Raw genomic sequence first — 113,655 nt, forward strand, 5'->3', positions numbered from 1 at the left:
CATTTGTATCTATTGTCAGTTTATTCCTTTCAATATATTTGAAACCTTCGTCCCAAGCTTTTCTTATGTGAGAATAATCTCCCGTTAAGGTAACCTTTATGGCTCTATATTCAAACAATTCTCCTCCAAGAACGTCACTACCTTCAGAAGTTATAATTTCTTCTTTTACAGGTAAGCAAATTGAAAATTTTGTTTTATTATTAGTTGTATTCCAATAATCAAATAAAACAAAAGGAGCTTCAGTATAATTTATTGAGTTTTCTTTAGCAAATTTAATTAGTTCAGGAATTTTATTTCTAGAAATTGAACTAAAGTTTTTAGTAGAACTACTATCTATTTGTTTGATAAAAAGAGTACCTTCTTTAGTAGCTAAACCGTATATTTTTATATTGAACTTGTTTAATTGATTTGTCAAATACTTCTCAATATTTGTTAAACTCTTTTGGATATCATCTCCTAAATAATTTTGAGCACCACCCTGAAGAACGGAAAAAACTTTTTGTTTTAGAGTCATCGTTCCTTTCATCTCACAAGAAAGCAATGTTCCTTTTTGTGTAGTTGTAAATTTCCAAACTAAATTATGAGTAAGATTATCCTGTGTTAGTTTTTGAGAAATAGAATCAGAATTATATAATTTTAATGTTTCATAAATTATCGATTCATTTCCATTCGAAATTGTATAGGTTTTTGAATCTTCAGAAAATAATTCTTTTGAAGAGGTTGAATCGATATTAGCATTCCATAAATACCAATTATTATAATCATTTACAAAATTAAAAACAACATCTTTAGATGCACTTATTTCTTTACTTTTTGTAATTGTGTATTCACCTGGTTGAGTTGCAATAAATACAAAACCAGCAACACCACAAAGAAGTAGAAGTAAAAATATATACTTCAGTATTTTCATTAAAAAAAAGCTTTTTTCATTAATATTTACCAAATATATTAATTATTTTTCAAATAATATTTTAAAATAAATAAAATTGCTACGAATGATAAAAATCCGACTAAAACCCATTTACTACTGCCTTTGTAGTATAGTTTGTGTAATTTAAAATCCTTTCTATATACATAAATGATTGCGATAGTGAAAGTTATAACAAAGAATAATGCGAAATAGAGCTGGTTTGTTGAAAACATAGTGATAATTTTAAGGCAAAAATAACACTTTGAAGCCATAAAAAATATAATTTGCAGCAACAAAAATAAAAAATAATCTACAATGAAAAGACAATTAGAAGCCGTAGCTGAATTTCATACTTCTTTTGGATTGGGAGTTTCAAACGAAATGAAAGCTGATATAGGTAAAAACAAAAATGAATTGCGTTTTAACTTAATGAAAGAAGAAAACGAAGAATATTTAGAAGCTGTTCAAAATAATGATTTGACTGAAACTGCAGATGCATTAGGCGATATGCTTTATATATTATGTGGAACTATACTTGAACATGGTTTGCAACACAAAATAGAAGAAGTTTTTGAAGAAATTCAAGGCAGTAATATGAGTAAACTAAATCACGACGGAAAACCAATTTATAGAGAAGATGGAAAAGTAATGAAAGGACCCAATTATTTTAAACCTAATTTTGAAACTATATTGAAAAAGTTATAGGTTAACAAAAAAGCGATTTTCAAATGAAAATCGCTTTTTTTATTCTGAAATCAAAAATCGTTAATCTTAAATCTTCACAGTCCAACCAAAAGTATCATCTTCTAGTTTGTTTTGAATATTTGTAAGTGTTTGTTTTATTTTTAAAGCATAAGAGTTTTCTAACTTAGGTAATTCAAAATATTCCTCTTTAAATGAAAATCCAGTAATTGGGCTAATTACCGCAGCTGTTCCTGCTCCAAAAATTTCCTTTAGTGAACCATTTCTTGCGGCTTCAACTAATTCTTCAACTAAAACTGAACGAACTTCAATGTTTAAATTATCTCTTTTTGCGATATCAATTACACTTTTACGTGTAACACCATCTAATATTCTTTCACTTGTTGGAGCAGTGTATAATGTATCGTTAATTCTAAAGAAAACATTCATTGTTCCAGCTTCTTCTAATTTAGTATGAGTAGCGTCATCTGTCCAAATAATTTGTTGAAATCCTTTTTCATTAGCTAATTTAGTGGGATAAAATTGTGCTGAATAATTTCCAGCAGCTTTTGCAGCACCAATTCCACCATTTGCAGCTCTACTAAAATGTTCTGCGATTATAACTTTAACTTCACCAGAATAATATGATTTTGCAGGTGAAAGAATAATCATAAATCTATATTCTTGTGACGGAGCGGCAATAACACCAGCACCAGTTGCAATCATAAAAGGTCTTAAATATAATGAATTACCCAATCCTTTTTGTACCCAAGCTTTATCTAAGTTGATTAGTTGTTTTAAACCATCCATAAAAACATCTTCTGGCACTTCAGGCATAGCCATTCTAGTTGCACTTTTATTAAAGCGTTCAAAATTTTGGTCAGGTCTAAATAACCAAATGTCTTCATTTACATCTTTATAGGCTTTCATACCTTCAAAAATAGCTTGGCCATAATGAAAAACCTTTGCAGATGGTTCCATCATAAAAGGGGCATAAGGTTTTATTACAGGTTTTTCCCATTTCCCATCTTTGTAATCACAAACTAACATATGATCTGTAAATACATTTCCAAAAGTTAAATTTTGAAAATCTACTGAATCAATTTTTGTAGTTGGAGATTTTATAATTTCAATATCATTAAGTGTATTTGTAGTCATTTTGAATAATTTAATAATGTTGCGAAAACGTTTTCATTTTTTGCAAATTTAAAAATAAGAATGGGTTTTTATTAAGATTTGTATAAAATATATGAAAAATATTATCAACAATAATTCTTCTTTTAAACAAAAGTGCCTATTTTTGTTCAAATCTTAAAGAAATAATAATGAAAAAAATAGTTTTGGCATCAGCCTTTTTAGTAGCATTCGTTAGTTGTAAAAAAGAAACTGAAGCAGAAGTTGCAGTTACAGAACCACAAGTTGAATATGCAGTATTTGGAGATTCAATTAATACAGATGGAGTTTTATCTTATCAAGAAATGACTTCTAAATTCGGGGATTTAAAAGAAGGAGATACTGTTAATCTAAAATTTAGTTCAACAATTAAAAATGTTTGCCAAGAGAAAGGATGTTGGATGAATGTAGCTTTAGATAATGACAAAGAATCGTTTGTTAAATTTAAAGACTATGCATATTTTGTGCCTATGAATGCAGAAAATAAAGAAGTTGTAGTCAGTGGAAAAGCATATGTTAGTGAAGTAAGTGTTGCTGATTTAAAACATTATGCTGAAGACGCAGGTAAATCTCAAGCAGCAATTGATAGTATAAAAGAACCAAAGAAAAAATATTTATTTATGGCTGATGGCGTTTTAATAAAAAAATAATGAAGGGTTTACTTTATATTTTTTTAATAGTATTTTTATTTTCATGTAAAGACGAAGATAAAATAGCTGCTGAATCAGAAACTAAAAAAGTTGACGATGGCTTTGAAATGTATGAAATGTCAGAAATGGCCGCTTTGATGGAGCAAATGTATGTGGATAACCAACGTTTAAAAGAAAAAATCATCAAAGGTGATACTATTGGAAAATTTCCTCAGCATTTCTTAAAGATTCATGAATCTGTGATGACTAATAAGCAAGTTAGAGATACTTTTTTTAAGAAACAGGCCAAAATATTTATTGATTCGCAAGAATTAATTTATAAAGACCCAAAGAACGCTAAAGAACACTTTAATAATGGAGTTGATGCTTGTATTGCATGCCATCAACAAAAATGTAGTGGACCAATTCCTAGGATTAAAAAATTATATATCGGAGAAATTCCAAAATCAGAATAATAATTCCAAAGATTTAAATTTTGAAAAAAGAAATTATCCTTACAAAAGACGGTTCAACTTCTATATTTTTACCTGAATTGAATGAAACTTATCATTCAAAATTTGGTGCTATACAAGAAGCAAATCATGTGTTTATTAAAAACGGACTTTCATTGATAAATGATAAGTCCGTTTTTATTTTAGAAATTGGTTTTGGAACAGGTTTAAATGCTTTTATTACTTTTTTAGAAGCAATTAAAACAAATCAAACTATTAATTATGTTGGAGTAGAAGCATTTCCAGTAGAATTAGATGTTGTCAAAGAACTAAATTATGTTTCTGAATTAGAAGCTATACAATATCAAGCTATTTTTAATGAAATGCATCAATCTAAATGGGAAATTGAAAATGAAATTACTTCTAATTTTAATTTGACTAAAAGGGAACAAAAATTTGAAGATATTTCAGATTCTGAGAAGTTTAATTTAATTTACTTTGATGCTTTTGGGTTTGATGTTCAACCCGAATTATGGAATGAAGAGATTTTTCAAAAAATGTATGATGCCATGCTTCCAAATGGCGTTTTGGTTACATATGCTTGTAGAACAACTATAAAAAACGCAATGAAACAAGCTGGTTTTAAAGTTGAAAAACTACCAGGAGCACCAGGAAAAAGAGAGATGTTGAGAGCAATTAAAGATTAAATTTATTAATTAAATAAATTTGTGTTAATACATTTTTAAAGTTTTGAAACACAGTGATTTAAAAAATTTATGATTTTTATAACAATAATTTCACATACGCAAACGTTATAGTAATGGTTAATTCAGTAAATTTACCAAACGTTCAAGATAATTATTAACGCTTAATTTTTTGTATTATGCCCACAAGAATGTTTACGTATACGAAGTCTATTTTAGAGCGAGTAAGTTTTGACCCAATACTATTTTGTAAAGAATTTGAAAAGGCATTAAAAGTGCTTTTGCCTTATGAAATAGAAGAATTAAGAGATTGGGTAATGCAATTCACAAAAGAAAAACCAGAATTAAGACAATGCTTAATTTTAATAGAATAAAAATATAAAAAAGGTACGTTAATCACGTACCTTTTTTTTTAGGCTTGTTTTTTCGGACTGATTATTTCAACGTCACTAAAGGCTATTGCACCTCTAACGACTCCCGAAATAACAGTTCTTAATGCGTCAATGATATGTATTTTTAATTCGTTTTTTGGGTAAATTAAGCTCACCTCTCGAGCAGGTTTTGGATCTTTAAAGTGTTTTAGCTTACTTTTATTTTTTTCATTCAAATCTAAAGTATGTAGATAAGGTAAAAGTGTTGTGCCTAAACCTTCATCAGCCAACTTTATTAGAGTTTCAAAACTTCCGCTTTCAATTTGGAAATGATTTTCATTTAAATATTTATTGTTTTTACACAAATTCAAAATTCCGTCTCTAAAACAATGTCCATCTTGTAATAAAAGAATGTTTTCAACATCTAAATCACTAATTTCAATTTCTTTTTTTTCTGAAATGGAATGGCCTTCAGGAATATAAGCAACAAATGGTTCATAGTATAAAACAATCTCTTTTAGATTTTCCTCTTCTAAAGGAGTTGCGGCAATAGCACAATCTAAATGTCCATTTTTTAGACGTTTTATGATTTCTTCTGTAGTTTGTTCTTCAATAATTAAATTAACTTTAGGGTATTTTTTAATAAAAGTACTCAAAAACATAGGTAATAATGTTGGCATTACAGTCGGAATTATTCCTACTCTAAACTCTCCACCAATATATCCTTTTTGCTGTTCAACTATATCTGTAATTCTTCCCGCTTCATTGACAATGTTTTTTGCCTGATTAACAATTTTTTCACCAATTTCTGTTAATTGGATTGGTTTTTTACTTCTATCAAAAATTTGAACTTTTAATTCTTCTTCTAATTTCTGAATTTGCATACTTAATGTGGGTTGTGTAACAAAACATTTTTCGGCAGCATTCGTAAAGTTTTTATGCTCAGCAACGGCTAAAACATAAACTAATTGAGTAATTGTCATTATATAGTTATTTTCGATAAAATTATAAAAACTATCAATTATAGTTATTCTTTAAACTGTTAAATTTTCAGTAAATTTGAATATAATAATTAAATAACAAGAAAATGAAAATAAATAGTTTAGGATTACCTATCAAAGAAACTGGAGAATTAGTTAATGAATTAAATGCCTTATTGTCTAATTTTCAGACTTATTATCAAAATTTAAGAGGGTTGCATTGGAATATTCGTGGGAAACGTTTTTTTGATTTACACATAAAGTTTGAAGAATTATACAACGATTCACAATTAAAAATTGATTTAATTGCCGAAAGAATTTTAACGATAGGAGGAACACCATTACATACTTTTTCTGATTATATTGAAAACAGTACTTTAAAAGTTGGAAAAAACATTTCAAAAGATACAGAAGCTGTTCAATTGGTTTCTGATTCTTTAGTTGAATTACTTAAAATTGAAAGAAACATTTTAGAAAAATCGGGACATATAAATGATGAAGGAACAAATTCAATGATGAGTGATTTTATTGTAGAGCAAGAAAAAACCATTTGGATGTTAAGAGCATGGATGGAAGATGAGATATAAAAAAAAAAGCCACTTTTAGGAGTGGCTTTTTTTATGTTTTATTTAAGAAAGTACATATATTTTTTTTTCACAAAATAAAGTATATTTGCAAAATGAAATTGATGTCTAAAATAGTATTAATCATTTTTATTTTATTTTTAACAACACCAACAATTGTGTCTGTTATTGATGATAGTGTTGATACATCTTATTTTTTTAATATGAGTGAAGAAGAAAGTCATTCATCTTTAAATGAAGTTAAGTCAATACCGTCAATTTATTCAATTCCATTAATTATAGATTTTGAAGGTTTTCAAAAAGTTAAATTTTCTATTTTGAATGACAGAAAAGTTAATTCATTAAAACCTAAAGTTTTTCTTCAGCCACCCGAATTAGTATAATTTTTCAAAAGCTTCATTGAGTTGAAGTGTAAAAATTTTATTTAATTCAAAAAATCATTTATGTTTAAAACATTAAAAAATGACTTACCAGCGAGTATAGTCGTCTTTTTCGTGGCTTTACCACTATGTCTTGGTATAGCTTTAGCAAGTGGAGCACCACTTTTTTCAGGTTTAATTGCAGGTATAATTGGAGGTATAATTGTAGGAAGTTTAAGTGGCTCAAAAATAGGAGTTAGTGGACCAGCAGCTGGTTTAGCTGCAATTGTATTAACTTCTATAGGTACCTTAGGAGGCTTCCAAAATTTTTTACTAGCAGTAGTATTAGGTGGAGTGATTCAAATAGTTTTAGGATTTCTTAAAGCAGGTATTATTGGATATTATTTTCCATCATCAGTAATAAAAGGAATGTTAACAGGTATTGGAATAATAATTATTCTTAAACAAATACCTCACTTTTTTGGCTATGATTCTGATCCAGAAGGAGATTTTGCTTTTTTTCAAGTAGATGGACAAAATACTTTCTCGGAGATTTTAGGTGCATTAAACCATATTACTCCGGGTTCATTATTAGTTGGTATTATTGGTTTAGGAATTTTAGTTCTTTGGGACAAAGTTTTATCAAAAAAAGGAAAAGTATTTCAAATTATTCAAGGACCATTAGTTGCAGTTATTTTAGGTATTGTTTTTTATTTAGGAACAAAAGAAAACAGCTCATTGGGTATTGCGGCATCTCATTTAGTTAGTGTACCAGTTCCAGATAGTTTTTCTTCTTTTTTAGGACAATTTAGTTTCCCAAATTTTGGAGCAATAACAAATATTGATGTTTGGGTTGTAGCATTTACAATAGCATTAGTTGCAAGTTTAGAAACGCTTTTATGTGTTGAAGCTACTGATAAATTAGATCCAGATAAAAATATAACTCCAACTAACAAAGAATTATTTGCACAAGGAACAGGAAATATATTATCTGGATTAATTGGTGGATTACCAATAACACAAGTAATCGTTAGAAGTTCAGCAAATATTCAATCTGGTGGAAAGAGTAAGTTATCAGCAATAATTCACGGATTATTACTTTTAATTTCTGTAATCATAATTCCTAAATTACTGAATATGATTCCATTATCTGTTTTAGCAGCAATACTATTAATTGTAGGATATAAATTAGCAAAACCAGCATTATTTAGAACAATGTATAAATTGGGTTGGAAACAATTTTTACCTTTTATAGTTACAGTTGGAGGTATTGTTTTTACAGATTTATTAAAAGGAATAGCTTTGGGATTAGCAGTAGGAATTATTGTAATTCTAATAAAAAGTTATCAAAACTCACATTTCTTACATAAAGAAGACGTAAGTAATGGAGTTAATAAAATGAGAATGACTTTAGCCGAAGAAGTAACATTCTTTAATAAAGGTGCAATTTTAAAAGAATTAGAGAGACTTCCAAAAGACTCTTTTTTAGAGTTAGATGTGAGAAAAACTAGATATTTAGATAATGATATAATAGAAATTTTAGATGATTTTGCCATAAAAGCAAAGGCAAGAAATATTAATATCAAATTAATTTCTGAAAGAGGAATTATTGAAAATCCACCGAGTTATATTGAATTCTTTAAACTTAGACCTATAAAAGAACAATTTACGAATTAATAAATAAATTATAAAAATATAAATATGAAAGCACATACAAGAGAATCTCAAGCAACAATGACTCCACAAAAGTCTTTAGAATATTTAAAAGAAGGGAATCAAAGATTTCAAAATAACTTAAAAGCCAATAGAAACTTATTAGAACAGGTTAATGACACAAGTGATGGTCAATTTCCATTTGCTACGATTTTAAGTTGTATTGATTCAAGAGTTTCTTCAGAGTTGGTTTTTGATCAAGGTTTAGGAGATGTTTTTAGTGTTAGAATTGCAGGTAATTTTGTAAATGAAGACATTTTAGGTAGTATGGAATTCGCTTGTAAATTAGCAGGTACAAAACTTATTGTCGTTCTTGGTCACACTGCATGTGGTGCAATAAAAGGTGCTTGTGATGGTGCAAAAATGGGTAATTTAACTAAGCTAATAGAAAAAATTACACCTGCAGTTAATGCTGTAAAAGAACCAACAGATGCAAGTTTAAGAAATTCAAAAAATGATGAATTTGTAGACACAGTTGCAAAAACAAACGTAGAGTTAACTATTGAAAGAATTTATGCTGAAAGTCCAATTTTAGCGGAATTAGAAAAAAATGGTGACATAAAAATTGTAGGTGCTATGTATGATATTAATACCGGAGCAGTAGAATTTTTTGATTAATATTTATTAATGAGAAGTTTTAAAATAAAACATAAAATCACATTGGCAATACTAATGATTAATTTAGTATTGCCATTATGTGTTTACAGTCAAGAAAGTGACTTAGGAAATTGGATGATATATATTGGGAACAAAAAACTAGAAAAAGGTTTTAATATTCACAATGAAATTCAATATAGAAACTACAATGCAATAGGAGATTTAGAACAGCTTTTAATAAGAACTGGAGTAGGTTATAATTTGACCGAAAACAACAATAATATCCTTTTAGGCTATGGTTATATTTTATCAGAAAATTACATTAATGATACTGATGAAAAAAAATCTGTAGAAGAACATAGAATTTTTCAACAGTTTACAACTAAGCAAAATAGTGGTAAAGTAGGAATAAGTCACCGCTATAGAGTAGAGGAAAGATTTGTGGAGAGCGATTTTAAAATGCGTTTTAGGTATTTTTTAGGGCTAAAAATACCATTACAAAATAAAGAAGAAGAAATCAATTCTTTTTACTTATCAGCCTATAATGAAGTGTTTTTAAATGCAGAATCTTCTGTTTTTGACAGAAATAGAGTTTATGGAGGTTTGGGGTATCAATTTTCAAAAGATTTAAAATTTGAACTTGGTTACATGAATCAGTTTTTTGAAAGTTCAAGCCGAGACCAGATTAATCTGATTGCATTTATAAACTTTTAAAAATTAATTCTTACAAATAGTATTGCTATTCTTATTTTAAGGTTCTTTTTTTGTAATTTGGCATAATTCAAAAATGTTCATTTCAAACAAAAAAATATAGGATGTTTAAAATCAAAGACTTATTTACTAACCTTAAGGGAGATGCCTTTGGAGGAATTACAGCCGGAATTGTCGCATTGCCATTAGCTTTAGCCTTTGGGGTTTCTTCTGGATTAGGCCCAAGTGCAGGTTTGTATGGTGCCATTTTTTTAAGTTTTTTCGCTGCCTTTTTTGGCGGAACTAGTACTCAAATATCTGGGCCAACTGCTCCTATGACAGCTGTAAGTATGGTCGTTATTGCCGGAATCATTGCCACAAATGATGGAGATGTAAGCAAAGCATTACCTTATATTTTGACAGTGTTTTTATTAGCTGGAATTTTTCAAATTTTACTTGGAGTTTTGGGAATAGGAAAATATATAAAATATATTCCTTATCCTGTAGTTTCTGGTTTTATGACTGCTATTGGTGTTATTATTTTAGTAACACAAATTTTACCAGCAATTGGATATTATCCCAAAAAAGATATTGATTTTGTAAATCAATTTAAACCTCAAGCAGAAGAAATAATTTTAGAAAACATCTTAAAAGAAGAAGCTGGTTCTGGTATACTTGTTTTAGAAGATTTTAAGGTCACAATTGATAGAGCATCAAATACATCAGTTAGTGATATTGAAAAAGAATCAAAAACTTTAGCCGCAAACGAAGCTTCTGGAGTCTTAGGAGCAATTAAAGTTTTACCAAGAGCTGTGAGTAATATTGATTGGCTAGAAGTCATTTTGGCATTATCAACCATTATTATTATTTATGGATTTAAAAAAATAACAACCGCTGTACCTAGTACTTTAGTCGCTTTGGTTGTTGTTTCCGGAATTGCTGTTGCTTTTAATTTAAGTTATGTTCCTATTGAAGAAATTCCATCAGGTTTACCAATTCCAAATCTCGGCATATTTACCGAATTTAGTATGAGTAGTGTTTCACCTTATGTTTTTACTGCAATTACTTTAGCTCTTTTAGGTGCAATTGATTCCTTATTAACAAGTGTTGTTGCAGATAATATGACAAAAACTAAACACGAACCAAACAAAGAATTGATCGGTCAAGGAATAGGAAATAGTATTGCTGCAATTTTTGGTGGAATACCTGGAGCTGGAGCAACTATTAGAACTGTTGTTAATATTAAATCCGGAGCAAAAACAAGACTTTCTGGAATGATTGCAGGTACCATGCTATTGTTTATTCTACTAGTTTTAGGGGATGTTGCTTCTCAAATTCCAGCGGCAGTTTTAGCAGGAATTCTAATAACTGTCGGAATAGGTGTAATGGATTATAAAGGATTAAAAGCAATTCCAAGTTTACCAAAAGATATAAAATTTGGACCAATAAAGTTAAGTTCAGAAGTAGTAATAATGTTAGTAGTAATGTTGCTTTCTACTTTTTGGAACTTAGTTTATGCAGTTGGAATTGGATTAGTATTTGCTTCTTTAATGTTTATGAAAAAAATGGGAGATATTACCTCTGATAATTCTAGAATTAATTCTTTATTAGCAGAAGATACTTGGATTGATGAAACTGATTTTCCAGTAAATTTAAAAGAAGAAGTTTTTATTAAACATGTAAATGGCCCATTATTTTTTGGTTCAACAGACGAGTTTATGGCATTAATTAAACAAATACCTAATACGGCCACAACTATTGTAATTAGAATGGAACGAATGCAATATTTAGATCAATCGGGTTTATATGCTATTGAAGATGTATTAATTGATTTAAAAAACAATAACAAAACCGTACTTTTAGTTGGTATTCCAAATCAACCTAAATTAATGATGGAAAGAATTGATATAATTCCTGATTTAATTTCAAGAGATGATATATATGAAGATTTCGATTCATGTTTAAAATGGATCAAGACGAATGTAAAAGATGTGGTATAATTTTAAAAATAACTAATGAGCGAATTTTATAAAAAAATATTAGATAATAATAAAAAGTGGGTTGAAGAAAAGTTAAAAGTAAGTCCAGAATTTTTCAACAATTTAGCAGAAGGTCAACAACCACCATTATTATGGATTGGATGTTCTGACAGTCGTGTGCCAGCCAATGAAATTATAGGAGCAGAACCAGGTGAAGTTTTTGTACACAGAAACATTGCAAATATGGTTATTCATACAGACATGAACATGCTTAGTGTTTTAGATTATGCAGTAAATGCATTAAAAGTTAAACATGTAATAGTTTGTGGTCATTATGGTTGTGGAGGTGTAAAAGCTGCAATGGGTAACGATTCTATAGGTGTAATTGACAACTGGATTAGACATATAAAAGACGTTTATCGTTTTCATCATCAAGAGTTAGATGCAATTACTGATGAAAAAGAACGTTTTAATAAGTTTGTAGAATTAAATGTAAAAGAACAAGTCTTTGATTTAGCTAAAACTTCTATTGTACAAAACGCATGGAAAACCGGACAAGAATTAAGTATTCACGGTTGGGTTTACGGTCTAAATTCAGGTTATGTTACTGATTTAGGTGTAAATTTTAGTTGTGATAAAGATTTAGATGATGTTTATCAGTTGAAGTTCTAGAAAGTAGATTTTCCAAATTTGAAAGTTACTCTTCTAAGTTTTCATTAAAAGCAGAAGGTAATAATTGTGGAATATATTTTATCAAAATAGGTAAAAGTAATCCACCACCAGGAAGTAAAAAGATAGTTAACGAAGGTATAGATTTACAAATATCAAGTAACTGTTTTTTTACTTTCTTTTTTTCTTCTTTACTCAAATCTGTTGAAGTAGATTTAGCTAAAAGTCTAACTAATTCCTTACTTTCTTTTAATTCTTTAGTTAAACGTTTTCCGTTTCTTGTAATTAATTTTGTAACCGTTTTATTGGATTGCTCATAAAAATGCTTAACCGGATTTGAATAATTAAAATATGGAATTTCATTTTTATATTGTTTAATATAAGAGTCAATATTTTGCAGACTAATTACATATTCATTTTCTTCGATGTGTAATTCTGCACAAAGAGTGTACAAATAATCTTTTTCAATAGTTGTTATTTCATCATCAGACCACATAGCCATTGTAGCTAAATCTAATAGATAAAGTTTTTCGATGATTGAATCAAATTTTTCAAATTGTTCAAAATCAGAATGTTCTAATTGTTTTCTGTAGAATTTAGTATACCGTAATGAATTTTCAAAAAGTTTGACTAACAAATCATCATATTGCGATGGGTTTTCCTTTACAGACAAAGCATTAGAAACCAAAACAATGGTACTTTCTTCCACTTTTTTTAGATAATTAATCGGATTATCAAATGTCTCTAAATATTTTTTAAAAGCTAACACATCCATAAAAAGCAAAGCATTCGTAATAATATGCGAAAAATTCTTAGCAAATATATTTTCGTTTGTTTGAATTCTTGTTGCAATACATTCTTCCAAATTAGGGTTTGATTTGGAAAATAAAAGATTACCTTTTTGATGCAGAAACTTATAGAATTCAATAGCTTTTTCAATGAAAACAATTTCATCTTCTGTTTTTGTAACCAACTTAAAAACCGAAAAAAGCGAATTTAATAAAGCAATTTTAGTAATTTCATCACTCGAAAGTAATTTTGTATCAAGTTGTTTGATTAAATTTATTCTAATAACATGACCATAAATAAAACCAGAAGTCCTTACGTCATGATAAAACGTCAACATATCGTCATTATAATCTTTATAATTCGATTTGTTTTCTGAAAAAAACTTATTTATCCAACCGTTTGCTGATGGGTTAATCATGGTGTTTTGTAAAGTGCAAATGTACTATTATTTCACAGAGATACACAAAGAATATTTCACAGAGATTCTCTAAGAAAATAAACTTCTTGCACTCTGTGAAAACTTCGAGCAACTCTGTGTAACAATCACAATAAATTTCCTTTATACCTAAATCGCTACAATCCATTTTATCGTATATGATTTTAGAAAAGGAATTTGTAAATTTGAATTCAAGAAAATTAGTCTATGAAAATCGTTATATCACCAGCCAAATCATTAAATTTTGAAAGTCAGTTACCAACAAAAAAACACACTGAACCACAATTTTTAAAAGAAGCCAATACCATTCAGAAAACGTTAAAAAAACAAAAGCCCAAAAAGTTAATGGATTTAATGTCTATTTCTGAAAAGTTGGCCGATTTGAATTGGGAACGCAACCAAGTTTGGGAAACACCATTTACATCAGAAAATGCTCGACCAGCTATTTTTACTTTTGATGGTGATGTTTATACAGGTTTGGATGCTTATACAATTCCAGCTGAGAAAATGGATGATTTACAAGATAAACTGCGAATTCTTTCAGGTTTATATGGTTTATTGAAACCTTTGGACTTGATGCAAGCTTATCGTTTAGAAATGGGAACTTCCATAAGTATTGGAACCAAAAAGAACTTATACGAATTTTGGAAAAAAACAATTACGAAAACCTTAAACGACGAACTAAAAAAAGACGAATTATTCATCAATTTAGCTAGTAACGAATATTTTAAAGCAGTTGATATTAAAACTTTAAAAGTTCCAGTAATCACACCAGAATTCAAAGATTACAAAGACGGAAAATTGAAAATGATTAGTTTCTTTGCTAAAAAAGCAAGAGGTTTAATGGTGCGTTACATCATAGACACCAACGCAGAAACCATTGAAGATTTAAAAGGTTTCAATTATGAAGGTTACGCTTTTGATGCAAATTTGAGTAAAGGAAATACTTTGGTTTTTACTAGGTAGGTTTTAAACCATTTAGGAATTGAGGTTTGTTTAGGTTTTAAATAAATCTGTGAATATGTTGTGAAAATTATTTCACTAGGTATTTAGTTTTATTATGTTGACCAATGCTTTCAAATAAACCCAGTTCAATTCCTTTTTTTAAATCTCTACTTGCTGTTGCACTTGAAATATCTTTAAAAGTATTCATATAATCTTTTCGAGTAAATTCTTTAATTTTTAACTGAATGAAATATTCTAATCGATCAATATCTTTTAGAATTCGATTATTGAAATTAAGAAGATTGGCTAAAGATTTATCAATAACATCCAACATATATTCAATAAAAATAGTTGATTTTCCAGCTTTATCACTCAAAGACAAAGCCTTGTAATATTCTTTTTGGGTTTGACTGATTAACGTTTCAAAAGGTAAAAATTCAAAAATTGGATATGCATCTTTTAAAATTAAGGTTTGCCATAATCTTCCCATTCTGCCATTTCCATCTAAAAAAGGATGAATAAATTCCATTTCATAATGAAAAACACAACTTTTTACCAACGTTAAATCATCTGATTTCTTTAAATAAGCAAACAAATCTTTCATTAAAAAAGGAACATTTTTATGAGGTGGAGTAATGTGTTTTACTTTTGTACCTTTTACAATTCCAACACCTTTTGTTCTGTATTTTCCAGCATCTTCTATTAAACCTGTCATTAATTCGGCATGAGCTTTTAGAAAACTTTTTTCAGAATAAAACGTATACTTTTCTAAATTTTCATAAACCTGAATAGCATTTAAAACTTCCAAAATATCTTTTTTTGGACCAACAATTCTCTTGTTTTCCAATAAAGTCGTTATTTGTTCTTCCGTTAACGTATTTCCTTCAATTTGTAAAGAAGAATGAATAGTTTTGATGCGATTTTCTTTTCGAAGTTGTGGTTTTTGTTTGTTTAAATATGTGGCATTAACTTCACCCAACTTTTCAGCAATAGCAGTTATTTGCTTTAAAATGGTTGGAGTAATGTCATAAGGTGGTTTCATTGATAGTATCATTTGATAGTATCAAAAGTAGTTTTTTTTTGTGAAAAGACAAAACATTTACAAAATAGTTAAATTATGAAGGTTACGCTTTTGATGCGAATTTGAGTAAAGGGAATACTTTGGTTTTTAGTAGGTAGGTTTTTAACTATTTAGGGATATAGATTTGTTTAGGTTTTTTTGATAGTATTAAAAGAATTTTTACGTTACTTTTTAATTAATAAATTTCTATTTCTTATTCATTATTGTAAAAGTAAAATCACTCTCTAACATTCTTTTTTGAACTTCTATTATAATTGGAGAGATATCAGAGTAGGTATCAACATTTTGGACTGTCATTATATATTTTTCATATTCATCAATTTCTAAATCATATTCATGTAAAACTTCATCTAACTCTTTTGAAAAACGCTTTCTGAAAATTTCATGAATACATTTAATAGTACTAAATATCATACTCTTTTCTTCACTTGTAGTAGCAAACCTTTTTCCTTCAAGTTCTTTCCACCAAGGAGCAAATGCTTTTTTTCGATCTCTATTTAGATGTCCTAAGATTTTATTTCTTTTAATTCGTAGTGAGTCAAATTTTTTGATATAATCAAATAAAGGTGTTAAAACATAATGAGTATCAGAAAGATAAAAGTTGTCTTCATTATTGACAAATTTTTCAAAAACGATAAATTCGTCAATCAAAGAGCAAATATAAATATCTAGTAATCTATTTACATCTAAATAAATGTGATGATATTTATTTTCATTTATTTTTTTCATTTCACTCCTAGATAATTCAATATGAGAACATAAATGATTAACATTAAATAAAGTGTGCTTTAGTTTTTCTATATCCATTAAAAAATTATCAGATTTAAGTAATCCAAATATAATCAAAAAAACCAAACCCTAATAAAACCCTCACAAACTACTTCTCACTATTAAAAATCTCCTTCACAGCTTCTTGGTAAGCTCTTGGGCTTTGGGCTTTTTTAATCTTTTTAAAAGTCTTTTGTGGGTTGGAAAACGAAGTAGAAAAGTACTCCCAAAAACCTAACATCTTCATTTTTATAGGAGTTGGTCCAGAAAGAGCTGCATCGTATTCTTGGTAAATCGTATCGTGGAATTCGTTAAAAATGTTCCATCTGTCTTTTGGATATTCTGTCGTGTCATTTTTAATCATGCTAGGTAAAAAAGGATCAGCAATTAAGCCACGACCAATCATAAAATGATCAATACTTGGAAAAAGCTCTTGCATTTCTTTAAACTTGGCTACAGAAGTAATATCACCATTGTAATACAATTTGTGTTTGGTGTTTTCGGTACAACGTTGAAAAGCCTCTAAATTGACACCACCTTTATACAATTGCTTTCCAATTCGAGCATGAATAGCAATATTCTTCAAAGGATATTTATCCAAAATCGGAAAAACATCTAAAATTTCTTCAGGATTTTCGTAACCCATTCGCATTTTCATCGAAACAATTACATCCGTTTCATTGTGTACACGATTTAAAATATGGTCAATTTTTGTCGGTTCACAGATTAAACCAGAACCCATTCCTTTTTTAGTCACCATTGGATAAGGACAACCTAAATTCCAATTCAGTTCTTTGTAACCCAATTCTTGAATGTATTTCACCACAAACAAAAACTCATCAGCATCATTGGTCATAACTTGTGGAATCAACTCTAAAGTATCATTATGTTCCAACTGCAAATCGCGTTGGTACGAATTTTTAATCACCAATTTTCCGTCTAAACGAATGTAAGGAGCATAAAAAGTATCAATGCCTCCAAAGTATTTGTGAAACGCATTTCTAAATCGGAAATCGGTAAAACCTTGTAAAGGTGATGAAAGTAGGGTAGGACTCATGTTCAAAATTGAATCGCAAAGATAGTAGAAAAGGAATTGATTTTAATCTTCTAAAATTTCTTCTTCATCAACACAATAATCATTATAAAAATAAACGATATCTACTAAATGAATTTCTCTTAATTCATGATTATTAATCTTTTTGATTAAACCAGGACAATCCTTAAAATACTCTAAGGCTTTCTTTTTCCAACTTCCTAAAATATAGCAGTTGATACAAGTTGGAAATTCATCTGTGGTTCGTTTTACATAATGATTTTCTTTAATAACTTCCTTTGTTATGCCACCACTTCCATAATAGGGTACTATTCCACGACCTGAATTTGAAGCAGTTGATGAATAAGTATAAATAGTTTCTAAATATAAAGACACTTCATCTTTGATTAAAACTTCAATAAGCTTTGGTTTTTTATCATGCTTACTTAATTTTATATATTCGTATGTTTTTTTAATGTTAAACCCGTAAAAATCAACTTTGGAGACACTTTCATAATCCCAAGAATCCGGTTTGTCTTCAAGAGAAATTCTGAATTTTATTTTCTCATTTTTAATCATAGCAAATCCTTGAATGGAATCACCATCTTTAAAAAAGATTGTTGCTTCTTGGTCTTGAGAAAAGCCATAGAAACAAATAAGTAGAATTAAAAGAAAATAGTTTTTTCTAACTGTAAACATTTTTGATAATATTATGTATCAAAAATAGCCAAATAAATTAGAAATCTAAGTTATTTCAACTCAATTTTATCTAAAACCAATTGAAACGATTCTTTCTTTTTGTTGCCTACTAAAAATACAATTTCTTCAAAAAAATCACTGTTGAAATTAGGTAAATTTAGTTTTCTACCTCTAAAAGAAGGATATAAATCACTTAATTTTATTTCGACAGTTTCCCATTTTCCAGTGGTTTTAAAAGTCGTGATATATGAATAATATGAGTTTGATTTATCTTTAATTCTAAATTGATAGTCTTTGCCATCACCTTTTAATCGAATAAGTATTTTGCTGTCTTTTGTGGTTTTAATTTTATCAAATTGATGACGAACAGATGAAAATCCACCATTGTTTTCAATAGAAACTGTTCCGCTAAAAACACCGTTTCCTTCTGCATCAATAGAAAATTTTCCTTGAGATAAACCACCCATTACACCATCATCAACAGTAAGCCAATCTTTTGAAGAAGAATCTTTATTGAAATCGTAAATCATTGTTGTGTTCATGGCTAAAATTAAAAATAGTAAGTTAATCATAACGTTATTTTTATTAAAGGTACTAATCTGTAATAGAGAATTAAAGCAATTAACAGGTATTTATAGTTTGTTTAAATGTGTTTTTTAAACGAAAAAAATCCCAAAAACAAAATTGAATTTGGGATTATAAATTATAAAAGTTTTAAATTTTATTTTACTTCTTCAGTAGGAGTGATGTCATCAGAAACATCAGTTGTGTTTGCAACATTTGTTGGTTTTACTGTTTCAGCTTTATCATCACCTTTTAAATATGTTGGTAAATTTAATCCAGCCATGTTGAATAAATCATTTAATGGTGGAACTGTTTTCATCATTCCTGATACAAAGTTAGCCGTTGAACCGTTTCCATCAGCATTATTTCCAGAATCCCAAACAGTGATTTTATCAATTTTGATGTTCTTAACCGCTTCAACTTGTGTTTTAACCAATTCAGGTAATTTTTCAATTAACAATAATTGGAAGGCTTTTGTTGGATCACCACCAGCAGCACTAACTACTTCACGGTAACCTTCTGCTTGTTTTGTTAAGATTTCATATAAACCTTTTGCTTCAGCTTCCATTTTTGCAAAGATGGCATCCGCTTCTCCTTTTGCTAATTCTCTGGTTTTTTCAGCTTCAGCTTGCGCATCAATAATTGCTTTTTGTTTAGCAATTTCAGCCGGAATTACAACGTTAGCATTTTGTGTTGAACGTTCTCTTTCAGCACGAGCTTCTTCGGCTTTTTGTTCCGCTACATAAGATTCTTCTAAAGCTTTTGCACTCTGTACTTTTTCAGAAGCTAAAGCGATACGTAAGGCCTCTGCTTCACGTTCTCTTCTTGTCGCTTCAGATTTTGCAATGGCAATTTTAGCTTCATTTTCTCCTTGAATTGCAATTGCATTTGCTTCAGATGTTTTTACACGTGTATCTCTTAATGCTTCAGCTTTACCAATACTTTCATCTTTAAAAGCAGAAGCAATACTTACTTCTCTATCTTTATTGGTAATCGCAATTTTAACATCACGATCTCTATGTGTTTCAGCAATTTGAACGTCTTTTTCTCTATCTGCTAATGCTTTACCAGTTTCTCCAATTTTTTCTTGTTCAGCCACAGAAATTTTAGCTTCGTTTATTGCTTTTGCAGCAGCTTCTTTTCCTAATGCTTCAATATATCCTGATTCATCTTTGATATCGGTAACGTTAACGTTGATTAGTTTTAAACCAATTTTACGTAATTCTGAATCAATATTTTTAGAAATGTTTTCTAGGAATTTATCTCTGTCAGAATTAATTTCTTCAATTGTCATGGTTGCAACTACTAAACGTAATTGTCCAAAAAGTATATCTTTAGCTAATTCTTGAATTTGTTCTGGAGAAAGTCCTAATAAACGTTCAGCAGCAGTATTCATACTTTCACTTTCTGTAGAAATAGCAATCGTAAAACGACAAGGTACATCGACACGAATATTTTGACGTGAAAGAGCATTAGTTAAGTTGGCTTCTATAGAAATAGGTTTTAAATCTAAATATTGGTAATCTTGAACTACTGGCCAAATAAAGGCACCACCACCGTGAACACATTTAGCAGAAGTTCCACCAGTTCGTCCGTAAATTACAAGTATTTTATCGGATGGACATCTTTTGTAACGAGAAATAAGAGTTAAGAATGTTACAAAAACGACAAATACGGCAACAACAATAATAATAATTTGAGTCATAAGTTTAGTTTAGATTTTTTCGACAATTAATAGGTTATCTTCAATGGCAACAACTTTTACAGCAGCACTGGAAGGAATTTTTTCGTTTGAAAGTGTCATAGCATCTAATTCATGAAATGCTCCATTGATGCTAATTTGTACTTTTCCTTTTCCTGATTTTGCTTCTGGAATAGTTAAATAGACTTCGGCTGTTTTGTTGAGTGCATTTTCAATCTTAAAGCTATTATCTTCAGATAATTTTAATACTTGCTTGATGATAAAAAAGAAAATGGCAACAAATGAAAGTCCGACAAGAACAGCAACAATAATCAATACATTTTTACTTTCGATGGAATCATAAAATGAAATTCCAGTCCAGCTAAATCCTAAAAGGAAATTGATTAAGTTTCTTAAAGTAAAGATTTCAAAAGGCATATCGCCACCATCTCCACCGTCTGAATCCATATCGGTTTCTCCACCGCTTAAACCTACAAATGTCATAATAGTTTGTAGTCCAAAAAATAAACTGACAGGCAACGCAATGTACCAGAAAGCTTTTAGTAAAGGTTCATAGTTTTCTAAAAAGTCCATAATTAAAGTTTGGTTGTTGTAATTATACGATAAGTTTTACAATAAGTTACAATACTCTAAAAATTTATTTTTAATACTCTTAAAGTCAATTATTTAAAATATTGTCTTAATAAAGTTTTTGATGTCTGAAATAGGGTTTTCTTTTAAGAACTTAATAAAAGCACTTCCAATAATAGCACCTTTTTGATGTTTTGTAGCTTGAGAGAATGTTTCATGATCTTTAATTCCGAAACCAACGATTTGTGAATTTTTTAGGTTTAAATCTGAAATTCGTTTAAAATAATCCATTTGTTCATCACCAAAACCAGATTGACTTCCTGTAACAGCAGCTGAACTTACCATATAAATGAAACTATCAGAAATAGCATCAATTTGAGTAATACGTTCATTTGAGGTTTGAGGTGTGACTAAGAAAACGTTTTTCAAATTATATTTTTCAAAAATGTCTTTGTATTCATTTTCATAAACGTATAAAGGCAAATCGGGAATGATTAGACCATCAATACCAACTTCTGCACATTTTTGACAAAATTTTTCCATTCCAAATTGCATCATCGGATTGAAATATCCCATAATTATTAGAGGAATATTTACGCTTTCGCGAATGTTTTTCAATTGTTCAAATAGGAGCGAAGTCGTCATTCCGTTTTCAATCGCAATAGTCGAACTTTCCTGAATTGTTGGTCCGTCTGCTAAAGGGTCAGAAAAAGGCAAACCAATTTCAATCATATCCACACCATTTTTTTCCAATTCTTGAAGAATGGAAACTGTATCATTTATTTTAGGATAACCTGCTGTAAAGTAGATAGAAAGCAGTTTTTTATCTTGTTGTATAGTTTTGTTTATTCTGTTCATTTTATTTTTTTTAAATCTCTCGATCCTTGCTGTTTAATTTTTAAAACCCGAAATAATCGATATACGTATTCAAATCTTTATCACCTCTTCCTGATAAATTGATTACAACAATATCTGTTGGTTTGAATTGTTTTTTATCCAAAACAGAAAAAGCATGAGCCGTTTCAATAGCTGGAATAATGCCTTCCATTTTTGAAATTTCTAAACCTGATTGCATCGCTTCTTTATCGGTAATGGCAATAAATTCAGCACGATTAGATTCATGTAAATGTGCGTGTAATGGTCCAACACCAGGATAATCTAAACCTGCAGAAATAGAATAAGGTTCAGTGATTTGCCCGTCTTCAGTTTGCATTAACAGCGTTTTACTTCCATGAATAATTCCGATTTTTCCCAAAACAGAAGTCGCGGCACTTTCCCCAGAATCCACTCCATGTCCTGCTGCTTCCACAGCGATTAATTTTACCGATTCATCTTCTAAAAACTCATAGAAAGCTCCTGCAGCGTTACTTCCACCACCAACACAAGCAATTACATAATCTGGATTTTCTTTTCCTTCTTGTTCCTTCAATTGAATTTTAATTTCTTTAGAAATCACACTTTGAAATTTTGCCACCATATCCGGATAAGGATGAGGTCCAACAACAGAACCGATGATGTAAAATGTGTCAACAGGATTATTAATCCAATCGCGAATTGCTTCATTCGTTGCATCTTTCAAGGTTTTTGAACCCGAAGTTGCAGGACGAACTGTTGCACCCAACATTTTCATACGAGCCACATTTGGAGCTTGACGTTTAATGTCTACTTCACCCATGTAAACGATACATTCTAAACCCATTAAAGCACAAACGGTTGCAGTAGCAACACCATGTTGACCAGCACCAGTTTCAGCAATAATTCGGGTTTTACCTAAACGTTTTGCCATTAAAATTTGCCCGATTGTGTTGTTTACTTTATGAGCACCAGTGTGACATAAATCTTCTCTTTTTAGATAGATTTTTGTGTTGTATTTTTCAGATAAACGTTTTGCAAAATAGAGTGGAGTAGGTCTCCCAACATATTGTTTCAATAAATCATCGAATTCTTCTTTGAAAGAAGGCTCGTTCATTATTTTTAAGTAATTTTCTTTTAATTCTTCTACGTTTGGGTACAACATTTCAGGAATGAAAGCACCTCCAAATTTTCCATAAAATCCGTTTTCGTCTACGTTATATTTTGTTTTCATTTAGCAATTTTTTAAACTTTTCTAATTCATTTTTGTTTTTTAATCCAGGTTCTGTTTCAAAACGACTGTTTACATCAATGGCGTAACAATAGTTAGATAAATCAGAATCAAGGAATTCTTTTGTTTTTGATATTTCGGTTAAACCAATTCCACCGCTTAAAAAGAAAGGTTTTTGTAAGTTGTAATTTTTTAAAACTTGCCAATCGAAAGTTGTTCCGTTTCCACCAGGTAATTTTCCTTTGGTGTCGAAAAGAAAGTAATCAACAACATTTTCATAGGCTTTTAATTCACTGAAATCAAAGTCATTATTTATTGAAAAGGCTTTAATAATTTCTACTTTTTCATTCTTTAAATTGGCACAAAATTCAACTGATTCGTTTCCATGTAATTGAATAGCATCTAATTGAAAGGTTTTGATTTTAGTTTGAATTTCCTCTAGACTTGTATCTACAAAAACGCCTACTTTTTTTACGTTTGAATCTAGTTTTGGAAGTTCTTTTAAATCAAACTTTCGACTTGATTTATCCCAAAAAATGAAACCCAAATAATCAGGTTTTAAAGTAGCAATTTCCTGAATGTTTTCAGAATATTTCATGCCACAGATTTTTAGTTTTATCTTATTCATTTCAAAGAAACTTTTCGGATGAATTCACTTGCTTCTTTTCCTGGATTATCGGTTTTCATAAAATGTTCTCCCATTAAAAAGCCTTGATAACCAAATTTTTGCAAATCTTTAACAGCTTCAACTGAACTAATACCACTTTCCGAAACTTTTACAAAATCATCTGGAATTTGAGTTGCCAATTCTTTGCTATAATCTAAACTCACATCAAACGTTTTTAAATTTCTATTGTTGACACCAATCATGTCTAAACTTGGCATAATCGATTTTTCTAATTCTTCTTGATTGTGAACTTCTAACAAAACTTCTAAAGCTAAACTTTGAGCGAATTTTGATAAATGTTTAATTTCTTCACGAGTTAAAACTGCTGCAATTAGAAGAATTACATCAGCACCATTGGCTTTTGCTTCTAGTATTTGATATTCATCAATCACAAATTCTTTTCGCAATAATGGAATGTTTACAGAAGCTTTGGCTAATAGCAAATCATCTAAACTTCCACCAAAATATTTCCCATCTGTTAAAACTGAAATTCCACAAGCACCAGCATTTTGATAGCCTAAAACAACATCTTCAACAGAATGATTGTTATTAATAACTGATTTTGAAGGTGAACGACGTTTGTGTTCTGTTATAATTCCTGACAAACTGTTTTTTAGCAATTTAGCCATCGAATTAGTTCGTCCATTAAATAAAACGGAAGCTTCTAATTGGGAAACAGGAATGATGCTTTTCTTTAAAGCAACTTCTCTTTTTTTGTCGGTTATTATTTTATCTAAAATATTCATCCTATTTACTTAAAGCTATTAATTGATTTAATTTTCCGAATGCTTTACCAGTTTTCAAACTCTCTTGTGCTTTGGCTAAAGCATCTTCATAACTTGATTTTTCTATAGTTTGAATGGCAACAGCAGCGTTTGCACAAACTACATTATTTTGTTCGACTGAGCCTTTTCCTGAAATAACGTCATGGAAAATTTTTGCTGCTTCATCAATTGTATTTCCTCCTTTTATGCTTTCTAATTTTATAGGTTGAAAGTTAAAATCTATAGGTTTTAAAATTTGCTCTGAATGATTTGAAATTATCTTTACATCATCTGTTAAGGAAACTTCGTCAAAACCACTTAATCCATGTAAAATGCTATAATTAGTTGAAGTGTTTTGGTATAAATAAGCATACATTCGAGCTAATTCTAAACTAAAAACACCAACCATTTGATTCTTTGGAAAGGATGGATTTACCATTGGACCTAAAATGTTAAAAAAGGTTTTAACTCCTAATTCTTTTCGAATTGGACCTACATTTTTCATGGCTGGGTGAAATAAAGGTGCATGAAGAATTGCAATGTTTGTTTCCTCGATTGATTTGGTTAAAAAGTCAACGTCATTCGTGAATTTTACACCCATTTTTTCCATCACATTACTAGAACCTGAAATAGAAGAAACTCCGTAATTTCCGTGTTTTGCGACTTTAATTCCTGCTCCAGCGACTATGAATGAAGCTAAAGTTGAGATGTTGAACGTATCTTTTCCATCACCACCTGTTCCACATAAATCAATAGTGTTGTAAGCTGAAAAATCTACTGGAATACACAATTCCAACAAAGCTTCACGAAAACCTGAAAGTTCTTCGATGGTAATGCTTCTCATCATGTAAACAGTTAAGAATGCTGATATTTGACTTGGATTGTAATTTCCTTCTGATATGTTGACTAATACCTCTTTGGCTTCTGCTTTAGAAAGTATTTCGTGATTGATTAATCTATTTAATATGGTTTTCATTTATGCTGAATTTATTTCAGCATCTCTCGATGCTAATTTTATTTTTTATTGACTGAATACTAACTACTGAACACTGAGCACTAATTCAAAAGCCAATTTTCTAATATCTTTTTTCCGTTTGGAGTCAAAACACTTTCTGGATGATATTGCACACCTCGAACATCATAAGTTTTATGTTTCATAGACATAATTTGTCCGTTTTCATCAATGCTAGTTACGATTAAATCTTCTGGAAGGTTTTCTGTTGAAACAACCCAAGAATGATAACGACCCACTTCGGTTTCTTTTGGTAAATCATTGAAAATAAAATCGTCTTCAGTTTGCGTGACTTTTGTTGCCACACCATGATAGACTTTTTCTAAATTTGTTAATGTTCCACCAAAAACTTCACCAATGGCTTGTAAACCTAAACAAACTCCAAAAATGCTTTTGGTTTTAGCATATCTTTTGATTACATCTTTTAATAAACCAGCTTCATCTGGAATTCCTGGCCCAGGAGAAAGTAAAATTTTATCGAATTTTTCTAGCTCATCTAATTCAAATTCATCGTTACGAAAAACGGTAACTTCTGCATTCAAATCTTCTAAATAATGGACTAAATTATAAGTAAAACTATCGTAATTATCTATGACTACTATTTTCATTTTTTATTTTTATTGTAAGATTGAAGGATTAAAAGATTGAAAAATTAGCTAATCTTTAAATCATTCAATTTTTTAATTATTAAATATTTTCTGCTAAATCCAAAGCTTTTTGCAAAGCTCCTAATTTATTATAAACTTCTTGTGTTTCGTTTTCTTCTGATGAATCAGCTACAATTCCAGCTCCAGCTTGAAAGTGTAAGGTATGGTTTTTACTCAAAAAACTTCGAATCATAATTGCGTGATTAAAATTACCTTCAAAATCCATAAATCCTATCGCTCCTCCATAAAAACTACGATTTGTTTTTTCGATTGATTCGATTAATTGCATGGCTTTGTGTTTTGGAGCACCAGATAAAGTTCCAGCTGGAAACGTTTTTGCAACCAATTCCATAAAAGGATGATTGGGTTTTAATTTTCCGGTTACTTTAGAAACTAAATGAATCACGTGAGAGAAAAACTGGACTTCTTTATATTTCTCAACTTTCACTTCGTTACAACTTCTGCTTAAATCGTTTCTGGCTAAATCAACCAACATAACGTGTTCGCTGTTTTCTTTTTTGTCTTCGTTTAATTTTTTGGCTAAAATGGCATCATCTTCATCATTTCCTGTTCGTTTAAAAGTTCCAGCGATTGGGTGAATTTCTGCATGATTATCTTTAATAACTAATTGCGCTTCGGGCGAAGACCCAAATATTTTAAAATTTCCATAATCAAAATAGAATAGGTAAGGAGAAGGATTGATACTTCTTAAAGCACGATAAACATTGAACTCATCACCTTTAAAATCTTGCGAAAAACGTCTTGATAAAACCAATTGGAAAACATCTCCACGTTGGCAATGTTTTTTGGCTAAAGTCACATAATTTTTAAAATCAGAATCCGTTAAATTTGATACTACTTCACCATTTTTCGTAAAGTTAAAAGAGGCAAAGTTTTTCGCTTGCAACAATTGTTGGATTTCGTCAGTATTGTTTATATTTTCATATGAATGACAGAATATGTATGCTTCATTTTTAAAATGGTTTATCGCAATTATATTCTGATAAACAGCATAATAAATTTCTGGAATCTTATTTTCAGTAGACTTTTCTGTAATTTCTATTTTTTCAAAATGTTGAATCGCATCATAAGCAATATAACCAAAAAGACCTTGTGTAATGAATTTGAATTTGTTTTCATCGGTACTAAATTGTTTTGAAAAGCGTTCGATTTCATTTGGAACATTAACGTGATTATCAATAGGAATAATTTCAGAAAAACCATCAGGAAAATTAGTTTCAATTTTTTGATATTCAACTTTTATAGAAGCTATTGGATTGAAACAGATGTAAGAAAAACTATTTTCATTTCCATGATAATCAGAACTTTCTAGTAAAATGCTATTCGGAAATTTATCTCTAATTTTTAAATAAACACTAACAGGAGTCATTGTATCTGCTAGAATTTGTTTGTAGTTGGTATTTAATTTATATGTTTTCATTAATTGTATTTTAAAATTTTGCAATAAAAAAAGGCTTGTCGTGATTGACAAGCCTTTATATGTATTTGATTAAATTATACTATAGGAGGATTTGCTCACGTCGTTTGAAGTAAGTTGTTCCACCACCAAGTAATATTTAAAATTGTGTTCATGTTCTTTTATTGTTCCACAAAGATATAGAAAGTAAATTGTAAAAAGCAAATTTTATTTTAATCTCTTATAACTAAATCATATTTTTCCAATAAACCTCTTAAGCCATCTACAGAAAATTGAGCTTTTTTAAGTTTGTTAACTTCTGGATCAATAACGTAATTATAACTGGTGTAAAAATCTGCTTTATTAGCAATAGTGTTGCTAAAAACACTTCTTCTTAAATCGCAATTGTTGAAAATGCTTTCAGTTAAATCGGTTTCCATAAAGTCAACAGCAACCATACTGCAATTGTCAAAACGCATTTTTTTAAGCTTCAGTTTGTAAAACTGAGCATAATCTAAAATGCAATCTTGAAAATTAAAATGATATAAAACTTGGTCTGTCATGGCAAAATTCACGCTTGTAAAATTACATTTTATGAATAAAACATCACGAAGAGAAACATAATTGATTCTAGTATTTTTGAAATTACAATCTGTAAACGTACAATCTACAAAGGTTTCATTTTGAAAAGTACAACTTGTAAAGTCACAATTCACGAATTGACAATCTTCAAATTCTTTGTATTTTATGTCAGCTTCTTCAAAAGTTTTGCCTTCATATTTTTCTCCAACTATGTAATCACTCATTTTAATAATTTTGGTAAAAATAAGCTTTTTGAAGCGAAGAATTTACAATAAAGTTATGTTAAAGTGACTGCTACTAATTATTGAATTGATTAATTTTGAAATTAAATAAGTAGTATATGAAGTTTTCGTTTTCAATTTTATCCTTTGTGTTTTTTATCTTTTTTGGACTTATATCAGTAGCTCAAGAAAGTGAAATTCCAAAACCTTTGAAAATATATAAAAGTGCCAATTACGAAGTAAAATCTTTTGATTATGAAGGATTAGAAACTTACATGTCAATTGAAAATGATACCACTTATGTTTATAATTTTTGGGCAACTTGGTGTGCACCTTGTATTGCAGAATTGCCAAGTTTTATAAAATTACAAGAAACTTACAAAGACAAACCTTTTAAATTGGTTTTAGTGAGTTTGGATTTTTCTAAATCTGTTGAAAAGAGTTTGTTGCCATTTTTAGAAAAGAAAAAAATGAATGTTGAAGTAATATTATTAAATGATCCAGATGCCAACAGTTGGATTGAAAAAATAGATAAAGATTGGTCTGGAGCTATTCCGGCTACGTTAATAGTTAATAAAAACGAACGAAAGTTTTATGAACAATCGTTTGAATATGAAGAATTAGAAAAAGAAGTTAAATCGTTTGTAAATTAAATTAGAAAAAATGAAAAAATTTAGAATTGCTCTATTGGGATTAATTGGTGTATTTGTTTTTGCCTTTACAACAAAAGATACAGCTGCAGGTTATGAAATTGGTGATGTTGCCACAGATTTTTCTTTGAAAAACATTGACAACAAAATGGTTTCTTTAAAAGATTATAAAGATGCTAAAGGGTTTATCGTGATTTTTACATGTAACCATTGTCCATTTTCAAAAGCATATGAAGATAGAATTATTGCTATGGATAAAAAATACAAGAAATTAGGATATCCTGTGATTGCAATTAACCCTAATAATCCAGAAAAAAACAAAGATGATAGTTTTGACAAAATGATTGTTAGAGCAAAAGAAAAAGGATTTACTTTCCCTTATTTATTTGATGATGGACAAAAAATTTATCCTCAATATGGTGCAACAAAGACACCTCATGTTTATATTTTAGAGAAAACAGCTAAAGGAAATATAGTGAAATATATTGGAGCAATTGACGATAATCATGAAGATGAAAAAGAAGTGAAAGCAAAATATGTTGAAGATGCAGTAAATTCACTTTTAAAAGGAAAAGAAATAGAAGTTAAAACTACTAAAGCTATTGGTTGTTCCATTAAAGCTTAACTATAAAAAACCTAAAAATTTGAATAATGAACCATGCTTTTTGCGTGGTTTTTTATTTTAATAGTAAAACTTTTGCTTATTTTAGCACTATTAAAATTACAAAAATGATTTCAGAAGCACAATTTAATACAGAATTAGATATAATAATTTCAAATGCCATTAGAGAAGACGTTGGTGATGGTGACCACAGTTCTTTAGCTTGTATTCCAAAAGAAGCACAAGGGAAAGCTAAACTTTTAGTCAAAGACGATGGAATTATAGCTGGTGTCGAATTTGCCAAAATGATTTTCAACTACGTTGATTCTGATATGGAAGTTGAAACTTTTATAAATGATGGTGAAAAAGTAAAATACGGAGACATCGTTTTTCATGTTTCGGGAAAATCGCAATCCATTTTAAAAGCGGAACGTTTGGTATTAAATTCAATGCAACGAATGAGTGCAATTGCTACAAAAACTAGAATGTTTGTCGATTTAATTGGTGATGCAAAAGCAAAAATATTAGATACTAGAAAAACAACACCAGGAATTAGAGCTATAGAAAAATGGGCTGTAAAAATTGGTGGTGGAGAAAATCACAGATTTGCTTTATATGATATGATTATGCTAAAAGACAATCACATTGATTTTGCTGGAGGAATTGCTCAAGCCATTGAAAAAACTAAACATTATTTAAAAGACAATAATAAAGACTTAAAAATTATTGTAGAAGCAAGAGATATGAATGAAGTCGAACAAATTATAGAAGCTGGTGGCGTTTATCGTATTTTATTAGATAACTTTGATTTTGAAACTACTAAGAAAGCCGTAGCGTTTATTGGTGATAAATGTCTAACAGAATCATCAGGAAATATCAATGAAAAAACCATTCGCGAATATGCTTTGTGTGGTGTTGATACTATTTCATCTGGAGCTTTAACGCATTCGGTTTATAACTTAGATTTAAGCTTAAAGGCTTTGTAAATTTATGTCAGAAATAATAGAAGAGAAACTCAAAAAAATTCCAGTTATTAAACAATTGGTTCAATTAACTAAGGGGATAAAAATGAAGTCTTTAGTTGAGGGAATGTCATTGTATGATATTCTTGAATTATATATTTTGGGAATTTTCAAAGGAGCATTTTCATATAGAGCAAGTGCTATTGCTTTTAGTTTTTTTATGGCTTTATTTCCTTTTGCACTATTTATTCTGAATTTGATTCCTTACATTCCTATAAAAGATTTTCAAGTCGATTTTATTAATTTTATTGCTCAAAATGTACCTCCAAATACTTTTGAAGCTATAGATAAAATCATAGTGGATATTTTAAGCAATAGTTATCAGGGTTTATTATCAAGTGGTTTTATACTTTCTATTTTTTTAATGACTAATGGTGTAAATGCAATTTTAGGAGGTTTTGAAATGTCAGAACATATTACATTAACAAGGAGTTATTTTAAACAATATTTAATTTCATTAGCCTTATCATTGATTCTTTCACTACTTTTATTAATAACTGTTGCTGCTATAATTGTTTTTGAGGTTTTTATACAGAAAATTAAAATTCAAGACTTCTTTTCAGACAATATTTCATTAATTGAATGGGGAAGATATGCATTTGTAATTTTAATGATTTTAATTACGACTTCTACCTTATATAAATATGGAACAAAGGAAACTGCAAAAATTAAATTCATTAGTTCAGGAGCAATATTTACTACAATTTTAATTATACTTTCCTCTTATGTTTTTGGTATTTATGTAGAAAAATTTGCTAGATATAACGAATTATATGGTTCAATTGGCACGCTTCTTGTTCTTATGTTCTATATATGGATTAACTGTATGGTTCTTTTATTAGGATTCGAATTAAATGCAGCAATTAACAAATTGAAAAGAAAAAATTTATATATTTAACAAAAATTAAAAACAATAATTATGAAAAAGCAGATTTTAGCATTATTTTTAGTAGCATTTACAACATTTACATTTAATGCTCAAACAACAGTTTCTGGAGTAAAAGTAGATGGAAAACTTTCTTTAGAAGGAAAAGATCTTACTTTAAACGGTGCAGGAACTAGAGAGAAATTTTGGATGGATCTTTATGTTGGATCTTTATATACTACTAAAAAGACAACAAATGGTCAAGATGTAGTTGATAGTAAAGACGCTGCAGCAATTAAATTGAACATTGTTTCAGGAATGATTACTTCTGAGAAAATGATTAGTGCAATAAATGAAGGATTTGATAACTCTACTGGTAAAAACACAACAGCATTAAAATCAAAAATCGATAAATTTAAAGGGTTCTTTAAAGAGAAAATTGTAAAAGGAGATGTTTTTATCATTATGTATGATGGTGATGAAGTTCACGTTTACAAAAATGGAGCAAAAAAAGGTTCTATTGATGGATATGATTTCAAAAAAGCATTGTTCGGAATTTGGTTAGGAAAAAAACCAGCTGATGACGATTTAAAAGACGGAATGTTAGGAAAATAATTTCTCAACAAATAAATAAAGAAAAGCACTTCCAATTTGGAGGTGTTTTTTTTTACACATGAGTAATTGAAGTTAGTAATAGCTATGTTTTCTATTTATAGTAAAACGACTGAAACACAAAGTAAAATCTATGTGCCTATGTGGTTAAAGAAAATCAGAAAATAATCTGCCAACTAATAACTGAACACTGAACACTTTTTTTTACATTTGCTAAATGCAGTTTTTTATAGAAGTCGTTTTACCGTTAGCTGTTGATAAAACCTTTACTTATGAGGTTTCAGAAGCAGAATTTAATTATGTTTCCATTGGAATGCGCGTTGCAGTGCCTTTTGGAAAAACCAAAGTGTATACTTCTTTAGTAATTGGTAAAAACAACAATCCACCACACTTATATACAGCCAAAGAAATTCATCAGATTATTGATGAAAAACCTATTGTAAACGAAATTCAATTAGCCCATTGGAAATGGATTGCGTCCTATTATATGTGTTCTTTGGGAGAAGTTTTTAAATCTGCTTTGCCTTCTGGATATATGTTGGAAAGTGAAACGATTATTACTTCCAAAAAAGAGGCTGAAATTGATGAAAACGAATTAAAAGACGACGAATACCTAATTTTTGAAGCTTTAAAATTACAATCCTCAATCACAGTTAACGATGTGGTTAAGATTTTAGGAAAGAAAACCGTTTTTCCAGTTTTAAATCGTTTGTTAGAAAAAGGAGCTTTGCAGTTGCAAGAAGAAATTTCAGAGCAATACAAACCCAAACAAGTTCGCTACATAAAACTACAAGAAGAGTTTTTAAAACAAGAAAACTTAGCTGTTTTAGTAGAGGAATTATCAAGAGCCAATAAACAACGCGAATTGGTTTTATCTTATTTTCAACTTCAAGCTAAAGAGAAAAAACCCATTTCTGTCAAACAATTAATTGAGTTTTCAGGAAGTTCTTCAGCCATCGTAAAAACATTAATTGATAAAGATATTTTTATTGAATACTTCATCAATCAAGACAGAGTTATTTTTGAAAAAGAAGATGATAGTCATTTTACGCTAAGTAAACCCCAACAAAAAGCTTTTGACCAAATTGAAGAAAGTTTTCTTGATAACGATATTACATTACTACATGGTGTAACAGCTTCAGGTAAAACCGAAATTTACATCAAACTCATAGAAGAACAAATCAATAAAGAGAAACAGGTGTTGTTTTTGTTGCCCGAAATTGCTCTTACAACACAATTAGTCCAAAGACTAGTAGCTTATTTTGGAAATCAAGTGGCTGTTTTTCATTCCAAATATTCAAATAATGAACGTATTGAAGTTTGGAATCAAGTTTTAGAAAACTCCGAAAAAGCTAAAGTCGTAATTGGAGTTAGGAGTGCTTTATTTTTGCCTTTTTCAAATTTAGGATTAATTGTCGTTGATGAAGAACACGAACAAACCTACAAACAAGAAGCACCAGCACCAAGATATCACGCTCGAGATTGTGCAGTCGTATTGGCTAAACAACATCAAGCTAAAATTTTATTAGGAAGTGCAACACCAAGCTTAGAAACCTATTATAATGTTAAAACCAATAAATATAAGGTAGTCGAATTAACCGAGCGATACGGAAACGTTGTTTTACCTGAAATTAAACTTATCGATTTAAAAGATAAGTATTTCAGAAAAAGAATGAACGGACATTTTTCAGATGAATTAATAGAAGGAATTTCAACAGCATTAGAATTAGGAGAACAAATCATTTTGTTTCAAAATAGAAGAGGATTTTCACCTTATGTAGAATGTATTACTTGTGGTCACGTTCCCAATTGTCCAAGTTGTGATGTGAGTCTGACTTATTACAAGCACAAAAACCAATTGCGCTGTCATTATTGTGGGTATTCAATTGCGAATCCAACCCATTGTCACGCATGTCAATCCGTTGAACTAACTACAAAAGGTTTTGGAACAGAACAAATAGAATTAGAGTTAAAAGCCATTTTTCCAGATAAAAATATTGGCCGAATGGATCAAGACACAACTAGAGGAAAATTTGGGTACGAAAAAATTATAGATTCTTTCAAAAATAGGGAAGTAGATATATTAGTAGGAACACAAATGTTAGCCAAAGGATTGCATTTTGATAATGTGACTTTAGTCGGAATTCTAAATGCAGATAATTTATTAAATCAACCCGATTTTAGGGCTTACGAAAGAGCTTTTCAAATGATGACTCAAGTTGCAGGTCGTTCTGGTCGTTCTGAAAAGAAAGGTTTGGTAATGATTCAGACTTATAATGTATTTCATAATACAATTCAGCAGGTTCTGACTAATGACTATGCTTCGATGTTTAAGGAACAGATTTATGAACGTCAGAATTTTAAATATCCACCTTTTTATAAATTAATCAAACTGACTTTAAAGCATAAAGATTACGATAAATTAAAAGAAGGCTCAATGTGGTTATATAATGTGTTGTCTCAAAATTTACCAATGCCAATTCTTGGACCAGAAGAACCAGCCATAAGTAGGATTAGAAACCAATACATTAGAACTGTCTTAATTAAAATTCCAAAAGAAAAGAACTTGTCTTTAACCAAAAAAACTATCCATAAAATAATGAATAGTTTTGAGGCTATAGGGTTTTATAGAGCTATAAAAGTTACTATAAATGTAGATAATTATTAAGAAGACTTTTTTAAGGCTTCCATTAAGTTGTCTTTTTTGTTTCTACTAAGCGGAATTTTAAAGGTATCAATTTCTGCAAATTTGCTATTGAAAGTTTCCACTTTGCTTATATTAATAATATACGATTTGTGTACTCTAATAAATTTATCAGTTGGCAAATCTTTTTCAAATGCCTTCATAGTAGAAAGTACTAAATGGCTATCATCTTCTGTGATTACTTTAACATAATCTCCAAAAGCTTCAACCCATCTTATTTTTGAAGTAAATATTTTTAGTTTTTTTAAATTACTTTTAATAAAGATGAAATCTTCATCTTCTTCATTCGTTTCTTTTTGAAGTGTAAATAAATTAAAAGCTTTAGAAACGGCTAAATTAAAGCGTTCTTTTGTTAAGGGTTTGTGTAAATAATCAGTAGCATTGTAATCAAATGCTTTTAGGGCATATTCAGTTTTAACTGTTATGAAAATAATTTGTGGTTTAACTTTTAAACCGTCTAAAAAATCAAATCCATTAATTACAGGCATTTCAATGTCTAAAAAGACTAAATCAATGTTTTTTGTTGATATACAGTTTTTAGCATCAGTTGCATTGGAGAATTCACCTACAAGCTGTAAAAATTGATTATCATTGATAAGTTTGGACACAGTTATTCGCTGCAATGCACTATCATCAACAACTATACAGTTTAATTTCATTTATCAAATTCATGTGTTACTACGGCGTAAATATATTGCTAATCATTATAATACACAAATTTATTCAGAAAAATAAGGGCTTTATTTAATTACAATAAATTGTTTGAAAATGTTTGTTAGTTATGTATAAAACACTTACTTTTGCACCCAATTTTATAACAAAATAAATTTTATAGTATGAATCATTATGAAACTGTTTTCATCTTGAATCCCGTTTTATCTGAACAACAGATAAAGGAAACAGTTAGCAAGTTTGAAGATTTTCTTACTTCTAAAGGATCAAAGATGGTAGCCAAAGAGGACTGGGGCTTAAAAAAATTAGCTTACGAAATCCAACACAAAAAAAGTGGTTTTTATCACTTATTTCAATTTGAAGCACCTGCAGATATTCTAGTAGGTTATGAAACAGAATTTAAACGTGACGAAAGAGTTATGCGTTTTTTAACTGTATCATTAGACAAACACGCAATTTCGTGGGCAGAAAGAAGAAGAGACAAATTAAAAGCTAAATCAAACTAATTATGGCATCTTTAGAGCAATCAGCAAAAGGTAAAAAAGAGGGAGATATTAGATATCTTACTCCTTTAAATATAGATACAAACAAACAAAAGAAATATTGTCGTTTTAAAAAATCGGGTATCAAGTATATCGATTATAAAGATGCAGATTTCTTATTGAAATTCGTTAACGAACAAGGTAAAATTTTACCACGTAGATTAACAGGGACTTCTTTAAAATACCAAAGAAAAGTATCTGTAGCAATCAAAAGAGGAAGACATATTGCAATTATGCCGTATGTAGCCGATTTAATGAAATAATATTAATAATTAAGTTGTTGGTTTTCAACATAACGAAACCTAACTTCTATTTAAAAGGACAACAACATGGAACTTATCTTAAAACAAGACGTTCAAAATTTAGGATTTAAAGACGATACTGTAACAGTAAAAAACGGTTACGGTCGTAATTTTTTAATTCCTCAAGGATTTGCAATTTTAGCAACTCCTTCAGCTAAAAAAGTATTAGCTGAAAATTTAAAGCAAAAAGCACACAAAGAGCAAAGATTAGTGGATGATGCAAATAAAATTGCAGAAGCATTAAACGCTCTAGAAATTAAAATTTCTGCAAAAGCAGGTGGAGAAAAATTATTTGGATCTATCACAAATGCTAATATTGCAGAAGCTTTAGCAAGTAACGGACATTCAATTGATAGAAAATTCATTTCAAGTGGAATCGTTAAACGTACTGGTAAATATTCAGCTAACGTAAGATTACACAGAGATGTAATTGTAGAATTAGCTTATGAAGTTATTGCTGATAAAGCATAATTTTTATAAATATCTATTAAAAGCCTTCCAATTTGGAAGGCTTTTTTTTTATCTTTACATTTCTATTTACATCAATTAATGAAATACGCTAGACTTACAAAAGAACAATTAGAAGAATTACATCCTGAATTTATAAATTTCCTTGCTACTCAATCTATTGATAAAAAAGAATGGGATGAAATTAAAAACAATAAACCTCAAGTTGCAATGCAAGAAATTGACGTTTTTTCAGATTTAATTTGGGAAAGAGCTCTAACAAATGTCAATTTTATTGATCATTTTTCTACCAATTATATCTTTTTATTCAAATGTATTGACACTATGGTTTATTCGTTAGTAATAAATACCAACGACAAAAAAGTCGATTTCCTTACCAAAGAAGGCATTAATTGGTTAAGTGAAAATATGTTTTCAGACAGCGTAGAAATCCAAAAAGGAAAAAAAGATATTTCTCAAGATAGAAATCAAGCGCTTTTTAAAATTATAAAAGAAGGTGGAATCATTAGCAAAGGTGAATTATTTTCAAAATTAGAACATCTTATCAATAACTAGTTTTATGAACGTTTTAGAAACTATTACAAAGCTTCGTGCCGAATTAAATCAGCATAATTACAATTATTATACATTAGATAATCCAACGATTTCTGATTATGATTTTGATGTGAAATTAAAAGAATTACAAGATTTAGAAACAAAACATCCAGAGTTTTTTGATGAAAATTCCCCAACTTTAAGAGTTGGTGGAACAATTACCAAAAATTTTGAAACAGTTCCACATGAATATAGGATGTATTCTTTAGATAATTCTTATTCCAAAGAAGACTTGTTGGATTGGGAAACACGTTGCAAAAAGATAGTTGGAGATGTTGCTTTAGAATACACTTGCGAGCTAAAATATGACGGAGCTTCAATTAGTATTAGTTATGAAAATGGTTTGCTTAAAAGGGCTGTAACACGAGGTGATGGATTTCAAGGTGATGATGTAACGAACAACATCAAAACTATAAAAGCTGTTCCCATAAAATTAAAAGGAGATTATCCTGATAAATTTGATATTCGTGGTGAAATCGTATTGCCTTTTGCAGGATTTGAGAAAATGAATCAAGATTTAATTGAAATTGGTGAAACTCCCTATTCAAATCCAAGAAATACAGCTTCTGGAAGTTTAAAATTACAAGACAGTGCTGAGGTTGCAAAACGACCTTTAGATTGTTTATTATATTCAATTATAGGAAATAATTTAGACTTAAATACACAAAATGAAGCTTTACAAAAAGCTAGAGATTGGGGATTTAAAGTGCCAAATCAATCCAAATTAGCTAAAAATTTGGATGAGGTTTTTCGGTTCATAGATTATTGGGATATTCATCGTCACGATTTACCTTATGAAACGGATGGAGTAGTGGTGAAAGTAAATTTAATTCAATACCAAAATGAATTAGATTATACCGCAAAATCACCACGTTGGGCTATGGCTTATAAGTTTAAATCGGAACAAGTTAGTACAGTTTTAAACTCAATTTCTTATCAAGTCGGACGAACTGGAGCAATCACACCTGTTGCCAATTTAGAACCTGTTCAATTAGCTGGAACAATAGTAAAGAGAGCATCTTTGCATAATGCAGACCAAATTGAAAAATTAGATATTAGAATAAATGATACTGTTTTTGTTGAAAAAGGAGGGGAAATTATTCCAAAAATTATTGCTGTTGATTTAGCTGAAAGAAAAGCAAATTCTGAACCTACAAAATATATTACTAACTGTCCAGAATGTAACACAGAATTAGTCAGAATTGAAGGTGAAGCCAATCATTATTGTCCAAATTTTTATGGTTGTCCACCACAAATCATCGGAAGAATTCAACATTATATTTCGCGTAAAGCAATGGATATTGAAGGTCTTGGAGGAGAAACAGTTGCTTTATTATTCAATGCAGGTTTAGTTACAAATTACGCTGATTTGTATGAATTGCAAAAAGAACAAATTATTCCATTGGAGCGAATGGCAGAAAAATCAGCCGAAAACTTGATAAAAGGTGTTGAAGATTCTAAACAAGTTCCTTTTGAACGTGTTTTGTACGCTTTAGGAATTCGTTATGTTGGAGAAACAGTAGCCAAAAAGTTAGCCAAACATTATAAAAATATTGATGCAATTGCAAATGCAACTTTAATGGATTTAGTTTTAGTTGATGAAATTGGAGAAAAAATTGCAGAAAGTGTAGTGTTGTTCTTTGAAAATCAAGATAATAGACTTATCGTTGAACGATTGAAAAACTATGGAGTTCAGTTAGAAATGAATGCTTCTAATGACACAACGGTTTCTGATAAATTAAAAGGCAAAATATTTGTAGTTTCTGGAGTTTTTGAAATTTATTCTAGAGATGATCTAAAAAAAGCCATTGAAAATAATGGTGGAAAGGTAGGGAGTTCAATATCGTCAAAAACCGATTATGTTATTGCTGGAGACAATATGGGACCATCAAAATTAGAAAAAGCCAATCAATTAAATATTCCAATTATAAATGAATTTCAATTTAATGAATTATTGAATACAATATAAAAGAATTAAACAACAATGTTTTTGGTTTGATTAGCGTATTTCTCATCCTTTGAAAAATAGAAATCTATTCGACCAAGATTTATTCCATAACAACCAACTTGATTGATTAGTACATCTTTTCCGTCACTATTTCTTTCAACAACAGGTTTGTCTAAAAAAGTATGTGTGTGTCCACCAATTATTAAATCAATGTCTTTTGTTTGTTGAGCTAAAAGAATATCGCAAACTTTTTCGGGTTCATTTTTATATTTGAATCCTAGATGAGAAAGGCAAATAATCAAATCACATTTTTCAACTTCTTTTAATTGACGAACGATGTCTTTTGTGATATCAATAGGATTATTGTACACCGTTTCTTTGTACAGTTTTTTGTCAACCAATCCTTCTAATTCGACACCTAAACCAAAAACGCCAATTTTTAAACCAGCTTTTTGAAATATTTTATAAGGTTTTACAATTCCATCTAAAACGGTGTTTTTAAAATCATAATTAGCCGAAACAAAATCAAATTTTGCGTGAGGTAATTGTGAATAAAAACCATCGATACCATTATCAAAATCATGATTTCCTAAAGTACCTAAATCATACTGCATCATGCTCATTAATTTAAATTCTAATTCACCACCATAGTAATTAAAATAAGGTGTTCCTTGGAAAATATCTCCAGCATCTAATAGCAAAACATTATCTTCTTCAGACCTAATTTTATCAATTATTGTAGCTCTTCGAGCCGCTCCAGCTTGATTAGGATTTTTCGGATCATCAGCAGGAAATGGATCAATATGACTATGTGTATCATTGGTATGAAGAATAGTCAGTTTTTTTATATTTTCAACAGAGTCAAAACTAGTTAAGGATAGTCCTCCAAAAGTCAATAAACTTGAAGTTGCTGCTGTATTTTTTATGAATTCTCTTCTTTTCATCTTATTCTTCAATTACGGTTTGTTCATTAAACATTTCAAGTGTATCAACTTTTTTAAAATAATCAATTAACAGATTTCTCAATTTATAATCCAAATCATATTTTAGTTGACTATCTACAAAAAATGTCATGCTATCGCCACCATTTGATAAATAATCTGATGTTGCTACATAATAAGTTTTGGTGTCGTCAATTGGTTGGTTGTTGATTTCTATTTTGGAAATTTCACCACTTTTATTCAAATAAATTTTTAAACCATGTAATGGATGTGGTTTTCTTTCACTAATTATATATTCAGCTAATTCTCTAATTTTTATGCCAGATAATCCAACAACAATAACGCTGTTTTCAAAAGGCATAATATTAAATGCTGAACGAGTTGTTACATCTCCTTTTGGTAGTGTAGAACGAATACCACCATGATTTAACAAACAAATATCGATGGATTTATTTTCACGTTTCAAAAAAATTGGATTAGCTAAATTATAGGTCACATTGGCCATAAATAAACCAATATTCGTTTCCCATTTTCCTTTGCTTTTATCTAAAGTTTCGGGGCAAAAAGCTAAAACGCTGTCCAAATCTTTGTTAATATGTGTTCTAAAAGGAGCGATAAATTGTTCTATTGAAGGGTCAGAATTTGACGATTCGTTGACGTTTATTTTACTTCCTCTAACCTCATAATTATAATAGCTTTTTGATTTACAAGAAACTAGAGTAATAAATGTTAATAATATAACAAAATAGAATGAAAATGAGTTAATCTTTTTTACTTTTACCATCATAATGTAAGATGAATAATTTAAATTTGTGTTTGGTAAAAATACTATGTTTTATAGAACTATTAAAGATTTTTTGGTAAAAAAGCAGATTAAAAAATCATTAGCTTTAGGATTGTCAGCTGTTAACAACGAGCCGGTCAAAACAATTGGTGTTCTTGTTGATGGAGTTCACTTTTTGGATAAAGATAAATTGATAAATGAATTTAAAAAATATGCCAATGGACAATTTAAAGTGAATTTATTAGTTTACAGAAAAAAAGCAAAGAAAAACGAAAGTATAGAATATCCATATTACACAAAGAATGACATAAATTTTACAGGAAGTTTTTCTAAAGGAGAAATTGATAATTTTGTAGCTTTTCCTTTTGATTTATTGGTTAATTATTATGATGAAAGTAATGCTGATTTGGAGTTGATTACAACTTTATCTAAAGCTAAATTTAAAGTTGGTTTTGCTTCTGTGAATAAAGATTTGAATCATTTTTTTATCAACACTTTTGTCGAAAAATACGTTGATTTTGCTCAAATTTTATTTGATTATTTAAAAATTTTAAAAAAGATATAATATGCAAATGTTTGTAGGAACTGGTGTTGCTTTAGTCACACCGTTTAAAAAAGATTTTTCAGTTGATACTGAGGCTTTAGCTAAAATTGTTGATTTTGTAATTGATGGTGGAGTTGAATATTTAGTTGTTTTAGGAACAACTGCAGAATCTGCAACATTAAATAAAGCTGAAAAAGAATTGGTTATTAAAACAATTAAAACAGCAAATGCAGGAAGATTACCTTTGGTTTTAGGTGTTGGAGGAAATAATACTTTGGAAGTAGTAGAAGAACTTCAAGCTAGAGACTTTACTGGGTTTTCTGCAATTTTGTCAGTTTCACCATATTACAACAAACCTACGCAAGAAGGAATTTACCAACATTTTAAAAGAATTGCAGAAGCTTCGCCACTTCCAATAATCTTGTACAATGTACCTGGAAGAACAGCAAGTAATATGTTGCCATCAACAGTTGTTAGATTAGCAAAAGACTTTAAAAATGTAATTGCAATTAAAGAAGCAGCTGGTGATATTGTTCAAGCTATGAAACTAATTCAACATGCTCCAAAAGATTTTCTTGTAATATCTGGTGATGATATGATAACACTTCCGATGGTTTTAGCAGGTGGAGCAGGAGTTATTTCTGTTATTGGAGAAGGTTTTCCAAAAGAATTTTCAGAAATGGTACGATTAGGGTTACAAAGAAAAGTGAATGAAGCTTATGAACTACATTACAAATTAGCGGATTCAATTGATATGATATTTGAACAAGGAAATCCTGCTGGAATTAAAGAAGTCTTTAAATCTAGAGGTTTATCTGAAAATACGGTTCGATTACCTTTGGTGAATGTTGATGATAATTTGTCTAAAAGATTAGACGGTTTTACAAAAAACATAAGCTAAAAAAGATTTTTATACTCCATAAATATTCCCTAAATTTGCCGACTGCTTTTTATGGTCTATCAATTTAGAACTTAATAAGTTAAAAAAACATTGATGAATAAAATAATTTACATACTTCTTATCGCATTTGCTTTTGGCTCATGTAGTGAATACCAAAAAGCATTAAAATCTGATGATTTAGCTGTTAAAACAAAATTAGCGGCTGATTATTATGAAAGCGGAAAATACAAAAAAACAATTGCTCTATTAGAACAAGCAAGTCCTTCTTTAAGAGGGAAGCCAAATGCTGAGAAAATATTTTATATGCTTTCAAAATCGTATTACGAAACTGAGCAGTATTATTTAGCAGGTTATGCCTTTGAAAGTTTTGCTTCAAATTATCCTAAGAGCGAAAAAAGAGAAGAAGCTGCGTTCTTAGGTGCAAAGTGTTTTTATACTAAATCGCCAAGATATAGTTTAGACCAAACAGATACATACAAAGCATTAGAAAAATTACAAAGCTTTATTGACACTTATCCAAAATCAGATTATATGCCAATGGCTAATGTCTTGGTTAAAGAATTGACAGATAAATTAGAGAAAAAAGCATTCGAAATCGCTAAGCAATATAACTCAATTGCTGAATATTATAGAGATTTTAATGCACCAATAAAAGTATTAGATATTTTTTTAGCAGATTATCCTGGAACAAAGTATAAAGAAGATGCTCTTTATTATAAATTTGACACTTTGTATCAATATGCATTAAATAGTGTAGATTCAAAGAAACAAGAACGTCTAACTAATGCTAAAATGGCTTATGAAACGTTAATAAAATTTAGAAGCGATACCAAATACAAAGACACTGCTGATAAACAATTAGTAGAAATTGAAAGAGAATTAACGCAATATTCAAATAATTAAGATGGATTTAAAGAAAACAACTGCTCCAGTAAACACAGTTACTTACAACAAGAATGAAATTGAAGCTCCAACAGGAAATGTGTATGAAGCGATTACAATTATCTCAAAAAGAGCTAATCAAATCAATGCTGATATTAAAAAGGAGTTAATTGAAAAGTTAGAAGAATTTGCAACTTACAATGACAGTTTAGAAGAAATCTTCGAAAACAAAGAACAAATTGAGGTTTCAAAATTTTACGAAAAATTACCAAAAGCTCACGCTTTAGCCGTTCAAGAATGGTTAGAAGGTAAAATCTATTATAGAGATTCAAAAAACCAATAAAAATATGTCTGTTTTAAGCGGTAAAAAAATCTTACTAGGTATTTCTGGTGGAATTGCTGCCTATAAAACAGCGTCTTTAGTTAGACTCTTCATAAAAGCAGGTGCTCAAGTACAAGTTGTAATGACACCTGCTTCTAAAGATTTTGTTACTTCTTTAACATTATCTACCTTATCAAAAAAACCAGTTTATTCCAATTTTTATAATGAAGAAGACGAAAATGCAATGTGGAATAACCATGTTGATTTAGGTCTTTGGGCAGATTATATGGTCATAGCACCAGCAACTGCCAATACATTATCAAAAATGGCAAATGGAATTTGCGATAACTTATTATTAGCAACATATCTTTCTGCAAAATGTCCTGTTTACTTTGCTCCAGCAATGGATTTAGATATGTATAAACATCCTTCAACTTTAGCTAGTTTTGAAAAGCTAGCAAGTTTTAAAAACACTATAATTCCTGCTGAAAGTGGAGAATTAGCTAGTGGTTTATCTGGTGAAGGTCGTATGGCTGAGCCTGAAAATATCATTTCATTTTTAGAAAAAGACATTGAAAGCAAATTGCCTTTAAAAGGAAAAACAATACTAATTACTGCTGGTCCAACTTATGAAGCCATTGATCCAGTTCGTTTTATAGGAAATCATTCTTCAGGAAAAATGGGGTATGATATTGCTTATGAGGCTGCTCAATTAGGAGCAAATGTAGTCTTAGTTTCAGGACCTTCTAATCAAACCATAAATCATCATTTAGTTGAATTGATAAAAGTGACTTCAGCACAAGAAATGTATGATGCATGTCATAAACACTTTTTAAATGTTGATGTAGCCATTGCAGCTGCTGCTGTTGCAGATTATCGTCCAAAAAATGTGGCTTCCCAAAAAATAAAAAAGAACGATTCTACGTTAACTATAGAGTTAGAGAAGACAAAAGATATTTTAGCCTCTTTAGGAGAATTAAAGAAAAATCAATTTTTAATAGGCTTTGCTTTAGAAACTGAAAATGAAATTGAAAATGCAAAAGCGAAAATTCAGAAAAAAAACTTAGATTTGATAGTTCTTAATTCATTAAATGATGAAGGAGCTGGTTTTGGAAAACCAACAAATAAAGTTACTTTTATAGATAAAAACTTTTCAATAGAACCAGTAGAATTAAAATCTAAAGAAGAAGTTGCACAAGATATTATTGAAAAAGTAGTGCAATATTTTCAAAAAAAAAATATATAAAATGAAGAAACTAACATTTATAGTTGCCTTTTTATTCCTTGTTTATAATGCTAATGCTCAAGAGTTAAAAGCTACTGTTACAATTAATTATGATAGAGTAACGAATGTTAATACACAAATTTTTAAAACCCTTCAAACCCAAATGACGGAGTTTTTAAATAATACAAAATTCACCAATCAAGAATATGAGCAAAACGAAAAAATTGAATGTTCTTTTTTCTTGAATATTGCTTCTTATGATTCAAATAATTTTGGAGCTACATTACAATTACAATCTTCAAGACCAATATTTAATTCTAGTTATACTTCGCCAATTGTTAATTTTAACGATAATGATGTAAACTTTAGATATATTGAATATGAGAATTTTATTTATGATCCAAACAGTTATACTTCAAATTTAATTTCGATTTTAGCTTATTATTCCAATGTTGTTATTGGTTTAGATAAAGACTCTTTTGAAGAAATGGGTGGAACAAAACAATTAGAAATAGCCTCTGGTATAATGAATTTAGCACAATCAAGTGGTTATGGTGGTTGGAGTCAATCAGATGCAAAATACAACAATAGATACTACATTATTTCAGATATATTATCTAGTACTTATTCACCTTACAGAGAAGCGTTGTACGAATATCATTTAAAAGGATTGGATTTTATGGCTGAAGATCAAAAAGCAGCTAAAGAGAAAATACTGGAAGCTATAAAAACCATTTCTCAAATTAATAAAGTTAGACCAAATGCTTTGTTAACTAGAACTTTTTTTGATGCAAAATCAGATGAAATTGTAAGTGTGTTTTCTGGTGGACCTGCAATGCCAAACAATGAATTATTAGAAATATTAAATAAAATTTCGCCTCTTAATTCAAGTAAATGGAATAAAATTAGATAAGCGTTTTTAAGTCTTATCTTTTTGCTTAAATTTGAAGCTTATTTACAAACTACATGCTTCAATCTTTATATATTAAAAACTACGCACTTATAGAATCCTTAGAGATTAATTTCTCTTCAAATTTTTCTATAATAACAGGTGAAACTGGTGCTGGAAAATCTATTCTTTTAGGTGCTTTAGGCTTAGTTCTAGGCAATAGAGCTGATTTATCTGCTTTAAAAGATAAAGAACAAAAATGCGTTATAGAAGCTCATTTTTCTATTTCAAATTATAATCTAAAGCAATTGTTTGAATCATTAGATTTAGATTATGATGACAATACTATAATTCGTAGAGAAATATTACCAACAGGAAAATCTAGAGCTTTTGTTAATGATAGTCCGGTTAATTTAAGTGAACTTCAAGAGCTAGGTAATTATTTAATCGATATTCATTCGCAATTTCAAACACGCGAAATTATCAATGAAGAATATCAAATTAATTTATTAGATAAAGTTGCCAATAATGAAAATGCTATTCAATTATTTCAAGGCGAATTAAAGACATTCAAATCACTTCAATCAGAATTAAAAAAGATTGTTTCCGAAAAAGAAGTTTTAGGAAAAGAACAAGAATACAATTTGTTTTTATTTGAAGAATTAGAAAAAGCAAAACTAAAAATTGGAGAACAAGAAGAACTTGAATTAGAGTCTGAAAAATTAAATAATATTGAATTTTTAAAAGAAAATATTAGTAAAGTTATTTCAATTTCAAACCAAGAAGAAATTGGACTTTTAGCTAATTTAAATGAAGTAAAATCTAGTTTACAAAAGATAGCTTCAATATCAACAGAATTCAATGATTTACACGAAAGAATTTCAGTTTCTTTAATTGAAATAGAAGATATTATTGCTGAAAACGAATCATTGGCTGAAAAGCTTATAGATGATCCAAGCAGAACAGAATTAGTAAATAATAAGTTGCAATCGCTTTATAATTTACAAAAGAAACATCAAGTAAACACTATTGAAGAATTGCTTCAAATTCAAGAAAACCTAGAGCAAAAAGTAGTTAAGTTTGATGATATAGATTCTATGATTAAAAACTTAGAGAATCAAATAACTACTTCAGTAGAATCATTAGACAAAAAAGCAACAATAATAACTGATGCACGTAAAAAAGCATCCATAACTTTTATTGAAAAGGTAACCCAAATCATTACGCAATTAGGAATGCCTGATGCACAATTTGAGTTTGAAATTACACCAACTGAAACCTATAATAAATTTGGAAAAGACCAAATAAACTTATTGTTTTCAGCCAATAAAGGATCAAAATTAGAACCTATAAAAAAGGTAGCTTCTGGAGGAGAAATGTCGAGATTAATGTTGGCTATTAAAGGAGTTTTAACAGATTATTCAAAATTGCCAACTATAATTTTTGATGAAATTGATACAGGAGTTTCGGGTGAAATTGCTTTAAAAATGGCCGAAATCATGAAAGTAATGAGTAATAAGATGCAAGTTTTTGCCATTACACATTTACCGCAAATTGCTTCCAAAGGAAACCAGCATTATAAGGTCTTTAAAATTACGCAAAACAACGATACAATTTCTGAAATCAAATTACTAACAGATAACGAAAGAGTAGTGGAGATTGCCGAAATGCTTTCAGGTAAAGATATCTCTGAATCAGCAATCAATCACGCTAAGGCTTTGTTAAACTAAAATATTCAAGTTATATTTGTTATCAAATAAAATTAATAACTACAAACTAATTAAATAAAAACATAAAAATATGATAATTGAACCAAGAATGAGAGGATTTATTTGTTTAACAGCTCACCCAAAAGGCTGTGAACAAAATGTAAAAAATCAAATTGAATATGTAAAATCAAAAGGAAAAATTGATGGAGCAAAAAAAGTATTGGTAATTGGAGCTTCAACAGGTTTTGGTTTAGCTTCTAGAATTGCAAGTGCATTTGGTTCTGATGCTTCAACAATTGGAGTGTTTTTTGAAAAACCACCATCAGAAGGAAAAACAGCTTCACCAGGTTGGTATAATTCAGCAGCTTTTGAACAAGAAGCTACTAAAGCAGGTTTATATGCAAAAAGTATTAATGGAGATGCTTTTTCTGACGAAATAAAAAGACAAACTTTAGATATGATTAAAGCTGATTTAGGTCAGATTGATTTAGTAATTTATAGTTTGGCATCACCAGTTAGAATGCACCCAAAAACTGGAATATTACATCGTTCAACTTTAAAACCTATTGGACAAAATTTCACAAATAAAACTGTAGATTTTCATACAGGTAATGTTACGAATGTTTCAATTGACCCAGCAAACGAAGAAGATATTGAGAACACTGTTACTGTTATGGGTGGTGAAGATTGGGCTATGTGGATGGAAGCTTTAAAAAGTGAAAATTTATTAGCTGATGGAGCAACAACTATTGCTTATTCTTACATTGGCCCATCATTAACAGAGCCAGTTTATAGAAAAGGAACCATTGGTCGTGCAAAAGATCATTTAGAGGCGACAGCTTTTGAAATTACAGATAATTTAAAAGAACTTAACGGAAAAGCGTATGTTTCAGTAAATAAAGCTTTAGTAACACAAGCGAGTTCTGCAATTCCAGTTATTCCTTTATATATATCATTATTATATAAATTAATGAAAGAAGAAGGAATTCATGAAGGTTGTATAGAACAAATTCAGCGTTTATATGCAGATAGAGTTTTTACAGGAAAAGATATTCCATTAGATGAAGCAGGAAGAATAAGAATTGACGATTGGGAAATGAGAAAAGATATTCAAGATAAAATTGCAGTGCTATGGGAAAAAGCGACTACTGAAAATTTATCTGAAATAGGAGATTTAGCAGGTTACAAACAAGACTTCTTAAATTTATTTGGATTCGGTTTTGAAGGAGTTGATTATTTAGCTGATGCTAATGAAATGGTACAGGTCCCGAGTATTTAATTTAATCTATTTCATACAAAATATAAAAACTCACAACAATAGTTGTGAGTTTTTTTTTTACGTTATTTTAACTATTTAAATCTATTTTGTGATAAAACTTTAAAAGGCTTATTTTTTTTAAATTCATGATTTGATTACATTTTTTTTATGTCTTAATTTGACCTAACTAACAATTAATCATTCATAGAAAATGAAAAAAATTACCTTATTAATTTTAGCGTTATTTACCTTACTACAGGTAAATGCGCAATTGTGGACTATAAATTCGTGTTCCAATTTAGGCTCAACGACTTATGGACCAATGTATAGCCAATTAACGGCAAATTCTAATAACAGAACAGCTGTTATTTATCCTTCCTCTCAATTAACTACACTTAATGGGCAAGTATTGAATTCAATGTATTTTCAAAGAAATACAACTACTGGATCAATGGCAGGAACACCAAATTTTAAGATATACTTAAAAGAAGTTACCGCAACAGATTGGGGAGCAACAGCTATTGACTGGGTTGCAGAAACAACTGGTGCAACTTTGGTTTATGATTCAAATCCAGCTTTGGCAGTTGGAAGTAGTGCTGGATGGAAATCATTTCCATTTGCAACGAACTTTACTTACAGTGGAACACAAAATCTAGCTGTATTTTTTGAATATAGCAATGCAACTGCAAGTTCAACTATTTCTTGGAATTATGAATATACTTCCCCTTGTTCTAATACATCAAATAGTAATACTACTAAATATAGTAACAATACAACAGGAACACTTTCAGCATCTTTAGCTTCAACAGATTATAGAAGACCATTAATTGGTTTTGATTTTGTGGTTTCTTGTAATGCTCCAAATAGTTTAGTTACTTCTAATTTAGGAACAACTTCTGTTGACGTAGCTTGGACAGAAAATGCTATTCAACCTCAAAACGGCTATGAATATTATTATTCTACCTCAAATACAGCTCCATTACCTGCTACAGTTCCAACAGGAACAACAGCTACTGGAATTACTACAGCTTCATTAACTTCATTAACACCTGCTACAACCTATTATATGTGGGTTAGAGGTAATTGTGGAGCTGCAGATAAAAGTATATGGGCAGGTCCAATTTCTTTTACAACTTTATGTGTCAATGTAGCTGCTTTTGTAGAAAACTTTGATACATCACCAACAGGTACAGGAAACTTACCAGTATGTTGGAGTAAAGCTGGAACATCTAATAATGTATACACAAATACAGGTTCACTTGCTCCAATGTCACCAGCTAATAGATTATATATGAATATTACTGCAACGACTACTGCCTTTGCAATAATGCCACCAGTATCTAATTTACAAGCTAATACGCATAGATTAAAATTTAAGACCTATTGTACGACTGCAAATAAAATCATGAGTGTTGGTTATTTTACAACACCAGGAGACGCAACTACTTACGTAGAATTAGAACCATTTCAAATGCCAAGTACAGTTGTAGCAAATACACAAGAATTTACAGTAATTCCTACTACAGTTCCTGCAGGTGTTACTCAATTAGTATTTAATTTAGTTGCAGGTGCTTCCACAACAGCATATATTGATGATGTAAAATGGGAGGTTAATTCATCTTGTGTTGAACCATCTGCTTTAACAGCAACAATGATAACTAACAACAGTGCAACTCTTGGTTGGACAAATGGAGGGCCTGAAACTGTATGGGATATTCAATACGGTTTAACAGGTTTTTCTTTAGGTTCTGGAACAATGGTTAATGGTGTTACAGCTAACCCTTATGTTTTATCAGGCTTAACAGCTAATAGTTCATACCAATTTTATGTTAGAGGTGTTTGCACTGGTCCAACAAATAGTTCTTGGTTTGGCCCGTTTTTATTTAAAACACAATGTGATGATGTAACTCAATTTTCTGAAAATTTTGATTCATATCTAACTGGCTCTGCAAATCCATTACCAGACTGTTGGGCTAAAGCTGGTTCTGCTGTTAATGGAGTTTATATTGCAACTGGTGCTGTTGCTCCAATGTCACCTTCTAATAGATTATATATGTATGCAAGTGGATCTGCAACACCACCAACTGAATCTTATGCAATTTTACCTGCTGTTTCTAATCTTCAAGCAAATACTCATAGATTAAAATTTAAAGGTTATGCTACTATTGCAGGGCGATTTATTGAGATAGGATACTTAACTAATCCTAGTGATGTTTCTTCTTTTATTCAGATACAAGAAGTTTACTTACCTTCAACAGTAGTTGCAAATACTCAACAATTTACTGTAGTTCCAACAGGTATTCCTGCTGGAGTTAAACATTTAGCAATAAAAAACCCAGGATTTCCTTCTTCAACTTCTACTGTTTACATTGATGATGTAATTTGGGAAGCATTGCCTTCTTGTGTAGAACCAAATTTCTTAGTGTCAAGTATGATAACTAACAATACAGCAAGTATTGGATGGACTGAAGGAGCAACAGCAACTCAATGGGAAATAGAATATGGAACACCTGGTTACACACAAGGAACAGGTATGGTTGTTCCAGCACCGACAAACCCTTTTACATTAACTGGTTTAGCTGCAAACACAACTTATGATTTTTATGTAAGAGCCGTTTGTAGTACTTCAGATTCAAGTACTTGGACAGGACCATCAAGATTTAAAACACAATGTGATGACGTTACAGATTATACTGAAAGTTTTGATTCATTTCCTACAGGTTCTGCAAATCCAATAGCAGATTGTTGGTCAAGAGGTGGTACAGGTTCTGCGTATTTAACAACGGGTGCGGTTTCTCCAATGTCTCCAGCAAATAGACTATATATGTTTGCAAGTGGAACAGCAAACCCACCAACAGAGGCATATGCAATTTTACCTGCTGTATCTAATTTACAGTTAAATACACATAGACTAAGGTTTAAAGGGTATGCAACATTAGCAAATAGAGTTTTACAAGTTGGATATTTAACTGATCCAAGTGATGTAACTACTTTTGTATTATTACAAGATATTACTTTAGCATCAACTGTAATTGCAAATACTCAAGAATATGTTGTAGTTCCGACTGGAATTCCAGCTGGTGTTAAACATTTAGCATTAAAGAATCCTGGATTTACAGCATCTTCGGCTTCAATGTATTTAGATGATTTTGCTTGGGAATTATTGCCAGTAATAGCACCATCATGTACAACAAATATTGTTGCTACACCAGATGCAGCATGTGGAAACTTTGCAACTTCTATTACATGGGATGTAGCACCATTAACAGATGGGTATAAATTAACAATTGGAACAACTTCGGGAGGTATTGATGTTTTAAATAATGTTGATGTAGGAAATGTGACTTCTTATTCATTTGTAGGAACATTTAATACGACGTATTATTATAAAGTAGTGCCATTTAATTCAGTTGGTGATGCAACAGGATGTATTGAACAAAATTTTACAACTTTTGTAACAGGTTGTACTTGTTCTCCAATATATACAACAGGAATTTCAAGTAATGATTTAATTTCCAATGTTGTTATTACAGGTACTACGTTGTCAAACAATTCAGGAACAGCTACTACTGGGCCATATTATACATATTTTACTGGTCAACCTAATTACACTGCTACTTTACAACCTGGAGTTACTTATGATTTGGTTGTTACTATTGGTTCTTTTGGCAGTCAAAATGTAGCCGTTTGGATCGATTTTAATGATGATTTAACTTTCTCTGCTTCTGAGAGAATGGGCTTTACTACAACATCAATTGTGGCAAATGGCTCAGGAACTATTCAATTACAAATTCCTTGTACAGCTCAAGCTGGATTGCATAAAATGAGAGTAAGAGATGTTTGGAACACAATAGGCTCTTTAATTGATCCATGTGCATCATATGGTTATGGAGAGGCTGAAGATTATGACATTACTATTAATGCTTTAACAACACCTTCAGGTTCTGCTACTCAAAGTATTTCTGTAAGTAATGCTGCTGATGCAACAATTGAAGATTTGGTAGTAACACCAACAACTGTTTCTTGGTACTTGTCACAAGCTGATGCTTTAGCAAATACGAATGTATTAACAGCCGGGACTCAATTAGTTGATAATACAACATATTATGCTGTAAATATTGAAAATGGATGTTCTAGTGCGCCATTTGCTGTTACAGTTGCAGTTGTTTTAGGTGTTAATGGATTTGATGCAACAAGTTTTATAGCTTATCCAAATCCAGTTAAAGATGTATTAAATTTATCTTATTCTTCAGAAATATCTTCTGTTAAAGTAATTAATCTTTTAGGTCAAGTTGTTTTGACTAAAAAAATTGAAAATACTTCTACACAGTTAGATATGTCTAGCTTAACAGATGGGGCTTATATTGTTAATGTTACTATAGGAGACGTTGTTAAAACAATAAAAGTAATTAAAAACTAAAAATTTTATTCTTTAAAATTTTATAGTAAACAGTTGCAATTTTTTTGCAACTGTTTTTTTTTAACAATAATCATAAAATATGTGATTTTTATGCATAATTCACATGTTTTATGGTTATAATTTGTTTTTTTTTGTATTATTTACTATTTTGGCTATTATGTTATTTTTATAATCAAAACAAACCACATGAAAAAAATTACTATTTGGCTCTTTGCCTTATTTGCGTTCACACAGGTGAACGCCCAATTATGGACTATTAATTCTTGTTCAAACCTTGGTACAACTACTTATGGACCAATGTACAGCCAAGCAACGGCAAATTCTAATAACAGAACAGCTGTTATCTATCCTGCATCTCAATTGAGTACTTTAAATGGTCAAACATTGAATTCAATGTATTTTCAAAGAAGTTCCACTACTGGAACAATGGCAGGAACACCAAATTTTAAGATATACTTAAAAGAAGTTACCGCAACAGATTGGGGAGCAACAGCTATTGACTGGGTTGCAGAAACAACTGGTGCAACTTTGGTTTATGATTCAAATCCTGCTTCGGCAGTAGGTACCGATGCTGGATGGAAATCATTTCCTTTCGCAACTAACTTTATTTATAACGGAACACAGAATTTAGCTGTATTTTTTGAATATAGTAATACTACTACAAGTTCTTCGATTTCATGGAATTATGAATACACATCACCTTGTGCTGATACATCAAATAATAATACTACTAAGTACAACAATAATACAACAGGAACTCTTTCTGCATCTTTAGCTTCTTCAAATTATAGAAGACCATTAATTGGTTTTGATTTTGTGGTTTCTTGTAATGCTCCTAATAGTTTAATTACTTCTAATTTAGGAACAACTTCTGTTGACGTAGCTTGGACAGAAAATGCTATTCAACCTCAAAACGGCTATGAATATTATTATTCTACCTCAAATACAGCTCCATTACCTGCTACAGTTCCAACAGGAACAACAGCTACTGGAATTACTACAGCTTCATTAACTTCATTAATGCCAGCTACAACTTACTATATGTGGGTTAGAGGTAACTGTGGTGCATCTGATAAAAGTATATGGGCAGGTCCTATTACATTTACTACATTATGTGTTGATGTTGCTGCTTATGTAGAAAACTTTGATACAACACCAACAGGTACAGGAAACTTACCAGTATGTTGGAGTAAAGTAGGTACTTCTAATAATGTATATGTAAATACTGGTTCTAATTCTCCAATGTCACCAGCAAATAGGCTGTATATGAACATTAGTGCAACGACAACTGCCTATGCAGTAATGCCACCAGTATCTAATTTACAAGCTAATACGCATAGATTAAAATTTAAGACCTATTGTACGACTGCAAATAAAGTATTGAGTGTTGGTTATTTTACAACACCAGGAGACGAATCAACTTATGTGGAGCTGCAGCCATTTCAAATTCCTAGTACAACTGTTGCAGATACGCAAGAATTCACAGTTATACCCAATGGAGTTCCTGCTGGAGTAACTCAATTAGTATTTAATTTAGTTGCAGGTGCTTTTACAACAGCATACATTGATGATGTAAAATGGGAAGTAAATTCAGCATGTGTTGAACCTTCTGCTTTAACAGCAACTATGATAACTAACAACAGTGCAACTCTTGGTTGGACAAATGGAGGGCCTGAAACTGTATGGGATATTCAATACGGTTTAACAGGTTTTTCTATAGGTTCTGGAACAATGGTAAATAGTGTAACAGCTAATCCTCATGTTTTAACAGGCTTAACAGCTAATACTTCATACCAGTTTTATGTTAGAGGTGTTTGCACTGGTCCAACAAATAGTTCTTGGTTTGGACCATTTACTTTCAAAACACAATGTGATGATTTGACTGAATTTTCTGAAAACTTTGAAGCTTATGCAACTGGTTCAGCTAATCCTTTACCAGATTGTTGGAATAGGTTAGGAACAGGCTTTACATATATAACTACTGGTTCTGTGTCTCCAATGTCACCTGCAAAAAGACTTTACTTTAGTGCTAGTGGAACAACACCAACACAAGCATGTGCTGTTTTACCAGGGGTGTCAAATTTACAAGCAAATACACATAGGTTGAGGTTTAAAGCCTACGCTACAAGTGCAAATGAATTTTTATCTATAGGATATTTAACAGATCCATCAGATTTAACAACATTTATTCAGTTGACAGAAGCATTTCTTCCTTCTACAGCTGCATCAACGGCGCAAGAATTCACAATTGTTCCAACTGGAATTCCAGCAGGAGTTAAGCATTTAGCTATATTGAATCCTGGAAGTCCTGCAGGAACTACCATTGCTTATGTTGATGATGTAATTTGGGAAGCTATTCCAGCTTGTCCAGAACCAACGTCATTAACGAGTTCTAATGTAACATCAAACTCAGCAGTATTAGGTTGGACAGAAATGGGTACATCTACGACTTGGAACATTGAATATGGTCCTGTAGGATATACTCAAGGAACAGGAGGGACATTAGTTTCTGGAGTAACAACAAACCCATATACATTATCAGCATTAACTCCTTCTACAGTTTATGATTATTATGTTCAAGCTGATTGTGGAGGAACTGCGGGTGCTAGTTTTTGGATAGGACCTCACACATTTACAACTCTTTGTACAGCTTTTGTTGCCCCATATTTAGAAAACTTTGACGGTTTGGCTTTAGTATCACCTTATACTGCTTTACCTTTATGTTGGGAAACACAAGTTGGTCCAGATTTTTGGGATGTTACAAATGATGTAACAAACACAGGAAATACTTATTCACCAGATATAGGTGATCATACGACAACTACTTCAAATTATATGTGGATTGATGCCTCAAGTAATATCACTGCAAACGAAATGGTTTCGCCTCTAATTGATATTAGTGGATTAACTTCTCCATATGCAGGTTTTTGGTTTTTGTCTGAAAACACGACCAACACAATTAATCATACAATTGCTTTAGATGTATGGGATGGTTCTACATGGTTAAATATTGCGACGGAAACAGGTAATTTTACAGGTTGGGTTGAAGTAGCAGCAGTTGTACCGTCAACAGTGCCTTCTACAACTAAATTCCGTATTTATGCGATTGCAAATCCAGCAGGAACAACTTCAGATTATTACTATAATGATTTAGGTGTTGACGATTTCTTCGTAATGGAAGCTCCTACATGTCTCGCTCCAACATCTTTAATAGCTACTAATATTACAGCAAATTCTGTAGATTTAGGTTGGACTGAAAACGGTTCATCTACAATATGGGATATAGAATGGGGAACTACTGGTTTTACACCAACAGGTACACCAACTATTGCTGGAGTAACTACTAATCCATACAATTTAATGGGTTTAGCTGCAGATACATCTTATAGCTTTTATGTTAGAGCTGATTGTGGATCAACTAATGGACAAAGTATTTGGGCAGGACCGTTTAGTTTTACAACTTTAATTTCATGTCCAGCACCAACTGTTTTAACAGCAACAACTATTACGTCATCAAGTGCATTATTAGGTTGGACAGATAATGGTTCTGCAACAACTTGGAATGTTGAGTACGGTCCAGTTGGATTTACTCAAGGTACAGGTGGAACTTTGGTTTCAGGAACAACTACAAATCCATATGCATTAACAGGTTTAACTCCTGCTACAACTTATGATTTTTATGTTCAAACAGATTGTGGAACAACAAATGGTTTAAGTACGTGGTCAGGTCCATTAACATTTACTAGTGCATGTGTAGCTTTTACTGCTCCTTATACAGAAGGATTTGAAAATGCTGGAAATTTACCAAATTGTTGGACAAATACTGGTACTTCTGATACTTGGCAATTTAATAATTCTGGAACAGGCCATATTGGTAATGCAGGTACTATTACTGGTACAACAACAACAGGTAATTATTTTGCTTGGGTTGATGATTCAGGGTCAACATCACCAGATGTTACTTTGACTTCACCACTTATTGATGTTTCTTCATTAACGTTACCAAGATTAACATTTTTTGAATTAAGTAACAATGAAGGGAATTTAAATGCCGAATTAAATGTTTCAGTTTGGGACGGTGCTGCTTGGAATCAAATGGCAATGTACAATACCAATACTGTTGGTGGTTGGGAGAAAAAAACTATCGATTTAAGTACTTTAACAATTACTGGTCTTATTCAAATAAAATTTGTTGTAACAGAACAGCCTTCAGATTTTTATGATGATATTGCTATTGATGATGTTACAATAGATGAATCTCCATCAACGCCTCCAGTTTGTGCAACTAATTTTGTTGCTACACCAGATACTAGTTGTGGTAATGACGCTACTGTAATAACATGGGATACAACAGCTTTAGCAGATGGTTACTACATGACTATGGGGACTACTACTGGAGGAAATGACGTATTAGATAACGTTAATATTGGAGCAGCTCCTAATTATAGCCATATTGGAGCTCCAAATACTACATACTATTACACTATTACACCATTTAATGCTTCAGGTTCAGCAACTAGTTGTACAGAACAAAGTTATATGACTGTTGCCACGGGTTGTTATTGTCCTTCAGTTCCAACTTCAAATGATAATTCCGGTATAACTAATGTTCAACTAGGTACAACTGACTTTCCTAATGGAGATGTAACTTATTTTGATCATTCAGCTACTTCAGTTTCATTTGCTCAAGGTGCTAACTCGAATGTTCAAATTTCATTTGCAACAGGATATACATATGATACATACATTTACATTGATTTTAATGATAATTATATTTTTGAAGCTTCAGAAATTGTTTATTCAGGTGAATCTTTATCAACAAATCCTACAGTCTTGGATGCATCGTTCTTGATGCCAACAACGGCTGTATTAGGAGCGCATAAAGTGCGACTTGTAACAGCAGATGTTTTAACAACTCCCGACCCTTGTTATTCTGGTTCATATGGAGTAACATTAGATTTTACTGTAAATATTACACCATTGTTATCAGTTAACGGATTTGATACTGCAAGTTTTGTAGCTTATCCAAACCCAGTTAAAGATGTTTTAAATTTATCATACTCTTCAGAAATAGCTTCTGTTAAAGTAATTAATTTATTAGGTCAAGAAGTTATTTCAAGAAAAGTAAATAATACTACTTCTCAAATTGACATGACAGGTTTAACTGCTGGTGCTTATATTGTTAATGTTACAATTAATGATATTGTTAAATCAATAAAAGTTATTAAGCAATAACAGAAAATTATAGTATATTTTTAAACTGCTCCAAACTTGGAGCAGTTTTTTTTTAAAATAAAAACAGTTAATTGTTTTTTTTTTGATTAAATTCGTAGATGTTTAACTTAAAAATTAACAATTATATGAAAAAAATTACATTTAAACAGATGTTACCGTTGATTATCCTTTTAGGATTCTTTTCAACAACATTTGTATCAATTAAAGCACAATGTATTAGACCAACAGCATTCGGGACTGTTGTTTCTAATAACTCCGGTTTGATGCAAGGTATAACAACCTGTGCTTATAGTACGGAAGAATATTCTACTGTTACAGGTTTAACTCTAGGTGAAGATTATGTCTTTGCTGGTCAAGTGGGTACTACCTACGGAGCTGGGGCTCATATTTATGTAACAATAACGGACCTGTCAAATACCGTTATTCAACACGGAATATCTCCTCAAACAGTTACAAATGTGGCTGTTGCTGGTGTTAGAATTCACCTTTCAGATAATGCAGCGTGTGCAGGAACAGCAAGTTGTCACAATACTTCGGTATTATTAATAACTAGTTGTATAGTGCCTTCTGGGTTAAGTTCAGCAAATGTTACAACTACAACTGCTGATATATCTTGGACAGCACCAGTTAATGTACCATCAAGTGGATATGATTATTATTATTCAACTACTAATACCGCACCAATAGCAACTACAACTCCAAGTGGTAATATTGCAACAGGAACAACTGCAAGTTTAACAGGATTAAACCCTTCTTCTCAATATTATTATTGGGTAAGATCAAACTGTGGAACAGAAACATCTTCTTGGTCTGCATCCGGTACTTTTACAACTGCTTGTGTAGCAATAACGGTACCTTCAATTGAAACTTTTTCAACTTTTATCCCTGCTTGTTGGTCAAAAGCTAACGGAGGAGATCTTACGGCTGGACCTACAACACCGGGAGCTGGCTCATGGTTTGCAGATGGTTTTGGAAATGTTGGTACAACAGGAGCAATTAAGTATAACTTTTTTACTTCTAACACAAATGATTGGTTTGTTTCGCCACAATACGTTATTCCTGCAACAGGTTATGAAATAAAATTTGATGCAGCTGCAACACAATACGCAAGTACTTCAGCGCCAACAACTCCTTGGGAAGCTGATGATGTGGTCGAAGTTTTAGTGTCTACAGGAACAGCTAACTGGACTGTATTATATACTTTTGATGCAACTAACGCTCCTTCAAACACAGGTTCTATTAATATTATCGATATAAGTGCTTTTGCTGGTCAAACAGTAAAATTTGCATTTAGAATGGTAGAAGGAATAGATAATGGGAATGCAGATATAGAATTTTTTGTAGATAATTTTCAAGTTAGACTTACCCCAAGTTGTCCAGAGCCAAATGGTTTAAGTGTTAGTGCAATTACTACAACTTCTGCTCAATTAGCATGGATGGAAATGGGTAGTTCAACTCTTTGGAATGTTGAGTATGGTCCAATAGGATATACACAAGGAAATGGAACACCAGTAAATGGAGTGACTACCAATCCTTATACTTTAAATGGATTAACTCCTAATACACAGTATAGTTTTTATGTTCAAGCAGACTGTACATCTAGTACAAGTTATTGGACTGGACCATTTTCTTTTGTTACAGCATGTGTCCCTTTTGGAAGTTTTACTGAAAATTTTGACACTACACCTGATGGTGGTTTAACAAATTGTTGGTATAAAATAGTTAATTCAACAGATGGATTTGCTAGAGTTACTATTGAAGATAATGTAGCTTTTACAGAACCAAATAGTGCAGAACTATATAATTCTGGAGACGCTACAGCAAATTTACTTTTAATTACTCCAAACTTAACGGACCTACCAAATGGAACTCACAGACTTAAATTTAGAGTTAGTGGAGGTACAAATTATACTATGGAAGTTGGAACAATGACTGATCCAACTAATGCTGCTACATATACTTCTGTTGAGCCATTTCAAGCTCCAAATGGTTTTAATGAGTATATTGTAAATTTCTCTACTGTAACAACAACGGATAATTATATTGCATTTAAACACGGAAGTACTGCAACTTACCAAACAATTAAAATTGATAATGTTGTGTGGGAACCAGTACCCGCATCAGTACCTCCTTGTGCTTCAAATATTGTAGCAACACCAAACGCAACTTGTGGAAATTATGCAACTCCATTTACATGGGATGCAACAGTAGGAGCCGATGGTTATAGAATTACTATTGGAACAACTTCTGGAGGAGTAGATATAGTTAATAATGTAGATTTAGGAAATGTTACTTCTTATTCGCTTACTGGAAATTTTAATACTACTTACTATTACACTTTAACTCCATATAATGCTATTGGAAACGCAGTGAGTTGCACAGAACAAAGTTTTACAACTTTTGCAACTGGATGTTACTGTCCTTCAGTGCCGACTTCAAATGACGGTTCAGGAATTACAAATGTTCAATTAGGAACAACAGCTTTTCCTACTACTGATGTTACGTATTTTAGTCATACAGCAACAACAGTTAATTTGTCACAATCAACAAATTCAAATGTTCAAATTTCATTTGCTACAGGCTATACCTATAATACATATATATGGATTGATTTTAACGATAACCTTACATTTGAAACTTCAGAAATTGTTTATACTGGAGAATCATTAGCTCCCAACCCAACTGTTTTAAATGCATCATTTATTATGCCTGCTACTGCAGCATTGGGAACACATAGAATGCGAATTGTTACAGCTGACTTTTTGCCAGCAGCTGACCCTTGTTATTCAGGTTCATATGGGGTAACATTAGATTTTTCTGTTAATATAGTTCCTGCACCAGCTTGTATACCTCCAACTGCATTAACTGCTACTGGTATTACAAGTGCTTCAGCAAACTTAGGTTGGACAGAAAGTGCAACAGCAACTGTATGGGATATTGAATGGGGGACTTCTGGATTTACTCCAACAGGAACACCAAATATTACAGCAACAACAACAAACCCTCATAATTTAACAGGATTAACATCAAACACTGTTTATAGTTTTTATGTAAGAGCTAATTGTGGTGGTTCGGCTGGAGAAAGTTCATGGTCTGGGCCATTTAGTTTTACAACAACTTGTAATGCTACAAATGTTCCATACGTTATGAATTTTGAAACAGCTGTCGTACCAGCATTGCCAAACTGTACATCACAACAAAATTTAGGAACTGGTAATTCTTGGGCAACATTAAATAACCCTGGTTTTGGATTTACAACGAAAACTCTTCGATATAATTATAGTTTTTCAGCTCCAGCAAATGTTTGGTTCTATACACAAGGAGTTAACCTAACTGTAGGAACAACATATGCTATTGCATTTGATTATGGAGGAAGTCCTTTTGGATCTTATGTAGAAAAATTAAAAGTAGCATATGGAACTAGTACAAATGCAACTGCTATGACAAATCCAATTGTAGATTTATCAAATATTGTAAATGACACACCGTTAAATAGTTCTACACAATTTACACCTTCAGCATCTGGAGTTTATTATTTTGGTTTTAATGCTTATTCAGATGTAAATCAAAATGGTTTATTTGTTGATAATATAAATGTAGATGTATTCTTAAGCAATGATTCTTTTGATAATGCTAGTTTTGTAGCTTATCCAAACCCGGTAAAAGATGTTTTAAATTTATCTTACTCTTCAGAAATAACTTCTGTTAAAGTAATTAATTTATTAGGTCAAGAAGTTATTTCAAGAAAAGTAAATAATACTACTTCTCAAATTGACATGACTAGTTTAACTGCTGGTGCTTATATTGTAAACGTTACTATTGGTGATGCTGTTAAAACAATAAAAGTGATTAAGCAGTAATTAATTTAATATTTAAAATAAGTTAAAAAACAGTTGTAAATTCATTTTTACAGCTGTTTTTTTTTAATTTAAAGTCATTTTTACTTATATTAGCATATTATTAACAAACAATCAAACTTTATGAAAAAAATTACTTTATTGTTGATAATGATTATGTCCACTTGTTATTTAAATGCACAAGTAGTGGCTTATTCATTTTCACAGTCAAACGGTACCTATACAGAAATTACTGGTGGTACTTTATTAGGTACTGAGACATCAGACGACCAACGCTTTTTAGACCCTGCCGATTTAGTTGGTGCAGGATTCGCTACAACAGGAGTTGGATTACCAATTGGTTTTAACTTCGTTTTTAATGGAGTTGTTTATGATAGATTTGGAGTAAACAATAATGGATGGATTTCTTTAGGGATGTCATCATTAGGTGCAGCAGCAGTTAATATGAATTCAACTAGTTCATATACTCCTACGCGTTCTACTTCTACAGCTGTTACTGATGATTTAGTAGCAAGAATTTCTGGTTTAGGAAGAGATTTACAAGCTCAAGTTGGATCAACTCTTCGTTATGAATTAACAGGAACTGCACCAAATCAAGTTTTAGTAATTCAATTTAAGAATTATAAAAAATTTGGAGCTACTGCCGGAACGGATAATTTTAATTTTCAAATTAGATTAAAAGAAACTTCAAATTTAGTAGAAATAGTTTATGGAACACAAGTAAACAATGCAACTTCTAGCACCTATGATGTAGGATTAAGAGCTAGTCCAGCTGCAACAGCAAGTAATTTTAATTCTAGAACTTCACTTACTTCTTGGTCAGCAACAACATCTAGTGTTGATGCATTAGGGGCAATTACAATGAATGCTACAATTATTCCAGCAAGTGGTTTAACGTTTACTTGGACACCACCAACTTGTCCTGGAGCTACAGGTATAGCACTTACAAGTTTGACTAGTAGTTCTGCTGATGTTACTTGGACACAACCAACACCATTACCATCAAACGGATATCAGTATGTTATTACAAGTACAGCTGGATTACCAACTGGAGCAGGAACACCTTCTGCTACAAATATGGTTTCAGCAACTGGATTAACTGCTAATACTACATATTATGTTTATGTAAGATCAGATTGTGGTTCTTCTTTTGGAAACTGGATTTTAAGCGGAACTTTCAAAACATTATGTGATCAAGTAGCTGCTTTTGTTCAAAACTTTGATTCATATCCTGCAAATTCAACTAGTTTGCCTGATTGTTGGAGTAGAGCAGGAACATCTGCAAATGTTTATATTAATACAGGAGCTTCAGCACCAATGTCACCTTCTAATAGGTTGTATATGAATGTAAGTACAACGACTTCTGCATTTGCAATCATGGCTCCAGTATCAAATTTACAAGCTAATACACATAGATTAAAATTTAAAGCTTTTGCAACTTCAGCAAATAAATCAATGAGTGTTGGTTATTTTGCAACTCCTGGAGATGTAACTAGTTATGTAGAAATTGAGCCAATTCAACTTCCAAGTACAGTAATTGCCAATACACAAGAATTTACAATTATTCCATCTTCAGTTCCAGCTGGTGTTACACAATTAGTACTTAACACAACGCAACCAACTCCTTCTGCAACTACGGTTTATATAGATGATGTTAAATGGGAAGTTAATTCTTCATGTGTTGAGCCAACTGCTTTAACTGCTACAGTAATAACAAGTACAAGTGCAACATTAGGTTGGACTAATGGAGCAACTGAAGCAATGTGGGACATTCAATACGGTCCAAATAATTTTCCTCTAGGAACAGGATCATTTGTAAATGGTGTTACTGCAAATCCTCATATATTAAGTGGATTAACTCCTAATACTGTTTATCAATATTATGTAAGAGCAGTTTGTACTGGACCAGTAAATAGTTCATGGACTGGCCCCTTCACATTTAAAACACAGTGTATACCATCTACAGCTCCTTACACAGAAGGATTTTCAAACGCTGGTGCAATACCTAGTTGTTGGACAATGTCTGGAGGTGAAGACTGGAGGTTTTCAAACACGGGCTCTGGTAATCATATTGGAAATAATGGAACCATTACAGGAAATACTACATCAGGGGGTTATTTTGCTTGGGTAGATGATTCTACTCCAGATTTTTCTGACGTTACTTTAACATCTCCTTTAATTGATGCTTCTGCATTAACTACACCAAGACTTACTTTTTATGAATTAAGTAATAATGAAGGATTTCAAAACTCTACATTAATAGTTGAAGTATGGGATGGTGCTGCATGGAACGCTATGGCACAATACAATACTAATACTCCAGGTGGTTGGGAAAAGAAAGTAATTAGTTTAAGTTCTTTAACTATAACAGGTAATCTTCAAGTTAGATTTATTTATGCAGGAGATACATCTGGTTTTTATGATGATATTGCTATTGATGATGTTACTATTGAAGAAACACCAGCAACACCACCAACATGTGCTTCAAATATTGTAGCAACACCTAACGCAACTTGTGGAAATGAAGCAACTGTTATAAGTTGGGACGCAACACCTTTAGCTGATGGTTATTATCTAACTATGGGAACTACTATGGGAGGAACTAATATCTTAAATAATGTTGATATTGGTGCGGCTCCAACATATTCATACATAGGAACATTTAATACTACATATTATTATACAATAAGTCCATATAATGCTTCTGGTATTGCTTCAAGTTGTACAGAAAATACTTTTACTACTGTAGCTACAGGATGTTATTGTCCTTCAGTGCCAACGTCAAATGACAATTCAGGAATTACAAATGTTCAATTAGGAACAACTGATTTCCCTACTACTGATGTTACGTATTTTGATCATTCAGCAACTCCAGTAACTTTGCCACAAGGATTAAATACAAATGTTCAAATTTCATTTGCTACAGGTTATACTTATAACACATATATGTGGATTGATTTTAATGATAATTATATTTTTGATGCTTCAGAATTAGTATATACAGGAGAATCATTAGCTCCTAACCCTACTGTATTAAATGCATCTTTTGTTATGTCAGCTACAGCTGCATTAGGAACGCATAGAATGCGAATTGTTACCGCTGATGCATTAACAACAGCTAATCCATGTTATTCGGGATCATATGGAATTACATTAGATTTCTCAGTAAATATAATAGTATCTTCATGTACACCTGCTAGTGCAACAGCTACAATAGTACCAGATTGTGCAAATAATCAATACTCAGTAAATGTAAATGTAACTAATCTAGGAAGTGGTTCTCCAGTTTTAAGTTATGGAACTACTACATTACCTATTACTACAACTGGTGTAGTTACAGCAGGACCTTTTACAAGTGGTTCTTCAAATGCGTTAACTATATTACATGGCTCAGACACAACTTGTGATTTGCCATTAGGGAATTTCACTTACGCATGTCCTCCAGTAAATGATGAATGCGCAAATCCTACAGTATTAACTCCTGGTGGAGTGTTCGCAACAAATCAAGTAACAGGAACAAATGTTGCTGCAACTAGTTCAACACAAACTGATCCTACTTGTGCTTCTTATCAAGGTGGTGATGTTTGGTATTCTGCAGTGGTTCCTGCTTCTGGTAGTTTAACATTCGAAGTGAATCCTACTACAGGTGGATTGACAGATACTGGTGGAGCTGTTTATAGTGGAACTTGTAGTTCTTTAACTGAAATTGCTTGTAACGATTCTTCAAGTGCAACTGGTGACCATCCATTAATTATAGTTACAGGTCAAGCTCCAGGAAGTGTTTTATATTTTAGAGTTTGGGAATATGGAAACAATGCTTTTGGAACATTTTTAGTTTCTGCTTATGATGGTTCATTATCAGCTTCTAGTTTTGATAATGCTAGTTTTGTAGCTTATCCAAACCCAGTTAAAGATGTTTTAAATTTATCTTACTCTTCAGAAATCACTTCTGTTAAAGTAATTAATTTACTAGGACAAGAAGTTATTTCAAGAAAAGTAAATAATACTACTTCTCAAATTGACATGACTAGTTTAACTGCAGGTGCTTATATTGTAAACGTTACCGTTGGTGATGTTGTTAAAACAATAAAAGTGATTAAGCAATAAGCTATAATTAATATTTTTAAATAAACTGCTCCTTAATTGGAGCAGTTTTTTTTGTATCTAATTTTTTAATACATTTGAACTGTTAAACAACGATTTATGAAAAAAATTACGCTATTTCTATTTTGTCTTATTTCGCTAAATATATATTCTCAGGTTTCAATTTCTGAAGATTTTAACGCTTCAACATCTTTGCCATCTGGTTGGTCAGCAAGTAGATATTCAGGTTCTGTAACGCAAGCTTGTAGTGGTGTTTCTTTTAGAAGTAGTTTATATACTGGTTCAACTTCATCTACAGGATGGTTGTCAAGTCCTAATTATACATCTGTATCAAACGGACAAAATGTAATAATTACGTTTGATTATAAAGTAGTAAATTTTTCTGCAGCAACAGTTGCAACTCCAGCTGGATGGGGAAATTTACAAGTGCAAATGTCTCAAGACAATGGTAGTACTTGGGTAACACAATTCACTATTAATGATTCAAATCATGTTGTTAGTAATAATTGTGCAAATAAATCATTTACAATTCCAGCGGCTTCTGTTCCAAATACTTCAGATTTTAAATTAAGATTTCTTTCAACTTGGACAGCAGGTGATTATTATTTTTATATTGATAACGTTAACGCATCACAATCTACTTCAGTGCCAAATTGTAATGCTGTAATGGCTACACCAACAAATTTAGCTACTAACGTAAGTGAAACTACGAATTTAAATTGGTCAGCAGCTACAGGATTTCCAACGGGTTATTTTTTGAAGGTTGGAACAACATCAGGTGGAACACAAATTGTTAATAATCTAAATGTTGGAAATGTAACTTTTTATGACTTACCAATTTTATCATACGCTACAACTTATTATGTTACAATAACTCCATATAACGGAAATGGAGATGCTACTGGTTGTACTCAATATTCTTTTACTACTATTGCAGCTCCACCTATAGGAAATGTATGTGGAAATCCAATACTAATAACTACTTTGCCTTATAACACAACTGATAATACTGCTAACTATGGTGATGATTATTCTGGTGGACAAGGATCGAACTGTGGAAGTAATTCCCAATTCTACTTAGACGGAGATGATGTAGTTTATAAATATACTGCAACTACAACTGGGTTTATTAATATTAATCTAACGCCTTCAACAGGTTCAGATTTGTATTCTGGAATTTTTGTTTATGGAAGTTGTGCAGACATTGGTTCAAATTGTTTAGCAGGTGTAGCAAATGGAACAGCTAATGTTAGAACAATTAGTCAATTTCCAATAACTAATGGACAATCATATTATATTGTAATTTCTACATTTCCAGCACCTCAATCAGTTGCTTATTCTTTAAATATTCAATTAGCAACCTGTACCAATCCAACAGCAACTTATACAATTGTCCCAGATTGTACAGGTGGCAATACACAGTTTTTTATAAATACTAATGTAACTAGTTTTGGTTCTGCAACATCTGTTCTTGTTTCAGATAATTTAGGAAGTACACCAGTTAACTTAAATTCATTAGGAAATGTTCAATTAGGTCCTTTTCAAAATGCAACATCAGTTTTGGTTTCTGTCACTAATAATCAAGATTCATCTTGTGTTTTAACAAGTCCTTTTTTAACACAATCAAGTTGTCCACCAAATAATGATGATTGTAGTGGAGCAATTAATTTAATTCCAGGAACAACTTTTTCTCAAAATGAAATTACATCAGCTAATTTTGGAGCATTGGCATCAACTGTACCAAATCCAGGTTGTACCGGTTCTGTTTTTTTAGATGTTTGGTACAAAGTTACTGTTCCTTCAACCGGAAACATTACTTTAGAAACCAAACAAGAACCAGGTGGATTAAGCGATACAGGAATGGCTTTATATTCAGGAAGTTGCTCAACCTTAAGTTTATTACAATGTGATAACGATAGTGGTTCAGATCCATTTCATGCTAAAATTGCTTTAACAGGAAGAACAGCAGGTGAAATAATTTATGTTAGAATTTGGGATTTTGGTGGAAATGATTTTTCTTTATTTAGAATTTCTGCTTATGATGGTACGTTAAGTTCAAATAATTTTGAGAAAAATAATTTGACTTCATATCCAAATCCTGTAAAAGATTATTTTAAGATAAGTTATTCATCAAGAATTTCTTCGGTAAAAATCAATAATACTCTTGGTCAAGAAGTTTTTAGTCAAAAAGTAAATGAAAATGAAGCTACTTTAGATTTATCCAAATTAGCTGCTGGAAATTATATAGTTACATTAGAAATTGACGATTTTATAAAGACTATCAAAATTGTTAAACAATAACAAACAAAGCCACTTTTTTTAAAGTGGTTTTTTTTTTAGAATTAAAGTATCTTTGTAGTATGAATTTTTCGTTTATCATACCCGTTTATAATCGACCTGAAGAAACTAAAGAACTTTTAGAGAGTTTAGCTTTGCAGTCTGATTTAGATTTTGAAATTGTAATTATAGAAGATGGTTCTACAATTACGTCAGAAGAAATCGTTAAATCATTTCAATCAAAATTGAATATTAGTTATCTCTTTAAAGAAAATACTGGACCAGGAGATTCAAGGAATTATGGTATGAAACGAGCTTCTGGTGATTATTTTATCATTTTAGATTCTGATTGTATTCTTCCAACAACTTATTTTGAAAATGTAAAAAAAGGTTTGAATCAAGATTATGTTGATTGTTTTGGTGGACCAGATAAGGCTTTAGATAGTTTTTCTGATGTGCAAAAGGCTATTAATTACGCTATGACATCATTTTTTACAACTGGTGGAATTCGAGGAGGTAGTGAAAAATTAGAAAAATTTCAACCTAGAAGTTTTAATATGGGCTTATCTAAAAAAGCTTTTGAAGAATCGAAAGGCTTTGGAAATATTCATCCAGGTGAAGACCCAGATTTATCTATTAGGTTATGGAAAAAAGGATACAAGACTACATTAATTAAAGAGGCATTTGTTTATCATAAAAGAAGAATAGATTGGAATAAATTTTTTACGCAAGTTAATAAATTTGGTAAAGCAAGACCAATCTTAGATTCATGGTATCCTGAATATTCAAAGATTACATTTTGGTTTCCCTCTTTGTTCTTATTCGGAATTTTATTTGCCTTTATAATGACTTTTTTTCAATTTTATTTGCCTTTAATAATACTATTTGTATACTTTTTGATGTTATTAATTGACAGTACTCTCAAAAATAAAAGTTTAAAAGTAGGAGTATTATCAGTTTTAGCAACTTTTATTCAATTTTATGGATATGGTAAGGGTTTTTTGATTTCATTTATTAGAATTAAACTAATGAAACTAGAACCTAAAAAAGCTTTTCCAGAATTATTTTTTAAATAATTATGACAAAAATTATTGGCTTAACAGGAGGAATTGGTAGTGGAAAAACTACTGTAGCAAACTATTTAATAGAGAAAAATATTCCTGTGTATATAGCTGATGATGAAGCTCGAAAAATTACAAATTCAAAAAGAGTTACTTCAAAAATTGTTGAATTATTTGGTAATCAAGTTTTAGAAAATGATAAAATAAATAGAGCATTTTTAGCCAATATTGTTTTCAGTGACAAAGAAAAATTAGCACAACTTAATGCTATTATTCACCCAGAAGTAAAAAAACATTTTAAAAAGTGGCTAAAAAGTAAGCTAGATTACAAATTTGTTGTAAAAGAATCTGCAATTTTGTTTGAATCGGGTTCGTATAAGGATTGTGACGCAATTATTTTAGTTACAGCACCACTGGAAACAAGAATTGAAAGAACAATGAAACGCGACAATATTGCTAGAGAAAGTGTTCTGCAACGAATTAATAATCAAATGGCTGAAGAGGAAAAAATATTGAAATCGGATTATGTAATTCAAAATATTTCTTTAAAAGACACTCATATTCAGCTAGATCAATTGTTAAATTATCTATAATAACATAATTTAGGTTCAATTTGTTAATGTTTGGTTAATATATATTCATTAATTATGTTAAAATACTAAATTTGTATTGATGAACAAAGCAAGATTTAGATTATTGGTTTTTTTTATGAGTGTATCATTGATAGGGCTAATATTAATTAAGTTCTATTGGATAAACCTGTTGCTTCAAAAAAATAATGAACAGTTTAAGCAACATGTTCAGCAAGTTATTGGAAATGTATCACAAAACATCAATGATAGAGAGTTTTATACCTTTTATAGGAGGTTTAATCAAATGGCAGATAGTCTAGGAAAACCACCTAAACAAAGTGATATTAGAAATTTTTATTATATCTCAAAGAATAATAATACTAATGAAACTATAATTTATTCTAATTCAATAATTCCGCAAGATTTTGATATAAAAGGAACGTTCTTTGATAAAAAAGCAGATTCATCAGCTATAAAATCATATGTTGCAGAGCGTAAAACGGAAGTTTATAATGCCGATGGAATTGATAATTCGTCAATTAGCTTAAGAAATACGCCTAATGTAACAATTGAAAATAAAGGAAATTTAGATATTCTTGATAGAGCACAATTTGAAATTTCATTTAAGGATGTTATGGCTCAAAAATCACTTTATGAGCGATTGTCAAAAGATGATTTAGAACGAATTTTGTTCAATGAACTCAACAAATATGAAGTAAAAACACCTTTTGAGTTTAGTGTTTACAATAATGGATTAGCTACAAAGTTAAAATCTGAGAATTTTAATTATGATAAGAATAATACTTATGGAGTACCTATCTTTCAAGATTTAGAAGGTAATAGTCGTTATCAATTATTAGTTACTTTTCCTCAAAAAAACAAGTATGTTTTATCCTCAATTTTTTGGGTTGTGGCTTTATCATTGATGTTGACTTTGATTATTATTTTGACTTATGTAAGTGCTTTAAAACAGTTAATAACGCAAAAGCAAATTTCTGAAATTAAGACAGATTTTATCAATAATATGACGCATGAACTTAAAACACCTATAGCTACAATCAATTTAGCTTTAGATGCCATCAAAAATCCTAAGGTGATTGATGATAAAGAAAAAGTTCAACGCTATTTGCATATGATTAAAGATGAAAATAAACGTATGCATGCTCAAGTAGAAAATGTATTACGTATTTCAAAATTAGAGAAGAAAGAATTAGATATTATTAAAGAGCCTCATAATATCCATGAAATTATTGAAGATGCAGTAGAACATATTGCTTTAATTATTGAAGATAGAGAAGGAGAGATAACAACAGATTTAGAAGCAACAAGGATAACAGCCTTACTAAATGATTCTCATTTTACAAATGTGATTGTAAACATTTTAGATAATGCTATAAAATATTCAGTTGAGCGACCAATTATTAATATTCATACAGAAAATCTTCGTGATTTTATTCTAATTAAAATAAAAGATAACGGGATAGGAATGAGTAAGTCAGCTCAAAAAAGAGTGTTTGAAAAATTTTTTAGAGAACATACTGGTGATGTTCATAATGTAAAAGGTCACGGACTTGGATTATCATATGTTAAACAAATTATAGATGACCACAACGGTTATATTTCGGTAGAAAGTGAAAAAGGAAAAGGAAGTACTTTTACAATTAAATTGCCAATTATTAATTAATTAAAGAAAATATAAAATACTATGGAAACAGCAAAAAAAATATTATTAGTAGAAGATGATCCAAATTTTGGTGCTATACTAAAAGATTATTTAATGTTAAATGATTTTGAAGTAACTCATGCGAAAAACGGTATGGAAGGTTTCGAAAAATTCAAAAAAGATACTTATGATTTATGTATTTTGGATGTAATGATGCCTTATAAAGATGGTTATACTTTAGCTAGAGAAATTCGTGAAAAAAATCAAGAAGTGCCAATTGTGTTTTTAACTGCAAAATCTATGAAAGAAGATGTGTTAAAAGGATATAAAGTTGGAGCAGATGATTATTTAAACAAACCTTTTGATAGTGAAGTTTTGTTGATGAAAATTAAGGCCATTATTCAAAGAAAAAGTGCAGAAACTAAACCAGATTCTACAGTTTTTGAATTTTCAATTGGTAAGTTTCACCTAAATTCAAAATTAAGACAACTTTCATTTAATGGACAAGAGCCTTCAAAATTATCACCAAAAGAATGTGAATTGCTTAAAATGTTAGCTTTACACGTTGATGATGTTATGCCAAGAGAATTAGCTTTAACAAAAATATGGAGAGATGATAACTATTTCACTTCAAGAAGTATGGATGTTTATATAGCAAAACTTCGTAAATACTTAAAACCAGATGAGAACGTAGAAATTCTAAATATTCATGGTGAAGGATTTAGATTGGTTATAAAAAATTAATTTTATAAAAAGCTCTAAGAAATTAGGGCTTTTTTTATTTCCACTCAACTTTCAAAGCATAAGCTATTTTATCTTCTTTTGAAATAGTAAAAATACTTTCGTCTTCAGTAGATGTTTTGCTAATTATAGCTTCATCATTTAAATTGAGTTCACGCATAAAGTTCATGTCAAAGGCTTTGACTTTACTTAATAATAGATTTTTTGGATTTTCGTAATCCAAACACCATTCTAAATATTTTACATTATTGGCATGATTCACGACATCTAAATCTGAGAAAAGAACTTTCTTATTTCCTACAAGGTTTAAGTCTGAACCAATTTTGATTTTATCAGTATTTTTTTCTGTAGCATTAATTTCAAATTTTTCAAAATGATTATGTTCTAGAACTAAAATATCAGGTTTTCTGGTTTTGGTATTAATTACAACCCAAAAAGTTTCGCAACCTATTATTTTTTCATCATTTAAATAAAATTCTAAACAACGAATGGAACGTGAATTCTCTAAAGTTTTTATCCAAGTTTTTACAACAACTTTATCTCTCCATTTTGGTAATTTTGCTATTTCTAAACGCATTCTACTAACAACCCATGCTTGGTTTTTTGTTTGCATGTCAGAATAACTAATTCCACCTAAATCAGCATGATTACCTGCTACAATTTGAATAAAATTGCACAAATCCGTATATTTTAATAAACCATTTGGATAACAGTTTAAAAAAGATAATTCGAATTCTTGTTCGTAAATTGATGTAAAATTAGGACTTATTGGCATTTTTTATTTTTTCTGAAATTGTATTTATTATTTTTGAAGTTTCCGTTTGGAAATCAAACCAAATGGTGTTTTCATTACGTTTAAACCAAGTCAATTGACGTTTGGCAAATCTTCTGGTATTCATTTTTATTTGTTCGATTGCAACTTCTAAAGTAGTTTTTTTATCGAAATAATCAAATAATTCTCTATAACCTACGGTTTGTAAAGCATTTAATTCTTTGCTTGGATAAACACTTTTTGCTTCTTCGAGTAAACCTTCATTCATCATAATACCAACCCTTTGGTTGATTCTGTTGTACATGATTTCTCTTACTGCTTCTAATCCAATGACAATTGGAATAAAATTACGCAGATTTTTTTTCTGATTTAAGAACGAAGAATAAGGCAAGTTGGAAGCCATGCAAACTTCTACAAAACGCATCATTCGTTGAGGGTTTTGTAAGGTTTGAGGGTTTTCATTTAAAAGAGTAGCGTAGTAGTTACTATCTAATTCTTGTAATTTTTCTTGAAGAAATTCTAATCCTTTTTCTTCATATTGATTTCTGACGTTTTCTCTAATCTCAATCGAAACATCAGGAAAATCATCAAAACCTTGTAAAATAGCATTCACATATAAACCAGAACCACCAACAACAATTTGAACATTATTTTCTTGAAATAATTCGTCTAATTTAGCAATCGCTTCTTTTTCAAAATCACCAACAGTATAATTTTCAAAAATTGATTTATTTTGAATAAAATGATGAGTTGCAGCTTCTAATTCTTCGTCATTTGGAACAGCAGTACCAATTTTCATTTCCTTAAAAAACTGACGACTGTCACACGAAATTATTTCACAACCAAAATGTTGAGCTAATTTTATACTTAAAGCTGTTTTTCCAATGGCTGTTGGTCCAACAATTATAATTAGATAGTTATTAGTCATTATTTAATTCATTTCCGCAATTGTAGCAATAAGAAGCATTTTTTCTTTGATCGTTTTTACCACAAACTGAACAAGATTTATCTGTTTTATTTGGAGTAATTGTACCACTACGAATTTTTTTAGTCATTGTGTATTCAGCAGAAACAATTCCAGTTGGAACAGCAATAATTCCGTAACCTAATATCATTACAAATGAAGCAATAAATTGTCCTAAAGGTGTTATTGGAGAAATATCACCATAACCAACAGTAGTTAAAGTTACAATAGTCCAATAAATACTTATTGGAATGCTTGTAAATCCACTTTCTGGACCTTCAACCACATACATTAAAGAGCCAATAAAAACAGCACTAATAAGTACGAAATATATAAATACTACAATTTTACCTCTACTGGCAATCATGGCTTCTTTTAAATGTAAAGATTGTCCTGTAAATTGTGGGTGATTAAGAATTTTAAATAAACGCAACAAACGAAATGCTCTAACTATAGAAAGTACACTTGAACCTACTACAAAAAGGGACATATACATTGGTAAAACAGCTACTAAATCAATTATTCCATAAAAACTAAATATATATCTTAATGGTTTTTTTGTAGTAATAATTCTTAAAATATATTCAACTGTAAAGAAAATAGTAATAACCCATTCTAAGAACACAACTTCTTTATGATATTTAGTGTCAAAACCTTGAACAGTTTCTAACATTACCAGTATTACACTTAATACAATAACGCCTAAAAGAATTAAATCAAAGAGTCTTCCAGAAACTGTATTAGTTCCGTAAATTATAATAAAAGCCTTTTGTCTTAATTTTTCAAAAAGAGATTTTTTTCTCACCATTTTAATTAAATATATACAAAGATAATCAATTAAAACTTCACTACTTTTAAGTGTTTAGTTTTTCGAATATATGATTTTATTATCGAAATTGTATCTCTATTGTTTTGCATTGGAATAATAAGATTTTTAAGAATTTCGATATTCGTGATTTGGTAATTCAAATCATAAAAACAATAGCCTTTATAAATTCCATTTTCTATAAGAATTGCACTTCTCTCACCATTAGTTCTACCTTTGTCAATAAGAACCATGTTATTGTTTTCGAACGAATTATTTTGAATAAAATCGTGAACTCTTTTGTTGTACTCTTCTGGGTTTTCTTTACCAATACAAGCCCCAAAGCATTGATTAATATCATATTGAAAGCAACTTTTTTTAGTATCATAAATGCCATTTACTTTTTGACATAAATTGTATTTTTCTGTAATTCTAAATAAAGCATTTTTACCTTCTTGAAGTGATGTAAATGAGGTTATTTCTTTTTTTCGGCCATCTGTTTTGGCTACTTTTAAAGCAATATAACCATCTTTGTTTTTTTCTGAATATAATGCAAAATTGAATAAAGTCTTACGTTGAGCTCTATTGTAGATGGGTTTGTTGATTTTAATTTCTTCGCTTTCTTTTAAAAGTGCAATTAATTCTGAACCTGTTTCTTCATAAGTTACAGCATAAACCTGTTTCTGTATTTTTATTGATTTTGAAACTTTTGAAGTAAAGTGTTGGTTGATTCTGTTTTTAATATTTTTACTTTTTCCAATATAAATTAAATCACCATTTTCGTTGTGAATATAGTAGATTCCAACTTTACTAGGTAAACTTTCTACTATATCTAAAAGTTTGGGAGCCATTCCTGGTTTAACTTCTGTTTTGATATAGCTTTTTACGATTTCTTTTGTGGAATCTTTTGAAAGTAAAAGTTTAAATAATTTCACTGTTGCCAATGCATCACCACTAGCACGATGTCTATCAGTAACAGGAATTCCAAGGGAACGGACTAATTTTCCTAAACTATATGAAGCTTGTTCTGGAATTAATTTCTTAGATAATTCAACCGTACAAATTGTAGGACGAATAAATTTATAACCTAAACGATCATATTCTGTTCTTAAAATTCTATAATCAAATGATGAATTGTGAGCTACAACAATGCAACCTTCAGTAATTTCTATAATTCTTTTGGCCACTTCGTGAAATTTTGGAGCAGAACGTAACATAGCATTGTTAATTCCAGTCAATTTTACCACAAAAGGTTGAATCGGTTTTTCTGGGTTAACAAGACTTATGAATTGATCAACTACTTCATGTCCATTGTATTTATAAATAGCAATTTCGGTAATTCCTTCTTCATTAAATTGTCCACCAGTAGTTTCTATGTCGAGGATTGCGTAAATTTTCTTTTTCTTTAGGGTTGTAAAGAAACAAAGTTACAAAGTTGGAAAGTATTTTTGCTATCTTTTAACTAATTTATTTTGCATAATTTCTTCCACCAAAAATACTACTTCCAATTCTAACCATTGTACTTCCACAATTTATAGCTAATTTATAATCACCAGACATTCCCATTGAGAGTGTGTTCAGTTGTAAATTTTCAGTATTTAGTTTATCAAAAATTGATTTTAAATGAAGAAATTCTTTTTTGATTTGGTTTTGATTTTCTGTGAAAGTGGCCATTCCCATTAAACCTATAATTTTGATGTTTTGAAATTTGTCATTTTGAACTTGATTCAGAATCTCATCCAATTCATCATCATCTAAACCGAACTTTGTTTCTTCTTCAGCAATATGCATTTGCAATAAAACATCAACAACTCTATTGTGCTTTTTAGCTTGTTTGTTGATTTCTTTTAGCAATTTTAAACTATCAACTCCATGAACTAAAGTAACGTATTCGGCCATGTATTTCACTTTGTTAGTTTGAACGTGACCAATCATGTGCCATTGAATATCTTTGGGCATTTCTTCCCATTTTTCGGTCATTTCTTGGATTTTGTTTTCCCCAAAAATACGTTGACCAGCTTCATAAGCTTCCATCAAATCGGCAACTGGTTTTGTTTTAGAAACAGCAACAAGTGTTACGTTTGAAGGTAATTGAGACTTTATGGTTTGAAGGTTGTTTGCTATTTGCATTTTGTAAAAGTGTTCAGTGTTCAGTTTTCAGTTTTAAAACTTCTGCAATCAAAAATCGTTAATCAACAATCTTCAATCTAAAGCTCATAAACAATCAAACCACTTCTAAATTTTGGTTCAATATACGTGCTTTTTGGAGGCATAATTAAATTGTTATCAGCAAAGGCTTTAATTTCATTAATATTTGATGGAAATAACATAAATCCAACTTCATATTCACCTTCATCCACGACTTGTTTTATAGCTGTAATAGATTGTTTTCCAGAAATATAATCAATTCTTTCATCATTTCTTAAATCTTCAATTCCTAATATTGGATTAAGTACTTTGTCATACAAAACTTGAGCGTCTAAATTTTCTAAAATACTGGTTTCATCGTTACTTTTCTTATAAAATAAAGCATAGAAATTTCCATCTAAATACATTCCAAATTCAAACTTATCTTCTGGTTTCCACAATTCTTGTTCTTTATTTTTTATGATGAAATTTTCTTCTAATTTCATTAAAAATTCTTCTTTCGAAAAACCATTCAAATCGCGAATAATTCGATTATACTCATAAATTTTGACATTACTTTCAGGAATTAAAAAACTCATAAAAGATCTCAAATTTTCATTTTTTAAATGCTTGTCTTCTTGATAAAGTAATTCTGCTGAAGCCGAACGATGATGTCCATCGGCAATATATAAGTTTGGAATTGCTTCAAAATGAGAAGTCAACCAATTGATATCACTATTAGTGTCAATTTTCCAAAGGGTATGTTTTTCTTTATTTGTGGTTGAAAAACGATATAAAGGTTCACTTTGTTTTTTAAGTAAAATCCAAGTATTTAATTCAACGCTGTCTGGATAAGTTATTAAAACGGGTTCAGTGTTGAATTGCGTTTGATGCAAATAATCTTTAAACATTTCCACACGATATTGTAAGGTGTCTTCATGTTTTTTAATGACATTATTTTGATAATCTTCTACAGAAGTTCCTGCAATTATTCCAGTGAATTTTTGCTTTTTAGATTCGATTTCGTACACATAAAAAACAGGATTTTCTTCTTGTTCAAAAATATGTTCGTTTTTAAAATCTTGATATTTTAGAGCAACACCTTTAAAACGTTTATCCAAACTGATTTTTTGTACATTAGCAAAAGCAGGATTTATGACATGTAAAAATGAATACGGATTAAAGTTTAACCAAGCAGCAAGCTCAGTAGCACTATAATCATCGTAATTTCTACACGAAACCAATCCAACTTTATCAGTTGCAGGACGAACGGCTTTAAAAGGAATTATTTTGCTCATTTTTGAGTGATTAGTAATTAGTGATTCATAACTAGCTATTCACTAATTACTAATCACTAATTACTTTATTTACTAAACTGTTTTGAAACTTTCTCTGCTTTTCTACTTTCTGAATAGTCATAGAAACCTTCACCAGATTTTGCACCTAATTTTCCAGCCATTACCATATTTACTAATAGAGGACAAGGAGCATATTTTGGGTTTTTGAAACCATCATACATCACGTTAAGTATGGAAAGGCAAACGTCTAATCCAATAAAATCAGCTAATTGTAAAGGTCCCATTGGATGAGCCATTCCTAATTTCATAACTGTATCAATTTCTTCAACACCTGCAACACCGTTGTATAAAGTTTCGATGGCTTCGTTAATCATAGGCATTAATATTCTGTTTGCCACAAAACCGGGATAATCGTTAACTTCTGTTGGAGTTTTTCCTAATTTTGTTGATAAATCCATGATGATTTTAGTCACCTCGTTTGAAGTTGAATAACCACGAATGATTTCAACTAATTTCATAATCGGCACTGGATTCATAAAATGCATTCCAATAACGCGTTCTGGATGAACAACTTGTGCAGCAATTTGCGTAATAGAAATTGAAGAAGTGTTTGATGCTAAAATCACATTATGATCACAAGTATCGCTTAATTCTTTAAAAATTTTCATTTTTAATCCAACATTTTCTGTTGCAGCTTCCACCACTAAATCACAACCAACAACACCATCTTTAATGTCTGTGTAAGTAATGATGTTTGAAATAGTTTTGTGTTTATCGTCTTCAGATATTGTTCCTTTAGAAACCATTCTGTCTAAGTTATTAGCAATAGTTGCCATTCCTTTTTCTAATGATTTTTCAGATATATCGATTAATTTTACAGTAAATCCTGATTGAGCAAAAGTGTGAGCAATTCCGTTACCCATTGTTCCAGCTCCTATTACGGCTATTTGTTTCATTGTATAAATTTTGTTTTTTTAGTTTTATTTGTTTCAGATAGTTTTCTAAAACTGATTATTTTTCGTTCATCGAATCAATAATCATATAGGCAACACGCAAAGCTTCAGTTCCATCTGTTAATGTTACAGTTGGAGTTGTGTTGTTATTGATAGCATCTGCAAAAGATTCTAATTCGTCTAAAATGGCATTGTTTGGAGAAACTTCTGGATTATCAAAATAGATTTGTTTTTTCTCTCCTTCTGCATTTTGTAAAATCATGTCAAAATCACCAGGAACTTCTGGAGCTTCTTTCATTTTTACAACTTCACATACTTTCTCTAAATAATCTACTGATATATAAGCGTCTTTTTGAAAGAAACGAGATTTACGCATATTCTTCATCGAAATTCTACTTGAAGTAATGTTGGCAACACAACCATTTTCAAATTCAACACGAGCATTGGCAATATCTGGTGATTGACTCAAAACAGAAACACCACTTGCATGAACTGCTTTTACTTTTGATTTTACAACACTCAAAATAGCATCAATATCGTGAATCATTAAATCTAAAACCACAGGAACATCTGTTCCTCTTGGATTAAATTCGGCTAAACGATGTGTTTCAATAAACATTGGACTTTCAATTTGATCTTTAACCGCAATGAACGCAGGATTAAATCGTTCCACGTGTCCAACTTGACCTTTTATATTAAATTCTTTTGCTAAAGCAATGATTTCTTCTGCTTCTTCAACAGTTGTTGAAATTGGTTTTTCTATAAAGACGTGTTTACCAGATTTGATGGCAACTTTGGCACATTTATAATGCGAAAGAGTAGGAGTTACGATATCTACAACATCAACTGCGTGAATTAATCTAGCAATTGTGTCAAATTGTTTGTAGCCAAATTCGGCTGCTACTTTTTTTCCGTTTTCTAGATTATCATCGTAGAAACCAACTAATTCATATTTTTCAGATTGTTGTAATAATCGTAAATGTATTTTTCCAAGATGACCAGCACCTAAAACTCCGACTTTTATCATAAAAATTAAATTTTATCAAAAGTACTATTTTAGTTTAGAGTTTAAAAATTTATAGGTTTAAAAGTTTCGTAAATTTCAATTTGAAAATTAATTTTTTAAAGGTATTTTTACCATTCAAATTTATATCCCAAATTGAAAAACACAGCCAAACATCAAGGTCTTCGAAACCAATTAGCTAAATTACTTGAAGGAAAAGGAATTACTGATAAAAATGTTTTAGAAGCTATAAAAATTATTCCAAGACACTTGTTTTTGAATTCTAGTTTTGAAGATTTTGCTTATCAAGATAAAGCATTTCCAATTGCAGCTGATCAAACGATTTCACAACCTTATACAGTAGCTTTTCAAAGTCAACTTTTAGAGGTAAAAAAGGATGATACTATTCTTGAAATAGGTACAGGAAGTGGTTATCAAACGGCTGTTTTATGCACAATGGGAGCAAAAGTTTACACTATTGAAAGGCAAAATGAATTATTCAAAAAGACATCTCTTTTATTACCAAAATTAGGCATTAGACCTAAAAAAGTAATTTTTGGAGATGGTTATAAGGGTTTGCCAGAATTTGCCCCTTTTGACAGTATAATTGTAACGGCTGGAGCACCTTTTATTCCACAACCTTTGATGGCTCAATTGAAAATAGGAGGTAAGTTGGTTATTCCTTTGGGCGAAGAACATCAAATTATGACGATGTTAATTCGTAAAAGCGAAACCCAATTTGAAAAGCATGAATTTGGTGAATTTAGATTTGTGCCACTTTTAGAAGATAAAAATTAAAAAGCGAATCCTTTTTTCTTGAATTCGCTTAATATTATTGCTTGATTATTGAAACATATCTTTCTAAACTTTCTTTTTCGGTTTGTGCAATAAACAATAAGAAATCTTCTTTATTGTTTGAAGTTTGCGCAATTTCTAAAGATTTATAATATTTCATTCTTGTATCATAATCACCTTTGATATTAGCAATTACATAACCGTGTTGTAGAAGAATTAAATTCATAACCAAACGAGAAGTTCTTCCATTTCCATCTATGAAAGGATGAATAGTGACTAATCTTTCGTGCATTTCTGCTGCTAGGATTATTGGATGCATTTTATTTTTATTTTCTAAAAACCAAATAAAATAATCTTCCATAGCTTTTGCAACTAAAAAAGGTTGTGGTGGCATATGTTCACTTCCTTTTATCATTACTTGAACTTTTCTATATTTTCCTGCATCTTCTGGAATAATTCCACGAAGAATAAGATTATGAATAGACAGCAATTCTCTTTCGTTTAATGAAAAATTACGATCTAATAATTGTTTAATATAAGAAATTGCTTCTTGATGATTTATAGCTTCAAGATGCTCTCGCATACTTTTGCCTGAAACTGTCAAACCTTCATTAACTACTAGATCAGTTTCTCTTAAAGTTAAGGTGTTTCCTTCAATTTTATTGCTTTCAAAAGTGTACTCTAACTCTAAAGCTTGAGCAATTCTAAAACTATCAAACTGTCTAAAATTATCTAAATCTTTTTTTAATAAATCTATATCAACTAAAATAGCTTGCAAATTCTTTGAAAGAGGTTTTCTTTTAAAGGCTGCATTATAAATTGCTTCTTCTTCGGCTAATTGTAAAGCTTTTAAACCAAATTCTTCATCTTTAATTTCATATAAAATTCTTGCTTTAATCCATTCTATGATTAAAATTTCATAATCAATTTCTAAAACTTCGGATAATTTTTTTACTTGCTCTTTAGTTGGTTTTCTTGATCCATTTTCAAATTTACTTATCAATGCTTGATCTATACCAATTAGTTGCGCTAACTCACGAGTTTTTAGATTTTTTTGCTCTCTAGCATTTTTTAATAAAACATTCATGATAATGACATTTAAATTCTTGACAAATTTAGTCATAAATTTAAATAAAAAAAACCTAAAATGATTTTTTTATTCGATCAATATCTCTTTTGGTATCATTTTCTTTTAATGACTCACGTTTATCGTAGTTTTTCTTTCCTTTAGCTAAAGCAATTTCAAGTTTAGCTAAACCTTTTTCGTTAGTGTAAAGTTTTAAAGGAACAATCGTTAAGCCCTTATTTTGACTATCTTTTTCTAACTTCTTTAATTCTTTTCTGTTTAAAAGTAATTTACGTTCACTTTTAGATTTGTGGTTGTAATGTGTTCCATATTGGTATTCTTCAATATGTGAATTTATTATGAAAAGTTCGTTATTATGAAACTCGCAAAAGCTTTCGGCAATAGAAGCTTTTCCTAAACGAATAGATTTAATTTCTGTACCAGTTAATACAATACCAGCATTATATTTGTCTAATATTTCATAGTCAAATCTAGCTCTTTTGTTAAATATATTAATCGTTTTCAGCATAAGACTGCAAATGTAAGGTAAAACATTAAAAATGCAATATTTTTTTAATCTTTAAAATATTTTTTAAACAATGATTTTTATCATTTAATGCACGTTTTGTTGTTGATAAATTTGTACTATAATTTTAAAACAAAAACAAAATGAAAAAATTAATTTTAATTGCAGTAGTATCATTATTTAGTCTTTCTTCATTTGCTCAAGAGGGTTTACAAGGAACTTTGTGGGTTGCAGGACAAGTATCTTTTGGTTCTGAAAAAACAGGAGACGTTAAATCAACTTCTAACATGATTTTACCTATTGTAGGATATTTTACAAGTCCTTCTGTTTCTCTTGGTTTAGGAGTTGGAAGTATTTCTAACAAATCTGAAATAGGATCTTTAACAACAGCTGAAAGTAATACTTTTGTTGTTAAGCCATTAGTTAGAAAATATTGGAATGTAAGTGGAAATCTTTATTTTTATGGTCAAGCTGCTTTACCAGTTATGTTTGGAAAAGACAAAATTTCAGATGATAAAATGTCTTCTTTTGGATTAGAAGTCTCACCTGGCTTTGACTACATTGTAAATAAATGGTTAACAGTTGAAACTTCGTTTACTATATTAAATGTAAATTCTACAACAACTACTCCAGATGTAGGAGACAAAACAACTGAATTTAACTTTAATGCAAATCCAATGAATTCTGTAGCAGATAGAACTTTTGGTAACTTACAAGTTGGTGTTAAATTTTTATTCTAAACAAAAAAATATTTTACATTTAAAAGGACGCAAATTTGCGTCCTTTTTTTATTATATATAATTGTTATATTTGTCAAAAAAATAATATAATGAAAAGGAAATATTTATTTAATTTAATTTTTATCTATTCAGCAATTGTATTTGCACAAACTCCATGTTCTTCTGGTATGGCAGGGATTTATCCTTGTAATAATATTGATTTAATGTCTAATATGACAAAAACCCAACTTGGTGGTTTGTTAAATGCTGAGTTCAATGATATATGGGGCTGGACTGATCCATTAAATAATAATGAATATGCAATAATTGGGTTAACGAGTCATACTGCTTTTGTAAATATTACAAATCCAATTTCTCCAATTTATTTGGGAAAATTGCCTACAGCTACTTCAAATAGTACTTGGAGAGATATAAAAGTTTATAATAATCATGCCTTTATTGTTAGTGAAGCTTCTAATCATGGAATGCAAGTTTTTGATTTAACTAGATTAAGAAATGTTACTTCACCTCAAACATTTACTTCAGATGCCCATTATACTGGTTTTGGAAAATGTCATAATATAGCTATTAATGAGGCAACTGGTTATGCTTATGCTATTGGATCGACTACTTTTTCTGGTGGACCACATTTTGTAAATATTCAAAATCCAGTCATGCCTGTAGCAGCCGGAGGTTATAGTGCACAAGATTATAGTCATGATGCACATATTGTGATATATAATGGCCCTGATACACAGCATGTTGGGAAAGAAATATTTTTTGGTGCAAACGAAGATAAAGTTGTAGTAGTGGATGTGACAAATAAAGCTACACCAATATTATTATCCACTTTTTCATATTCAAATACTTCATATACTCATCAAGGTTGGTTAACAGATGATCATAAATATTTTTTAGCAGGTGATGAGTTAGATGAATCTAATTTTGGATTCAATACAAAAACGCTAATAATAGACATGACAGATTTAGACGCACCTGTTTTAAAGTCTAATTATTTTGGAGTAACACCAGCTATAGATCATAATGGTTATACAAAAGGAAACGATTTCTATTTAGCAAATTATAGAGCAGGTTTACGTTTATTAGATATTTCATCAATAAACGCTGGAACAATGAATGAGATTGGTTTTTTTGACACATATCCAACAAGTAATTCAAATTCATTTAATGGAGCTTGGAGTGTTTATCCTTATTTTGCAAGCGGAAATATTATTATAAGTGATATTGAAAGAGGTTTGTTTGTAGTTAGAAAAAGTGCTGCTTTATCAAATGAAAATTTCGAAAAACAATCATTTAGTATGCATCCAAATCCTTCAAAATATTTAACAACAATTACTTCTAATGAAATAATTACTTCGGTTGAGGTTTTTAATACGATTGGTCAAAATATCAAATCATATAAAAATATAAATTCAAATGATTTTGAAATTAATACATCAGAATTCACTACAGGACTATACATGGTGGTTGTAAATAAAACAATTTCTAAAAAATTAATTATTGAATAATGAAAAAAATATTTTTATTAATATCAATACTATTTTTTGCGTCTTGTAATAATGAAGATGACAATGTGTATAAAGAAGCAAACGATTTTAATGGACAAAAAATATGGTCTAAATCTTTTGGAGGTTCAGATATTGAAGAAATTCATGGAACAATAGCAACTCAAGATGGAGGGTTCATAGTAATTGGAAGCACTAAAAGTAATGACGGAGATATAACAGATAAAAAATATGCACTGGAAGATATTTGGTTGTCTAAATATGATGCAGATGGAAATTTACTTTGGAGTAAAACATATGGTGGTTCTGAAGATGACTTAGGTTATAGCGTAATTGAAAATACTGATGGAACTTTAGTAGTTGCAGGATATAGTAAAAGTAGTGATGGAGAAGTTCCGAGTAATTTAGGAATGCACGATTTTTTTATATTTAAAACTGATTCTCAAGGTAATCTTATTTGGGCAAAAAGTCATGGATTTATGAGTCATGATCACGCACACAAAATAATTAATACTTCAGATGGTGGATATTTTGTTGTTGGTTATGTTGATTATGCAGGAATTGGAAAAAATAATAATAGTAAAGGGGTTTTACATGGTGTTGGAGAATTTTATGGACAAAAATTAGATGCAAATGGGAATAAACTTTGGGATAAGTATTTTGGAGGAACACAAAATGATAGAGTTTTTGATGTAGTTGAAGCAAATGATGGAGGATTTGTAATGGTTGGATATTCTGAGAGTAGTGATTTTGACGCTAATGATAATCATGGAAGCTATGATTATTGGGCTGTTAAAGTGAATTCAGTTGGAGAATTAGTTTGGAAAAAATCTTATGGAGGGTCAGAATTAGACCAAGCCTATGGAATTGTAAAAAATATAAATAATACGTATTTGATTACAGGAACGTCTAACAGTTTGGATGGTGATATTTCTTCAAACAAAGGAGCTAATGATGTTTGGATAATAAGTATTGATGATTATGGAAGATTATTATGGAATAAATCATTTGGAGGTACAGGGTTTGATACTTCAAATTCTATTCGAATGATTTCAAATGGTAATTTCTTAATTTCAGGACATACTAGAAGTGTGGATGGAGACATTACAGAAAATAAGGGAGAAAATGATTTTTGGGCATTTACAATTAGTCCAAACGGAAAAATGTTGTGGCAAAAAACTTTTGGAGGCACAAATTTTGATTTTGGATATGATGCCATAGAGTTAAAAGACAAAGGCTATGTAATAGTTGGTCAAACCCAAAGTAATAATTTAGATATTCCTCAAAATAAAGGATTTAGTGATTTGTTAATAATCAAAGTTCATTAATAAAGTAATCTCTATTTTGTGTTTTTTTATACATAAAAAATATTTTGACTTTCAACTAGAATAAATGCTTTATTAGCAGTTTAATAACAATTTATTTATCATTAATATACAAACCCATTCAGATAATTGAATTTGAATGGGTTTCTTGTCGATTAAAAAACAACTTTTATCGATTAATTTAAAAATAGTAAGAATTATAACATTTTTCTTAATAGTTTAGTTGAAATAATTAACCAAAGTTAATAATGAAAAATATATTTACTTTATTGTTTTTAGTGTTGTTTTTAGTACTAATTTTAAAATCGTGTTCTTACAATAAACAAGTAATTGTAAGTAATGAAAAATTAGATACTATTCAATTTAAAAACCAAATGATAAGTAATGGAGCCTATATAATGCCTGACAAAAGTGAGGATGAATAGGGTTGTTAAATATTAATATATTTTTTATTACAATATCTTTCTTAAAAAATGATAATTTTAAAACATGCTATAAAACTCGCTTTTGAATTTAAAACTTGAATAGCTTTTTTATCATGAAAATTTCCATTAGATGTCTTTTCGTCAGCGTGACCATACCAGGGTTCAACACATAAAAAAGGAGCATTTTGTTTTGTCCAAATTCCTAAAAAAGGAAAGCCTTCATAATTAATCTTCAAATATGGATTGTTTTCTTTTAAAATAGATAGTTCATTTGATTTTAAATGTTTAAAAACCAAAGCATCTTTTTCGAAAAGGGAATAGGTTAGAGGAATTTTTCCTTTATCGCTCTCAACCAAATCAGTTTTAGCATTAAACAATTCATTTTCTAAATGATGTGTTTCAAACTCCTCATTTTTATTGAATTGCAAACTATAATCTTCAAAATTACCATTCATAGCAAATGCAGGATGAGCACCAATGTTAAAAGGCATTGAGTTCTCGGAATGATTTATAACTTTATATGAAATAGTGAGTTTGTTATTTTCTAAAGTATATTTAATTTGTAATTCAAATTCAAAAGGATACATTTTTAAAGTTTCCTGACTTTCTCTTAATGAAAAAACGACTTCATTTTCTTTTTGATGAATTACTTCAAAATCACAATCTCTTGCAAAACCATGTCTTGGAAGTTTATATACTTTTTCATTTAAAGTATAAGAATCATTTTTTAATCGACCAACAATTGGAAAAAGAATCGGAGAAGTCTTATTCCAAAACTGTTCATCTATGGTCCAAATATAATTGGTTTTGTCTTTTGTAAATTCAAATAGCTCAGCACCTTTATTATTAATTGATGCACTATGGTTAGTATCTTTAATCGTAATTATCATTATGGTTTCTTAAAATTTCGTTTTAATAAGGAATAAATAACACTATCGAGAAATTGGTCGTTATAAAAGAAGTTCTCAATTAAGTGTCCTTCTTTAACGAAACCATTTTTATGTAATACCTTTTCAGAAGCTAAATTATTGGGGTCAATTCTAGCTTCAATGGAGTTAAAATTAAGTTCATTAAAAGCATAATTTAGGATGGTTTTTACAGCTTCCGTAACATATCCTTTGTTATGATGTTCCGGTAAAATCATGTAACCTAATTCTGTTCTGTAATTTTCGGGTTGTGTTCTAAAGAAGCCCATAATTCCAATGCATTTGTCGTTGTCTTTTTCTGTAACTGCCCAATTGATATCTGTGTTTGCATCAACTTTATCATTAATGAGTTTTATATGTGATAAAGCTTCATCTATATTAGTTACTAATGGTCTTGGGATGTATTTCATGGTTTCTGGATTACTTCTTAATTCAAAAACTTCTTTAGCATCTTCATTATTTAATTTTCTATAGCGTAATCGTTCAGATTCAAGAATTGGAAAAGGTGTAAAGTTTAAAGTAAGCATTAACAAATATTTTAAGGTGTGAATATACAAATTATGGTAATATTGTAACAAAAAATTCGTTTATTTGACTAATAAACTAAACAAAAAACTTTTACCATGAAAAACTTTTTCTCAAAAGCTATTACAGTTGTAGCTTTATGTATTGGGTTTTCTAGTATTCAAGCGCAAGATGCAAAAGAAACTAAAGAAAACAAATACAGTTATGTAGATGCATTTGCACCTAATTTTTATACTAAAAACGGTACGGAATATCGTTCTGCAAGTGGACAACCGGGTTCAAAATATTGGCAAAATAGTGCTGATTACAAGCTAACGGCTAACTTAAATGAAGCAGCTAAACAAATAGATGGTTCTGTAGAAATGACATACACTAATAATAGTCCAGATCAATTGGATTTTATTTGGATGTATTTAGATCAAAACTTATTTGCTAAAGATTCTCGTGGAAACGCAGTTGTTCCTGTTAGTGGTTCTAGAAATGGAGCTAAAGGAGAAGAGTTTGATGGTGGACAAAAAGTAGCTAAAGTAATGGTTGACGGAAAAGCCGTTAAATATGAAGTTACTGATACAAGAATGAAAATTATCTTAAATAATTCTTTAAAACCAAACGGTGGAAAAGCAAAAGTTAGTATGGATTTTTCTTTTGTTTCTCCAGAATATGGTTCTGATAGAATGGGATATTTACCAACTAAAAACGGAACAATTTATACAATTGCTCAATGGTATCCAAAAGTTGCTGTTTATGATGATGTAAGAGGATGGAATACACAACCTTATTTAGGAGCAGGAGAATTCTATTGTGAATATGGGAATTTTGAAATAGCTATAACAGTTCCTTCAAATCATTTTGTGGTTTGTTCTGGTGATATTACAAATGCTTCTCAAGTTATGAGTGCTTCAGAGCAAGCAAATTGGGCTAAAGCTAAAGAAAGTGAGGCAACAGTTATGGTTCGTTCATCTGATGATTTAGCAAAATTATCTGCTAACGGAACCAAAACATGGAAGTTTAAAATGACAAATTCTCGTGATGTTGCATGGGCTTCTTCAGCAGCTTTTATAATTGATGCAGCTCGTATTAATTTGCCAAGTGGTAAAAAAGCAATGGCAATTTCGGCTTATCCAATTGAAAGTGAAGGGCAAAAAGCATGGAGTCGTTCTACAGAATATACTAAAGCAAGTATCGAAGGATACTCAAAAAGATGGTTCGAATATCCTTATCCAGCAGCTATAAACGTTGCAGGTAATGAAGGTGGAATGGAATATCCTGGGATTGTATTTTGTAAATACACTTCAAAAGGTTCTAGTTTATGGGGAGTTACAGATCACGAATTTGGACACGCTTGGTTTCCAATGATTGTTGGTTCTAACGAAAGACAATTTGCTTGGATGGATGAAGGTTTTAATACTTTTATCAACGGAGTAAGTGCAGAAGACTTTAATGCAGGTGAATATAAAGATAGAAAATTTAATATGCATAGAATGGCAGAAATGATGACAGGTCCTTCATTAGAACCTGTTTATTCAGCTCCAGATGGTTTAAAAGAGCGTAATCTTGGACTTTTAGCCTATATGAAACCGGGCACTGCTTTAGATTTACTACGTAATGAAGTTTTAGGAAAAGATCGTTTTGATACAGCTTTCAGAACTTATGTAGAAAGATGGGCTTATAAACACCCAACACCAGATGATTTCTTTAGAACTATGGAAAATGTTTCTGGAGAAGACTTAGGTTGGTTCTGGAGAGGTTGGATTATAAACAACTGGAGATTAGATCAAGGTGTAACTGGGGTAAAGTACGTTAAAAACAACCCTAAAAATGGTGCTATTATTTCAATTGAAAATTTTGAAAAAATGGCAATGCCAGTTACTTTAGAAATTGAAATGGTTTCTGGTAAAAAAGAGATTGTAAAATTACCGGTTGAAGTTTGGCAACGTAATACTTCTTGGTCATTTAGTCATGATTCTACAGAAGAGATTAAGAAAGTAACTATTGATCCAGAAAATCTTCTACCAGATTCAAATGATGATAATAATGTATGGAAATCAAAAGGATATGAAGCTCCAAAACCGGGTAAATACGCTGCTTATGTAGGAGAGTATTCAAGTAAACAAATACCTATTAAAGTAAATATTTATGAGGATGGCGATAAATTAATTGTTGGAGGAAATGGAGAGGAAATGGAAGTAGAAGACAAAGGAAATGGAACATTTGTTGAAGCTTCTCAAGGAATGGAAATTAAGTTTTCTGATGACAAGAAAAGTTTTAATCTAAATGTTGCAGGTCAAAGTTTTGATTTTACAAGAGATTAGTTTTAAAATATATTTATTAAAAAGGACTTCTTATTAGAAGTCCTTTTTTTGTTCAGTACTGATGTTCACTTTTTTATATTAGATGTTAGAGTAATTATATAACAAATTGCAATAATAATATAAAACATTGTTGAGTTACTGGTTGTAAGTTTGTAATGTTATTAATAATTAAATATAACAATATGAAAAAGATAAGTTTATTGCTTGTAGGATTGGCTTTTATATCGTGTAAAAATACAGATAAGTCAGATGCAGATTTTGCTAAAGAAGCCACTATAGATTCATTGAAAATTGAATATGCAAAACAAAGAGTAATTGACTCAATGAACAATGTTATGGTTATACAACAAGCTCAACAAAAAGAGGTTGTAATTGTAAATCAAACTGCTGCAACACCAGCTAAAAAGAAATGGAGTGGAGCTGCAAAAGGAGCTGTAATTGGAGCTGGAGTAGGTGCAGTAACAGGAGCAATTGTAAGTAAGAAAAAAGGTGAAGGTGCTATTATTGGTGGTTTAGCCGGAGCTGGAGTTGGAGCCGGAACGGGAGCTATAATAGATAGTAAGAAAAAGGAATAATTATATATTTAAGATTGGTTAGTTAAGATTATTTTTAACAAAAAGTAATTTTACTAAAAACCCTTTCAGTGCAAGCTGAAAGGGTTTTATTTTAGTCCATTTTATGAAAAATTGTAGTTTGACTTATAAATAATTAATCTTCATAATATTTTACGCCATTAGTTCCTACAGGACAAAGTTTTCCGTTTTTATTGAAATAACAGACTTTAAAAGAATTGTAATTATAATCTAAAGAATACATATATTTAAAACTAGATATATAGTCATAACTAGGATTAATAGTAACAGCTACTTCTCTATTGTAATCATCGCTCATTATGTACATTCCTATTTTAGATTTACTTTTTAGGATTAAAATATTTTGAAACTTTTTATGAAATTCTGTATCATCAAATACAATATCTGGAATTACTTCATTCTTAACTAAGTCTAATAGTTGCCATTTCTTTTTTGATTTTACTAAAGCAAATGTGCAATCATAAGAATCGTTATAAGTCTTTTTGATTAGTTTGATTTCATCAAATTGTTTAGATTTACTACTGTCGAAACTTAAACTGTTTGTAATTGCACTGTATTTTCCTTTATATTTTATGATTTCAATTTTTAATCGATTTTTATAAAAATCTTTGGATTTATAAGCATTATTCTCAACAAAAGCTTCACCAGTAACTAATTTAGTTTCAAAAGTACTCGAGCTTACGGTTGATTCTATAGAAGACATAATTTCATATTCTTCCATATTTGGAACATTAAAAAAGTCTTCAAACTTATTGACATTTGTTTTTATTATTTCAAAATCTCTCGTAAATAAAAAATAAGCATTGTCTTTTATGCCATAGTATTTTATGTTTTTATAAGGTTCTTTGGGTTCGTGAAAATCTTTGTAATCAAAATACTTAATGCTATCATATTCGTTATTTATTTTCCATTTGTTTTTAATGGTATTGTAAACTCCGAATTTATTATCCTTTTTTATGATGTAAAAACCATTGTTTGTTTCTTTATAATCATCAATATTTGTTAGGATTTCAGTTTCAGTTGTAGTGATTAATTTAAAATTAGTTTCATTGTGTTTCAGAACAAAAAACTTGATTTCTAATTCATTAAAACTATCATTTTCAGCTTTATCTATTGATTTATATTGAATAGGAAGTAAAAAATTTCCATCCATATCATAATAACCTAAGCGATTGTCTTTGTAAACAATAAACTCGTTATATCTGCTATGAACGGGTTTTCTAAAAATAGAATCGTAAGTTGGTTTTAACTTCTCAACACCATTTTCATCAATGACACCAATTTTATTATTTTGATATACAAACCACCTAAAGTTATTCATTTCTGGGTTGATGGAATCATATTTAGGTTCAACTTTGATTTTACCATTTTTATCAGCAAAACCCCAAAGATTCCCTTTTCGATAAGGAACGTTATATTCTTGAGAAAATAAGTTGAAACTAATAAAAAGGATTAAAAAAGTAATAGTTTTTGACATCAGAATAGTTTAAAAAAAGCAAATTTACGGAAAGATTGATTTATTTTGAAACACAGGTAATAGAAATTAGATAAAATTATAAATTTATATGGTTTGTGATGTTGTTTATAAGTTTATCTCTTTATTTTTGGAGCGCAGATGAAACGGTTTGACTTTGTAAAACATTGATTATGAGGATTTTTTGAGTTTTGAACATGGATAAAGAAATTTGATTTTTTTCAATTTTAATAGGCTAGGAAAGTTGCTTATTAGTTTTTCTCATTGTTTTGACGGCAAGATTATTTTATTGGAACGTGATTAATAAGCTTAATATTTAATCTGAAACCTAGTTTAAATTAAATACTAAACTTATCCTAATTTTTTTTGAAAAGTCTCGAAATAGCTGTAAATTTAGGGTATTAATAAAAAACAATAAAACTATATGCAAATACAAATTAACACCGACAACCACATTGAAAATAGTGAGCGATTAACTAACTTTTTTTCGAATGAGATAAGTACTGAATTAGAACGTTTTGACAACTTAATAACAAGAGTAGAGGTTCATTTTGGAGACGAAAATAGTGAGAAATTTGGTAAAAACGATAAAAGATGCTTAATTGAGGTTAGGGTAGCAAAAAAAGAGCCTGTTGCAGTTACGGATCATGCTGATACAATCGAAAAAGCTTTTAACAACGCATTAAACAAAGTAAAAAGAGTCTTAAGTTCTGCTCATGAAAAAATGAGAGAGCATTAAAACTTAAATTAGTATTTCTAAACCCAATTTTTTTAATTGGGTTTTTTTATGCCAAAAAAATATTTATTTTTTGTTTAACATTTGTTTATGAATGTTAAACAAAATAATAATTACATTTGTGATGTATTAACAACTTTAAATATTTAAAAAGATGAATTTAGTAAAAAAAATTAGTATTTTTTCTTTCGCAGCATTAGTAATGTCTTCATGTGCAGATGGAAAAAAAGCAGAAGACGAAGGTTTTGCTGTTGATTCAACAGAAACAGTTACAGAAGTAGTGGAAGAAGTTACACCAACAACAATTGTTGACGTAGCTGTCGGAAATGAGAATTTTACAACTTTAGTTGCGGCAGTTAAAGCAGCAGGTTTAGTTGAAACGTTAAGTAGTGAAGGTCCATTTACAGTTTTTGCTCCAATGAACGATGCATTTGCTAAATTACCAGCTGGAACAGTTGATAATTTATTAAAACCAGAAAATGTAGAAAAATTAAAAAGTGTTTTAACGTATCACGTTGTTGCTGGTAAATTTGAAGCTGCAGCTGTAATTGATGCAATAAACAAAAACAACGGTAAATTTACTGTAATTACTGTACAAGGAGGTAAAATTGATTTAAGCTTAAAAGATGGTAAAGTAGTCTTGACTGATGCAAACGGAAATAGTTCTACTGTTGCAATGGCTGACGTTGCTGCTTCAAACGGAGTTATTCACGCAATTGATACAGTTGTAATGCCAAAATAATTTTATAATAAATTTGGTTAATTATTATTCTTTAAAAGCTGCCTGAAATTGGGTGGCTTTTTTTATGGTTTGAAGAAATTAATCGTAAAGTTAGCTTCAAAGAAAAAGCTAGACTTATTATTAATTAGCAGGAATATAAATATCAAATCGAGCTCCTTTATCTATTTCACTATCTGCTGTAATAATTCCATTATGATTTTCCACAATCTTTCTCACGATAGTTAATCCAATACCTGTTCCTTCATAATCGTTCTTTTGATTTAAGCGCTGAAAAACTTCAAATATTCTATGTTTAAATTGAGGATCAAACCCAATACCGTTGTCGCTAACGCTAATATGATAATGATTTTCTTTTAGCATAAATTTTTCGGTATTTGATGCATCATATTTTACAAAAACACCTTTGATGATGATGTGTGGGTTAACCTCTAATTTACAGAATTTAATAGCATTACTGATAAGATTTTGTAATAGTTGATGAAACTGAAATTTGATAATCTTAAGTTCACATATTTGATGTAACTCAATCGTAACATTTTTTTTCTTCAATTCTTTATCAAGTGTAATCATTACTTCTCCAACAATTTTATTCAACTCACTATATTCGTACTTCATTTCTGTTTTATTCGTACGAGAATAAGCAATTAAATCATTAATAAGAGTTTGCATATGCAATGCCGAAAGCTGCATACGTTCAAAATAGTGTTTTCCTTTTGCCGATAAATAATCATATTCTTCCGTTAGAATTCTACTTGAAAAAGTTTGTATTTTTCTAAGAGGTTCTTGTAAGTCATGACTTGAAATAAACGTAAACGATTCCAATTCTTTATTAGCAATCAATAATTCGGCCGCGCGTTTTTCTTTTTCTTTGTTTTGATAAGCAAGCTCTTTATTGGCAATCACCAATTCAGCAGCACGATTTTCTTTTTCTTTATTTTGAAACGCAAGTTCTTTATTTGCAGTTAATAATTCTGAGGCACGTTTTTCTTTTTCTTTATTTTGAAATACCAACTCTTTATTAGCAATAACTAATTCGGCCGCGCGTTTTTCTTTTTCTTTGTTTTGATAAGCAAGCTCTTTATTGGCAATCGCTAATTCGGCAGCACGATTTTCTTTTTCTTGATTTTGATATTCTAATTCTTTGTTTGCAATCACTAATTCAGCAGCACGTTTATCTTTTTCAATAAGTTGAAAGGCAAGTTCTGATGTGGTAATCAATAATTCAGCGGCTCTTTTTTCTTTCTCAACGAGTTGAAAAGCAAGTTTTTTATTAGCAATAATTAATTCCATAGCACTGTCTTGCTTGTCTTCAGTTTGATGACTTTTAGTATTATTTAAAGGAGTTAATTCTTTATCCATTTTCTTTTAAAGGTCTTCAAAGATAAATCAAGTAATGATAGGTTATACATTTTAATTTAAATTTAAAAAAGTGTACAAACTAAACAGAATTAACATGACACTAAACAAGATGATATTAATGATATAAACTAGACTGCTTTTAAAAAAAGAAAGAAAAAATTTATCACCATAAAAAAGACGGTGTGCAGGAAAGAAGTAATAGAGCATATATACATAACCCAAAGTCTTCAATCCAAAATGTAACCATGCAATATTAGGATAGGTTTCGGCTAAAGGTTTTAATTTATCAACAAAGAAAAGAGCTAAAGTCATTAATAGCAGAAACGAAAAATAATGTAAGGTAAAGATGCTATGATCAAAATAAAACCAATGTTTTTTATTATGAAAAAGATATAAAATAAATGCAAAAAGAGGTAAATACAAGAACATTACCTTAGGGAAATTCTTACTGAATGACATTTTAAAATCAGTAAAAATCTCTTTTTCAGTTCGTTCTTCTTCAACACTAAGCCATTTCTTTAGAAACCAATATTTAGTTGTATTCTCTTCCAAGTTTTCTGAACCTGTTTTTTGAAGTGAATCTAATTCTGCTAGATTTTTGTAACCCAGTTTAAAAAGGCCTTTATCATTATTTTCTTTAGAATGAACTTCCTTTGTATGAATTTCCTTTGAATGAGTCGCATCAGATTCTTTTAAAATCTTCTTAATAGTATCATTATTCTTTTGTGTAATCAACCCAATTTTCGTCAACCCATCAATACTTTTCTCTTTAATATGTAATGAATCAATCGACGGAATGTTGTTTTCTTTTGTCTGTATTACTTTAGGAGTGTCTTTAACATCAGGGGTAGTAACAGAAAATAAGGACAATGTAAGAAAGGTAATAAAACTGATAAAAAGGTAAAGTCGAAAAGGATCCAAGTAGCGCAATCTTTTACCAGAAATATAAGCTTTAGATAAAGCAGCTGGTTTAAAAAACAAGGTAAAGATAGTTTTCCAAAACTTGCTATCATAATGGGTTAAATCTTTTAGAAAATGACTAAAGATGTGACGGAAGCTTTTTCTAGTCTCAATATTTTCCTGCCCACATTTAGGACAAAAACGATCCTGTACCACATGATTACAATTTTGGCAAGTCTTATCTTCTCGTGTTGGTTTTATACCCATTAACTAAAACTGTATTAAGTAACAATTGAAGTAAAAGTAGGTTAATAAAATGACTTGATACTGTGATTTAAAAATCTTATATTATTCATAGTTTATATAACTGATAATTTTTGGTTTTTTTTAATGAAGAATATGAGTTTTGAAACAGATATTTTAACTAATTTCTTTTTGAAGGAATGCTAAATAAAAGAATTTAGATAAAAAAACTCCCAATATTCACATTAGAACATTGGGAGTTTTTAATAAAACTAACTAAACAAAATCAATTTCGAGTTCAATAGCAAATTAAAACTACTACCAAATAATGAACACTAATTTATTCGTTTCTAAAAACTAAACTTCCATCAAAGCTATCTAATAAAATTTTACTATCTGTTGTAATTTTTCCGGATAAGATATCTTTAGATAATTCGTTTAAAACTTCTCTTTGGATAACTCTTTTTACGGGTCTAGCACCATATTGAGGATCGAAACCTTTTTCGGCTAAATAATCTATTGCTTCTGTTGTTGCATCTAATGTTATTTGCTGTTTTGCTAACATTTTAGTCACACCTTTCAATTGAATGCCAACAATTTCTCGAATATTTTCATTTGTTAAGGGTGTGAACAATACAATTTCATCAATACGATTAATAAATTCAGGTCTAACAGTTTGTTTTAATAAACCAAGAACTTCAACTTTTGCAGCTTCTGTTGCTGCTTCAATACTTCCTTTTAAGTTATCAAATTTCTCTTGAATAATATCACTTCCCATATTAGAAGTCATAATGATAATGGTGTTTTTGAAATCAGCAGTTCTTCCTTTGTTATCCGTTAAACGACCTTCATCTAAAACTTGTAACAAGATATTAAACGTATCAGGATGTGCTTTTTCAATTTCATCTAAGAGAATCACAGAATACGGTTTTCTTCGAACAGCTTCTGTCAATTGACCACCTTCATCATAACCTACATATCCTGGAGGCGCACCAACCAAACGGCTTACACTGTGACGTTCTTGATATTCACTCATGTCAATTCGCGTTAAGGCACTTTCATCATCAAATAAATATTCAGCTAAAGCTTTTGCTAATTCGGTTTTTCCGACACCAGTTGTTCCTAAGAATAAGAACGAACCAATTGGTTTTTTCATGTCTTGTAAACCAGCACGACTTCTTCGAACCGCATCACTCACTGCTACAATAGCTTCTTGTTGCCCAACAACACGTTTGTGTAATTCGTTTTCTAGGTTTAAGAGTTTTTCACGATCACTTTGTAACATTTTCATTACTGGAATTCCAGTCCATTTTGCAACAACTTCAGCAATATCTTCGCGAGTAACTTCTTCTTTTATTAAGGAGTTTTCGGATTGATTTTCGGCTAATTGTATTTGTAAAGCATCCAGATTTTCTTGAGCTTCTTTGATTTTTCCGTAACGAATTTCGGCTACTTTACCATAATCACCATTTCTTTCGGCTTGTTCAGCTTCTTGTTTTAAATCTTCAATTTCTTGTTTTACACTTTGAATGTTATCTACAACGTCTTTTTCAGCTTTCCACTTGCTGTACATTTCGTTGCGTTCTTCTTTCAAGTTAGCTAAATCTAGACCAAGACCTTTTAGTTTTGTTTCATCATTCTCACGTTTGATTGCTTCAATTTCGATTTCTAATTGCATGATTTTTCTATCCAAAACATCTAAATCTTCAGGTTTTGAATTGATTTCCATACGTAATTTTGAAGCTGCTTCATCCATCAAGTCAATTGCTTTATCTGGAAGAAAACGATTGGTAATATAACGTTGTGATAATTCAACAGCACCAATAATAGCATCATCTTGAATTCGAACTTTATGATGGGTTTCGTATTTTTCTTTAATTCCACGTAAAATAGAAATGGCACTTTCTGTATCAGGTTCGTCTACAACTATTTTTTGGAAACGTCTTTCCAAAGCTTTGTCTTTTTCAAAATATTTCTGATATTCGTCTAAAGTCGTTGCACCAATAGCACGAAGTTCTCCACGCGCTAAAGCAGGTTTTAGAATGTTTGCAGCATCCATTGCACCTTCACCACCACCAGCACCCACTAAAGTGTGAATTTCATCAATAAATAAGACAATATCTCCTTCTGCAGATGTTACTTCTTTTACAACAGCTTTTAGTCTTTCTTCAAATTCACCTTTAAATTTTGCACCGGCAATTAAAGCACCCATATCTAAAGAAAAAATGATTTTATCTTTCAGATTTTCAGGCACATCGCCATCAACAATTCTGTGTGCTAAACCTTCTGCAATAGCGGTTTTACCTACACCAGGTTCACCCACTAACATTGGATTGTTTTTAGTTCTTCTTGTTAAAATTTGTAACACTCTACGAATTTCTTCATCACGACCAATAACTGGATCCAATTTTCCACTTTTGGCTAATTCGTTTAGGTTTTTAGCGTATTTGTTTAAGGCATTATATGTTTCTTCCGCAGAAGCTGAGGTAACTCGTTCTCCTTTTCTTAATTCGGCAATAGCGCTTTCTAATCCTTTTTCGGTTACACTTTGATCTTTTAGGATTTGTGCTACTTTACTTTTTGATTTGAAAATGGCTAAAATTAAATGTTCGATGGAAACGTATTCATCATTCATTTTTTTTGCAATAGCAATGGCTTCGTTCAACATATACGATGCATCACGAGACAATTGAATTTCGCCACCTGTTACTTTTGGAAAACTTTGTAATGTACTGTCCAAAACTTTTTTGAAAAGATCAACATTTACATTTAGTTTTTTTAAAATAAACGGAGTTACATTTTCGTCAACTTCCAACAAACCTTTGAAAATATGTTCATTTTCTATTTGTTGATGGCCGAGACTCTGTGCAATTTGCTGTGCTTGTTGCAAAGCTTCTTGCGATTTGATTGTTAAGTTATTTAAGTTCATATGTTTTTTAATCTGAATTTAGTTCAGATTCTCTTGTTTATATTGTTAATGTTTATTCTGTTCGATTGCTTACAAATGAATTAGCTAATTTGTTTTACATTTGCAGTGTACAAATCAAAAAATGTACCTATACAAAATTAATGACAAAATGACTTGTTTCTCATGATATTTATCATAAAAACAGTCAAAATGTCCTAAAACAAGACAAAAATGGGATTTTTAGATAAAATATTCGGAGGAAATGATTCAGAAGAAAAGAATGAAAATAGAGTAGAAGCTAAGTTTTATACTTTAGGTGATATTAAATTATTGGATGAAGTTGATGAAATTTCTCAAACAAAACCTGTAGTACTTTTTAAACACAGTACACGCTGTAGTATTAGTCGTTTTGCATTAAAGCGATTTGATGCTGAATTTAATTATACAGAAGATAAAATAGATTGGTATTTGTTGGATTTGTTAAATCATAGAGATATTTCTAATGAAATGGCACATCGTTATAAAGTTGAACATCAATCACCACAAATTATTGTAATTAGAAATGGGAAAGCCGTTTTTTCATCCACTCATGATGGAATTGATGCTAATGATTTGAAGCAGTTTATTCAGGGTTAAAAATTTTCGCCCGCACCACCACCACTAAAACCACCACCGCCAAATTCCATTGAAGAATCTGGAGCTTTTATTTCGGGTTTCAAGTCAAAAGATGCAGCCGTTGCTAATAATTCTAAATTAAGTAATGTGTTTGTAGATGAAAACTTATCTTTTATAAAAGTTATACCACTTTCTCTGTTTTTTAGTTTTTGGATGGTGAAATAGGCAATGGCAAATAATAAAATACCACCTAATAATAAGGCCCATTCAGTTGGTAAAAAATGATGATAAAATCTTATTGTGAAAATTGTAAAACCAAGACAGATTAATCCAACATAAAGTAAAATTCTATCTCGTGTTTTTATTGAAAAATATAAATAAACCACTGGAAAACCAATTGTGAATATATAAAACAGCCATGACATTGGAATTTGTGGGGAAACCTCATAATATCTTTCATTAAGTGAAGATGATAACTCCCGAACAACAAAATAATTCATCGCAAAATAAGAAAGTAGAAGCCCAAAATATTTTGTAATTAAAAGACCCTTTTCATAATAAGGTTGCGTGAGTCTAGAAAGTGTTTTGTTAGAAAAGTAAAAAAGCAATACTCCAGATATTAAAAAGATAAAAGGCAAAATTTGTTGTCCATATTCAAGATAAGAATAAACGGAGTAAAAGAGAGTAAAAGTCATGCTAAGACAAGCAATAATAATTGAAGGAATATGTAAATAGCGTAAATAAGCTAAACTTGAAACTATAAAAAGTACCAATGCAATTAATGTGTCGTTTGAGGTATAATTATAACCCATTGTAGCTTGTGATGCAAACGCACCAATAGCAATAAAAGTACCTAATATAAAAGCATCGTCTAAACCATAGCCATAAAATTTACCATTTTTCGCAAACAAAAATTCTTGAATTACAAACCCAATTAGTGCATAAACTAATAAAAAAATATACCAATTCGAATCAATACTATTCAAACCCAAAAGGCTAACAAATCCGCAAAGTGAAGCATAAGCCAAACATCCTAAAATGAATAGGGCAATTCGAATTAACAGATTATCTTGTGACTTTAAGGTCGGAATATTTGCAGTTTTCTTTTTAAATTCTTTATAATCTATAAAGCCAGAATTTGCCATACTTTCAGCTTCATTTACTAAAAACGTATTTTCGAGTAATTTTTTATCAAATACAATCATAATTATCGTTTTTTAAAGTTTTTGATTAGAAATATAAAACCAACAATTGAAGCAATAAAATAAAAAGGAACAATAAAAACGAATAATTCAAAAAGATCTCCAAAATCAACGTTTTCAAGCAGATGAAATAACAAAACATTAAACCCAATATAAGCATACAAAATAGAGAAAATAAATAATGAAAAGGCTTTTTGCTTGACAGATTCTAGATAAAAATAAAACATTGAACCAAACAAAATTAGCAGAAAAACACCCCAATACCCATCAATTATGTTTGACAAACAAGCCAAACCAATTAGATGCATTGCATAAGTTTGAAAAACAAAATTAAAATGAGTTTTTAGCTTGTTTTTTTCAGAATAAATAGACCAAGCCACTAATATGGTTCCAAGAGTAATTGCCGATAAACCTAATATTTTAGGATTTAGTAAGTCAAAATTTAAAATCATTTGTGGGTTTATTGAAACACCAATAAATGCGGTAAGACCAGTAATAGCTATCGAAAGCACACTTTTGTTGTCAAAATAATAGGCAATTGCAAAACAAATCACTGTCGGAACAAGTGTTACCAATCCATATTGTGTGCCAAAAACAGAATATTGATATAGCAAATAACCAAAAAATGTACACAATAAAATCGTACCTAATAAAACCAAATAATCGTACATAGAGTTTGAAAATTCGGTATATGTTTTAGCAAATTTAGGTGCGCTTTTATAACTAAAATAAAAGCAAAACCCAATTGCAATCAATAACAAGAACAACAAAACTTGATGTCCAATAGAATCTATATTCTGATAAATAAGTACGCCTATTCCACCTGTAATTAGCACAACAGAAAGATACAAAATAGCTCGTAATTCGTTGTGAAGTGAAAATATTCCCAACTTTCGATAGGCAACAACTTTTTGGTGTTCATTTTCCGAAATTAATCCGTTTTCGAACAATTTTTTGGCAGCATTTTCTTTGAAATTTATCATAAAATGGATTTTTTTCTATTTTCTAAACCTATTTCGAGTAATAATATCTTTCAATTTAGCTTTTAGGTCTTCACCAGAATCAAAAACCATTTGTTCATTGCTTGGAAATTGAACTGCTCTTTGGTTAAAGAAATGATAATAATCGCTATCACAAGCTTGTTTGTCACCGTTGTAAGTAGCGTAAATGTTTTCAAAAACAAATTCACTTGCTATAGGAAAAGTTTCTATAGTTTGATTATTTCTATAATCTAAATAATCAACTTTTGCTGTAACTTGTACTGATTTGAATTGTCTAAATTCATAAATATTGACCCTAACAGTTTTAAAATTATCTATTTTTATTGGGTTTCCTAAACTATCTTTAACTACGTTTCCGTTATTGTCTAAAAGTGTTTTTGTTCCATCTTTAATTTGTTTTTCTTTGACAAACTCTTTCTCTTTAATTTGTTCTGGAGAAATATTTATTTGACGAAAGTTTACTAACATGCCAAAATCATATATAATGTTTTTTTGTTTATTATTGTGATAAACGGTCCATTTGTCATTTAAACCATAAGTTCCAAAATTCAATAAATCATCTTGTAAACGAATAGGAATAACCATATTAGTTTCGTTTTTTGTATAAACGTGCACAAAATCAGTTCCTTTAAACTGAGCTTCATCAATTTTTTTGCGAACATCTTTAAAATTAGGATTCAATTTATCTAAATACATCAAATCATCATAAGCTTGACGAAAATCTATTTTATTTTTAGATTCTAATAATTTTATAGAATTTGCATACAAATAGCTAGATAAACCATTTTTACTTGAAATGATGTCATCTGTATAATCAACTCTAATAAAGGTAGCGTTTTTACCTTCTTTTATTAATTTTAAAGGTAAAATTTGATTGACTTTATCCTGTCTAGATTGTAGTCCTAAATATAAGTTATATACTTTTTCAAAATTTGACGCACTTGCTTCTTTAACTAATCTATTAATTTGAGTTAAATCGCGTTCATTTGCTTTTGCATATACTTCTTGTAATAAATATACATAGTCTTGTTTTCCTTTTGCATCTTTATTTTTACTTAATTTAGATATGGCTTTATCGATTGCAGCATCATAATCACCGTTGCTAATTAATTTTTCTATATTTCCAGATCCACAAGCAACTAGTATGAATGTTAATGCTAGTAAAGTAATTTTTTTCATGAGTAAAGGTTTTAGCAAATATATTATTTTTTTGTATTTATCCTGAATTAATTTCAGGAGCTATTTCCTGCTGTTCACTATATCTTTTTATATAGTTTTTGTCAAAACTATATAAAAAGGATGCCGTTTCCATCAGGGCTATTGATATAGACTATTCAAAAAAAATGCCATTCTTTTAAGAACAGCATTTTATATTAAATGTTTTGATTTTTATTTGATTTCTAAAGCGGGTAAAACCTTTCCAACACATTCACCAAATCCAATTCTCACTTCGTTATTTTGACAAAAACCTCTCATAATAACAGTATCGTTGTCATTTATAAATTTTCGTTCAGAACCATCATTTAATTTTATAGGATTTTTTCCACCCCATGATAATTCTAGCATAGAACCATAAGAATCAGGAGTTGGTCCAGAAATTGTTCCAGAACCCATCATATCACCCGAATTTACTCTACAACCATTCACCGTATGATGGGCTAATTGTTGAGCCATTGTCCAATACATATATTTAAAGTTTGATTTACTAATTACTGTTTCAGAACTGTTCTCGGGTTGTAAAGAAACTTCAAGATTTATATCAAAAGTATGTTTGTCTTTTTGTTGAAGATATTTCATTGGAGCAGGAGATTGCTCACAACTTTTAGTTTTAAAGTGTTCTAAAGCATCCATAGTTACAATCCAAGGAGAAATTGTTGAAGCAAAGTTTTTAGCTAAAAATGGACCTAAGGGTACATATTCCCATTTTTGAATATCTCTTGCACTCCAATCATTAAATAAAACCATTCCGAAGATGTAATCTTCAGCTTCATCAATTGGAACAGGTTCCCCTAAAACATTTGCATCAGTTGTAATGAAAGCCATTTCTAATTCAAAGTCAACTAGTTTGGATGGACCAAAAACAGGTTCTGTTGCATCAGCTGGCATTGTTTGACCGTTTGGTCTTCTTATGCTTTTTCCACTTGGTACAATAGTAGAACTTCTCCCATGATAGCCTACGGGAATATGTAACCAATTTGGTAAAAGAGCATTTTCTGGATCACGAAACATTTTACCAACATTCGTAGCGTGTTCTTTAGAACTATAAAAATCAGTATAATCTCCTATTTGAACGGGTAATTGCATTTCTATATCGTCCATTTTAAAAATAACGATATCTCTTTGTTTTTTGTTATCTCTCAACGATGAATTTTTTTCGTCAAAGATTTCAGCTAAACGATTTCTTACAAGTCTCCATGTTTTTTTTCCATCTGAAATAAAATCATTTAATGTGTCTTGCATGAACATATCGTCTGTTAAGTCGATACCATTAAAATAGCCTAATTGTTGAAGTGCACCCATATCAATGGCACAATCTCCAATTCTAGTTCCTATAGTAATAACATCTTCTTTAGTAATAAAAACACCAAAAGGAATGTTCTGAATTGGGAAGTCACTATTAGCAGGAACTTCTATCCATGATTTTCTTTTTGGGTCGTTTGCATTATTCGGCATAAGTATATTGTTGAATTGTTGTTGAAAAATTAATAACCAAATATAAACTTTACTATTAATTTAACAAACGATTTTTGTAAATTTGAAGAAAATTTAACGAAAATTCATCAAATGCAACGCGACGAACAAATCTTTGACCTAATTCTTGACGAACAAGACAGACAAATTCACGGAATTGAATTAATTGCTTCAGAAAACTTTGTAAGCGACCAAGTAATGGAAGCAGCAGGTTCTGTACTAACCAATAAATATGCTGAAGGTTATCCTGGAAAGCGTTATTATGGTGGTTGTGAAGTAGTAGATATAGTTGAACAAATTGCTATAGATAGAGCTAAAGCTTTATTTGGAGCTGAATATGCAAACGTACAACCTCATAGTGGTTCTCAAGCTAACACGGCTGTATTTTTTGCTTGTTTAAAACCTGGAGATAAAATTTTAGGTTTTGATTTATCTCATGGTGGACATTTAACACACGGTTCACCAGTTAATTTTTCAGGAAGATTATATAATCCTGTTTTTTATGGAGTTGATAAGGAAACGGGTGTTTTAAATTATGATAAAATTCAAGAAATAGCTACAAAAGAGCAACCAAAAATGATTATTGCTGGTGCTTCTGCTTATTCTAGAGATATGGATTTTGCAAGATTTAGAGAAATTGCCGATTCAGTTGGAGCTATTTTATTAGCAGATATTTCTCATCCAGCAGGATTAATTGCAAAAGGATTAATGAGTGATCCAGTTCCTCATTGTCATATAATTACAACAACTACTCATAAAACATTACGTGGACCAAGAGGTGGAATGATAATGATGGGCAAAGATTTCGAAAATCCTTGGGGTTTAAAAACACCAAAAGGAGAAACAAGAATGATGAGTCACGTTCTAGATATGGCCGTTTTTCCTGGAAATCAAGGAGGTCCATTAATGCATATTATTGCAGCTAAAGCTGTTGCATTTGGAGAGGCTTTAACGGATGAGTTCTTTACTTATACTATGCAAGTGCAGAAAAATGCTAAAGCAATGGCAGAAGCATTTGTTAAAAGAGGTTATGATATTATTTCAGGTGGAACTGATAACCACATGATGTTGATTGATTTAAGAAATAAAAATATTACAGGTAAAGAAGCTGAAAACGCATTGGTGAAAGCTGAAATTACGGTAAATAAAAATATGGTTCCATTTGATGATAAATCACCATTTGTAACTTCAGGTATTCGTGTTGGAACTCCAGCAATCACTACTCGTGGAATGGTTGAAAGTGACATGGAGACAATTGTTGCTTTAATAGATAAAGTTTTAACAAATCATACAGATGAAGATGTTTTAGAACAAGTTGCAGAAGAAGTCAACCAATTAATGGGAGAAAGAGCAATGTTTGTTTTTTAAACTCAATCGCTGAATAAAAATAAAAATCACTTTAGTTTTAATTAATTAAAGTGATTTTTTTATTATATCAAATCTTAAAAATCTATTAATAAAGTCGATTTATCAAGCTTTTCTTTTTACAATTAATTATCTTTGCACTCGATAAATTATATCTATTCCGAATATTATTCATTATGAACAAAAATATATTTTCAGTCCTTTTTTCTACACGTTTAATGGCTTTTTTATTTATTTCTTTTGCAGGAGCAATGGCAGCCGGAACTTTTATAGAAGATGCTTACAATACAGATGTTGCTAGAAAAATTATCTATAATTCTTGGTGGTTCTCTACAATAATGGTGTTTTTTGTGATTAATTTTATTGGAAATATTCAACGTTATCAACTATATAAAAAGGAAAAATGGGCAACATTGACGCTTCATTTATCTTTTATTTTAATATTAATTGGTGCATTTGTAACAAGATATATTAGTTATGAAGGAATGATGCCTATTAGAGAAGGGGAAACTTCTTCCGTTTTTTATTCTGATAAAACATATATAACAGCTTTTGTTGATGGCGATTACAATGGAGAAATGAAACGTAAAACATTTTCAAAAGACGTTTTGTTAACACCAATTAATTTAATTTTTGCCAGTAACAACTTTTCTATTACTGATGAGTTTAGTAGAGTTCCTTTTGAAATTATGTATAAGGATTTTGTAATGAATACTACAGAAACCTTTGAAGCAAATGAAAATGGTCAATATTATATCAAATTAGTTGAATCTAGTTCAGGTTCTCGACATGAACATTATCTAAAAGAAGGAGAAGTTCAGAATATTCATAACATACTTTTTGCCTTTAATAAATTTACACAAGGAGCAATAAACTTGACAAAAGTAGATGATACTTACACTATTCAAGCACCTTTTGAAGGAGATTTTATGAGAATGGCTGATAAATTTGAAGGAAAAGTGGCAAAAGATTCAATTCAACCATTGATGCTTCGTTCATTATATAATCTTGGTGGAAGTCAGTTTGTATTGCCGGAACCAGCTATTAAAGGAAAGTTGACAAACAAATCAAATAATGATTATAAAGATAAATCATCAGATGATGCTTTAACTGTAACTATAAAAGTACAAGGTAAAGAAGAAGAAGTAACATTGGTTGGTTCAAGAGGAAAACAAGGAGTTCCACAAAATGTAAAAGTGGGTGATTTAGATTTTACTTTATTTTATGGAAGTAAAATATATGAATTACCGTTTTCTATAAAATTAGATGATTTTATTGCAGACAAATATCCAGGTACAGAAAAGAGTTATTCTGCGTACAAAAGTATTTTAGAAATTACCGATAAACGAGATAATAAAGTTTTTAAAGACAGTGTTTTTATGAATAATATTTTAGATTATGATGGGCATAGATTCTTTCAAGCTGGTTTTGATCCTGATGAAAAAGGAACTAACTTATCTGTGAATCATGATTTTTGGGGAACTTGGATTACATATATTGGCTATTTCTTATTGTATTTTGGTTTAATGGCAATATTATTTGACAAAAACACACGTTTTGCAGATGTAAAACGTAAATTAGAAAATGTAATAGTTAAGAAATCAAAATTGATGACTATTGGATTTTTATTGTTTTCATTCGTTGGTTTTTCTCAACATGATCACAATGAACATACCAATGCTCCAATTCAACCAGATGCAACAAAAGCATTGGAGTTTATAAAAAAATATAATGTTTCTCAAGAACAAGCTGATGCATTCGGAAAAATTGTGATTCAAGATGCAATTGGAAGAATGAAGCCAATCAATACTTTTTCTTCTGAATTACTTCGTAAAGTTTCCAAAAATGATACTTATGAAGGTATGGATTCTGATCAAGTTTTACTTTCTATGACTCAGTTTCCTGAATATTGGTATCAAATTCCAGTTATTTATTTAAAAAGAGGAAATGACAGCATTAGAAAAATTGCAGGAATTGATAAAGATGCAAAATATGCATCACTGATAAATTTCTTTGATGAAAAAGGAAATTATAAATTAGAGCGTTATCTTGAAAAAGCATATGCTGAAGCTATTCCAAATCAATTTCAAAAAGACTTTATTGAAACTGATAAAAAAGTAAATTTATTATATTCAGCAATTGGCGGGCAAATTTTAAAAGTTTTTCCAATTCCAAATGATGCTAATAATAAATGGGTTTCCTATTTAGAAATCGATAAACCAACAGGAACAGCTTTAGATACTGTAAAAAATATATTACCTTATTACTTAAATTCAATAAACAAATCATCGCAAAATAACGATTATACTTTACCTAATAGTCTTTTATCGGGTTTGACCAAATATCAAAAAGTATATGGTTCAAAAGTAATGCTATCTGATAAAAAGATACAATCTGAAATTTTATATAATAAATACGATATCTTTAAAAAGTTACATTATTGGTATATGATAGCAGGAATTTTAATGTTAGTTTTTGTTATTGTAGGAATGTTTAAGTCAAGAAAATGGGTTAATTATACTATAAATGGATTTCACATTTTAATTGGATTATTCTTTGTTTTACATACAATTGGTTTAATTGCCCGTTGGTATATTTCGGGTCATGCACCTTGGAGTAATGCTTATGAAAGTATGATATATGTAGCTTGGGCAACAATGTTCTTTGGATTGTCCTTTGATATAAAATCAAAATTAACAGTGGCTTCAACAGCGTTTGTAGTTTCAATGATATTAATGGTTGCACATTGGAATTGGATGGATCCAGCTATTGGAACGCTACAACCGGTTTTAAATTCGTATTGGTTAATGATTCACGTTGCGGTAATTGTAGCTAGTTATGGACCTTTTACACTTGCAATGATGCTTGGATTAGTGGCTTTATTCTTAATGATTTTCACTACAGAAAAGAATAAAGAGAAAATGAAACTAAACATTCAAGAAATAACATATATAAATGAATTAGCTTTAACTGTTGGTCTAGTAATGCTGACTATTGGAAACTTCTTAGGTGGACAATGGGCCAATGAAAGTTGGGGTAGATATTGGGGATGGGATCCAAAAGAAACTTGGGCTTTAATTAGTATTATGGTTTATGCTTTTGTAATTCACGCTAGATTTGTACCTGCTTTAAGAGGATTATGGACCTATAACTTTATGAGTGTTTTAGCTTTTGCTTCTATATTGATGACATATTTTGGTGTAAATTTTCATTTGAGTGGAATGCATTCATATGCTTCAGGAGAAAAACAAAACGTAACGTATTATTTTTATATTTTAGCAGGAGTTTTAGTAATAGCATTTTTTGCTTTAAAGAAATATCGAAAGTATTATAAGAAATAAGCATTAAAGATTTCTTAAAAATATATTAGTTAACCAATTTTTTCGTAAATTTGACTTGTATGAAGAAAATGCATTACATACTTTTTATTCTATTTTGTGGTTTTTTATTAAACCCAATGGAATCTTATGCTTGTAATTCTTCAAAACAAACTACAAATAAGAAAGCTTGTTGTGAATTATCCAAAGATTCTCAACAAGAAAAAGAAGCAGAAAAATCGTGTTGTAAAAGCTCTAAATCTGATAAAAAATCATGTGATGGAAGTTGTAACAATGCAAATTGTAGTTTCGCACCAGGATTTTCAAGTATAATGCCTTTACTTTCGTTTAAAATTAACTCTTCACTAGAAAGAATTGTTTCTAAAAAAGTTAATTTTTTCTATTTAGAAAAAAATATTTCTACACACTATTTTAGTATTTGGTGCCCTCCAAAAATAAGCTAAATTTTTACTGTATAGCCAATCTTATGGCTTATTCTTATTGGTTTTTCAACTAATAAGAGAAAAATTTAGTTACAAATAATATAAAATTTACAAAAATGAAATCAATAAAAAACATATTGATGCTAACTATTATGTTGGTATCATTCACTTCTAGTTACGCACAAATTAAAAATTCGAAAACAGAAACTGCAGAAGTATTTGGAAACTGTGGAATGTGCAAAAAAACAATTGAAAAAGCAGGAACAGTTAATAAAGAGTCTTCTGTAATCTGGGATAAGGATTCCAAAATTGCCACTATCACTTATGATGAGAAGAAAACCAATAAAGAAGCCGTTTTGAAAAAGATTGCTTTGGCAGGTTATGATAATGCTTCTTTTTTAGCTCCTGATGATGTTTATAATAATCTTCACGGTTGTTGTCAATACGATAGAGTAGCAAAAACGCCAATTAAAGATGAAATGAAATCAGAAATGAAAAACGAAACAGATCATTCTGAACATAACATCAATGCAGAAATTAAAGAAGAAGTTAATGCAAAAATGGAATCAAAACATGATGACATGAAAGCCAAAATGGAATCTAAAAAGAATGGAATAAAAACATCGGAAATAAAAAAAGAGAATCAATTAGACGTTATTTATGAAAATTATTTTGCTGTTAAAGATGCATTAGTAAAAACAGATGGTAAAGATGCTTCTGCTAAAGCAACAATTTTAGTTACTTCATTAAATGCCGTAAAAATGAATGAACTAAAAATGGATGTTCATATGGTTTGGATGAAAGTCATGAAAAATTTAAAATCAGACGCAACAGCAATTGCTAATTCAAAAGACACTAAAACACAAAGAGCTGCTTTTGATACACTTTCTGAAAATATCTACAAATTAATTAAAGTTTCTAAAACTGATTCTACTGTTTATTTGCAACATTGTCCAATGGCAAATGATGGAAAAGGTGCCAATTGGTTGAGCAAAGAAAACACCGTTAAAAATCCCTATTACGGTTCTATGATGTTGAGTTGTGGTAAAACTGTTGAAACTATTAAATAATTCAACTATGACAAAAAGAATTTATTTACTAATTACAATTCTATTTTTTTGTCTATCCAATGCACAAATTAAAGTTGGTGATTCTTTACCTAATTTAAAATTAAAAAACACTAAGAATGAGGAGATTTCGATTTCCTCATTTAATGGAAAACCCATATTAATTGATTTTTGGGCTTCATGGTGTGCTCCTTGTAGAGTTGCTAATAAAAAATTGGTTCAATTACATAAAACTTTAGATAGTGATCTAGAAATTATTGGAATTTCATTAGATAAAGACAGTGCAAAATGGATTAAAGCAATTGAAAAAGACAAAATTAAATACACACAACTAATTGACCCTAATGGATTTGATGCAACAACAGCCTTAACATTTGGAGTGGAAGAATTGCCAACAACCTATTTATTTAATGAAGATGGAATTTTAATAGCCATCAATCCATCAAAGGAAGAATTACTTAACTTAAAAAAATAAAAATGAAAAATATACTATTCACACTATGTACACTATTATTAGCTTTGCAAACGAATGCACAAATAGTAAAAGCAGAAATTATAGCCACAGGATTAACTTGTTCTATGTGTTCTAATGCCATAAATAAACAATTAAAAAGTTTACCAGAAGTAGAATCAGTAGAAACTGATTTAAATACAAATACTTTTACGGTAATAATGAAAGCGGGAGCAAATACAAATCCCAATTTGTTTAAGGAAAATGTCGAGAAAGCTGGTTTTTTTGTTGGTTCATTAGTTCTTACTGTAGATTCAAGAACATTGAAAAACTATATCAATATTGATGAAAATGAAATTCCAGGTACAAATGAATTCCAAATACAAGTTTTAGATAAAGGTTTTGTAACGGATAAGGAATTTAAAAAACTATCCAAAAAATACAAAAATTCAGAAACGTATTTAGTAAATAACGATGATGATTTTCATTTTAAAATTCTAAATTAATGAAGAATATTTATTTAGTAATCGTATTTTTTTTGACACAAAGTATATTTAGTCAAGAGTTATTTGTTGTTACTGATCCCGCAAGTAATGTTCCAACAAATACTTTATCAACTAGAATTTTTAATTCTCTATTTAAAGAAAAATTGACTGATGAATATAATTATCACTTAATGCCTGAACTTACATATGGGTTGAATAAAAATTTTATGTTTAGAGGAACGGCTTTTATAAGTAACAGGAACAATGATCTAGTTACAGAAGGTGGAAGTTTTTATACAAAGTATCGTTTTTTTTCTTCGGATGACTTAAATAGTCATTTTCGATTGGCAGCTTATGGTAGATATAGTTTCAATAATTCTGACATTCATCAAGAACAAATTGAAATTATGGGACATAATTCAGGTTATGAAGCTGGATTAATAGCTACAAAGTTAATACATAAAGTAGCCATAAGTTCTTCTTTAAGTTTTGAAAAAGCTTTAGATAATGGTACTAATAATCCATATCCAGATGTTTTAGGCAATTCTGCAACGAATTATACTTTTTCAATTGGAAAATTAATGTATCCTAAAAAATATACTAGTTTTAAACAAACCAATATTAATTTAATGCTGGAGTTTGTTGGTCAAACTATTAATGAAAATGGAAAATCTTATTTAGATGTTGTTCCTGCAGTTCAATTTATTATCAATAGCCAAGCTCGTATAGATTTGGCCTATCGACATGAATTAATTAGTTCTATGTTACGAACAGCTCCAAACGGTGTTTATCTAAATTTAGAATACAATTTTTACAATGTTTTTTAAAATAAAAATCTCAATTAAATAGAGCTATATTAACACGAAAGTGTTAAAGTAAAAATTATATAACAATCTCATTAAATCTTTAAACTGTTTTGTTTTTACTTTTTTTATACTTAATGAACAAAAAAATTATTATGGAAACGAATCACACTAAAAAAAAATCAATACTTATCCAAAATTCACTTTAATAAGTTGTAATTAACCTATTCCTCTAAAGCAAAAAAACCTTTAGAGGAATATTGAAAACTTGATTGCCAAAATATTTGGTAAATAGTATTTCCATGGTTATAAATTTTATATTCAGATGTTAAATAAAATAATTAAATATTTCCTAGA

100 protein-coding genes (1 of these 100 cut by a window edge) are annotated in these 113,655 nt (G+C 30.1%); 58 read left to right on the forward strand and 42 right to left on the reverse strand.

The window, feature by feature from the left end:
• A protein-coding gene (locus tag AAC008_RS09270) for a GyrI-like domain-containing protein (RefSeq protein ID WP_339888956.1) crosses the window boundary here: on the reverse strand, positions 1-910 show its 5' portion. 164 nt of this gene lie to the left of the window's left edge; the window shows 910 of its 1,074 coding nt (coding positions 1-910); the start codon lies at positions 908-910; its stop codon lies beyond the left edge, outside the window.
• A gap of 315 nt (positions 911-1,225) precedes the next feature.
• Between AAC008_RS09270 and AAC008_RS09275 the strand changes: the two genes are divergently transcribed.
• Entirely contained in the window at positions 1,226-1,615 is a 390-nt protein-coding gene (locus AAC008_RS09275; RefSeq protein ID WP_339888957.1) for a nucleoside triphosphate pyrophosphohydrolase family protein, read from the forward strand.
• Positions 1,616-1,681: 66 nt separating this feature from the next.
• Here the strand turns inward: AAC008_RS09275 and AAC008_RS09280 are convergent, their stop codons facing one another.
• The gene (locus tag AAC008_RS09280; RefSeq protein ID WP_339888958.1) at positions 1,682-2,749 is read right to left on the reverse strand and encodes a branched-chain amino acid aminotransferase; all 1,068 of its coding nucleotides are present in this window, start codon (positions 2,747-2,749) and stop codon (positions 1,682-1,684) included.
• A 167-nt stretch (positions 2,750-2,916) separates the two neighbouring features.
• Here AAC008_RS09280 and AAC008_RS09285 point away from each other — a divergent pair, with 167 nt between their 5' ends.
• The 4 genes from AAC008_RS09285 (at position 2,917) to AAC008_RS09300 (ending at position 4,923) form a co-directional block, all read left to right on the forward strand.
• Complete coding sequence (locus tag AAC008_RS09285; RefSeq protein ID WP_339888959.1) at positions 2,917-3,414, forward strand: DUF4920 domain-containing protein; 498 nt, start codon at positions 2,917-2,919, stop codon at positions 3,412-3,414.
• Positions 3,414-3,869 (forward strand): hypothetical protein, encoded by a 456-nt coding sequence (locus AAC008_RS09290; RefSeq protein WP_339888960.1) that lies wholly within the window; start codon positions 3,414-3,416, stop codon positions 3,867-3,869. The genes AAC008_RS09285 and AAC008_RS09290 overlap by 1 nt, the downstream gene beginning before the upstream one ends.
• A 20-nt stretch (positions 3,870-3,889) precedes the next feature.
• Positions 3,890-4,552, forward strand: coding sequence for a tRNA (5-methylaminomethyl-2-thiouridine)(34)-methyltransferase MnmD (gene mnmD / locus AAC008_RS09295; protein WP_339888961.1), 663 nt, complete (start codon positions 3,890-3,892; stop codon positions 4,550-4,552).
• A 176-nt stretch (positions 4,553-4,728) separates the two neighbouring features.
• Complete coding sequence (locus AAC008_RS09300) at positions 4,729-4,923, forward strand: hypothetical protein (RefSeq protein ID WP_339888962.1); 195 nt, start codon at positions 4,729-4,731, stop codon at positions 4,921-4,923.
• A gap of 38 nt (positions 4,924-4,961) precedes the next feature.
• On the opposite strand, the gene AAC008_RS09305 is transcribed toward AAC008_RS09300, so the two are convergent.
• Complete coding sequence (locus AAC008_RS09305; RefSeq protein ID WP_339888964.1) at positions 4,962-5,903, reverse strand: LysR substrate-binding domain-containing protein; 942 nt, start codon at positions 5,901-5,903, stop codon at positions 4,962-4,964.
• Positions 5,904-6,007: 104 nt separating this feature from the next.
• Between AAC008_RS09305 and AAC008_RS09310 the strand changes: the two genes are divergently transcribed.
• The 7 genes from AAC008_RS09310 to can all read left to right on the forward strand — a co-directional run bounded on the left by AAC008_RS09310 (position 6,008) and on the right by can (position 12,494).
• Positions 6,008-6,487 carry a Dps family protein gene (locus AAC008_RS09310; protein WP_339888965.1) on the forward strand — a complete coding sequence of 160 codons (480 nt, stop codon included), beginning with the start codon at positions 6,008-6,010 and terminating at the stop codon, positions 6,485-6,487.
• 101 nt (positions 6,488-6,588) lie between these two features.
• A complete protein-coding gene (locus tag AAC008_RS09315; RefSeq protein ID WP_339888966.1) occupies positions 6,589-6,867 on the forward strand; it encodes a hypothetical protein in 279 nt (92 codons plus the stop codon).
• A gap of 60 nt (positions 6,868-6,927) precedes the next feature.
• Positions 6,928-8,520, forward strand: a complete 1,593-nt coding sequence (locus tag AAC008_RS09320) for a SulP family inorganic anion transporter (RefSeq protein ID WP_339888967.1) — start codon at positions 6,928-6,930, stop codon at positions 8,518-8,520.
• Positions 8,521-8,544: 24 nt separating this feature from the next.
• Entirely contained in the window at positions 8,545-9,174 is a 630-nt protein-coding gene (locus AAC008_RS09325; RefSeq protein WP_339888968.1) for a carbonic anhydrase family protein, read from the forward strand.
• Between the two features lie 9 nt (positions 9,175-9,183).
• Positions 9,184-9,867, forward strand: coding sequence for a DUF2490 domain-containing protein (locus AAC008_RS09330; RefSeq protein ID WP_339888969.1), 684 nt, complete (start codon positions 9,184-9,186; stop codon positions 9,865-9,867).
• 110 nt (positions 9,868-9,977) lie between these two features.
• Positions 9,978-11,843 (forward strand): SulP family inorganic anion transporter, encoded by a 1,866-nt coding sequence (locus tag AAC008_RS09335; RefSeq protein WP_339889091.1) that lies wholly within the window; start codon positions 9,978-9,980, stop codon positions 11,841-11,843.
• Between the two features lie 15 nt (positions 11,844-11,858).
• Positions 11,859-12,494, forward strand: a complete 636-nt coding sequence (can, locus tag AAC008_RS09340; protein WP_339888971.1) for a carbonate dehydratase — start codon at positions 11,859-11,861, stop codon at positions 12,492-12,494.
• Between the two features lie 25 nt (positions 12,495-12,519).
• On the opposite strand, the gene AAC008_RS09345 is transcribed toward can, so the two are convergent.
• Complete coding sequence (locus AAC008_RS09345; protein ID WP_339888973.1) at positions 12,520-13,698, reverse strand: LETM1-related biofilm-associated protein; 1,179 nt, start codon at positions 13,696-13,698, stop codon at positions 12,520-12,522.
• Positions 13,699-13,923: 225 nt separating this feature from the next.
• Between AAC008_RS09345 and yaaA the strand changes: the two genes are divergently transcribed.
• Positions 13,924-14,682: a peroxide stress protein YaaA gene (yaaA, locus tag AAC008_RS09350; RefSeq protein WP_339888974.1), complete on the forward strand. Its 759-nt coding sequence runs from the start codon at positions 13,924-13,926 to the stop codon at positions 14,680-14,682.
• 67 nt (positions 14,683-14,749) lie between these two features.
• Here the strand turns inward: yaaA and AAC008_RS09355 are convergent, their stop codons facing one another.
• The 15 genes from AAC008_RS09355 to AAC008_RS09425 all read right to left on the reverse strand — a co-directional run bounded on the left by AAC008_RS09355 (position 14,750) and on the right by AAC008_RS09425 (position 28,474).
• Positions 14,750-15,703: a Fic family protein gene (locus tag AAC008_RS09355; protein WP_339888976.1), complete on the reverse strand. Its 954-nt coding sequence runs from the start codon at positions 15,701-15,703 to the stop codon at positions 14,750-14,752.
• 225 nt (positions 15,704-15,928) lie between these two features.
• The gene (locus AAC008_RS09360; RefSeq protein ID WP_339888977.1) at positions 15,929-16,549 is read right to left on the reverse strand and encodes a hypothetical protein; all 621 of its coding nucleotides are present in this window, start codon (positions 16,547-16,549) and stop codon (positions 15,929-15,931) included.
• A gap of 70 nt (positions 16,550-16,619) precedes the next feature.
• On the reverse strand, positions 16,620-17,567 hold the full coding sequence (locus AAC008_RS09365) for a tRNA-dihydrouridine synthase family protein (protein ID WP_339888979.1): 948 nt from the start codon (positions 17,565-17,567) through the stop codon (positions 16,620-16,622).
• Between the two features lie 42 nt (positions 17,568-17,609).
• A complete protein-coding gene (locus tag AAC008_RS09370) occupies positions 17,610-18,242 on the reverse strand; it encodes a hypothetical protein (protein WP_339888980.1) in 633 nt (210 codons plus the stop codon).
• A 50-nt stretch (positions 18,243-18,292) separates the two neighbouring features.
• Entirely contained in the window at positions 18,293-18,814 is a 522-nt protein-coding gene (locus AAC008_RS09375) for a CIA30 family protein (protein WP_339888982.1), read from the reverse strand.
• Between the two features lie 149 nt (positions 18,815-18,963).
• Complete coding sequence (locus tag AAC008_RS09380; RefSeq protein ID WP_339888983.1) at positions 18,964-20,511, reverse strand: SPFH domain-containing protein; 1,548 nt, start codon at positions 20,509-20,511, stop codon at positions 18,964-18,966.
• A 9-nt stretch (positions 20,512-20,520) separates the two neighbouring features.
• Positions 20,521-21,081, reverse strand: a complete 561-nt coding sequence (locus AAC008_RS09385) for an NfeD family protein (RefSeq protein WP_339888984.1) — start codon at positions 21,079-21,081, stop codon at positions 20,521-20,523.
• A 93-nt stretch (positions 21,082-21,174) separates the two neighbouring features.
• On the reverse strand, positions 21,175-21,936 hold the full coding sequence (gene trpA, locus AAC008_RS09390; RefSeq protein ID WP_339888986.1) for a tryptophan synthase subunit alpha: 762 nt from the start codon (positions 21,934-21,936) through the stop codon (positions 21,175-21,177).
• A gap of 40 nt (positions 21,937-21,976) precedes the next feature.
• Complete coding sequence (gene trpB / locus AAC008_RS09395; protein ID WP_339888988.1) at positions 21,977-23,164, reverse strand: tryptophan synthase subunit beta; 1,188 nt, start codon at positions 23,162-23,164, stop codon at positions 21,977-21,979.
• The gene (locus AAC008_RS09400; protein WP_339888989.1) at positions 23,148-23,759 is read right to left on the reverse strand and encodes a phosphoribosylanthranilate isomerase; all 612 of its coding nucleotides are present in this window, start codon (positions 23,757-23,759) and stop codon (positions 23,148-23,150) included. Before AAC008_RS09400 ends, trpB begins: the two co-directional genes overlap by 17 nt.
• Before the next feature lie 26 nt (positions 23,760-23,785).
• Positions 23,786-24,574, reverse strand: coding sequence for an indole-3-glycerol phosphate synthase TrpC (gene trpC / locus AAC008_RS09405; protein ID WP_339888991.1), 789 nt, complete (start codon positions 24,572-24,574; stop codon positions 23,786-23,788).
• Between the two features lies 1 nt (position 24,575).
• The gene (trpD, locus tag AAC008_RS09410; protein ID WP_339888993.1) at positions 24,576-25,568 is read right to left on the reverse strand and encodes an anthranilate phosphoribosyltransferase; all 993 of its coding nucleotides are present in this window, start codon (positions 25,566-25,568) and stop codon (positions 24,576-24,578) included.
• Between the two features lie 80 nt (positions 25,569-25,648).
• Positions 25,649-26,212 (reverse strand): aminodeoxychorismate/anthranilate synthase component II, encoded by a 564-nt coding sequence (locus AAC008_RS09415; RefSeq protein ID WP_339888994.1) that lies wholly within the window; start codon positions 26,210-26,212, stop codon positions 25,649-25,651.
• Positions 26,213-26,291: 79 nt separating this feature from the next.
• On the reverse strand, positions 26,292-27,692 hold the full coding sequence (locus tag AAC008_RS09420; RefSeq protein WP_339888996.1) for an anthranilate synthase component I family protein: 1,401 nt from the start codon (positions 27,690-27,692) through the stop codon (positions 26,292-26,294).
• A gap of 209 nt (positions 27,693-27,901) precedes the next feature.
• Complete coding sequence (locus tag AAC008_RS09425; protein ID WP_339888998.1) at positions 27,902-28,474, reverse strand: pentapeptide repeat-containing protein; 573 nt, start codon at positions 28,472-28,474, stop codon at positions 27,902-27,904.
• Between the two features lie 116 nt (positions 28,475-28,590).
• On the opposite strand from AAC008_RS09425, the gene AAC008_RS09430 reads away from it, so the two are divergent.
• From AAC008_RS09430 to priA, 6 genes are all read left to right on the forward strand, one after another.
• Entirely contained in the window at positions 28,591-29,124 is a 534-nt protein-coding gene (locus AAC008_RS09430; protein WP_339888999.1) for a TlpA disulfide reductase family protein, read from the forward strand.
• A 10-nt stretch (positions 29,125-29,134) separates the two neighbouring features.
• A complete protein-coding gene (locus tag AAC008_RS09435; RefSeq protein WP_339889001.1) occupies positions 29,135-29,746 on the forward strand; it encodes a thioredoxin family protein in 612 nt (203 codons plus the stop codon).
• A 104-nt stretch (positions 29,747-29,850) separates the two neighbouring features.
• The gene (gene nadC, locus AAC008_RS09440; RefSeq protein WP_339889002.1) at positions 29,851-30,708 is read left to right on the forward strand and encodes a carboxylating nicotinate-nucleotide diphosphorylase; all 858 of its coding nucleotides are present in this window, start codon (positions 29,851-29,853) and stop codon (positions 30,706-30,708) included.
• Between the two features lie 4 nt (positions 30,709-30,712).
• Positions 30,713-31,642, forward strand: a complete 930-nt coding sequence (locus AAC008_RS09445) for a YihY/virulence factor BrkB family protein (protein WP_339889004.1) — start codon at positions 30,713-30,715, stop codon at positions 31,640-31,642.
• Positions 31,643-31,663: 21 nt separating this feature from the next.
• Positions 31,664-32,224 carry a chalcone isomerase family protein gene (locus AAC008_RS09450; RefSeq protein WP_339889005.1) on the forward strand — a complete coding sequence of 187 codons (561 nt, stop codon included), beginning with the start codon at positions 31,664-31,666 and terminating at the stop codon, positions 32,222-32,224.
• 214 nt (positions 32,225-32,438) lie between these two features.
• Positions 32,439-34,889, forward strand: a complete 2,451-nt coding sequence (priA, locus tag AAC008_RS09455; RefSeq protein WP_339889007.1) for a primosomal protein N' — start codon at positions 32,439-32,441, stop codon at positions 34,887-34,889.
• Here the strand turns inward: priA and AAC008_RS09460 are convergent.
• Positions 34,886-35,584, reverse strand: a complete 699-nt coding sequence (locus AAC008_RS09460) for a LytTR family DNA-binding domain-containing protein (protein WP_339889008.1) — start codon at positions 35,582-35,584, stop codon at positions 34,886-34,888. The two genes, priA and AAC008_RS09460, sit on opposite strands and share 4 nt — an antisense overlap.
• A 177-nt stretch (positions 35,585-35,761) precedes the next feature.
• Here AAC008_RS09460 and rpsF point away from each other — a divergent pair, with 177 nt between their 5' ends.
• The 5 genes from rpsF (at position 35,762) to ligA (ending at position 39,472) form a co-directional block, all read left to right on the forward strand.
• The gene (gene rpsF / locus AAC008_RS09465; protein WP_026716519.1) at positions 35,762-36,103 is read left to right on the forward strand and encodes a 30S ribosomal protein S6; all 342 of its coding nucleotides are present in this window, start codon (positions 35,762-35,764) and stop codon (positions 36,101-36,103) included.
• Between the two features lie 2 nt (positions 36,104-36,105).
• Positions 36,106-36,402 carry a 30S ribosomal protein S18 gene (gene rpsR / locus AAC008_RS09470; protein ID WP_026716518.1) on the forward strand — a complete coding sequence of 99 codons (297 nt, stop codon included), beginning with the start codon at positions 36,106-36,108 and terminating at the stop codon, positions 36,400-36,402.
• A 66-nt stretch (positions 36,403-36,468) separates the two neighbouring features.
• A complete protein-coding gene (rplI, locus tag AAC008_RS09475; protein WP_339889009.1) occupies positions 36,469-36,912 on the forward strand; it encodes a 50S ribosomal protein L9 in 444 nt (147 codons plus the stop codon).
• A 78-nt stretch (positions 36,913-36,990) separates the two neighbouring features.
• On the forward strand, positions 36,991-37,464 hold the full coding sequence (locus AAC008_RS09480; protein ID WP_339889011.1) for a DUF6495 family protein: 474 nt from the start codon (positions 36,991-36,993) through the stop codon (positions 37,462-37,464).
• Positions 37,465-37,468: 4 nt separating this feature from the next.
• Positions 37,469-39,472: an NAD-dependent DNA ligase LigA gene (gene ligA, locus AAC008_RS09485; RefSeq protein WP_339889013.1), complete on the forward strand. Its 2,004-nt coding sequence runs from the start codon at positions 37,469-37,471 to the stop codon at positions 39,470-39,472.
• 5 nt (positions 39,473-39,477) lie between these two features.
• Here ligA and AAC008_RS09490 read toward each other — a convergent pair whose 3' ends face one another.
• Both AAC008_RS09490 and AAC008_RS09495 read right to left on the reverse strand, forming a co-directional pair.
• Positions 39,478-40,395 (reverse strand): metallophosphatase, encoded by a 918-nt coding sequence (locus AAC008_RS09490; RefSeq protein ID WP_339889015.1) that lies wholly within the window; start codon positions 40,393-40,395, stop codon positions 39,478-39,480.
• 1 nt (position 40,396) lies between these two features.
• On the reverse strand, positions 40,397-41,179 hold the full coding sequence (locus AAC008_RS09495; protein WP_339889017.1) for a 5'-nucleotidase: 783 nt from the start codon (positions 41,177-41,179) through the stop codon (positions 40,397-40,399).
• Positions 41,180-41,222: 43 nt separating this feature from the next.
• On the opposite strand from AAC008_RS09495, the gene AAC008_RS09500 reads away from it, so the two are divergent.
• From AAC008_RS09500 to AAC008_RS09580, 17 genes are all read left to right on the forward strand, one after another.
• On the forward strand, positions 41,223-41,741 hold the full coding sequence (locus AAC008_RS09500) for a hypothetical protein (protein WP_339889018.1): 519 nt from the start codon (positions 41,223-41,225) through the stop codon (positions 41,739-41,741).
• Position 41,742: 1 nt separating this feature from the next.
• A complete protein-coding gene (gene dapA / locus AAC008_RS09505) occupies positions 41,743-42,621 on the forward strand; it encodes a 4-hydroxy-tetrahydrodipicolinate synthase (protein WP_339889019.1) in 879 nt (292 codons plus the stop codon).
• 93 nt (positions 42,622-42,714) lie between these two features.
• Entirely contained in the window at positions 42,715-43,524 is an 810-nt protein-coding gene (gene bamD / locus AAC008_RS09510; protein ID WP_339889020.1) for an outer membrane protein assembly factor BamD, read from the forward strand.
• 1 nt (position 43,525) lies between these two features.
• Positions 43,526-43,846, forward strand: coding sequence for a DNA-directed RNA polymerase subunit omega (locus AAC008_RS09515; RefSeq protein WP_026716508.1), 321 nt, complete (start codon positions 43,526-43,528; stop codon positions 43,844-43,846).
• 4 nt (positions 43,847-43,850) lie between these two features.
• Entirely contained in the window at positions 43,851-45,071 is a 1,221-nt protein-coding gene (gene coaBC / locus AAC008_RS09520) for a bifunctional phosphopantothenoylcysteine decarboxylase/phosphopantothenate--cysteine ligase CoaBC (RefSeq protein ID WP_339889021.1), read from the forward strand.
• Between the two features lies 1 nt (position 45,072).
• Positions 45,073-45,963 (forward strand): DUF4835 family protein, encoded by an 891-nt coding sequence (locus AAC008_RS09525; protein WP_339889022.1) that lies wholly within the window; start codon positions 45,073-45,075, stop codon positions 45,961-45,963.
• Between the two features lie 53 nt (positions 45,964-46,016).
• Entirely contained in the window at positions 46,017-47,669 is a 1,653-nt protein-coding gene (recN, locus tag AAC008_RS09530; RefSeq protein WP_339889024.1) for a DNA repair protein RecN, read from the forward strand.
• Positions 47,670-47,739: 70 nt separating this feature from the next.
• On the forward strand, positions 47,740-48,927 hold the full coding sequence (fabV, locus tag AAC008_RS09535) for an enoyl-ACP reductase FabV (RefSeq protein ID WP_339889026.1): 1,188 nt from the start codon (positions 47,740-47,742) through the stop codon (positions 48,925-48,927).
• A 190-nt stretch (positions 48,928-49,117) separates the two neighbouring features.
• Positions 49,118-53,326: a fibronectin type III domain-containing protein gene (locus AAC008_RS09540; protein ID WP_339889028.1), complete on the forward strand. Its 4,209-nt coding sequence runs from the start codon at positions 49,118-49,120 to the stop codon at positions 53,324-53,326.
• Positions 53,327-53,512: 186 nt separating this feature from the next.
• A complete protein-coding gene (locus tag AAC008_RS09545) occupies positions 53,513-58,561 on the forward strand; it encodes a fibronectin type III domain-containing protein (protein ID WP_339889029.1) in 5,049 nt (1,682 codons plus the stop codon).
• Between the two features lie 125 nt (positions 58,562-58,686).
• The gene (locus AAC008_RS09550; RefSeq protein WP_339889030.1) at positions 58,687-62,421 is read left to right on the forward strand and encodes a fibronectin type III domain-containing protein; all 3,735 of its coding nucleotides are present in this window, start codon (positions 58,687-58,689) and stop codon (positions 62,419-62,421) included.
• Between the two features lie 120 nt (positions 62,422-62,541).
• A complete protein-coding gene (locus tag AAC008_RS09555; RefSeq protein WP_339889031.1) occupies positions 62,542-66,525 on the forward strand; it encodes a GEVED domain-containing protein in 3,984 nt (1,327 codons plus the stop codon).
• A 96-nt stretch (positions 66,526-66,621) separates the two neighbouring features.
• Entirely contained in the window at positions 66,622-68,823 is a 2,202-nt protein-coding gene (locus AAC008_RS09560) for a T9SS type A sorting domain-containing protein (RefSeq protein WP_339889033.1), read from the forward strand.
• A gap of 59 nt (positions 68,824-68,882) precedes the next feature.
• Positions 68,883-69,875: a glycosyltransferase gene (locus tag AAC008_RS09565; protein ID WP_339889034.1), complete on the forward strand. Its 993-nt coding sequence runs from the start codon at positions 68,883-68,885 to the stop codon at positions 69,873-69,875.
• Positions 69,876-69,877: 2 nt separating this feature from the next.
• Positions 69,878-70,453 (forward strand): dephospho-CoA kinase, encoded by a 576-nt coding sequence (gene coaE, locus AAC008_RS09570; protein ID WP_339889036.1) that lies wholly within the window; start codon positions 69,878-69,880, stop codon positions 70,451-70,453.
• Between the two features lie 79 nt (positions 70,454-70,532).
• Positions 70,533-72,116 (forward strand): HAMP domain-containing sensor histidine kinase, encoded by a 1,584-nt coding sequence (locus AAC008_RS09575; RefSeq protein ID WP_339889037.1) that lies wholly within the window; start codon positions 70,533-70,535, stop codon positions 72,114-72,116.
• 21 nt (positions 72,117-72,137) lie between these two features.
• Positions 72,138-72,839, forward strand: a complete 702-nt coding sequence (locus AAC008_RS09580; protein WP_339889039.1) for a response regulator transcription factor — start codon at positions 72,138-72,140, stop codon at positions 72,837-72,839.
• 34 nt (positions 72,840-72,873) lie between these two features.
• Here AAC008_RS09580 and AAC008_RS09585 read toward each other — a convergent pair whose 3' ends face one another.
• The 8 genes from AAC008_RS09585 to AAC008_RS09620 all read right to left on the reverse strand — a co-directional run bounded on the left by AAC008_RS09585 (position 72,874) and on the right by AAC008_RS09620 (position 80,782).
• Positions 72,874-73,611 carry an acyl-ACP thioesterase domain-containing protein gene (locus AAC008_RS09585; RefSeq protein WP_339889040.1) on the reverse strand — a complete coding sequence of 246 codons (738 nt, stop codon included), beginning with the start codon at positions 73,609-73,611 and terminating at the stop codon, positions 72,874-72,876.
• Complete coding sequence (miaA, locus tag AAC008_RS09590) at positions 73,595-74,536, reverse strand: tRNA (adenosine(37)-N6)-dimethylallyltransferase MiaA (protein WP_339889042.1); 942 nt, start codon at positions 74,534-74,536, stop codon at positions 73,595-73,597. The genes AAC008_RS09585 and miaA overlap by 17 nt, the downstream gene beginning before the upstream one ends.
• Positions 74,529-75,380 (reverse strand): ion transporter, encoded by an 852-nt coding sequence (locus AAC008_RS09595; protein ID WP_339889043.1) that lies wholly within the window; start codon positions 75,378-75,380, stop codon positions 74,529-74,531. Before AAC008_RS09595 ends, miaA begins: the two co-directional genes overlap by 8 nt.
• A gap of 29 nt (positions 75,381-75,409) precedes the next feature.
• Positions 75,410-76,771 (reverse strand): exonuclease domain-containing protein, encoded by a 1,362-nt coding sequence (locus AAC008_RS09600; protein ID WP_339889092.1) that lies wholly within the window; start codon positions 76,769-76,771, stop codon positions 75,410-75,412.
• Between the two features lie 73 nt (positions 76,772-76,844).
• Positions 76,845-77,507 (reverse strand): YggS family pyridoxal phosphate-dependent enzyme, encoded by a 663-nt coding sequence (locus AAC008_RS09605; RefSeq protein ID WP_339889044.1) that lies wholly within the window; start codon positions 77,505-77,507, stop codon positions 76,845-76,847.
• 77 nt (positions 77,508-77,584) lie between these two features.
• The gene (locus AAC008_RS09610) at positions 77,585-78,802 is read right to left on the reverse strand and encodes a DUF1015 domain-containing protein (protein ID WP_339889045.1); all 1,218 of its coding nucleotides are present in this window, start codon (positions 78,800-78,802) and stop codon (positions 77,585-77,587) included.
• A 65-nt stretch (positions 78,803-78,867) separates the two neighbouring features.
• Complete coding sequence (locus AAC008_RS09615; protein ID WP_339889046.1) at positions 78,868-79,758, reverse strand: 3-hydroxybutyryl-CoA dehydrogenase; 891 nt, start codon at positions 79,756-79,758, stop codon at positions 78,868-78,870.
• A gap of 55 nt (positions 79,759-79,813) precedes the next feature.
• Positions 79,814-80,782 (reverse strand): Gfo/Idh/MocA family oxidoreductase, encoded by a 969-nt coding sequence (locus tag AAC008_RS09620; protein WP_339889047.1) that lies wholly within the window; start codon positions 80,780-80,782, stop codon positions 79,814-79,816.
• A 132-nt stretch (positions 80,783-80,914) separates the two neighbouring features.
• Between AAC008_RS09620 and AAC008_RS09625 the strand changes: the two genes are divergently transcribed.
• Positions 80,915-81,556: a protein-L-isoaspartate(D-aspartate) O-methyltransferase gene (locus tag AAC008_RS09625; protein WP_339889048.1), complete on the forward strand. Its 642-nt coding sequence runs from the start codon at positions 80,915-80,917 to the stop codon at positions 81,554-81,556.
• Between the two features lie 34 nt (positions 81,557-81,590).
• Here the strand turns inward: AAC008_RS09625 and AAC008_RS09630 are convergent, their stop codons facing one another.
• Both AAC008_RS09630 and smpB read right to left on the reverse strand, forming a co-directional pair.
• Positions 81,591-82,640: a Fic family protein gene (locus AAC008_RS09630; RefSeq protein WP_339889050.1), complete on the reverse strand. Its 1,050-nt coding sequence runs from the start codon at positions 82,638-82,640 to the stop codon at positions 81,591-81,593.
• 55 nt (positions 82,641-82,695) lie between these two features.
• Positions 82,696-83,148: an SsrA-binding protein SmpB gene (gene smpB / locus AAC008_RS09635; RefSeq protein WP_339889051.1), complete on the reverse strand. Its 453-nt coding sequence runs from the start codon at positions 83,146-83,148 to the stop codon at positions 82,696-82,698.
• A gap of 140 nt (positions 83,149-83,288) precedes the next feature.
• Here smpB and AAC008_RS09640 point away from each other — a divergent pair, with 140 nt between their 5' ends.
• The 4 genes from AAC008_RS09640 (at position 83,289) to AAC008_RS09655 (ending at position 87,140) form a co-directional block, all read left to right on the forward strand.
• Positions 83,289-83,885, forward strand: a complete 597-nt coding sequence (locus AAC008_RS09640; RefSeq protein ID WP_339889052.1) for an outer membrane beta-barrel protein — start codon at positions 83,289-83,291, stop codon at positions 83,883-83,885.
• 89 nt (positions 83,886-83,974) lie between these two features.
• Positions 83,975-85,393 (forward strand): choice-of-anchor B family protein, encoded by a 1,419-nt coding sequence (locus AAC008_RS09645; RefSeq protein ID WP_339889053.1) that lies wholly within the window; start codon positions 83,975-83,977, stop codon positions 85,391-85,393.
• Positions 85,393-86,718: a hypothetical protein gene (locus tag AAC008_RS09650; RefSeq protein WP_339889054.1), complete on the forward strand. Its 1,326-nt coding sequence runs from the start codon at positions 85,393-85,395 to the stop codon at positions 86,716-86,718. The genes AAC008_RS09645 and AAC008_RS09650 overlap by 1 nt, the downstream gene beginning before the upstream one ends.
• Before the next feature lie 245 nt (positions 86,719-86,963).
• Positions 86,964-87,140, forward strand: coding sequence for a hypothetical protein (locus AAC008_RS09655; protein ID WP_339889056.1), 177 nt, complete (start codon positions 86,964-86,966; stop codon positions 87,138-87,140).
• A 41-nt stretch (positions 87,141-87,181) separates the two neighbouring features.
• On the opposite strand, the gene AAC008_RS09660 is transcribed toward AAC008_RS09655, so the two are convergent.
• Both AAC008_RS09660 and AAC008_RS09665 read right to left on the reverse strand, forming a co-directional pair.
• The gene (locus tag AAC008_RS09660; RefSeq protein WP_339889058.1) at positions 87,182-88,030 is read right to left on the reverse strand and encodes an aldose 1-epimerase family protein; all 849 of its coding nucleotides are present in this window, start codon (positions 88,028-88,030) and stop codon (positions 87,182-87,184) included.
• On the reverse strand, positions 88,030-88,593 hold the full coding sequence (locus tag AAC008_RS09665; RefSeq protein WP_339889060.1) for a GNAT family N-acetyltransferase: 564 nt from the start codon (positions 88,591-88,593) through the stop codon (positions 88,030-88,032). Before AAC008_RS09665 ends, AAC008_RS09660 begins: the two co-directional genes overlap by 1 nt.
• 96 nt (positions 88,594-88,689) lie before the next feature.
• On the opposite strand from AAC008_RS09665, the gene AAC008_RS09670 reads away from it, so the two are divergent.
• Positions 88,690-90,903, forward strand: a complete 2,214-nt coding sequence (locus tag AAC008_RS09670; protein ID WP_339889062.1) for a M1 family metallopeptidase — start codon at positions 88,690-88,692, stop codon at positions 90,901-90,903.
• Between the two features lie 182 nt (positions 90,904-91,085).
• Positions 91,086-91,478, forward strand: a complete 393-nt coding sequence (locus AAC008_RS09675) for a glycine zipper family protein (RefSeq protein ID WP_339889064.1) — start codon at positions 91,086-91,088, stop codon at positions 91,476-91,478.
• A 133-nt stretch (positions 91,479-91,611) separates the two neighbouring features.
• Here the strand turns inward: AAC008_RS09675 and AAC008_RS09680 are convergent, their stop codons facing one another.
• Positions 91,612-92,973: a WG repeat-containing protein gene (locus tag AAC008_RS09680; RefSeq protein ID WP_339889065.1), complete on the reverse strand. Its 1,362-nt coding sequence runs from the start codon at positions 92,971-92,973 to the stop codon at positions 91,612-91,614.
• A gap of 421 nt (positions 92,974-93,394) precedes the next feature.
• Between AAC008_RS09680 and AAC008_RS09685 the strand changes: the two genes are divergently transcribed.
• Together AAC008_RS09685 and AAC008_RS09690 are read left to right on the forward strand one after the other, a co-directional pair.
• Positions 93,395-93,709 (forward strand): HPF/RaiA family ribosome-associated protein, encoded by a 315-nt coding sequence (locus tag AAC008_RS09685; RefSeq protein WP_339889066.1) that lies wholly within the window; start codon positions 93,395-93,397, stop codon positions 93,707-93,709.
• Positions 93,710-93,860: 151 nt separating this feature from the next.
• Positions 93,861-94,448, forward strand: coding sequence for a fasciclin domain-containing protein (locus AAC008_RS09690; protein ID WP_339889067.1), 588 nt, complete (start codon positions 93,861-93,863; stop codon positions 94,446-94,448).
• Between the two features lie 120 nt (positions 94,449-94,568).
• Here AAC008_RS09690 and AAC008_RS09695 read toward each other — a convergent pair whose 3' ends face one another.
• The 3 genes from AAC008_RS09695 to clpB form a co-directional block, all read right to left on the reverse strand.
• Positions 94,569-95,807: an ATP-binding protein gene (locus AAC008_RS09695; protein WP_339889068.1), complete on the reverse strand. Its 1,239-nt coding sequence runs from the start codon at positions 95,805-95,807 to the stop codon at positions 94,569-94,571.
• A gap of 51 nt (positions 95,808-95,858) precedes the next feature.
• Entirely contained in the window at positions 95,859-96,974 is a 1,116-nt protein-coding gene (locus AAC008_RS09700) for a DUF3667 domain-containing protein (RefSeq protein ID WP_339889069.1), read from the reverse strand.
• A gap of 316 nt (positions 96,975-97,290) precedes the next feature.
• Positions 97,291-99,879, reverse strand: a complete 2,589-nt coding sequence (gene clpB / locus AAC008_RS09705; protein WP_339889070.1) for an ATP-dependent chaperone ClpB — start codon at positions 99,877-99,879, stop codon at positions 97,291-97,293.
• Between the two features lie 210 nt (positions 99,880-100,089).
• Between clpB and ytxJ the strand changes: the two genes are divergently transcribed.
• Positions 100,090-100,494: a bacillithiol system redox-active protein YtxJ gene (ytxJ, locus tag AAC008_RS09710; RefSeq protein WP_339889071.1), complete on the forward strand. Its 405-nt coding sequence runs from the start codon at positions 100,090-100,092 to the stop codon at positions 100,492-100,494.
• Here ytxJ and AAC008_RS09715 read toward each other — a convergent pair.
• The 4 genes from AAC008_RS09715 to fahA all read right to left on the reverse strand — a co-directional run bounded on the left by AAC008_RS09715 (position 100,491) and on the right by fahA (position 105,349).
• Positions 100,491-101,678 (reverse strand): hypothetical protein, encoded by a 1,188-nt coding sequence (locus AAC008_RS09715; RefSeq protein WP_339889072.1) that lies wholly within the window; start codon positions 101,676-101,678, stop codon positions 100,491-100,493. The genes ytxJ and AAC008_RS09715 overlap by 4 nt on opposite strands.
• Before the next feature lie 2 nt (positions 101,679-101,680).
• Positions 101,681-102,658 (reverse strand): DUF2157 domain-containing protein, encoded by a 978-nt coding sequence (locus tag AAC008_RS09720; RefSeq protein WP_339889074.1) that lies wholly within the window; start codon positions 102,656-102,658, stop codon positions 101,681-101,683.
• Between the two features lie 15 nt (positions 102,659-102,673).
• Entirely contained in the window at positions 102,674-103,855 is a 1,182-nt protein-coding gene (locus AAC008_RS09725) for a hypothetical protein (protein WP_339889076.1), read from the reverse strand.
• 210 nt (positions 103,856-104,065) lie between these two features.
• Positions 104,066-105,349, reverse strand: a complete 1,284-nt coding sequence (gene fahA / locus AAC008_RS09730) for a fumarylacetoacetase (RefSeq protein WP_339889077.1) — start codon at positions 105,347-105,349, stop codon at positions 104,066-104,068.
• A gap of 111 nt (positions 105,350-105,460) precedes the next feature.
• Between fahA and glyA the strand changes: the two genes are divergently transcribed.
• From glyA to AAC008_RS09765, 7 genes are all read left to right on the forward strand, one after another.
• A complete protein-coding gene (gene glyA / locus AAC008_RS09735; protein WP_339889078.1) occupies positions 105,461-106,735 on the forward strand; it encodes a serine hydroxymethyltransferase in 1,275 nt (424 codons plus the stop codon).
• Between the two features lie 173 nt (positions 106,736-106,908).
• Positions 106,909-110,073, forward strand: coding sequence for a cytochrome c biogenesis protein CcsA (ccsA, locus tag AAC008_RS09740; RefSeq protein WP_339889079.1), 3,165 nt, complete (start codon positions 106,909-106,911; stop codon positions 110,071-110,073).
• Positions 110,074-110,132: 59 nt separating this feature from the next.
• The gene (locus AAC008_RS09745) at positions 110,133-110,513 is read left to right on the forward strand and encodes a hypothetical protein (RefSeq protein WP_339889080.1); all 381 of its coding nucleotides are present in this window, start codon (positions 110,133-110,135) and stop codon (positions 110,511-110,513) included.
• A 95-nt stretch (positions 110,514-110,608) separates the two neighbouring features.
• The gene (locus AAC008_RS09750) at positions 110,609-111,562 is read left to right on the forward strand and encodes a DUF3347 domain-containing protein (protein WP_339889081.1); all 954 of its coding nucleotides are present in this window, start codon (positions 110,609-110,611) and stop codon (positions 111,560-111,562) included.
• A gap of 7 nt (positions 111,563-111,569) precedes the next feature.
• Positions 111,570-112,034, forward strand: a complete 465-nt coding sequence (locus AAC008_RS09755) for a TlpA disulfide reductase family protein (RefSeq protein ID WP_339889082.1) — start codon at positions 111,570-111,572, stop codon at positions 112,032-112,034.
• A 2-nt stretch (positions 112,035-112,036) separates the two neighbouring features.
• A complete protein-coding gene (locus tag AAC008_RS09760; protein WP_339889083.1) occupies positions 112,037-112,516 on the forward strand; it encodes a heavy metal-associated domain-containing protein in 480 nt (159 codons plus the stop codon).
• Positions 112,516-113,322 (forward strand): hypothetical protein, encoded by an 807-nt coding sequence (locus AAC008_RS09765; RefSeq protein WP_339889084.1) that lies wholly within the window; start codon positions 112,516-112,518, stop codon positions 113,320-113,322. The genes AAC008_RS09760 and AAC008_RS09765 overlap by 1 nt, the downstream gene beginning before the upstream one ends.
• The last annotated feature ends 333 nt before the right edge of the window (positions 113,323-113,655 follow it).

This window comes from uncultured Flavobacterium sp., from assembly GCF_963975515.1.
Classification (GTDB): domain Bacteria; phylum Bacteroidota; class Bacteroidia; order Flavobacteriales; family Flavobacteriaceae; genus Flavobacterium.

Bases quoted from the DNA above. Each gene is read 5' to 3' on its own strand.
- AAC008_RS09450 (WP_339889005.1), top strand. From the start codon at position 31,664: ATGAAAAAGCAGATTTTAGCATTATTTTTAGTAGCATTTACAACATTT.
- AAC008_RS09275 (WP_339888957.1), top strand. From the start codon at position 1,226: ATGAAAAGACAATTAGAAGCCGTAGCTGAATTTCATACTTCTTTTGGA.
- AAC008_RS09615 (WP_339889046.1), bottom strand. From the start codon at position 79,758: ATGAAACAAATAGCCGTAATAGGAGCTGGAACAATGGGTAACGGAATT.
- AAC008_RS09355 (WP_339888976.1), bottom strand. From the start codon at position 15,703: ATGAAACCACCTTATGACATTACTCCAACCATTTTAAAGCAAATAACT.
- trpC (WP_339888991.1), bottom strand. From the start codon at position 24,574: ATGAATATTTTAGATAAAATAATAACCGACAAAAAAAGAGAAGTTGCT.
- AAC008_RS09540 (WP_339889028.1), top strand. From the start codon at position 49,118: ATGAAAAAAATTACCTTATTAATTTTAGCGTTATTTACCTTACTACAG.
- AAC008_RS09750 (WP_339889081.1), top strand. From the start codon at position 110,609: ATGAAATCAATAAAAAACATATTGATGCTAACTATTATGTTGGTATCA.
- AAC008_RS09560 (WP_339889033.1), top strand. From the start codon at position 66,622: ATGAAAAAAATTACGCTATTTCTATTTTGTCTTATTTCGCTAAATATA.
- AAC008_RS09665 (WP_339889060.1), bottom strand. From the start codon at position 88,593: ATGCTTACTTTAAACTTTACACCTTTTCCAATTCTTGAATCTGAACGA.
- AAC008_RS09690 (WP_339889067.1), top strand. From the start codon at position 93,861: ATGAATTTAGTAAAAAAAATTAGTATTTTTTCTTTCGCAGCATTAGTA.
- AAC008_RS09380 (WP_339888983.1), bottom strand. From the start codon at position 20,511: ATGACTCAAATTATTATTATTGTTGTTGCCGTATTTGTCGTTTTTGTA.
- trpA (WP_339888986.1), bottom strand. From the start codon at position 21,936: ATGAACAGAATAAACAAAACTATACAACAAGATAAAAAACTGCTTTCT.
- AAC008_RS09320 (WP_339888967.1), top strand. From the start codon at position 6,928: ATGTTTAAAACATTAAAAAATGACTTACCAGCGAGTATAGTCGTCTTT.
- AAC008_RS09755 (WP_339889082.1), top strand. From the start codon at position 111,570: ATGACAAAAAGAATTTATTTACTAATTACAATTCTATTTTTTTGTCTA.
- AAC008_RS09490 (WP_339889015.1), bottom strand. From the start codon at position 40,395: ATGAAAAGAAGAGAATTCATAAAAAATACAGCAGCAACTTCAAGTTTA.
- yaaA (WP_339888974.1), top strand. From the start codon at position 13,924: ATGAAAATCGTTATATCACCAGCCAAATCATTAAATTTTGAAAGTCAG.
- AAC008_RS09765 (WP_339889084.1), top strand. From the start codon at position 112,516: ATGAAGAATATTTATTTAGTAATCGTATTTTTTTTGACACAAAGTATA.
- AAC008_RS09575 (WP_339889037.1), top strand. From the start codon at position 70,533: ATGAACAAAGCAAGATTTAGATTATTGGTTTTTTTTATGAGTGTATCA.
- AAC008_RS09480 (WP_339889011.1), top strand. From the start codon at position 36,991: ATGAAATACGCTAGACTTACAAAAGAACAATTAGAAGAATTACATCCT.
- glyA (WP_339889078.1), top strand. From the start codon at position 105,461: ATGCAACGCGACGAACAAATCTTTGACCTAATTCTTGACGAACAAGAC.
- AAC008_RS09425 (WP_339888998.1), bottom strand. From the start codon at position 28,474: ATGAGTGATTACATAGTTGGAGAAAAATATGAAGGCAAAACTTTTGAA.
- AAC008_RS09545 (WP_339889029.1), top strand. From the start codon at position 53,513: ATGAAAAAAATTACTATTTGGCTCTTTGCCTTATTTGCGTTCACACAG.
- AAC008_RS09720 (WP_339889074.1), bottom strand. From the start codon at position 102,658: ATGATAAATTTCAAAGAAAATGCTGCCAAAAAATTGTTCGAAAACGGA.
- AAC008_RS09460 (WP_339889008.1), bottom strand. From the start codon at position 35,584: ATGAAATTAAACTGTATAGTTGTTGATGATAGTGCATTGCAGCGAATA.
- AAC008_RS09285 (WP_339888959.1), top strand. From the start codon at position 2,917: ATGAAAAAAATAGTTTTGGCATCAGCCTTTTTAGTAGCATTCGTTAGT.
- AAC008_RS09650 (WP_339889054.1), top strand. From the start codon at position 85,393: ATGAAAAAAATATTTTTATTAATATCAATACTATTTTTTGCGTCTTGT.
- fabV (WP_339889026.1), top strand. From the start codon at position 47,740: ATGATAATTGAACCAAGAATGAGAGGATTTATTTGTTTAACAGCTCAC.
- AAC008_RS09315 (WP_339888966.1), top strand. From the start codon at position 6,589: ATGTCTAAAATAGTATTAATCATTTTTATTTTATTTTTAACAACACCA.
- AAC008_RS09375 (WP_339888982.1), bottom strand. From the start codon at position 18,814: ATGATTAACTTACTATTTTTAATTTTAGCCATGAACACAACAATGATT.
- AAC008_RS09330 (WP_339888969.1), top strand. From the start codon at position 9,184: ATGAGAAGTTTTAAAATAAAACATAAAATCACATTGGCAATACTAATG.
- AAC008_RS09715 (WP_339889072.1), bottom strand. From the start codon at position 101,678: ATGATTGTATTTGATAAAAAATTACTCGAAAATACGTTTTTAGTAAAT.
- AAC008_RS09685 (WP_339889066.1), top strand. From the start codon at position 93,395: ATGCAAATACAAATTAACACCGACAACCACATTGAAAATAGTGAGCGA.
- clpB (WP_339889070.1), bottom strand. From the start codon at position 99,879: ATGAACTTAAATAACTTAACAATCAAATCGCAAGAAGCTTTGCAACAA.
- AAC008_RS09620 (WP_339889047.1), bottom strand. From the start codon at position 80,782: ATGATAAAAGTCGGAGTTTTAGGTGCTGGTCATCTTGGAAAAATACAT.
- AAC008_RS09700 (WP_339889069.1), bottom strand. From the start codon at position 96,974: ATGGGTATAAAACCAACACGAGAAGATAAGACTTGCCAAAATTGTAAT.
- AAC008_RS09305 (WP_339888964.1), bottom strand. From the start codon at position 5,903: ATGACAATTACTCAATTAGTTTATGTTTTAGCCGTTGCTGAGCATAAA.
- miaA (WP_339889042.1), bottom strand. From the start codon at position 74,536: ATGACTAATAACTATCTAATTATAATTGTTGGACCAACAGCCATTGGA.
- AAC008_RS09745 (WP_339889080.1), top strand. From the start codon at position 110,133: ATGAAGAAAATGCATTACATACTTTTTATTCTATTTTGTGGTTTTTTA.
- AAC008_RS09645 (WP_339889053.1), top strand. From the start codon at position 83,975: ATGAAAAGGAAATATTTATTTAATTTAATTTTTATCTATTCAGCAATT.
- AAC008_RS09310 (WP_339888965.1), top strand. From the start codon at position 6,008: ATGAAAATAAATAGTTTAGGATTACCTATCAAAGAAACTGGAGAATTA.
- AAC008_RS09670 (WP_339889062.1), top strand. From the start codon at position 88,690: ATGAAAAACTTTTTCTCAAAAGCTATTACAGTTGTAGCTTTATGTATT.
- trpB (WP_339888988.1), bottom strand. From the start codon at position 23,164: ATGAAAACAAAATATAACGTAGACGAAAACGGATTTTATGGAAAATTT.
- ligA (WP_339889013.1), top strand. From the start codon at position 37,469: ATGAACGTTTTAGAAACTATTACAAAGCTTCGTGCCGAATTAAATCAG.
- AAC008_RS09345 (WP_339888973.1), bottom strand. From the start codon at position 13,698: ATGATTAACCCATCAGCAAACGGTTGGATAAATAAGTTTTTTTCAGAA.
- AAC008_RS09300 (WP_339888962.1), top strand. From the start codon at position 4,729: ATGCCCACAAGAATGTTTACGTATACGAAGTCTATTTTAGAGCGAGTA.
- AAC008_RS09655 (WP_339889056.1), top strand. From the start codon at position 86,964: ATGAAAAATATATTTACTTTATTGTTTTTAGTGTTGTTTTTAGTACTA.
- AAC008_RS09500 (WP_339889018.1), top strand. From the start codon at position 41,223: ATGTTTTATAGAACTATTAAAGATTTTTTGGTAAAAAAGCAGATTAAA.
- can (WP_339888971.1), top strand. From the start codon at position 11,859: ATGAGCGAATTTTATAAAAAAATATTAGATAATAATAAAAAGTGGGTT.
- AAC008_RS09565 (WP_339889034.1), top strand. From the start codon at position 68,883: ATGAATTTTTCGTTTATCATACCCGTTTATAATCGACCTGAAGAAACT.
- AAC008_RS09325 (WP_339888968.1), top strand. From the start codon at position 8,545: ATGAAAGCACATACAAGAGAATCTCAAGCAACAATGACTCCACAAAAG.
- AAC008_RS09420 (WP_339888996.1), bottom strand. From the start codon at position 27,692: ATGAAAACATATAAATTAAATACCAACTACAAACAAATTCTAGCAGAT.
- AAC008_RS09525 (WP_339889022.1), top strand. From the start codon at position 45,073: ATGAAGAAACTAACATTTATAGTTGCCTTTTTATTCCTTGTTTATAAT.
- trpD (WP_339888993.1), bottom strand. From the start codon at position 25,568: ATGAAAACCATATTAAATAGATTAATCAATCACGAAATACTTTCTAAA.
- AAC008_RS09640 (WP_339889052.1), top strand. From the start codon at position 83,289: ATGAAAAAATTAATTTTAATTGCAGTAGTATCATTATTTAGTCTTTCT.
- AAC008_RS09660 (WP_339889058.1), bottom strand. From the start codon at position 88,030: ATGATAATTACGATTAAAGATACTAACCATAGTGCATCAATTAATAAT.
- AAC008_RS09580 (WP_339889039.1), top strand. From the start codon at position 72,138: ATGGAAACAGCAAAAAAAATATTATTAGTAGAAGATGATCCAAATTTT.
- AAC008_RS09385 (WP_339888984.1), bottom strand. From the start codon at position 21,081: ATGGACTTTTTAGAAAACTATGAACCTTTACTAAAAGCTTTCTGGTAC.
- AAC008_RS09515 (WP_026716508.1), top strand. From the start codon at position 43,526: ATGGATTTAAAGAAAACAACTGCTCCAGTAAACACAGTTACTTACAAC.
- AAC008_RS09435 (WP_339889001.1), top strand. From the start codon at position 29,135: ATGAAAAAATTTAGAATTGCTCTATTGGGATTAATTGGTGTATTTGTT.
- priA (WP_339889007.1), top strand. From the start codon at position 32,439: ATGCAGTTTTTTATAGAAGTCGTTTTACCGTTAGCTGTTGATAAAACC.
- AAC008_RS09585 (WP_339889040.1), bottom strand. From the start codon at position 73,611: ATGCCAATAAGTCCTAATTTTACATCAATTTACGAACAAGAATTCGAA.
- AAC008_RS09760 (WP_339889083.1), top strand. From the start codon at position 112,037: ATGAAAAATATACTATTCACACTATGTACACTATTATTAGCTTTGCAA.
- AAC008_RS09610 (WP_339889045.1), bottom strand. From the start codon at position 78,802: ATGAGCAAAATAATTCCTTTTAAAGCCGTTCGTCCTGCAACTGATAAA.
- AAC008_RS09680 (WP_339889065.1), bottom strand. From the start codon at position 92,973: ATGTCAAAAACTATTACTTTTTTAATCCTTTTTATTAGTTTCAACTTA.
- AAC008_RS09365 (WP_339888979.1), bottom strand. From the start codon at position 17,567: ATGAGTCCTACCCTACTTTCATCACCTTTACAAGGTTTTACCGATTTC.
- smpB (WP_339889051.1), bottom strand. From the start codon at position 83,148: ATGCTGAAAACGATTAATATATTTAACAAAAGAGCTAGATTTGACTAT.
- coaE (WP_339889036.1), top strand. From the start codon at position 69,878: ATGACAAAAATTATTGGCTTAACAGGAGGAATTGGTAGTGGAAAAACT.
- AAC008_RS09280 (WP_339888958.1), bottom strand. From the start codon at position 2,749: ATGACTACAAATACACTTAATGATATTGAAATTATAAAATCTCCAACT.
- fahA (WP_339889077.1), bottom strand. From the start codon at position 105,349: ATGCCGAATAATGCAAACGACCCAAAAAGAAAATCATGGATAGAAGTT.
- AAC008_RS09495 (WP_339889017.1), bottom strand. From the start codon at position 41,179: ATGATGGTAAAAGTAAAAAAGATTAACTCATTTTCATTCTATTTTGTT.
- ccsA (WP_339889079.1), top strand. From the start codon at position 106,909: ATGAACAAAAATATATTTTCAGTCCTTTTTTCTACACGTTTAATGGCT.
- nadC (WP_339889002.1), top strand. From the start codon at position 29,851: ATGATTTCAGAAGCACAATTTAATACAGAATTAGATATAATAATTTCA.
- AAC008_RS09555 (WP_339889031.1), top strand. From the start codon at position 62,542: ATGAAAAAAATTACTTTATTGTTGATAATGATTATGTCCACTTGTTAT.
- AAC008_RS09415 (WP_339888994.1), bottom strand. From the start codon at position 26,212: ATGAAAATAGTAGTCATAGATAATTACGATAGTTTTACTTATAATTTA.
- AAC008_RS09695 (WP_339889068.1), bottom strand. From the start codon at position 95,807: ATGGATAAAGAATTAACTCCTTTAAATAATACTAAAAGTCATCAAACT.
- AAC008_RS09550 (WP_339889030.1), top strand. From the start codon at position 58,687: ATGAAAAAAATTACATTTAAACAGATGTTACCGTTGATTATCCTTTTA.
- AAC008_RS09400 (WP_339888989.1), bottom strand. From the start codon at position 23,759: ATGAAATATTCTGAAAACATTCAGGAAATTGCTACTTTAAAACCTGAT.
- AAC008_RS09675 (WP_339889064.1), top strand. From the start codon at position 91,086: ATGAAAAAGATAAGTTTATTGCTTGTAGGATTGGCTTTTATATCGTGT.
- AAC008_RS09725 (WP_339889076.1), bottom strand. From the start codon at position 103,855: ATGAAAAAAATTACTTTACTAGCATTAACATTCATACTAGTTGCTTGT.
- AAC008_RS09360 (WP_339888977.1), bottom strand. From the start codon at position 16,549: ATGGATATAGAAAAACTAAAGCACACTTTATTTAATGTTAATCATTTA.
- rpsR (WP_026716518.1), top strand. From the start codon at position 36,106: ATGGCATCTTTAGAGCAATCAGCAAAAGGTAAAAAAGAGGGAGATATT.
- ytxJ (WP_339889071.1), top strand. From the start codon at position 100,090: ATGGGATTTTTAGATAAAATATTCGGAGGAAATGATTCAGAAGAAAAG.
- AAC008_RS09370 (WP_339888980.1), bottom strand. From the start codon at position 18,242: ATGTTTACAGTTAGAAAAAACTATTTTCTTTTAATTCTACTTATTTGT.
- AAC008_RS09595 (WP_339889043.1), bottom strand. From the start codon at position 75,380: ATGGTGAGAAAAAAATCTCTTTTTGAAAAATTAAGACAAAAGGCTTTT.
- rpsF (WP_026716519.1), top strand. From the start codon at position 35,762: ATGAATCATTATGAAACTGTTTTCATCTTGAATCCCGTTTTATCTGAA.
- AAC008_RS09630 (WP_339889050.1), bottom strand. From the start codon at position 82,640: ATGAATGTTTTATTAAAAAATGCTAGAGAGCAAAAAAATCTAAAAACT.
- AAC008_RS09290 (WP_339888960.1), top strand. From the start codon at position 3,414: ATGAAGGGTTTACTTTATATTTTTTTAATAGTATTTTTATTTTCATGT.
- AAC008_RS09605 (WP_339889044.1), bottom strand. From the start codon at position 77,507: ATGCAAATAGCAAACAACCTTCAAACCATAAAGTCTCAATTACCTTCA.
- coaBC (WP_339889021.1), top strand. From the start codon at position 43,851: ATGTCTGTTTTAAGCGGTAAAAAAATCTTACTAGGTATTTCTGGTGGA.
- dapA (WP_339889019.1), top strand. From the start codon at position 41,743: ATGCAAATGTTTGTAGGAACTGGTGTTGCTTTAGTCACACCGTTTAAA.
- recN (WP_339889024.1), top strand. From the start codon at position 46,017: ATGCTTCAATCTTTATATATTAAAAACTACGCACTTATAGAATCCTTA.
- AAC008_RS09430 (WP_339888999.1), top strand. From the start codon at position 28,591: ATGAAGTTTTCGTTTTCAATTTTATCCTTTGTGTTTTTTATCTTTTTT.
- AAC008_RS09445 (WP_339889004.1), top strand. From the start codon at position 30,713: ATGTCAGAAATAATAGAAGAGAAACTCAAAAAAATTCCAGTTATTAAA.
- bamD (WP_339889020.1), top strand. From the start codon at position 42,715: ATGAATAAAATAATTTACATACTTCTTATCGCATTTGCTTTTGGCTCA.
- rplI (WP_339889009.1), top strand. From the start codon at position 36,469: ATGGAACTTATCTTAAAACAAGACGTTCAAAATTTAGGATTTAAAGAC.